At 67.9% G+C, this 112,014-nt stretch carries 101 protein-coding genes; 55 read left to right on the forward strand and 46 right to left on the reverse strand.

The window, feature by feature from the left end; genetic code table 11:
• Positions 1–39 precede the first annotated feature (39 nt).
• Positions 40–1,383, reverse strand: coding sequence for an NADP-specific glutamate dehydrogenase (gdhA, locus tag QYL93_RS22435; protein WP_305745738.1), 1,344 nt, complete (start codon positions 1,381–1,383; stop codon positions 40–42).
• A 253-nt stretch (positions 1,384–1,636) separates the two neighbouring features.
• Here gdhA and QYL93_RS22440 point away from each other — a divergent pair, with 253 nt between their 5' ends.
• On the forward strand, positions 1,637–2,806 hold the full coding sequence (locus QYL93_RS22440) for a glycerophosphodiester phosphodiesterase (protein ID WP_305745739.1): 1,170 nt from the start codon (positions 1,637–1,639) through the stop codon (positions 2,804–2,806).
• 74 nt (positions 2,807–2,880) lie between these two features.
• On the opposite strand, the gene QYL93_RS22445 is transcribed toward QYL93_RS22440, so the two are convergent.
• On the reverse strand, positions 2,881–3,561 hold the full coding sequence (locus QYL93_RS22445; protein WP_305745740.1) for a hypothetical protein: 681 nt from the start codon (positions 3,559–3,561) through the stop codon (positions 2,881–2,883).
• A 93-nt stretch (positions 3,562–3,654) separates the two neighbouring features.
• Positions 3,655–5,658, reverse strand: coding sequence for a DNA mismatch repair endonuclease MutL (mutL, locus tag QYL93_RS22450; protein ID WP_305745741.1), 2,004 nt, complete (start codon positions 5,656–5,658; stop codon positions 3,655–3,657).
• A gap of 96 nt (positions 5,659–5,754) precedes the next feature.
• On the opposite strand from mutL, the gene QYL93_RS22455 reads away from it, so the two are divergent.
• Positions 5,755–6,405, forward strand: a complete 651-nt coding sequence (locus QYL93_RS22455) for a DedA family protein (RefSeq protein ID WP_305745742.1) — start codon at positions 5,755–5,757, stop codon at positions 6,403–6,405.
• 88 nt (positions 6,406–6,493) lie between these two features.
• Here the strand turns inward: QYL93_RS22455 and QYL93_RS22460 are convergent, their stop codons facing one another.
• Positions 6,494–6,739 (reverse strand): glycine zipper 2TM domain-containing protein, encoded by a 246-nt coding sequence (locus QYL93_RS22460; protein ID WP_305745743.1) that lies wholly within the window; start codon positions 6,737–6,739, stop codon positions 6,494–6,496.
• A 294-nt stretch (positions 6,740–7,033) separates the two neighbouring features.
• On the opposite strand from QYL93_RS22460, the gene QYL93_RS22465 reads away from it, so the two are divergent.
• The gene (locus QYL93_RS22465; protein ID WP_305745744.1) at positions 7,034–8,617 is read left to right on the forward strand and encodes a methyl-accepting chemotaxis protein; all 1,584 of its coding nucleotides are present in this window, start codon (positions 7,034–7,036) and stop codon (positions 8,615–8,617) included.
• A 9-nt stretch (positions 8,618–8,626) separates the two neighbouring features.
• Here QYL93_RS22465 and QYL93_RS22470 read toward each other — a convergent pair whose 3' ends face one another.
• From QYL93_RS22470 to tsaE, 3 genes are all read right to left on the reverse strand, one after another.
• Positions 8,627–8,959, reverse strand: a complete 333-nt coding sequence (locus QYL93_RS22470) for a cupin domain-containing protein (RefSeq protein WP_305745745.1) — start codon at positions 8,957–8,959, stop codon at positions 8,627–8,629.
• A gap of 96 nt (positions 8,960–9,055) precedes the next feature.
• Positions 9,056–10,495, reverse strand: a complete 1,440-nt coding sequence (locus tag QYL93_RS22475) for an N-acetylmuramoyl-L-alanine amidase (protein WP_305745746.1) — start codon at positions 10,493–10,495, stop codon at positions 9,056–9,058.
• A 4-nt stretch (positions 10,496–10,499) separates the two neighbouring features.
• A complete protein-coding gene (gene tsaE / locus QYL93_RS22480) occupies positions 10,500–11,054 on the reverse strand; it encodes a tRNA (adenosine(37)-N6)-threonylcarbamoyltransferase complex ATPase subunit type 1 TsaE (protein ID WP_305745747.1) in 555 nt (184 codons plus the stop codon).
• 12 nt (positions 11,055–11,066) lie between these two features.
• Between tsaE and queG the strand changes: the two genes are divergently transcribed.
• Together queG and QYL93_RS22490 are read left to right on the forward strand one after the other, a co-directional pair.
• On the forward strand, positions 11,067–12,113 hold the full coding sequence (gene queG / locus QYL93_RS22485) for a tRNA epoxyqueuosine(34) reductase QueG (RefSeq protein WP_305745748.1): 1,047 nt from the start codon (positions 11,067–11,069) through the stop codon (positions 12,111–12,113).
• Positions 12,114–12,271: 158 nt separating this feature from the next.
• Positions 12,272–13,198 carry a glyoxylate/hydroxypyruvate reductase A gene (locus QYL93_RS22490; protein WP_305745749.1) on the forward strand — a complete coding sequence of 309 codons (927 nt, stop codon included), beginning with the start codon at positions 12,272–12,274 and terminating at the stop codon, positions 13,196–13,198.
• Between the two features lie 77 nt (positions 13,199–13,275).
• Here QYL93_RS22490 and QYL93_RS22495 read toward each other — a convergent pair whose 3' ends face one another.
• Together QYL93_RS22495 and QYL93_RS22500 are read right to left on the reverse strand one after the other, a co-directional pair.
• Positions 13,276–13,902, reverse strand: a complete 627-nt coding sequence (locus QYL93_RS22495) for a GDSL-type esterase/lipase family protein (RefSeq protein WP_305745750.1) — start codon at positions 13,900–13,902, stop codon at positions 13,276–13,278.
• A 29-nt stretch (positions 13,903–13,931) separates the two neighbouring features.
• Positions 13,932–14,837: an AEC family transporter gene (locus QYL93_RS22500; protein WP_305745751.1), complete on the reverse strand. Its 906-nt coding sequence runs from the start codon at positions 14,835–14,837 to the stop codon at positions 13,932–13,934.
• 129 nt (positions 14,838–14,966) lie between these two features.
• On the opposite strand from QYL93_RS22500, the gene QYL93_RS22505 reads away from it, so the two are divergent.
• The 3 genes from QYL93_RS22505 to QYL93_RS22515 all read left to right on the forward strand — a co-directional run bounded on the left by QYL93_RS22505 (position 14,967) and on the right by QYL93_RS22515 (position 17,953).
• Positions 14,967–15,929, forward strand: a complete 963-nt coding sequence (locus tag QYL93_RS22505; protein WP_305745752.1) for a tripartite tricarboxylate transporter substrate binding protein BugE — start codon at positions 14,967–14,969, stop codon at positions 15,927–15,929.
• A 69-nt stretch (positions 15,930–15,998) separates the two neighbouring features.
• Positions 15,999–16,898: a site-specific tyrosine recombinase XerD gene (xerD, locus tag QYL93_RS22510; protein WP_305745753.1), complete on the forward strand. Its 900-nt coding sequence runs from the start codon at positions 15,999–16,001 to the stop codon at positions 16,896–16,898.
• A 47-nt stretch (positions 16,899–16,945) separates the two neighbouring features.
• Positions 16,946–17,953 carry a tripartite tricarboxylate transporter substrate binding protein gene (locus QYL93_RS22515; protein WP_305745754.1) on the forward strand — a complete coding sequence of 336 codons (1,008 nt, stop codon included), beginning with the start codon at positions 16,946–16,948 and terminating at the stop codon, positions 17,951–17,953.
• Between the two features lie 66 nt (positions 17,954–18,019).
• Here the strand turns inward: QYL93_RS22515 and QYL93_RS22520 are convergent, their stop codons facing one another.
• The 3 genes from QYL93_RS22520 to QYL93_RS22530 form a co-directional block, all read right to left on the reverse strand.
• A complete protein-coding gene (locus QYL93_RS22520; protein ID WP_305745755.1) occupies positions 18,020–19,300 on the reverse strand; it encodes an EAL and HDOD domain-containing protein in 1,281 nt (426 codons plus the stop codon).
• 113 nt (positions 19,301–19,413) lie between these two features.
• The gene (locus QYL93_RS22525) at positions 19,414–20,685 is read right to left on the reverse strand and encodes an EAL and HDOD domain-containing protein (protein ID WP_057268177.1); all 1,272 of its coding nucleotides are present in this window, start codon (positions 20,683–20,685) and stop codon (positions 19,414–19,416) included.
• An 82-nt stretch (positions 20,686–20,767) separates the two neighbouring features.
• Positions 20,768–21,571, reverse strand: a complete 804-nt coding sequence (locus QYL93_RS22530; RefSeq protein WP_305745756.1) for a ferritin-like domain-containing protein — start codon at positions 21,569–21,571, stop codon at positions 20,768–20,770.
• Positions 21,572–21,674: 103 nt separating this feature from the next.
• Between QYL93_RS22530 and QYL93_RS22535 the strand changes: the two genes are divergently transcribed.
• From QYL93_RS22535 to QYL93_RS22545, 3 genes are all read left to right on the forward strand, one after another.
• Positions 21,675–22,199: a gamma carbonic anhydrase family protein gene (locus QYL93_RS22535; RefSeq protein ID WP_305745757.1), complete on the forward strand. Its 525-nt coding sequence runs from the start codon at positions 21,675–21,677 to the stop codon at positions 22,197–22,199.
• A 45-nt stretch (positions 22,200–22,244) separates the two neighbouring features.
• Positions 22,245–23,237, forward strand: a complete 993-nt coding sequence (locus tag QYL93_RS22540) for an Hsp33 family molecular chaperone HslO (RefSeq protein WP_305745758.1) — start codon at positions 22,245–22,247, stop codon at positions 23,235–23,237.
• A 107-nt stretch (positions 23,238–23,344) separates the two neighbouring features.
• Positions 23,345–23,836, forward strand: coding sequence for a CZB domain-containing protein (locus QYL93_RS22545; protein ID WP_305745759.1), 492 nt, complete (start codon positions 23,345–23,347; stop codon positions 23,834–23,836).
• Here the strand turns inward: QYL93_RS22545 and QYL93_RS22550 are convergent.
• The 6 genes from QYL93_RS22550 to QYL93_RS22575 all read right to left on the reverse strand — a co-directional run bounded on the left by QYL93_RS22550 (position 23,796) and on the right by QYL93_RS22575 (position 29,002).
• Positions 23,796–24,272: a hypothetical protein gene (locus QYL93_RS22550; RefSeq protein WP_305745760.1), complete on the reverse strand. Its 477-nt coding sequence runs from the start codon at positions 24,270–24,272 to the stop codon at positions 23,796–23,798. The two genes, QYL93_RS22545 and QYL93_RS22550, sit on opposite strands and share 41 nt — an antisense overlap.
• 34 nt (positions 24,273–24,306) lie before the next feature.
• Positions 24,307–24,585 (reverse strand): septum formation initiator family protein, encoded by a 279-nt coding sequence (locus tag QYL93_RS22555; RefSeq protein WP_057202245.1) that lies wholly within the window; start codon positions 24,583–24,585, stop codon positions 24,307–24,309.
• A 103-nt stretch (positions 24,586–24,688) separates the two neighbouring features.
• Complete coding sequence (gene eno / locus QYL93_RS22560) at positions 24,689–25,975, reverse strand: phosphopyruvate hydratase (RefSeq protein ID WP_305745761.1); 1,287 nt, start codon at positions 25,973–25,975, stop codon at positions 24,689–24,691.
• Positions 25,976–26,143: 168 nt separating this feature from the next.
• Entirely contained in the window at positions 26,144–26,434 is a 291-nt protein-coding gene (locus tag QYL93_RS22565; RefSeq protein ID WP_007859228.1) for a DUF1330 domain-containing protein, read from the reverse strand.
• A 3-nt stretch (positions 26,435–26,437) separates the two neighbouring features.
• Positions 26,438–27,295 carry a 3-deoxy-8-phosphooctulonate synthase gene (gene kdsA / locus QYL93_RS22570; protein WP_305745762.1) on the reverse strand — a complete coding sequence of 286 codons (858 nt, stop codon included), beginning with the start codon at positions 27,293–27,295 and terminating at the stop codon, positions 26,438–26,440.
• A 36-nt stretch (positions 27,296–27,331) separates the two neighbouring features.
• Entirely contained in the window at positions 27,332–29,002 is a 1,671-nt protein-coding gene (locus QYL93_RS22575) for a CTP synthase (protein ID WP_305745763.1), read from the reverse strand.
• Positions 29,003–29,114: 112 nt separating this feature from the next.
• Between QYL93_RS22575 and coaBC the strand changes: the two genes are divergently transcribed.
• The 4 genes from coaBC (at position 29,115) to QYL93_RS22595 (ending at position 32,036) form a co-directional block, all read left to right on the forward strand.
• Complete coding sequence (gene coaBC / locus QYL93_RS22580; RefSeq protein WP_057202253.1) at positions 29,115–30,338, forward strand: bifunctional phosphopantothenoylcysteine decarboxylase/phosphopantothenate--cysteine ligase CoaBC; 1,224 nt, start codon at positions 29,115–29,117, stop codon at positions 30,336–30,338.
• A gap of 40 nt (positions 30,339–30,378) precedes the next feature.
• Positions 30,379–30,885, forward strand: a complete 507-nt coding sequence (locus tag QYL93_RS22585) for a hypothetical protein (RefSeq protein WP_305745764.1) — start codon at positions 30,379–30,381, stop codon at positions 30,883–30,885.
• Entirely contained in the window at positions 30,882–31,328 is a 447-nt protein-coding gene (gene dut, locus QYL93_RS22590; protein ID WP_305745765.1) for a dUTP diphosphatase, read from the forward strand. The genes QYL93_RS22585 and dut overlap by 4 nt, the downstream gene beginning before the upstream one ends.
• Positions 31,329–31,538: 210 nt before the next feature.
• Positions 31,539–32,036 (forward strand): glycine zipper 2TM domain-containing protein, encoded by a 498-nt coding sequence (locus QYL93_RS22595; protein WP_305745766.1) that lies wholly within the window; start codon positions 31,539–31,541, stop codon positions 32,034–32,036.
• Positions 32,037–32,088: 52 nt separating this feature from the next.
• Here QYL93_RS22595 and QYL93_RS22600 read toward each other — a convergent pair whose 3' ends face one another.
• Positions 32,089–32,613 carry a peptidylprolyl isomerase gene (locus QYL93_RS22600; protein ID WP_305745767.1) on the reverse strand — a complete coding sequence of 175 codons (525 nt, stop codon included), beginning with the start codon at positions 32,611–32,613 and terminating at the stop codon, positions 32,089–32,091.
• A 53-nt stretch (positions 32,614–32,666) separates the two neighbouring features.
• On the opposite strand from QYL93_RS22600, the gene QYL93_RS22605 reads away from it, so the two are divergent.
• The 3 genes from QYL93_RS22605 to QYL93_RS22615 all read left to right on the forward strand — a co-directional run bounded on the left by QYL93_RS22605 (position 32,667) and on the right by QYL93_RS22615 (position 34,793).
• The gene (locus tag QYL93_RS22605) at positions 32,667–33,806 is read left to right on the forward strand and encodes a cupin domain-containing protein (RefSeq protein ID WP_305745768.1); all 1,140 of its coding nucleotides are present in this window, start codon (positions 32,667–32,669) and stop codon (positions 33,804–33,806) included.
• Between the two features lie 2 nt (positions 33,807–33,808).
• Positions 33,809–34,336, forward strand: a complete 528-nt coding sequence (locus QYL93_RS22610) for a hypothetical protein (protein WP_305745769.1) — start codon at positions 33,809–33,811, stop codon at positions 34,334–34,336.
• 217 nt (positions 34,337–34,553) lie between these two features.
• Entirely contained in the window at positions 34,554–34,793 is a 240-nt protein-coding gene (locus QYL93_RS22615) for a hypothetical protein (RefSeq protein WP_082604143.1), read from the forward strand.
• 93 nt (positions 34,794–34,886) lie between these two features.
• On the opposite strand, the gene QYL93_RS22620 is transcribed toward QYL93_RS22615, so the two are convergent.
• From QYL93_RS22620 to QYL93_RS22645, 6 genes are all read right to left on the reverse strand, one after another.
• Positions 34,887–35,723: an MBL fold metallo-hydrolase gene (locus tag QYL93_RS22620; RefSeq protein WP_305745770.1), complete on the reverse strand. Its 837-nt coding sequence runs from the start codon at positions 35,721–35,723 to the stop codon at positions 34,887–34,889.
• A 76-nt stretch (positions 35,724–35,799) separates the two neighbouring features.
• Positions 35,800–36,897 carry an outer membrane protein assembly factor BamC gene (gene bamC, locus QYL93_RS22625; protein ID WP_305745771.1) on the reverse strand — a complete coding sequence of 366 codons (1,098 nt, stop codon included), beginning with the start codon at positions 36,895–36,897 and terminating at the stop codon, positions 35,800–35,802.
• Between the two features lie 43 nt (positions 36,898–36,940).
• Positions 36,941–37,837 carry a 4-hydroxy-tetrahydrodipicolinate synthase gene (gene dapA / locus QYL93_RS22630; RefSeq protein ID WP_057202271.1) on the reverse strand — a complete coding sequence of 299 codons (897 nt, stop codon included), beginning with the start codon at positions 37,835–37,837 and terminating at the stop codon, positions 36,941–36,943.
• Positions 37,838–37,869: 32 nt separating this feature from the next.
• The gene (locus QYL93_RS22635; protein ID WP_305745772.1) at positions 37,870–38,424 is read right to left on the reverse strand and encodes a bifunctional 2-polyprenyl-6-hydroxyphenol methylase/3-demethylubiquinol 3-O-methyltransferase UbiG; all 555 of its coding nucleotides are present in this window, start codon (positions 38,422–38,424) and stop codon (positions 37,870–37,872) included.
• 57 nt (positions 38,425–38,481) lie between these two features.
• Positions 38,482–38,649 carry a hypothetical protein gene (locus QYL93_RS22640; protein WP_305745773.1) on the reverse strand — a complete coding sequence of 56 codons (168 nt, stop codon included), beginning with the start codon at positions 38,647–38,649 and terminating at the stop codon, positions 38,482–38,484.
• A 25-nt stretch (positions 38,650–38,674) separates the two neighbouring features.
• Positions 38,675–39,892 carry an MFS transporter gene (locus QYL93_RS22645; protein ID WP_305745774.1) on the reverse strand — a complete coding sequence of 406 codons (1,218 nt, stop codon included), beginning with the start codon at positions 39,890–39,892 and terminating at the stop codon, positions 38,675–38,677.
• A 117-nt stretch (positions 39,893–40,009) separates the two neighbouring features.
• Here QYL93_RS22645 and QYL93_RS22650 point away from each other — a divergent pair, with 117 nt between their 5' ends.
• The 4 genes from QYL93_RS22650 to QYL93_RS22665 all read left to right on the forward strand — a co-directional run bounded on the left by QYL93_RS22650 (position 40,010) and on the right by QYL93_RS22665 (position 47,122).
• Positions 40,010–41,992 carry a DNA topoisomerase IV subunit B gene (locus QYL93_RS22650; RefSeq protein WP_305745775.1) on the forward strand — a complete coding sequence of 661 codons (1,983 nt, stop codon included), beginning with the start codon at positions 40,010–40,012 and terminating at the stop codon, positions 41,990–41,992.
• Entirely contained in the window at positions 41,970–42,812 is an 843-nt protein-coding gene (locus QYL93_RS22655) for a lytic transglycosylase domain-containing protein (protein ID WP_305745776.1), read from the forward strand. Before QYL93_RS22650 ends, QYL93_RS22655 begins: the two co-directional genes overlap by 23 nt.
• The gene (gene parC, locus QYL93_RS22660) at positions 42,809–45,163 is read left to right on the forward strand and encodes a DNA topoisomerase IV subunit A (RefSeq protein ID WP_305745777.1); all 2,355 of its coding nucleotides are present in this window, start codon (positions 42,809–42,811) and stop codon (positions 45,161–45,163) included. Before QYL93_RS22655 ends, parC begins: the two co-directional genes overlap by 4 nt.
• A gap of 207 nt (positions 45,164–45,370) precedes the next feature.
• Entirely contained in the window at positions 45,371–47,122 is a 1,752-nt protein-coding gene (locus tag QYL93_RS22665; RefSeq protein WP_305745778.1) for a methyl-accepting chemotaxis protein, read from the forward strand.
• A 49-nt stretch (positions 47,123–47,171) separates the two neighbouring features.
• On the opposite strand, the gene QYL93_RS22670 is transcribed toward QYL93_RS22665, so the two are convergent.
• Positions 47,172–47,630 carry a RidA family protein gene (locus QYL93_RS22670; protein WP_305745779.1) on the reverse strand — a complete coding sequence of 153 codons (459 nt, stop codon included), beginning with the start codon at positions 47,628–47,630 and terminating at the stop codon, positions 47,172–47,174.
• 168 nt (positions 47,631–47,798) lie between these two features.
• Between QYL93_RS22670 and QYL93_RS22675 the strand changes: the two genes are divergently transcribed.
• The 3 genes from QYL93_RS22675 (at position 47,799) to QYL93_RS22685 (ending at position 52,855) form a co-directional block, all read left to right on the forward strand.
• Entirely contained in the window at positions 47,799–50,345 is a 2,547-nt protein-coding gene (locus QYL93_RS22675; protein WP_370877021.1) for a DNA internalization-related competence protein ComEC/Rec2, read from the forward strand.
• Between the two features lie 93 nt (positions 50,346–50,438).
• Positions 50,439–51,896: a circularly permuted type 2 ATP-grasp protein gene (locus QYL93_RS22680; protein WP_007854621.1), complete on the forward strand. Its 1,458-nt coding sequence runs from the start codon at positions 50,439–50,441 to the stop codon at positions 51,894–51,896.
• On the forward strand, positions 51,896–52,855 hold the full coding sequence (locus tag QYL93_RS22685) for an alpha-E domain-containing protein (RefSeq protein WP_305745780.1): 960 nt from the start codon (positions 51,896–51,898) through the stop codon (positions 52,853–52,855). Before QYL93_RS22680 ends, QYL93_RS22685 begins: the two co-directional genes overlap by 1 nt.
• A 57-nt stretch (positions 52,856–52,912) precedes the next feature.
• Here QYL93_RS22685 and QYL93_RS22690 read toward each other — a convergent pair whose 3' ends face one another.
• A complete protein-coding gene (locus tag QYL93_RS22690; protein ID WP_305745781.1) occupies positions 52,913–53,845 on the reverse strand; it encodes a LysR family transcriptional regulator in 933 nt (310 codons plus the stop codon).
• A gap of 83 nt (positions 53,846–53,928) precedes the next feature.
• Between QYL93_RS22690 and QYL93_RS22695 the strand changes: the two genes are divergently transcribed.
• Positions 53,929–54,852: a carbon-nitrogen hydrolase family protein gene (locus tag QYL93_RS22695; protein ID WP_305745782.1), complete on the forward strand. Its 924-nt coding sequence runs from the start codon at positions 53,929–53,931 to the stop codon at positions 54,850–54,852.
• Here QYL93_RS22695 and QYL93_RS22700 read toward each other — a convergent pair.
• Complete coding sequence (locus QYL93_RS22700; RefSeq protein WP_305745783.1) at positions 54,849–56,180, reverse strand: PLP-dependent aminotransferase family protein; 1,332 nt, start codon at positions 56,178–56,180, stop codon at positions 54,849–54,851. The two genes, QYL93_RS22695 and QYL93_RS22700, sit on opposite strands and share 4 nt — an antisense overlap.
• 91 nt (positions 56,181–56,271) lie before the next feature.
• Between QYL93_RS22700 and QYL93_RS22705 the strand changes: the two genes are divergently transcribed.
• Complete coding sequence (locus tag QYL93_RS22705; protein ID WP_305745784.1) at positions 56,272–56,889, forward strand: DJ-1/PfpI family protein; 618 nt, start codon at positions 56,272–56,274, stop codon at positions 56,887–56,889.
• A gap of 2 nt (positions 56,890–56,891) precedes the next feature.
• On the opposite strand, the gene QYL93_RS22710 is transcribed toward QYL93_RS22705, so the two are convergent.
• On the reverse strand, positions 56,892–57,194 hold the full coding sequence (locus tag QYL93_RS22710) for a VF530 family protein (protein WP_305745785.1): 303 nt from the start codon (positions 57,192–57,194) through the stop codon (positions 56,892–56,894).
• A gap of 45 nt (positions 57,195–57,239) precedes the next feature.
• The gene (locus QYL93_RS22715) at positions 57,240–58,157 is read right to left on the reverse strand and encodes a LysR family transcriptional regulator (protein WP_305745786.1); all 918 of its coding nucleotides are present in this window, start codon (positions 58,155–58,157) and stop codon (positions 57,240–57,242) included.
• Positions 58,158–58,323: 166 nt separating this feature from the next.
• Between QYL93_RS22715 and QYL93_RS22720 the strand changes: the two genes are divergently transcribed.
• The 7 genes from QYL93_RS22720 to QYL93_RS22750 all read left to right on the forward strand — a co-directional run bounded on the left by QYL93_RS22720 (position 58,324) and on the right by QYL93_RS22750 (position 68,627).
• The gene (locus tag QYL93_RS22720) at positions 58,324–59,205 is read left to right on the forward strand and encodes an alpha/beta hydrolase (RefSeq protein WP_305745787.1); all 882 of its coding nucleotides are present in this window, start codon (positions 58,324–58,326) and stop codon (positions 59,203–59,205) included.
• Between the two features lie 444 nt (positions 59,206–59,649).
• The gene (locus tag QYL93_RS22725; RefSeq protein WP_305745788.1) at positions 59,650–60,891 is read left to right on the forward strand and encodes an efflux RND transporter periplasmic adaptor subunit; all 1,242 of its coding nucleotides are present in this window, start codon (positions 59,650–59,652) and stop codon (positions 60,889–60,891) included.
• A 46-nt stretch (positions 60,892–60,937) separates the two neighbouring features.
• Entirely contained in the window at positions 60,938–64,171 is a 3,234-nt protein-coding gene (locus QYL93_RS22730; protein WP_305745789.1) for an efflux RND transporter permease subunit, read from the forward strand.
• Positions 64,172–64,190: 19 nt separating this feature from the next.
• Complete coding sequence (locus QYL93_RS22735) at positions 64,191–65,675, forward strand: efflux transporter outer membrane subunit (protein WP_305745790.1); 1,485 nt, start codon at positions 64,191–64,193, stop codon at positions 65,673–65,675.
• A gap of 153 nt (positions 65,676–65,828) precedes the next feature.
• Positions 65,829–67,265, forward strand: coding sequence for an NAD-dependent succinate-semialdehyde dehydrogenase (locus QYL93_RS22740; protein WP_305745791.1), 1,437 nt, complete (start codon positions 65,829–65,831; stop codon positions 67,263–67,265).
• A 169-nt stretch (positions 67,266–67,434) separates the two neighbouring features.
• Entirely contained in the window at positions 67,435–67,956 is a 522-nt protein-coding gene (locus QYL93_RS22745; RefSeq protein WP_305745792.1) for a MarR family winged helix-turn-helix transcriptional regulator, read from the forward strand.
• On the forward strand, positions 67,953–68,627 hold the full coding sequence (locus QYL93_RS22750) for a GNAT family N-acetyltransferase (RefSeq protein WP_305745793.1): 675 nt from the start codon (positions 67,953–67,955) through the stop codon (positions 68,625–68,627). The genes QYL93_RS22745 and QYL93_RS22750 overlap by 4 nt, the downstream gene beginning before the upstream one ends.
• 50 nt (positions 68,628–68,677) lie before the next feature.
• Here the strand turns inward: QYL93_RS22750 and QYL93_RS22755 are convergent, their stop codons facing one another.
• The 13 genes from QYL93_RS22755 to QYL93_RS22815 all read right to left on the reverse strand — a co-directional run bounded on the left by QYL93_RS22755 (position 68,678) and on the right by QYL93_RS22815 (position 84,634).
• Positions 68,678–70,849 carry a TonB-dependent siderophore receptor gene (locus QYL93_RS22755; protein ID WP_370877022.1) on the reverse strand — a complete coding sequence of 724 codons (2,172 nt, stop codon included), beginning with the start codon at positions 70,847–70,849 and terminating at the stop codon, positions 68,678–68,680.
• 217 nt (positions 70,850–71,066) lie between these two features.
• Positions 71,067–71,783 (reverse strand): DUF4198 domain-containing protein, encoded by a 717-nt coding sequence (locus QYL93_RS22760; RefSeq protein WP_305745794.1) that lies wholly within the window; start codon positions 71,781–71,783, stop codon positions 71,067–71,069.
• 110 nt (positions 71,784–71,893) lie between these two features.
• Positions 71,894–74,119, reverse strand: a complete 2,226-nt coding sequence (locus tag QYL93_RS22765; protein ID WP_370877023.1) for a TonB-dependent receptor — start codon at positions 74,117–74,119, stop codon at positions 71,894–71,896.
• Between the two features lie 28 nt (positions 74,120–74,147).
• Positions 74,148–74,381: a hypothetical protein gene (locus tag QYL93_RS22770; RefSeq protein ID WP_305745795.1), complete on the reverse strand. Its 234-nt coding sequence runs from the start codon at positions 74,379–74,381 to the stop codon at positions 74,148–74,150.
• Positions 74,378–75,565: a PepSY domain-containing protein gene (locus QYL93_RS22775; protein WP_305745796.1), complete on the reverse strand. Its 1,188-nt coding sequence runs from the start codon at positions 75,563–75,565 to the stop codon at positions 74,378–74,380. The genes QYL93_RS22770 and QYL93_RS22775 overlap by 4 nt, the downstream gene beginning before the upstream one ends.
• Positions 75,566–75,777: 212 nt before the next feature.
• Entirely contained in the window at positions 75,778–77,925 is a 2,148-nt protein-coding gene (locus QYL93_RS22780) for a TonB-dependent siderophore receptor (protein WP_305745797.1), read from the reverse strand.
• Between the two features lie 28 nt (positions 77,926–77,953).
• Positions 77,954–80,116 carry a TonB-dependent siderophore receptor gene (locus tag QYL93_RS22785; RefSeq protein WP_305745798.1) on the reverse strand — a complete coding sequence of 721 codons (2,163 nt, stop codon included), beginning with the start codon at positions 80,114–80,116 and terminating at the stop codon, positions 77,954–77,956.
• A 73-nt stretch (positions 80,117–80,189) separates the two neighbouring features.
• Positions 80,190–80,522, reverse strand: a complete 333-nt coding sequence (locus QYL93_RS22790) for a DUF3325 domain-containing protein (protein WP_305745799.1) — start codon at positions 80,520–80,522, stop codon at positions 80,190–80,192.
• Positions 80,523–80,532: 10 nt separating this feature from the next.
• Positions 80,533–82,248: a PepSY domain-containing protein gene (locus tag QYL93_RS22795; protein WP_305745800.1), complete on the reverse strand. Its 1,716-nt coding sequence runs from the start codon at positions 82,246–82,248 to the stop codon at positions 80,533–80,535.
• Complete coding sequence (locus tag QYL93_RS22800; protein WP_305745801.1) at positions 82,245–82,553, reverse strand: DUF3649 domain-containing protein; 309 nt, start codon at positions 82,551–82,553, stop codon at positions 82,245–82,247. Before QYL93_RS22800 ends, QYL93_RS22795 begins: the two co-directional genes overlap by 4 nt.
• Positions 82,554–82,570: 17 nt before the next feature.
• Positions 82,571–82,831 (reverse strand): hypothetical protein, encoded by a 261-nt coding sequence (locus QYL93_RS22805; RefSeq protein WP_305745802.1) that lies wholly within the window; start codon positions 82,829–82,831, stop codon positions 82,571–82,573.
• Between the two features lie 330 nt (positions 82,832–83,161).
• A complete protein-coding gene (bfr, locus tag QYL93_RS22810; RefSeq protein ID WP_110532733.1) occupies positions 83,162–83,638 on the reverse strand; it encodes a bacterioferritin in 477 nt (158 codons plus the stop codon).
• 195 nt (positions 83,639–83,833) lie between these two features.
• The gene (locus QYL93_RS22815; protein ID WP_305745803.1) at positions 83,834–84,634 is read right to left on the reverse strand and encodes an FTR1 family protein; all 801 of its coding nucleotides are present in this window, start codon (positions 84,632–84,634) and stop codon (positions 83,834–83,836) included.
• 366 nt (positions 84,635–85,000) lie between these two features.
• Between QYL93_RS22815 and ahpC the strand changes: the two genes are divergently transcribed.
• The 15 genes from ahpC to QYL93_RS22890 all read left to right on the forward strand — a co-directional run bounded on the left by ahpC (position 85,001) and on the right by QYL93_RS22890 (position 101,883).
• Entirely contained in the window at positions 85,001–85,576 is a 576-nt protein-coding gene (gene ahpC / locus QYL93_RS22820; RefSeq protein WP_007854684.1) for an alkyl hydroperoxide reductase subunit C, read from the forward strand.
• A gap of 166 nt (positions 85,577–85,742) precedes the next feature.
• A complete protein-coding gene (gene ahpF / locus QYL93_RS22825; protein WP_305745804.1) occupies positions 85,743–87,350 on the forward strand; it encodes an alkyl hydroperoxide reductase subunit F in 1,608 nt (535 codons plus the stop codon).
• Between the two features lie 206 nt (positions 87,351–87,556).
• The gene (locus QYL93_RS22830; protein WP_305745805.1) at positions 87,557–89,794 is read left to right on the forward strand and encodes a TonB-dependent hemoglobin/transferrin/lactoferrin family receptor; all 2,238 of its coding nucleotides are present in this window, start codon (positions 87,557–87,559) and stop codon (positions 89,792–89,794) included.
• Between the two features lie 37 nt (positions 89,795–89,831).
• Positions 89,832–90,188 carry a hypothetical protein gene (locus QYL93_RS22835; protein WP_305745806.1) on the forward strand — a complete coding sequence of 119 codons (357 nt, stop codon included), beginning with the start codon at positions 89,832–89,834 and terminating at the stop codon, positions 90,186–90,188.
• Between the two features lie 11 nt (positions 90,189–90,199).
• Positions 90,200–91,312, forward strand: coding sequence for a hemin-degrading factor (locus QYL93_RS22840; RefSeq protein ID WP_370877026.1), 1,113 nt, complete (start codon positions 90,200–90,202; stop codon positions 91,310–91,312).
• Positions 91,302–92,177, forward strand: a complete 876-nt coding sequence (locus tag QYL93_RS22845) for a hemin ABC transporter substrate-binding protein (RefSeq protein ID WP_305745808.1) — start codon at positions 91,302–91,304, stop codon at positions 92,175–92,177. Before QYL93_RS22840 ends, QYL93_RS22845 begins: the two co-directional genes overlap by 11 nt.
• A complete protein-coding gene (locus QYL93_RS22850) occupies positions 92,174–93,256 on the forward strand; it encodes an iron ABC transporter permease (protein WP_305745809.1) in 1,083 nt (360 codons plus the stop codon). Before QYL93_RS22845 ends, QYL93_RS22850 begins: the two co-directional genes overlap by 4 nt.
• Positions 93,253–94,065 carry a heme ABC transporter ATP-binding protein gene (locus QYL93_RS22855; RefSeq protein ID WP_305745810.1) on the forward strand — a complete coding sequence of 271 codons (813 nt, stop codon included), beginning with the start codon at positions 93,253–93,255 and terminating at the stop codon, positions 94,063–94,065. The genes QYL93_RS22850 and QYL93_RS22855 overlap by 4 nt, the downstream gene beginning before the upstream one ends.
• 112 nt (positions 94,066–94,177) lie before the next feature.
• Positions 94,178–94,555, forward strand: a complete 378-nt coding sequence (locus tag QYL93_RS22860; RefSeq protein ID WP_305745811.1) for a hypothetical protein — start codon at positions 94,178–94,180, stop codon at positions 94,553–94,555.
• Positions 94,556–94,738: 183 nt separating this feature from the next.
• A complete protein-coding gene (locus QYL93_RS22865) occupies positions 94,739–95,947 on the forward strand; it encodes a TolC family protein (protein WP_305745812.1) in 1,209 nt (402 codons plus the stop codon).
• A 37-nt stretch (positions 95,948–95,984) separates the two neighbouring features.
• Complete coding sequence (locus tag QYL93_RS22870) at positions 95,985–96,533, forward strand: hypothetical protein (protein WP_305745813.1); 549 nt, start codon at positions 95,985–95,987, stop codon at positions 96,531–96,533.
• Complete coding sequence (locus tag QYL93_RS22875) at positions 96,530–97,651, forward strand: efflux RND transporter periplasmic adaptor subunit (RefSeq protein ID WP_305745814.1); 1,122 nt, start codon at positions 96,530–96,532, stop codon at positions 97,649–97,651. The genes QYL93_RS22870 and QYL93_RS22875 overlap by 4 nt, the downstream gene beginning before the upstream one ends.
• Positions 97,652–97,661: 10 nt before the next feature.
• Positions 97,662–100,781: an efflux RND transporter permease subunit gene (locus tag QYL93_RS22880; protein ID WP_305745815.1), complete on the forward strand. Its 3,120-nt coding sequence runs from the start codon at positions 97,662–97,664 to the stop codon at positions 100,779–100,781.
• Between the two features lie 44 nt (positions 100,782–100,825).
• The gene (locus QYL93_RS22885; protein ID WP_305745816.1) at positions 100,826–101,218 is read left to right on the forward strand and encodes a hypothetical protein; all 393 of its coding nucleotides are present in this window, start codon (positions 100,826–100,828) and stop codon (positions 101,216–101,218) included.
• 101 nt (positions 101,219–101,319) lie between these two features.
• Positions 101,320–101,883: a DUF4303 domain-containing protein gene (locus QYL93_RS22890; protein WP_305745817.1), complete on the forward strand. Its 564-nt coding sequence runs from the start codon at positions 101,320–101,322 to the stop codon at positions 101,881–101,883.
• Between the two features lie 28 nt (positions 101,884–101,911).
• On the opposite strand, the gene QYL93_RS22895 is transcribed toward QYL93_RS22890, so the two are convergent.
• Positions 101,912–102,733: a pyruvate, water dikinase regulatory protein gene (locus tag QYL93_RS22895; RefSeq protein ID WP_305745818.1), complete on the reverse strand. Its 822-nt coding sequence runs from the start codon at positions 102,731–102,733 to the stop codon at positions 101,912–101,914.
• A gap of 216 nt (positions 102,734–102,949) precedes the next feature.
• On the opposite strand from QYL93_RS22895, the gene ppsA reads away from it, so the two are divergent.
• From ppsA to QYL93_RS22915, 4 genes are all read left to right on the forward strand, one after another.
• Positions 102,950–105,343: a phosphoenolpyruvate synthase gene (ppsA, locus tag QYL93_RS22900; protein WP_305745819.1), complete on the forward strand. Its 2,394-nt coding sequence runs from the start codon at positions 102,950–102,952 to the stop codon at positions 105,341–105,343.
• Between the two features lie 50 nt (positions 105,344–105,393).
• A complete protein-coding gene (locus tag QYL93_RS22905; RefSeq protein WP_179681428.1) occupies positions 105,394–105,747 on the forward strand; it encodes a DUF4212 domain-containing protein in 354 nt (117 codons plus the stop codon).
• Positions 105,748–105,751: 4 nt separating this feature from the next.
• Positions 105,752–107,884 (forward strand): VC_2705 family sodium/solute symporter, encoded by a 2,133-nt coding sequence (locus tag QYL93_RS22910; RefSeq protein WP_305745820.1) that lies wholly within the window; start codon positions 105,752–105,754, stop codon positions 107,882–107,884.
• 317 nt (positions 107,885–108,201) lie between these two features.
• Positions 108,202–108,747, forward strand: coding sequence for a hypothetical protein (locus tag QYL93_RS22915; protein ID WP_305745821.1), 546 nt, complete (start codon positions 108,202–108,204; stop codon positions 108,745–108,747).
• A gap of 114 nt (positions 108,748–108,861) precedes the next feature.
• On the opposite strand, the gene QYL93_RS22920 is transcribed toward QYL93_RS22915, so the two are convergent.
• Both QYL93_RS22920 and QYL93_RS22925 read right to left on the reverse strand, forming a co-directional pair.
• A complete protein-coding gene (locus QYL93_RS22920) occupies positions 108,862–109,221 on the reverse strand; it encodes an FKBP-type peptidyl-prolyl cis-trans isomerase (RefSeq protein WP_305745822.1) in 360 nt (119 codons plus the stop codon).
• Between the two features lie 112 nt (positions 109,222–109,333).
• Positions 109,334–109,648 carry a helix-turn-helix domain-containing protein gene (locus QYL93_RS22925; protein ID WP_007857697.1) on the reverse strand — a complete coding sequence of 105 codons (315 nt, stop codon included), beginning with the start codon at positions 109,646–109,648 and terminating at the stop codon, positions 109,334–109,336.
• Positions 109,649–110,029: 381 nt separating this feature from the next.
• Between QYL93_RS22925 and QYL93_RS22930 the strand changes: the two genes are divergently transcribed.
• Both QYL93_RS22930 and QYL93_RS22935 read left to right on the forward strand, forming a co-directional pair.
• Entirely contained in the window at positions 110,030–110,293 is a 264-nt protein-coding gene (locus QYL93_RS22930) for a hypothetical protein (protein WP_305745823.1), read from the forward strand.
• A gap of 389 nt (positions 110,294–110,682) precedes the next feature.
• Positions 110,683–111,933 (forward strand): CaiB/BaiF CoA-transferase family protein, encoded by a 1,251-nt coding sequence (locus tag QYL93_RS22935; RefSeq protein ID WP_305745824.1) that lies wholly within the window; start codon positions 110,683–110,685, stop codon positions 111,931–111,933.
• Positions 111,934–112,014: the final 81 nt, after the last annotated feature.

The raw sequence follows: 112,014 nt of genomic DNA on the forward strand, positions 1-112,014 counted from the left end.
ATTTCCCGCTTTTGGCGGAATTTTGGATGCCGTTGATGGTTACACCACGCCCTGCGCCAGCATCGCGTCGGCCACCTTCACGAAGCCTGCCACATTGGCCCCGTCCACATAGCTCACGCTGCCGTCGGCGCGCTTGCCGTAGCGCAGGCAGGCGGCATGGATGCCCTGCATGATCTGCAGCAGGCGCGCGTCCACTTCCTCGCGCGGCCAGGACAGGCGGGCCGCGTTCTGGCTCATCTCCAGCCCGGAAGTTGCCACGCCACCCGCGTTGCTGGCCTTGCCGGGTGCGTACAGCACGCCCGCCGCTTCGAAGGCCTTGGCGGCCTCGATGGTCGAGGGCATGTTGGCGCCTTCGGCCACGCAGATGACGCCGTTCTTGATCAGCACGGCCGCGTCGCTGGCGTCCAGCTCGTTCTGCGTGGCGCAGGGCAGGGCCACGTCCACCGGCACGTGCCAGGGGCGCATGCCAGCCTCGAACTTCGCGCCGGTGCGGGCCGCGTAGTCGGCCACGCGCCCATAGTGGTGGTTCTTCACGTCCATCAGAATGGCGAGCTTCTCCGTGGTGAAGCCTTCCTCGTCGACGATGGTGCCGCTGGAGTCGGACACCGTGACCACCTTGGCGCCCAGCTCCAGCGCCTTTTCCACCGCGTACTGCGCCACGTTGCCCGAGCCGGAGACCGACACGCGCAGGCCGTCAAAGCTGCGGCCCTTTTGCTTGAGCATCTCGGCCGCGAAGTACACCGTGCCGTAACCCGTGGCTTCGGGGCGCACCAGCGAGCCGCCAAACGACAGGCCCTTGCCCGTGAACACGCAGTCGGCCCGGTTGCTGAGCTTCTTCATCATGCCGGCCATGAAGCCCACCTCGCGCCCGCCCACGCCGATGTCGCCAGCCGGCACGTCGGTGTCCGCGCCCACGTGGCGGAACAGTTCCGAAACGAAGGCCTGGCAAAAGCGCATCACCTCCCCGGGGCTCTTGCCCTTGGGATCGAAGTCCGATCCGCCCTTGCCGCCGCCCATGGGCAGGGTGGTCAGGGCGTTCTTGAAGGTCTGCTCGAACGCCAGGAACTTGAGCACCGACAGGTTCACCGAGGGGTGAAAGCGCAAACCCCCCTTGTACGGGCCTATCGCCATGCTGTGCTGGATGCGGTAACCGCGGTTCACCTGCACCGTGCCATGGTCGTCCACCCAGGAGACGCGGAACATCACTACGCGCTCGGGCTCCACCAAGCGCTCCAGCAGGCCGTGCTCGGCATAGCGCGGATGCTGCGCGATGAAGGGCCACAGGCTCTCCATGACTTCTGTGACAGCTTGCAAAAACTCGGGTTGATGGGGGTTGCGCTGCGCCACTTGCGCAAGGAAACTGCCAGCGGACTCGTACTTCATATCAGAGAAAGGCTTTCTTCAGGGAGGAGGAAAAGGCCCGGCGGAAATGGCCAGACCTGCGGGTTATGTTAAAAAGTCATGAACTCATGCGTGCAAATGCACAATTGTGGGGATTATGACGGCTGTATTGCTTCAATGTGGTGCGCAATCCCTGGCTTTGATGGCTGAAATGCCCTGTAATGGGGCGTCACGGTCTTGTCACAAGCCGGCCCCACAGTTCGGCGATTCCAATCCACAAAACGAGGAGAAGACGATGCAAATTACTGGTGCGAAAGCCGGTTCATTGGCCCTTTTGGCCGCCGTGGCACTCACGGCCTGCGGTGGCGACAACGATTCCAAGTACCCCACGCTCAATGGCGCCACCCCCCTGGTCGTGGGCCACCGCGGCGCCAGCGGCTACCTGCCCGAGCACACGCTGGAGAGCTACCGCCGCGCCATCGAACTGGGCGCAGACTTCGTCGAGCCCGATCTCGTGGCCACCAAGGATGGTGTGCTCATCGCGCGCCATGAGCCCAACATCACGGCCACCACCGACGTTTCGCAGCGCGCAGAGTTCGCCAGCCGCAAGACCCAGAAGACCGTGGACGGCCTGAAGGAGGAAGGCTGGTTTGCCAGCGACTTCACCCTGGCCGAGATCAAGACGCTGCGCGCCGTGCAGCCCATGGCCGACCGCGACCAGTCCAACAACGGCAAATTCCAGATTCCGACGTTCGAAGAAGTGGTGGAACTGGCAAAGACCGAAGGTGCCAAGGCTGGCCGCACGGTGGGCATTTACCCCGAAACCAAGCACCCCACCTACCATGTGGGCCTGAACCTGGCGCTCGAAGACCGCCTGCTGTCCATCCTGGCCAAGAACGGCTACACGGCCAAGAACTCGCCGGTGATCATCCAGTCGTTCGAGGTGTCCAACCTCAAGTACCTGCGCAGCAAGACCCAGGTGCGCCTGGTGCAACTGGTCGACGCGGACGACGTGAAGGCCGACGGCAGCATGTCGCTGGTGGCCCCTTACGACAAGCCGTACGACTTCGCCGTGGCCGGCGATGCCCGCACCTTCGCCAGCCTGCTGACCCCGGCCGGCCTGAAGGAAGTGAAGACCTACGCCGACGGCATCGGCCCCTGGAAACCGTACCTGATTCCTTCGAAGCAGGTGGATGCCAACAACGACGGCAAGGCCGACGACCTGAACGGCGACGGCATCATCGACAACCGCGACCGCGTGATGATGCCCCCGACAGATGTGGTGAAGAACGCCCACGCCGAGGGCCTGTTCGTGCACCCCTACACCTTCCGCAGCGAGCCCAAGCAGCTCGCCTCGGACTTCAAGGGCGACCCCAAGGCCGAGTACAAGCTGTTCTTCAACCTGGGTGTGGACGGCCTGTTCAGCGACTTCCCCGACCAGGCGAAAGCAGCTCGCGACAACTGAGCTGTGTTGCGTTGGCTCTGAGCCAGGAAAGCCCGCCACGTGCGGGCTTTTTTCTTGGTGCGGGGGCGCCTCTGTCAGAAACCGCGCCGCAAACCCACGCTTAGCAGCGTGCGCCCCTGCTGTCGGCCCATGCTGCCGTCGATTTGCCACTGCGGCGTCCATTCCCAGCGGGCGCCTGCCTGGAAGGTGGGGGCGCTGCCGCGCTGGCCGAAGGCTTCGGCATGCACGGTGACGGGGCCGAGTGGGTGCTCCACGGCGAAGCCCCAGGCGGGAGTCCAGTGACGCTGTGGCATGCGCAGTGCGCCCAGGTTGGCGTGCAGGGCCCCCCAGGTGGTGGCGCAGGTTCCGATCAGGTTCAGTGCCAGGGTGCTGCCGGCGGCGTGGCGTGCGTGCAGTAGCCCGACACTGCTGGCGGCGTTGCAACCCAGCTCCTGCGACGGGCTCCACAGCCATTTGGCCTGCAGGCCCTGCAGGGTGGTGTGGCCCACGTAGTCGCGTGCCAGCAGACTACCCAGTTCCACCCCCGCCAGGGGCGAATAGGCCGGGGCGAGGTAGGCGCTGCCCCTGGTGCCACGGGAGCCTTCCCACCATGCTTCCAGCTGGCCTGCTCCCTGTTCTGCGACGCCCGCATCATCCACGCTCAGCGGTCGCCCGGCCTCTGCGGGCAGCACCATGGCCAGGGCGGCGGCGGTGCCCCACCAGCGGGCTCGGCGGGGGAGTCGGTGAATGCCTGGGGGTGGTTGGTGGCTGCGCATGGTGGTCGTGGGGTTGGCTGCGGAGCGCGCCGGTCGGGCCTGCTCCGTTGGCTATGCAGGCGCAAGGCCTGCGTTCGGGGACACGTTACGAGGCTACCGCCCGCGCAGGAACAACCCGTCCAGCTCGCGCATGGACAGCTGGCGCCAAGTGGGGCGGCCATGGTTGCACTGGTCGGATCGGTCAGTGGTTTCCATCTGGCGCAGCAGGGCGTTCATCTCGTCGATGGTGAGCCGTCGGTTGGCGCGTACGGCACCATGGCAGGCCATGGTGCCCAGAATCTCGTTGCGCGCGCGTTGAACCACGGTGGTGGCGTCGTGCGCGGCCAGCTCGGCCAGCACGCTGCGCGCCAGCTCCACCGCATCGCCCTGGGCCAAAGTGGTGGGCACGGCGCGCACGGCCAGGGTCTTGGGCGAGAAGGGCACTACCTCCAGGCCCAGCATCGCCAGCACGTCCACCGAGGCCTCTGCCGTGGCCACCTCTTCGGGCGTGGCGGCGAAGGTGGCGGGGATCAAGAGGGGCTGGCTGGCAATGCGCGCGCCGCTGTCCACCTGGGATTTCAGGCGCTCGTAGACGATGCGCTCGTGGGCGGCGTGCATGTCCACAATGACCATGCCCTGCGCGTTCTCGGCCAGGATGTAGACGCCATGCAACTGCGCCACGGCCCGGCCCAGGGGCCAGGCGGATTCCTGGCCATCGCGGCCCACGGGCAGGGGGGCGTCGCCTGCGGTGCGCTGGGGCAGCGGGGCGGAAGGCGTTGTCGCCGCCAGGTTGGCGGGGCTGAACACAGCGCGCTCGGCGACTGCGGCATCGGCCTGCGCCGCAGGGCTGTCGACACCGGCGAACGGTGCCGGTGTGGCGTTTGGCGGCGTGCCCCACAGCGCCTGCAGGTCCGTCACGCGGTGGCCCCCGGGTTCCTCGAAACGCATGGCCGACTGGGCGCGCCAGTCAGGCAGCTGCGTCCTGGCCAGGGTGAAGGGGGCTTGTTCGGTGGCCGCAGGGGCCGTTTCTGCGGCCAGGGCGGCTGCAGCCAATGCGGCAGCGCGGGGCGCGGCCAGGGCATTCTCCACGGCGTGGCGAACGGCCTGGTGCACCTCGCGGCTGTCCCGAAAGCGCACCTCGATCTTGGTGGGGTGCACGTTCACGTCCACGCGGGCCGGGTCGATCTCCACGTACAGCGCGTACACCGGCTGCTTGTGGCCGTGCAGCACGTCTTCATACGCACTGCGCGCCGCGTGCGTGAGCACCTTGTCGCGCACGAAGCGGCCGTTTACATAGCAGTACTGGTGGTCGGCGCGAGAGCGTGCCGCATCGGGCAGGCCGGCGCGGCCGGTCACGGTGACGGCACCCGAGCGGTGATGCACGGCCACCGATTGGGTCACGAAGTCCTCGCCCAGCACGTCGGACAGGCGCCGGGCCAGCGCATCCTGCGCATCGCTGCCCTGGCCGGGCACGAAGGTGGCGCGCCACTGCTCGACCAGCTTGCCCTCGTGCCAGATGGCAAAGCCCACGTCGGGCCGGGCCAGCGCATGGCGGCGCACGGATTCGATGCAGTGCGCGAGCTCCGTGGAGTCGGTCTTGAGAAACTTGCGCCGCGCGGGGGTGGAAAAGAACAGTTCCTTGACTTCCACCGTGGTGCCCGTGGCACGCGCCGCAGGGCGCAGTTCGCCGCTGCGCGCATCGAGCAGAAAGGCCGTGGCCTGGCTGGCCGGTCGCGACAGCAGCGACATCTCGGACACCGAGGCCACGGCGGCCAGGGCCTCGCCGCGAAAGCCCATGGTGGCCACGGTTTCCAGGTCCGTGAGGTTGGTGATCTTGCTCGTTGCATGCCGGCGCAGTGCCACGGGCAGCTCGTCCTGCGGAATGCCGCCGCCGTCGTCTTCCACGGTGATCAGGCGCACGCCGCCGGCAGACAGGCGCACGGTGACCTGGGTGGCGCCAGCGTCCAGCGCGTTGTCCACCAGCTCGCGCACCACTGAGGCGGGGCGCTCGACCACCTCGCCGGCCGCGATCTGGCTGATCAGCTCATCGGGCAGGTCGCGGATGGGACGACGGGCGGAGGGTTCGGCTGCGGGGGAGGGGAGGGCGTTGGAAGTCACCGTGCGGATTTTAGGTCCGGTTGCCGTGGGGACTTGCCGGCAGGGGCTGGATGCCGGTGGGGATAATGCGCGCTGCCCTCAACAGCCTCGGACCCCATGGAACTCATCACCTTCCTGATCGACTTCATCCTGCACGTGGACAAGTACCTCGAGATGTTCGTGCAGAACTACGGACCCTGGGTCTATGCCCTGCTGTTCATCATCGTCTTCGTCGAGACGGGTGTCGTGGTCATGCCCTTCCTGCCCGGCGACTCGCTGCTGTTCATCGTGGGCGCGCTGTGCGGTGCGGGGCTCATGAACTTTCCACTGGCCTGCGCGGTGCTGATCGTGGCCGCCATCCTCGGGGACCAGTGCAACTACTCCATCGGCCGCTATTTCGGGCCCAAGGTCTTCCAGTGGGAGGACTCGCGCTGGTTCAACCGCCGGGCGTTCAACCAGGCCCATGAGTTCTACGAGCGCTACGGCGGCGTCACCATCGTGATCGCGCGCTTCATGCCCTTCATCCGCACCTTTGCGCCCTTCGTGGCCGGCGTGGCCGAGATGTCGCGCAGCAAGTTCACGGCGTTCAATGTGGGTGGCGCGCTGCTGTGGGTGCTGGGCATCGCCACGGCAGGCTACTTTTTCGGCAACTTCGCCTGGGTCAAGGAGAACCTGGACAAGATCATCTGGGCCATGATCTTCATCCCCGGGCTGATCGCGATCTTTGGCGCCTGGCGGGCCGGGCGCAAGGCCAAGGCCATAGCCTGATCCCATGCACCCATGCGCAAAGCGCCGCCCATCGCGAGATGGCGGCGCTTTGTGCATGGTAGGGGGCAGAGCCCCCCCTGAACTGGGTTTAACGGCGATGGTAGTTGCGTTGGTCGCGGTCTTCGCCGATTTCGTGGCCCACCAGGGCCCCGGCAGCGGCACCGCCGATGGTTCCTACTGGGCCACCGAAGATGGCGTTGCCGGCAACACCGCCGACTACGGCACCGACACCGGTGCCGACCTGTGCGTTGGAGGGGTTGGAGGCGCAACCGCCCATTGCCAGCGCGGCAGTGGCGGAAGCGGCGACAAGAAGGGTTCGAAGGGTGGTGGTCATGGCGGATTCCTTTGCGGTGGGTGGAGTCAGGCCTTGAAGTTCAAAAGCCCCTGGGCTTTCGGTGTTCGACCTGTGCCTCTACTGTCACGCGCCAGGCGTTTCTGCGGTGTAGGTACCCGAGGGCAGCGGCTGTAGGACCCTGTCCGGGTATCGTGTCCCCATAAGCGTTGCACGAGGGGCACGCGAAACTCGTTTCGATTGCCAATCGATGCCCGGAGAGGGATCATGCAGCGTTCATTCCAGCAGAACACGTTGCCGCTGCCAACGCGGCCATAACAAGCAAGGAGACACGTCATGGACAACCCCGCACTTCCATTGCCCCGCAGCAACAGCACCTGGGGAGGCCAACTCACGGTGGCCCAGCAGATCAGCCTGGTCGTGGCCCTGGCGGCGGCTGTGCTCGTCGTCGTGCTGGCGCTCAGCCTGGTGCGCGTGCAGCACCTGGGTGCCACGGTGGACCACCTGGCCAGTGAGCAGGTGGAGCGCCTGCAACTGGCGCTGCGCTGGCGCAGCAACATTGCGGTCAATTCCACGCGCGTGTTCTCGGTCGTGCAATCCGATGGCGACGACCTGCAGAATTTCTTCAAGGACCCGATCGCAGCCACCACGGCCGACACCTCGCAGGTGCAAAAGCGCTATACCGAGCTGGAGACCAGCCCCGAGGGCCTGCGCATCCAGGAGGAATTGGCTGCGGTGCGCAAGCCTTACCTGGAAACGCGCGACAAGGCCCTGGCGATCAAGAAGGGGGGCGACATGGCGGCTGCCAAGTCGTTCGCCCTGTCGACCTTTGTCCCGGTGGTCAACCAGTACAACGCGGTGGCCGACAAGATGGTGGCCTACCAGGTCCAGCGCTCGGCCGCCCAGGCCGCCGAGGCTTCGGACCTTATCCGCTCCTACCGCACCACGGTGCTGGTGGCTGGCGTGGCGGGCCTGGCACTGCTGATGCTGCTGTCCTGGGTGGTGGTGCAGCGCATCCGCGCTTCGCTGCAAGGGGTGGCTGTAGTGGCGCGCAACATCGGTGAGGGGGACCTGTCGCAGCACATCGCCGTGCAGGGGCGCGGGGAGGTGGCCGAGATGACGCAGGCCATGCAGCACATGCAGACCTCGCTGGTGCGCATCGTGGGTGCCGTGCGCCAGAGCAGCGACTCCATTGCCACCGGCTCCAGCGAGATCGCCATGGGCAACGCCGACCTGAGCCAGCGCACCGAGGAACAGGCCAGCAACCTGGAAGAGACCGCTGCCTCGATGGAAGAAATCACCAGCACCGTGAAGAACAATGCCGACACGGCGCGCAAGGCGGCCACGCTGGCCGGCACCGCATCGCAGGCGGCGGTCAAGGGCGGCGAGGTGGTGGGCCAGGTGGTGGCCACCATGCAGGACATTTCGGTGGCCTCCAAGAAGATCACCGACATCATCAGCGTCATCGACGGCATCGCCTTCCAGACCAACATACTGGCGCTCAATGCGGCCGTTGAAGCGGCAAGGGCTGGCGAGCAGGGGCGTGGGTTCGCGGTGGTTGCCAGTGAAGTGCGCAGCCTGGCCGGACGCAGCGCCGAGGCTGCCAAGGAGATCAAGGGCCTGATCGGCGCCAGTGCAGAGCGCGTGGACAATGGCACCCGTCTAGTGGCCGATGCCGGCGCCAGCATGCAAGACATCGTGGCCCAGGTGCAGCGTGTGAGCGACCTGATCGCCGAGATCTCCAGCGCCACGGGCGAGCAGACCATCGGCATCGGCCAGGTCGGCGAGGCCGTGACCCAGCTCGATCAGGTGACCCAGCAGAACGCGGCGCTGGTAGAGCAGAGCGCAGCGGCAGCCGACAGCCTCAAGCACCAGGCCGCGCGCCTAGCCGAGATCGTGAGCGTTTTCCGCCTGGCGTGACCTTGATGGTCATCCTGGCAGCAGGCAGATCGTCAGCAGCACCGAGGAGTCCTTGACCGCCTTGAGCGCGTGCGGTGAGCGGGGCGCCAGATGAACGAAGTCGCCGGGCTGCAGCAGTTGCACCGAATCGCCGGCGTGGAACTCCACAGCGCCTTCCAGGCACTGCACGGTGGCCTCGCCCTGGGTCTGGTGCTCGCGCATGGCCTTGCCTGCGGGCAGCACCACGCGCATCACCTCCAGTTGGCCGGCCTTGAGGATGGCCGAGGTGGTGGCGCTGGACAGTTGCGCCCCCAGGGGGCGCACGCTGGCCACTTCTCCGGACTGTGCGTGGGGCAGTGCCATGTCTTCTCCTTCACCGTTGTCGTGGGGGCTGTGGCTCCCACTGTGCCTGCTAAGGCTGCATGAGGCAAGCCATGCACGGGCGAAGAGGGCAATGGACTACACCGAGCGGCTGCGCGCCAGCGGCGGGTTCTTGGCAAAGTAGCGGGTGATGCCGCGCATCAGTGCGTCGGCCAGCTGCACCTGGTAGGCGCTGCTGCGCAGCTTGGCCTCTTCCTCGGGGTTGCTGATGAAGGCGGTCTCCACCAGCACGCTGGGGATGTCGGGCGCCTTGAGCACGGCAAAGCCGGCCTGTTCCACGCGCGGCTTGTGCAACTTGGCCATGTTGCCGATTTCGCCCAGCAGCACGCTTCCGAGTTTCAGGCTGTCGTTGATCTGCGCCGTGGTGCTCATGTCCAGCAGCATGCGCTGCACGTGGCGGTCCTGGCTCTGCACGTTCAGGCCGCCCACCAGGTCAGCCTGGTTCTCCTTGTTCGCCAGCCAGCGCGCGGCCGTGCTCGATGCGCCGCTCTGGCTCAGCGCGAACACGCTGGCACCGCGTGCCGCGGGCGTGGTGAAGGCATCGGCGTGGATGCTCACGAACAGGTCGGCCTGCACGCGGCGGGCCTTTTCCACGCGCGTGCCCAGGGGCACGAAGAAGTCGCCATCGCGCGTGAGAAAAGCGCGCATGGGATTGCCGCCCACTGTGGTGGCGTTGATGCGGTCGCGCAGCAGGTGGGCCACGCGCAGCACCACGTCCTTCTCGCGCGTGCCGCCGGGCCCGATGGCGCCGGGGTCCTCGCCACCGTGCCCGGGGTCCAGTGCAACGATGATGATGCGGTCGGTCTGCGTGGACGTGGCGCGGTTGCCGCCGCCTTTGGCCGGCGGGGCGGCTGCCACCACGGGCGCAGGCGGCTCTGCCGCCACGGGCGGCGGGGCAGGGGCCGGGCCAGGGCGGTTGGCGTGCTGGGCGATCAGGTCGCCCAGCGGGTCGGTTGGCGGGGTCGGTGCGGCGGCAGGGGGGCGCACGGCTGCAGCGGCCACGGGGGGCGCTGCGCGGCCACCCGTGGTATCGCGCAGGCGCTCGGCGATCAGGGCCTCCAGCGGGTCCACAGGCTCGGCAGGGTACAGGTCGAACACCAGGCGGTGCTGGTAGGCGGCCACCGGGGGCAGGGTGAACACCTGGGGCATGGCGGGCTGCTTCAAGTCCACCACCAGGCGCACCACGTTGGGCGCGTTCTGGCCCACGCGGATTCCGGCGATGTTCGGGTCGTCGGGCTTGACCTTGGCCACCAGCTCGCGCAGCTCGGGGCTCAGGTCGATGCCTTCGATATCCACCGCCAGGCGCGGCGGCGTGGTCACGAAGAACTGTTTGGCCACCAGCTTGCCATCGGATTCGATGGTTACGCGCGTGTACTCGGGGGCGGGCCAGACGCGCACTGCCAGGATGGTGGCGCCGCGCGCGATCTGCTGTGTGCCCAGCAAAAGCACCAGGCTGCCCGTCTGCAGCAGGGTGCGGCGAGACGGTTGGCGGGGCGCCGGGCGGGCGGGCAGGTTCATTCGTTCAGAGTCCTTGCAGCAGCCGGTGGCCGGCGGCGGTGTGTGCATGCACGGTGACTTGCCTTTCGGTGTCGTCAATTGCTTCAATGTGTATAGCAAGGTCGGCAGGCGGGGTCAGCGCTGCAGCCTTTTCCGGCCATTCTGCCACCTTGAGGCCCGGGTTGGCAAAAATGTCCCTGAATCCGGCATCCTCCCACTCGCGCGGGTCGTCGAAGCGGTAGAAGTCGAAGTGCCAGACCGTGGTGGCGTGCGGTGCCAGGCCCGGGGCCTCGTGCGGCTCCACCACGGCATAGGTGGGGCTCTTGATGCGACCCTGCACCCCCAAAGCACGCAGCAGGTGGCGCACGAGCGTGGTCTTGCCCGCGCCCAGGTCGCCGTGCAGGGTGAGGAAGGCGTTGGCCAGCAAGGGTTGCTGGGCGGCCAGCGCCTGCGCGAAGGCGGCGGTGTCTTCCTCGCCTTGCCAGTGCCAGATGCGAGGGCTTTGCGTGCGAGGGCTTTCCTGCGCGGCCGGGAGCGCGGGGCTTTCTACAATCGGGCCGGTATGTGGTGCAACAGTCAACTCGTTCCTCAAATGCAGGAGTGGGCCCGCGAGCTGGGATTTTCCCAAATCGGCGTGGCGGGGGTGGATTTGTCTGCCGCCGAAGCAGGGTTGGTGCAGTGGCTGGCCCAAGGGTTCCATGGCGAGATGCATTACATGGCCTCCCACGGCACCCGCCGCGCCCGCCCGGCGGAGCTGGTGCCCGGCACCGTGAGCGTGATCACGGCACGCATGGATTATCTGCCGCGCGGCAAGTCCATGGACGACTGGCAGGCGACGGAGCTGTCGCGCCTGGCGCGCCCTGGCGAGGCCATCGTCTCGGTCTATGCCCGGGGGCGCGACTACCACAAGGTGCTGCGCGCGCGCCTTCAAAAGCTCAGCGACCGCATCGCCGAGGCCGTGGGCCCGTTCGGCCACCGGGTGTTCACCGACTCGGCCCCGGTGCTCGAGGCCGAGCTCGCTGCGCGCAGCGGCCAGGGCTGGCGCGGCAAGCACACGCTGGTGCTCAACCGCGAAGCGGGCTCGATGTTCTTCCTGGGTGAGATCTACGTGGACATGCACCTGCCCGAGAGCGCGCCCGTCACCGCGCACTGCGGCAGCTGCAGCGCCTGCATCGCCATCTGCCCCACGCAGGCCATCGTCGCGCCGCACCGCATCGACGCGCGCCGCTGCATCTCCTACCTGACCATCGAGCACAGCGGCCCCATCCCCGTGGAGTTCCGCGCGGCCATGGGCAACCGCATCTACGGCTGCGACGACTGCCAGCTGGCCTGCCCCTGGAACAAGTTCGCGCAGGTGAGCCGCCTGCCCGATTTCGACGAGCGCAGCGGCCTGTCGGGCCAGCAGCTGGTGCACCTGTTCGCCTGGGACGAGGCCACCTTCCTGCGCATGACCGAGGGCGGGCCCATCCGCCGCATCGGCCATGAGCGCTGGCTGCGCAACGTGGCCGTGTCGCTGGGCAACGCGCTGCGCGCCGATCCCGGCGACGAGGGCCTGCGCTGCGCGCTGCAGTCGCGGGCCGGGCATGAGAGCGCGCTGGTGCGCGAGCATGTGGCGTGGGGGCTCGCGCAGGGGGGGTGAGCGGGCGCTCTGCGGTTGCCACCTGCACGCGGCATACTGCCGACGGGCGTCTGCGGGCACAAAACCTGCATCGCCCCATGGGTCACCGGTGCCCCGCCGAACCCTACCACCCCGCTGGCGCACTACTCGCTGGCACAGCACCCCATTGCCTTTTCTCCATGACCTCCGTCGCCCTTCTGAGCCGTACCGCCAATCTGGATTTCCTTCGCCCCCTGCTGCAGGCTGCCGACCCCACGCTCGACGTCTGCACCTGGCCCGACCCGCGCGCCCTGCAGGCCGAAGTCGCCGTCTGCTGGCAGACCCCGCCTGGCCTCTACGCGCAAATGCCCAACCTGAAGCTCGTGCACAGCATTGCCGCCGGCGTGGACAACGTCGTGGCCGGGCAGGACCTGCGCGGCCTGCCGGTGTGCCGCGTGGTCGACCCCATGCTGGCCGAAGGCATGCTGCAGTTCGTGCTCTGGGGCGTGCTGTACTTCCACCGCAAGCTCGATGCGGCGCTGGCCAGCCAGCGCATCCGCGAATGGAAGCGCCCGCTGCAGACGCCGGCATCCACCTGCCGCATCGGCCTCATGGGCCTGGGTGAGCTCGGTGGCCTGATCGCCGCGCGCCTGCCCGCCCTGGGCTACACCGTGAGTGGCTGGGCCCGCACACCGCGCGAGGTGCCGGGCATCACCGTGTTCAGCGGCGAGGAGCAGTACGACGCTTTCCTCGCGCAGACCGATGTGCTGGTGTGCCTGCTGCCGCTGACCGAGCAGACGCGCGGCATCCTGGGCCGCCGCACCTTTGACGCGCTGCCCCGCGGCGCAGCACTCATCCACTGCGGCCGGGGCGAGCACCTGGTGGAAGGAGAGTTGCTGGCGGCGCTGGAGAGCGGACAACTGCGCGGTGCGGTGGTGGATGTCTTCGAGCAAGAGCCCCTGCCGCAGGACCACCCTCTGTGGTCGGCGCCCGGCGTGGTGGTCACGCCCCACATGGCCACCATGGCCACCTACGACGTGGTCGTGGGCCAGGTGGCGCGCAATATTGCGCAACTGCGTGCGGGCGCTGCGCTGTTCAACCAGGTAGACACCGCACGCGGGTACTGACCGGCTGGCCCGGGCTCTTGCGGGCGTGCAAGTCCGCCCTGGATGCAGGATCTGCTGGAGCGCAGGCACGCTCATGGCTACCTTGCGAGCAGGCCGGTTTCCTTCAACGTGTCCACCAGCCCCTGGGTGAACAGTTCGTACCCGGCCGCGTTGGCGTGGATCTGGTCCGAGCGCAGTTTGGCGTCGGCCAGCACGCCCGACCATCCCTTGCGGTGCAGGGGGACTTTGAGTTCACTGGCGATCTCCTGGTACATCGCATGGTCGCTCAACTGGCCCAGGGTGGCCATGACCGTGAATTCGGGCACGGCCACCAGCAATACCTGCGCACCGGCGGCGCGGGCCTGCTCGCAGATCTTGCGCACATTGGCGTGCGTGGCGCTTGCGCTCTGGCGGCGCAGGAAGTCGTTGCCGCCGATGCTGACGATCACCAGCGCGGGCTGGTGCTTTTGCAGCAGGTCCGGCAGCCTCTGCAGGGCCTGGGTCGAGGTGTCGCCCGAAATGCCGCCGTTGATGACCTTCCACCCCGTCAGGCGCTGCAGCACGGCGGGGTAGGCAGTGTCGGCAGAAGCGCCCACGCCAGAGGTCAGCGAATCGCCCAGCGCGAGCACGGTGGCCCCGGACGGGACGGTCTGCCCACGGCTTGGTTTGCGTCCACAAGCGGCCAGCGGTGCGATGCTGGCCGCCAGCAGGCCGGCGGCCAGCATGCGTCTGCGAACCAGGGCGTGGATGGCATTCACCGCAGGACACCCAGCGCAAACGGCAGGCTCACCACGCCCAGCAGCGTGGACAGCGTCACCAGCCCGGCCACGTAAGGGCCGTTGTAGCCCATGCGCGCGGCCAGCACGTAGCAGGTGCTGGCCGTGGGCAGGGCCGAGAAGGCCAGCAGCACCGTGGTCTGCACCGGGTTGAGCGAAAACAGGTGTGCCAGGCCGAAGGCGATCACGGGCAGCACCAGATGGCGGATGGCCAGCACCGAGATGCTCAGTGCCTTGCCGCGCGTGAGCAGCCCGAACTGCATGCCCGCGCCCGCCGCCATCAGGCCCAGGGCCAGCGAGGCGGCACTGATGCGCGTGACGGTGGGCTCGATCCAGGCGGGGATCTGGAAACCCAGCAGGTTGGCCACCAGGCCCGAGAGCGTGGCCACGATCAGCGGGTTGCGCGCCAGCTCGCGCACGAAGCCGTGCTCGCCCTGGCGTGCCATGGGCCACACGGCGGCCACGTTGAACAGCGGCACGCACACGCCGATCAGCACGGCGATCATCAACAGGCCCTGCGCGCCCGCCAGCCGCTCGGCAATCGCCAGGCCGATGAAGGAGTTGAAGCGGAACGCGATCTGCGCGCTGGCCGCATGGTCGCGCAGGTCCAGGCGCTTGCCCAGCCAGGGCCAGTGCGGCATGCTGTAGGCCAGCGCAATGCCGGCAATGCCGGTGAGCATGCCGGCGGCGATCAGGCCGGAGGCTGCGCCGACGTCCACCGGGCTCTTGACGATGGACTGGAACAGCAGCACCGGGAACAGCAGGTAGTACACCAGGCTCTCGACCGGCTGCCACACGGCGCGGTTCAGTGCGGTGAAGCGGCACACCAGATAACCGCACAGGATGAGGGAGAAATCGGGGAGCAGGAGCTGGGCGTAATTCACACTCCGAGAATACCCGAGACGCCGCACCGTCCACGGGTAAGCACCTATGTGGAATCCATAGGGCGCGATGGTTGCCATTGCGCATACCATCATCGCTGTCTGTTACCCCCTCTCATGAAGGAGAAATCAATGCATCGTCGTCAATGGCTCGCGCTGACGCTGGTGGCTGCCGCAGGATCTGCCGCCGCCCAGGGATACCCCAACAAGGTCATCAAGCTGCAGGTGCCCTTTGCCCCCGGTGGCACCACCGACATCATTGCGCGCGTGATCGCCGACCCGCTGGGCAAGGCCCTGGGCCAGAGCGTGATCGTGGAGAACAAGGCCGGTGGCGGCGGCATCGTGGGTGCCAGTGAAACCGCGCGCTCGGCGCCCGATGGCTATACCCTGGGTGTGGCCACGGTGTCCACCACGGCAGCCAACCCGGCCATCAACCCCAAGACGCCGTACAACCCGCTGACCGACTTCACGCCCATCATCAACATCGCGGCCACGCCCAACATCATTGCGGTGCACCCGAGCTTTCCCGCCAAGGACTACAAGGCCTTCGTGGCCGAACTCAAGAAGTCGCCCGGCAAATACTCGTACTCGTCGTCGGGCACGGGCGGCATCGGCCACCTGCAGATGGAGCTGTACAAAAGCCTTTCGGGCACCTTCGTGACGCACATTCCCTACCGCGGCGCAGGCCCGGCGCTGAACGACACGGTGGCCGGCCAGGTGCCGATGATCTTCGACAACCTGCCCTCGGCACTGCCCTTCATCAAGGAAAACCGCCTGGTGCCCATCGTGGTGGCTGCGCCCCAGCGTGTGGCTGCCCTGCCGAACGTGCCCACGTTCAAGGAGATGGGCCTGGAGCCTGTGAACCGCATGGCCTACTACGGCATCCTGGGGCCCAAGGGGTTGCCCAAGGACGTGGTGGACAAGGTCAACGCCGCCGTGCGCAAGGCCCTGGAAGACCCGGCCGTGAAAAAGCGCATTGAAGAGACCGGCTCCATCGTGATCGGTAACACACCCGAGCAGTTCGCCGAGCAGATCAAGGCCGAGTTCGGTGTCTACAAGGACGTCGTGGCCAAGCAGAAGCTGGCGCTCGAATAAGCGCCCTTCGCGCTTGCCAAAAAGCCGCCCGGTGCACCGGGCGGCTTTTTTACGTGCTATCGTTTTTACATGCTCACCGCCAGCCTGAACGCGATCGATACCTTTGTGGACGCCCTGTGGCTGGAGGACGGCCTCTCGCGCAACACCCTGGCCGCCTACCGGCGCGACCTCACGCTGTATGCGCAGTGGCTGGCCGAGCACCACGCCGAACTGGCCCTGGATGGCACGGCCGAGCAGCACCTGCAGGGCTACTTCGCGGCACGGCATGAAGAGACCCGCGCCACCTCGGCCAACCGGCGTCTGACAGTGCTCAGGCGCTACTTCCACTGGGCACTGCGCGAGCGGCGCATCAGCGCCGACCCCACCGTGCGCCTGCAGGCGGCGCGCCAGCCCCTGCGCGTGCCCAAGACCCTGTCGCAGGCGCAGGTGGAGGCCTTGCTCACCGCGCCCGATCTGGGCAACCCGCTGGGCTTGCGCGACCGCACCATGCTGGAGCTGATGTATGCCAGCGGCCTGCGCGTGACCGAGCTGGTCACGCTCAAGACCTTCCAGCTCGGGCTCAATGAAGGCGTGCTGCGCGTCATGGGCAAGGGCAGCAAGGAGCGCCTGGTGCCTTTTGGCGAAGAGGCGCGCCAGTGGCTCGATCGCTACCTGGCCGAGGCGCGCGGCGCCATCCTCGCGGGCCAGCAGACGGACGACCTGTTCGTGACCCATCGCGGTGCCGGCATGACGCGCGTGATGTTCTGGATCATCGTGAAGAAATGGGCAGCCGTGGCCGGCATCACCACGCCGCTGTCGCCGCACACGCTGCGCCATGCCTTTGCCACCCATCTGCTGAACCATGGTGCCGACCTGCGCGTGGTGCAGTTGCTGCTGGGGCATGCCGATATTTCCACCACCACCATCTACACCCATGTGGCGCGCGAGCGGCTCAAGGCGCTGCATGCGCAGCACCATCCGCGTGGGTGATCGGGCCACAATCCCTCGAGATATTGAATCCAAAAAAAGGACTGAACATGGAATCCGACAACCATACCGTGAACTCCAGCCGGCGCGCTGCGCTGGGAGGGTTGGCCGGCAGTGCCGCGCTGCTGCTGGCGCCTGCCTTGGCGCATGCCCAGGCGCCGACCTGGCCCACGCGGCCGGTGCGCATCGTGGTGGCCTACCCGGCCGGGGGCGTGAGCGATGTGGTGGCGCGGCTGCTGGCCGACAAGCTCGCGGGCCCGCTGGGCCAGCCGGTGGTGATCGAGAACAAGGCCGGAGCCAGCGGCAGCATTGGCCTGGATGCCGTGGCCAAGGCGACGGACGGGCACACACTGGGCTTTGCGGCCATCAGCCCGTTGGCGCTGAACCCGCACCTGGGGACTTCGCCCTTTGATCCGGCCAAGGACATCGTGCCCGTGGCCACCGTGATGTACTCGCCCGTGCTGCTGTTGGGCACGCCGGCCAGCAGCGCGCGCGATTTTCGCGACCTGCTTGCGCAGGCCAAGGCCAAACCGGGCGCCATCCGCTGGGCCACCTCGGGCCAGGCGTCGCTGGGCCACATCATGCTGGAGCAGGTCATGCACACCAGCGGCGTGCAGATGACGCACATCCCCTACAAGGGCGGCGGCCAGCAGATGAACGACGCGCTCAGCGGTCAGTTCGAGATCCTGTCCACCAACGCCGGGCCGGCCGTGCTGCAGCACATCAAGGCCGGCAAGCTCAAGGCCCTGGCCGTGGGTGCCCCCGACCGGCTCGACACCCTGCCCGACGTGCCCACCCTGGCCGAGCTGGGCCAGGGCGCGGCCAACCTGTCCTCGCTGTTCGGGGTGTTCGCACCGGCAGGCATGCCCGCCGCCGTGGTGGCCCGGCTCAATGCCGAGATCAACAAGGTGCTGGCCCTGCCCGATGTGCGCAGCAAGCTCGACGCCTCCGACAACGTTCCCCTGGGCGGCACGGCGGCCGACTTCGGCAAGCGCATTGCCGCAGAGTCCGAGGCCAACCTGCGCATCATCCGCGCGGCGGGTATCAAGGGGCAGTAAGCGCCCGAAGAATGCAAAAGGGGAGCCACTGGCTCCCCTTTGTCGCATGGTGCGGTCGGTGCGCGGTCAGTCTGCGTTCAGGCTTTCGGCCCAGGTCAGGGCCTGCAGGTGGGCCCAGTTGACCTGGCGGTTCGACAGGTGCAGGGCTTCGGCCGTGCGGGCAAACACCACTTCGTCGCCGCTTTCGCAGGCCTTGGTCAGCTCCAGGAACGGGGCGAACACACCGGTGTTGTGCAGCAGCGCGTCGGTCACGGCCTGGGGCAGGGCCACGGATTCCAGGGCCTTCTCAATCGGCACGTTGAGCATGGTGTCCAGCAGCGAGAACACGCCCACCACGAAGGCGTTGTCGCACTCTTCGGGCGGCAGCAGTTCGGAGGCCAGCAGCTCCATCAGGCGGCCGCGCACCACGGCGGTCTGGCCCACGGCTGGTGGCGAGCCATCGGCGCGCGAGGTGGTCATGAGCAGCGCCGCCCAGCGGAACAGCTTTTTCAGGCCGAGGATCATCACCGCGTGCCGGAACGAGGTGATCTCGCACGACAGGCCGAAGCCCGAGGAGTTGATGAAGCGCAGCAGGTTGAAGGACAGCGTGGGGTCCTTCTTGAGCAGGTCCTCGATCTCGGAGGTGCTGGCCTGTTTGCGCACCAGGTTGATCAGCTGGATGATGGTGGCCTGTGAAGGCCGGATGGTGGTGGCCTTGACCAGCGAGGGCTTGGCGAACCAGAAACCCTGGAACAGCTTCACGCCCAGGTCGAGCATCATCTTGAACTGCTCGGGCGTCTCCACCTTTTCGGCCACCAGCGTGGCCTTGGCGTAGTTGCCGGCAAACTTGACCAGGGGCCCTGCCAGCTCGGGCTTGAAGGCCTGCATGTCCAGCTTGATGAAGGCCGCCAGCGGCATCCAGCTGGCATAGGCCCGGCGCAGGGCATGCTGGTTGAACGCCAGGCGAAAACCGCGGGCGCGCAGCGACTCGAGCACGGGCACGCGGCCGTCGATCTCTTCCTGGGTGGCACTGTCGGGCAGCGGGGGCACTTCGAGCACCACCTTTTCGGGGTGGATCAGCTCCAGGTGGCCGCCGGCCAGGCTGTCGTGCGTGCAGTTGATGAAGACCACCTTCTTGCCCACCAGGGCTTCGGTGCCCGCGTACGACAGGGCATTGAACAGCAGGGCGGCATCGCTGGCGGCGGTGTGCGAGGCGGTGGCGGTGGAGCGGTCGAACAGCTCGTAACCATACACGGCACGGTGCTGGTCCACGATGGGCTGGCGCGCAATGATGGCCAGATTGCTGTCTTCGACGTTCTCCTGGGTCGTGTCGACTTCGGAGGCGGCTTGTTCAGGGGTGGTCGACATGGGCGCTTGGATAGGGATAGACAGAGAGGGCTACTGGATCGGATTCTAGACCCGCTGCAGTAATCCTTCTGTATGCATCTTGCACGTCTCTCGGGCGCAGGGTCAATCCTCGGTCAGTCCTCGGTCAATTGGTCGGCCCAGGCCAGGGCCTGCAGGTGGGCCAGGTTGATCTGCTGGCTGGACAGGTGCAAGGTGCCGGCGGCGCGGTCGAAAACGGCGTCGTCGCTGGATTCGCAGGCCTCGGCCAGGTTCAGCAGGTCACCCAGGAAGCCCTCGCGGCGCAGCAGGGCCGCTGCAGAGGCCTCGGGCACGTTGAGCAGGCCGATGGCCGATTCCATGGGTATGGAGAGCATCACGTCCAGCAGGGAGAAGATGCCCACGACGAAGGCCTGGTCGGCCTCGTCGGGGGGCAGGGTCTCCAGCGCCAGCAGTTCCATCAGGCGCCCGCGCACCACGGCGGTCTGGCCCACGGACGAGGGTGCGCCGCTGGTGCGTGAGGCCGTGAGCAGCAAGGCTGCCCAGCGGAACAGTTTTTTCAGGCCCATCAGCATCACCGCCTGGCGGAAGGAGGTGATCTCGCGGTTCATGCCGAAACCGGCCGAATTGATCAGGCGCATCAGGTTGAAGGCCAGGCCCGCATCCTTCTTGAGCACCTCTTCGATTTCGTCGGTGCTGGCCTGCTGGCGCACCAGGTTGATCAGCTGGATGATGCTGCTTTGCGCCGGCGTGAGCAGTTTCGCCTCGACCAGTGCCGGGCGGGCGAACCAGTAGCCCTGGAACAGCTGCACGCCCTGGGTGGAGACCGTGTCGTACTGCTGGGCGGTTTCCACCTTCTCGGCGATCAGTTCGGCCTGGGAGTGGCGCCCGGCATAGCTGATCAGCACCGCCAGCTGGTCGACTGCCAGCACCGACAGGTCGAGCTTGATGTAGTCGGCCAGCGGCAGCCAGGGAGCATAGGTCGATTGCAGCACCGTGTGGTTGAACGCCAGGTGAAAGCCGCGTTCGCGCAGGCCGCTGAGGATGGGCAGGCGCGCAGCCACCTCATCGGTCGCGGCGTGGCCCAGGGGCGGGATCTCCAGCACCACCTTGTCGGGGTCCAGCAGCTCCAGGTGGCCGCCCGAAAGGCTCTCGTGCGTGCAGTTCACGAAGATCAGCTTCTTGCCCACCAGCTCTTCGGTGCCCGCATGCGAGAGGGCGTTGAAGATCAGGATCACATCGCTGGCCGCCGTGTGGGCGGCTTCGGTGCGCGAGCGGTTGAACAGCTCGTAGCCGACCACGATCTGCTGGCCATTGACGATGGCCTGGCGCGCGATCATTGCCACGGAAGACTGCCCAGGCGCAGGCCGGGCTGGGTAGGTGGTTCCATGGGCAGGGTGGGTGGACATGGATCGTGGATGCGTTGACTGTGCATGAAGGGAGGGGGGACGCGAGGCATTGTAGGGAAGTTCGGGTGTCCGAGCAGCCTGCTCAGCCCTGCTGGAGCCACAGGAGCTCGGTGTCGGTGAACCCGGCGGCGCGGCGGGCGGCATCGTTGAACGGCGGCTTCAGGCGCGGTGCTTCGTATTGGCGCGCCAGCACGCTGTAGTGCGCCTCGGGCTCCAGCCCCTGGCGCGTGCACAGCCAGCGGTACCAGTGGTTGCCGATGGCGACATGGCCCACTTCGTCGCGCAGGATGATCTCGAGGATGTCCACGGCGGCCAGCGCATCGGGCGTGCCCACCTGGCGCAGCTTGCGCTGGATCTGCGGGGTGGCGTCCAGGCCGCGCGCCTCCATCGTGCGTGGCACCAGGGCCATGCGCGCCAGGACATCGTCCTGCGTCTTCTCGCACATGGTCCACTGGCCCTGGTGGGCCGGGAAGTCGCCATAGTCATGGCCGTGCGTGCGCAGATGTTCGCGCAGCAGGTTGAAGTGGGTGGCCTCCTCGGCCGCCACGCGCAGCCAGTCCAGGTAGTAGGCGCCTGGCATGCCGTCGAAGCGCCAGACGGCATCGAGCGCCAGGTTGATGGCGTTGAACTCGATGTGGGCGATGGCGTGCAGCAAAATGGCCCGGCCTTCGGGCGTGGCGGGGGAGCGGCGGGCCAGCTCGGTGTGCCGCAGCAGCACCGGGCGCTCCGGGCGACCGGGCAGCACGCCAGGTTCCACGGGGCCTTCAGGGGCTTTGTCTGCTATTGAAAGCTGAGCGGCCTGCGCGTGCAGGCTCAGCGACTGCGCCGCTTTTTGTTCGGGGTCTGCAAGGCACAAGACCTGCAGTGCACGTTGGCGTAGCTCCATCCTTACAATTCTAGGCCCTGCCATCTGCAACGCCGCAAACGCTTTGTAACCATTGGCAGGCCCTGATGCGCGCAATATTTTCTTTCTGTCTGGAGTCTGCGGTATGGCGATTTACGAACTCGATGGTGCGATTCCCCAGGTGGCCGCTTCGGCCTGGGTGGCCGACAGCGCCCAGGTGATGGGCAACGTGGTGCTGGGCGAGGACGTGAGCGTCTGGTTCGGCACCGTGGTGCGCGGCGACACGGAAAGCATCACCATCGGCGCCGGCTCCAATATCCAGGATGCCAGCGTGCTGCACGCCGACATCGGCAAGCCGCTGGTGGTGGGCGAGCGCGTGACGGTGGGCCACCAGGTCATGCTGCACGGCTGCACCATCGGCGACGAATCGCTGATCGGCATCGGGGCCATCGTGCTCAACGGCGCGAAGATCGGCAAGCACTGCCTGGTGGGTGCCGGCGCGCTGGTGACCGAGGGCAAGGAGTTTCCCGATGGCTCCATGATCATTGGCAGCCCCGCGAAGGCGGTGCGCGAACTGTCTCCCGAGCAGATCGAGGGCCTGCGCCAGAGCGCGCAGCATTACATCGACAATGCGCGCCGCTTTCACAGCGGTCTGCACCGGATCGCTTGAGCACTTTTCTCGGCCGATCCCCGTATTTGACTGGAACCCTGCTTAGTGTCTGAACTTCACAAATTCCTCTTCGATGGCCTGCCTGTGCGCGGCATGCTCGTGCGCCTGACCGACGCCTGGACCGACATCCTGGGCCGGCGTGCCGGCAATTCGGCCACCGGCGCCTACGCCGCCCCGGTCACCGAACTGCTCGGCGAGATGGCGGCAGCCGGCGTGCTGATGCAGTCGAACATCAAGTTCAATGGCGCGCTGGTCCTGCAGGTGTTCGGCGACGGGCCGGTGAAGCTGGCCGTGGCCGAGGTGCAGTCCGACCTTTCTCTGCGCGCCACCGCCACCGTCACCAGCGAGGTGCCCGCCGATGCGCGCCTGAGCCAGATGGTGAACGTGGGCGGCGGCGGGCGTTGCGCCATCACGCTCGACCCCAAGAACCGCCACCCTGGCCAGCAGCCCTACCAGGGCGTGGTGCCCCTGCACGGCGACCACCACGAAAAGCTCGACCGCCTGTCGGACGTGCTGCAGCACTACATGCTGCAGTCCGAGCAGCTCGACACCGTGCTGGTGCTGGGCGCCAACGACAAGGTGGCGGCGGGCCTCTTGATCCAGCGCATGCCCATCAAGGGCGAGGGCAATCTGGCCTCTGGCCTGTCGCACCGCGAGAACGAAGACCAGATCGGCCACAACGAAGACTACAACCGCATCGCCCACCTGGCCGCCAGCCTGACCCGCGAGGAACTGCTGAGCCTGGACGTGGACACCATCCTGCGCCGCCTGTTCTGGGAGGAGAAGCTGGTGCGCTTCACGCCCCAGCAGGGCGAGACGGGGCCGCGCTTTGCCTGCACCTGCAGCCGCGAGCGCGTGAGCGCCATGCTGCGCAACCTGGGCGCAGAGGAGGCCGAGAGCATCCTGGCCGAACGCGGCGAGATCGAGGTGGGCTGCGAGTTCTGCGGCCAGCAGTACCGCTTCGATGCGGTGGATGCGGCGCAGATCTTCGTGGAGCCGGCCATCATCCAACCGCCAGCGCCCACGGGCATGCAATAGGGGCGGTGGCCGCCGCACCGGGCTGGCCATCTAACCATCGTTGACAATCGCGGCCCCTGCGCGCTGCCTGGCGGGTCTACCATCAAGGCCTCTACCAAAGGTCTGCCATGGGGTTTATCAGTCGGGTCATGGGCATGGGTGCCCGCCACAGGGGAGTGCCGCCACTGGCGCTCTACGAAAGCTCGCTCGCTCAGGACTCCCGGCGTGCCGACACGGTGCTGGCCGTGCTCGACCTGGACGCCGCCATCAATGCCCACGAGCGCTGGAAAGAGCGGCTGATGGACTACCTCGAAGGCCGCTCCTCCAAGGGGCTGGACCCGGCCATGGTGCGCCGCACCGACCAGGACGCCCTGGGCCGCTGGCTGCAAGGGGTGGGTGCCGAACTGCTGGGCGACCGGCCGGCCTTCACCCTGCTGGTGGCGCGGCACGAGTATTTCCACGAACAGGCCGCCACCATTGTCGAGCTGGCGCAGCAGGGCGAATGGCCGCGGGTGGTTCAGGTGCTCAACGGCGGCTACCGCCACGGCTCCAGCCAGGTGGTGCTGCTGCTCAAGGAGCTCAAGCGCAGCCTGGCGCAGGAGGCCGGGTCAGCGCAGTGAACAGCCGGTGCTCGCACACCGGGTCACTGCACTTTTCACACCCATAGGCACGCAGACGGGCCGCGCGGGATTCGTTGGCCTGCACGGCATCGCTTTCAGGCATGCCCAGCACGGCGCCTAGCGCGCGCAAGGCGCTGGCCAAACGGGCCGGCCCTGTTCCATACACCACCCGGTAGGCGACGCCCGCCGCATTGAGCGCCGCGCGCAGCTGCGCGTCGGCCGCCTGCTGCGCGGGCTGCTGGTCTAGCGGGCAGGGCAGGTCCAGGCCCATCAGCAGCGCCATCGAGGCGGTCTGGTCCAGGGCGGAGAAGTCCGCCAGCACGGTCAGCGTCACGGGTGTGGGGGAGGGCGTGGCGGCCAGGTGCGCCGCGAGGGCGTCGGCCAGATCCTGTGCGCCGGTGGCGGGCGCGCCCAGCAGCACGATCTTCAAAGGCACGGAATCGGTCTGTGAGAGGGAGAGCCGACGCCGCTCAGCGCGGCGTGAACTGCACGTAGATTTCGTTGGGCCGCACCATGCCCAGCTCGCTGCGCGCCTTTTCCTCGACCATGTCCAGGCCCTCCTTGAGGTCATGCACCTCGGAGGTCAGGCGCTCGTTGGCCTGCTGCGCCTGTGCGTTGGCGGCTTTCTGCACGTCGATCTGGCGCTGCATCTCGTTCACGCGCGGCAGGCTGCCGCGCCCCAGCCACAGCTGGGCGTGCACGGCTGCCAGCAGGGCCAGCAGCACAACGGGAACAAGGCGGTTGACCATGGCGCTTCAGCTTACCAGCCACACGCCATGGCCACAGCACCGCCCCGCCAGGGGCGGGCGGCGCGCAACGGGGCGGGCGGCCGGGCCGGCATGCGGGCAGGGATCAGCGCAGGTTGTAGAACGCAGCGCGGCCGGGGTAGTGGGCGATGTCGCCCAGGTCTTCCTCGATGCGCAGCAGCTGGTTGTACTTGGCGATGCGGTCCGAGCGCGACAGCGAGCCGGTCTTGATCTGGCCGGCATTGGTGCCCACGGCGATGTCGGCAATGGTGCTGTCTTCGGTTTCGCCCGAGCGGTGCGAGATCACGGCGGTGTAGCCGGCGCGCTTGGCCATCTCGATGGCGGCGAAGGTCTCGGTCAGCGTGCCGATCTGGTTGATCTTGATCAGGATCGAGTTGGCGATCTGCTTGTCGATGCCTTCCTTGAGGATCTTGGTGTTGGTGACGAACAGGTCGTCGCCCACCAGTTGCACGTTCTTGCCCAGGCGCTCGGTCAGGATCTTCCAGCCGTCCCAATCGCCCTCGTGCATGCCGTCTTCGATGCTGATGATGGGGTACTTGTCGCACCACGAGGCCAGCATGTCGGTCCACTGCGTGGCGGTGAGTTTCAGGCCGCCTTCGCCTTCGAGCACGTAGTGGCCGTCCTTGTAGAACTCGCTGGCCGCGCAATCGAGGCCCAGGGCGATCTGCTCGCCTGCGGTGTAGCCGGCGGCTTCGATGGCCTGCAGGATCAGCACGATGGCCGCTTCATGGTTCTCGACGCTGGGGGCAAAGCCGCCTTCGTCGCCCACGGCGGTGCTGATGCCCTTGTCGTGCAGGATCTTCTTCAAGGCGTGGAACACCTCGGCGCCCCAGCGCAGGGCTTCGCGGAAGGTGGGGGCGCCCACGGGGATGATCATGAACTCCTGCAGATCCAGGCTGTTGTTGGCGTGCGCGCCGCCATTGATCACGTTCATCATGGGCACGGGCAGCTGCATGCTGCCCATGCCGCCCAGGTAGCGGTACAGCGGCAGGCCCGATTCCTCGGCCGCAGCGCGGGCCACGGCCATCGAGACGGCCAGCATGGCGTTGGCGCCCAGGCGGCCCTTGTTGTCGGTGCCGTCCAGGTCGATCAAGGTCTTGTCCAGGAAGGCCTGCTCGGAAGCGTCCAGGCCCAGCACGGCCTCGGAGATCTCGGTGTTGATGTGCTCCACCGCCTTGAGCACGCCCTTGCCCAGGTAGCGGCTCTTGTCGCCGTCGCGCAGTTCGATGGCTTCGCGGCTGCCGGTAGAGGCACCCGACGGCACGGCCGCACGGCCCATCACGCCCGACTCCAGCAGCACGTCGCATTCGACGGTGGGGTTGCCGCGGCTGTCCAGCACTTCGCGACCTACGATGTCAACAATGGCACTCATGATCTTCCTTGAGGGTTTTTGAAATTCAGCAGGACGGCAGGGGGCGGGTGGCGGGGTGCCGGTGCTGCCGCTGTTCGGTCGCGATTCTATGCTACCGATTTGATAGTGTTCGGGGCCTGTGCGGTACGTACCGGGTACGTATTGCAGCCTGCGCTGGCCGACGGTGGGCTACACACCCTCCACGCAGACCATGCGCATGATGGCGGCGCCTTCGCGCGCGGCCTTGGCCTTCTGGTACTCGGGGGTGTCGTAGAAGGCGCGGGCCGCCTCGAAGCTCGGGAACTTGAGGATCACGGTGCGGCCGGGGTTCCAGTCGCCTTCCAGCACCTCGACCTTGCCGCCGCGCACGCACACTTCGGCGCCATGGGCCTGCATGGCGATGGTGCTCCACTTGCGGTACTCCTCGTACTGCGTGGGGTTGGTGACGGTGACGGATGCGATGACGTAACCACTGCTCATGTCTCAGGCTCCAAAGTTGTTTTCGAGAAAACCGTTCTTCTTGGTGATGCCGTCCAGTGCCACCAGCGTCTCCAGCAGCGCCTTCATGTGCTTGAGGGGCACGGCGTTGGGGCCGTCGGACAGGGCGTTGGCCGGGTCCGGGTGGGTTTCCATGAACAGGCCGGCCACACCAACGGCCACGGCCGCGCGTGCCAGCACTGGCACCATCTCGCGCTGGCCGCCGCTGCTGGTGCCGTTGCCGCCAGGCAGCTGCACCGAATGCGTCGCGTCGAACACCACGGGGGCGTTGGTCTCGCGCATGATGGACAGGCTGCGCATGTCCGACACCAGGTTGTTGTAGCCAAAGCTCGCGCCACGCTCGCAGGCCATGAAGCTGTCCTCGGGCAGGCCGGCGTCCTTCGCGGCAGCGCGGGCCTTGTCGATCACGTTCTTCATGTCGTGCGGTGCAAGGAACTGGCCCTTCTTGATGTTCACCGGCTTGCCCGACTGCGCCACGGCGCGGATGAAGTCGGTCTGGCGGCACAGGAAGGCCGGCGTCTGCAGCACGTCGACCACCTTGGCGGCCTCGGTGATGTCGTCCTCGGTGTGCACGTCGGTGAGCACCGGCACACCCAGGTCCTTGCGGATCTTGGCCAGGATTTCGAGGCCCTTGTCGCGGCCCGGGCCGCGAAAGCTCGTGCCCGAAGACCGGTTGGCCTTGTCGAAGCTGCTCTTGAAGATGAACGGGATGCCCAGGGCACCCGTGATCTCCTTGAGCTGCCCGGCCACGTCCATCTGCAGTTGCTCGGACTCGATCACGCAAGGGCCTGCGATGAGGAAGAAGCGGTGTTCCAGGCCAACGTCAAAGCCGCAGAGTTTCATGGCAGGGTCTCTTCTTTTCTGGGTGGGTTGTGCCGATCAGGCCGCCACGGCGGGCTGCTGCAGGCTCTTTTGGTGCTCCACCGCCGCCTTGATGAAGGCATTGAACAGCGGGTGGCCGTTCCAGGGGGTGGACTTGAACTCGGGGTGGAACTGCACGCCGATGAACCAGGGGTGCACGCTCTTGGGCAGCTCGACGATCTCGGTGAGCTGCTCGCGCTGCGTCAGTGCCGAGATCACCAGGCCCGCTTTGCGCAACTGGTCCAGGTAGTTCACGTTGGCTTCGTAGCGGTGGCGGTGGCGCTCGGTCACGATGTTGCCGTAGATCTCGTGCGCCAGCGTGCCGGCCGAAACGTCCGAGCTCTGCGCGCCCAGGCGCATGGTGCCGCCCAGGTCGGAGTTCTCATCGCGCTGCTTGATGGTGCCGTCGGCGTCTTTCCACTCGGTGATCAGGGCGATCACGGGGTGCGGCGTGGCGGGCTCGAACTCGGTGCTGTTGGCGTCCTTGAGGCCGGCCACGTGGCGCGCGTACTCGATGGTGGCCACCTGCATGCCCAGGCAAATGCCCAGGTAGGGCACCTGCTGCTCGCGGGCAAAGCGGGCGGTGCTGATCTTGCCTTCCACCCCGCGTGCGCCAAAGCCGCCGGGCACCAGGATGGCGTCGTACTTGGCCAGCTTCCCGGCCGCGTCGGCGGCGTTGATGGTCTCGGAGTCCACGTGCTCGATCTTCACGCGCACGTGGTTCTTCATGCCGGCGTGGCGAAGCGCCTCGTTCACCGACTTGTAGCTGTCCGACAGGTCCACGTACTTGCCGACCATGGCGATGGTGACCTCGCCCTGCGGGTGCTCGGTCTCGTACACCAGTTGGTCCCAGCGCTTCAAGCTCGTGGGCGGCGTGTTCAGGCGCAGCTTGTCGCAGATCAGGCCGTCCAGGCCCTGCTCGTGCAGCATGCGCGGCACCTTGTAGATGGTGTCCACGTCCCACATGCTGATCACGCCCCACTCGGGCACGTTGGTGAACAGCGAGATCTTGGCGCGCTCGTCCTCGGGCATGCGGCGGTCGGCGCGGCATAGCAGCGCGTCGGGCTGGATACCGATCTTGCGCAGCTCCTGCACGGTGTGCTGGGTGGGCTTGGTCTTGAGCTCGCCGGCCGCAGCGATCCACGGCACGTAGGTCAGGTGCACGAAGGCGGCGTTGTTCGGGCCGAGCTTGAGGCTCAGCTGGCGCACAGCCTCCAGGAAGGGCAGCGACTCGATGTCGCCCACGGTGCCGCCGACTTCCACGATGGCCACGTCCACGGCGTCATCGGTGCCGACGCCTGCGCCGCGCTTGATGTATTCCTGGATTTCATTGGTGACGTGCGGAATCACCTGCACGGTCTTGCCCAGGTAATCGCCCCTGCGCTCCTTTTCCAGCACGCTCTGGTAGATGCGGCCGGTCGTGAAGTTGTTGGTCTTTTTCATGCGCGTTTCGATGAAACGCTCATAGTGACCCAGGTCGAGATCGGTTTCGGCGCCATCGTCCGTGACGAACACTTCGCCATGCTGGAACGGTGACATGGTGCCCGGATCCACGTTGATGTACGGGTCGAGCTTGATGAGGGTGACTTTGAGGCCCCGCGATTCGAGGATCGCGGCAAGGGAGGCTGAGGCGATTCCCTTGCCCAGGGAAGACACCACACCGCCGGTGACGAAGACAAATTTGGTCATGTCTTTTTTGGTGGTGGGAAATTGGGATTATAGATGGCCGCCCGGCACCGGGCCTGCCAAGGTCTTTTGAAGCCATGCACCGGCAGGCTGGCCGTCTGCTAAATTCGCGCCCATGAATGAGCTTGCTGGCAAACACATTGTTCTGGGACTGAGCGGAGGCGTGGCTTGCTACAAGTCGGCCGATCTATGCCGCCAACTGATCAAGGAGGGCGCCACCGTGCAGGTGGTGATGACCGAGGCGGCCGCGCAGTTCATCACGCCGGTGACCATGCAGGCCCTGTCGGGGCGGCCCGTGTACGGCTCGCAGTGGGACGCGCGCGAGCCCAACAACATGCCCCACATCAACCTGAGCCGCGAGGCCGACGCCATCCTGATCGCGCCCTGCAGCGCCGATTTCATCGCCCGGCTCGTCGAGGGCCGCTCGGACGAGCTCCTGAGCCTGCTGTGCCTGGCACGCCCCATGGACCGCGTGCCGCTGCTGCTGGCGCCCGCCATGAACCGCGAGATGTGGGCCCACCCCGCGACCCAGCGCAACCTTGCCCAGGTCGCGAAAGACGGCGCCCGGGTGCTCGGCGTGGGCAACGGCGACCAGGCCTGTGGCGAGACCGGCGACGGCCGCATGCTCGAACCGCTGGAACTGCTCGACGAATTGATCGCCTTTTTCACGCCCAAGCCGCTGGCCGGGCGCAAGGTGCTGATCACGGCCGGTCCGACCTTCGAGGCCATCGACCCGGTGCGCGGCATCACCAACCTGTCGAGCGGCAAGATGGGCTTTTCCATCGCCCGCGCCGCGCGCGAAGCCGGTGCCGAGGTGACCCTGGTGGCTGGGCCCGTGCACCTGCCCACGCCGCGTGGCGTGCAGCGGGTCAACGTGCAGTCGGCCCAGCAGATGCTGGCTGCGGTGATGGCGCTGGCGCCCACGTCCTCGGTGTTCATCGCCACGGCGGCCGTGGCCGACTGGCGCCCGGCCACGCAGGCCGATGAAAAGATCAAGAAGGACGGCTCGGGCCAGGCCCCGACGCTCGCCTTCGTCGAGAACCCCGACATCCTGGCCACCGTGGCCCGGTTGCCCGAGGCGCTGTCGGGCGAACTCTACTGCGTGGGTTTTGCTGCGGAAAGCCACGACCTGCTGGCCCATGCCACTGCCAAGCGCCTGCGCAAGAAAATTCCGCTGCTGGTGGGCAATATCGGCCCCGCCACCTTCGGCCAGGACGACAATGCCCTGCTGCTCGTGGACGAGCATGGCCACCGCGAACTGCCCCTGGCGTCCAAGCGCTCATTGGCGCAGCGCCTGGTGGCCGAGGTGGCTGCGCGGCTGCCCGCGCGGCGCGGCTGATGGTTTTTGCCCCTTTTCTTGACCCCTGCGGGGAGGCCCTATGACGATGCACTCGATCAAGCCCGAATGGGACACCCCGCCCAATGGCGACTTCGCCAGCTATGTGGAGCGGCTGAGCGCATCCCAGGCGCTGCAGTCGGGGCGGGCGCAGGCGGCCCATTCCGCGCAGGTGACGCAGCAGCACCAGTTGCCCGGCGGCGTGGCCCCCGGCTCCGCGCAGGCGGCGGCGCGCCAGGGCGGCGCCAGCCCGGTACCGCTGGCGGTGGCCTTGCCACCCGACCTGCTGAAAGTGGTGGCGCCCTTCATCGGCCTGGTGCGCATCGCCCGCACGCTGCTGGCCGTGGTCGCGGCGGTGCATGCGCTCACGCTCCTGATGGTGGGCCAGGGCTCGTGGTTCGGGCTGGCGGTGATGGCCGGCCTGTGGTGGTTCATGGGCATCGTGATCAACGCTGCCGCGTCGGCGGGCACCTCAGTGGTGCCGCCAGCGGCCGTGAAGGAGCGCCAGCGGCAAGGGGCCCAGCAGCGCAAGACAGGAAACAAGAAGTGAAGATTGACGTCAAGATTCTCGATCCGCGCATGGCGGACCAGTTGCCCACCTACGCCACACCCGGCAGCGCGGGGCTCGACCTGCGGGCCTGCCTGGATGCGCCGCTCACCCTCGAACCGAATGCCTGGCAACTGGTGCCCACGGGCATTTCCGTCTACCTCAAGGACCCCGGGTATGCCGCGCTTATCCTGCCGCGCTCGGGCCTGGGCCACAAGCACGGCATCGTGCTGGGCAACCTGGTGGGCCTGATCGACAGCGACTACCAGGGCCAGCTCATGGTGAGCGCCTGGAACCGCAGCAGCACGGCCTTCACGCTCGCACCCATGGAGCGCCTGGCGCAACTGGTCATCGTGCCCGTGGTGCAGGCGCAGTTCAACGTAGTGACCGAGTTCACTGCGACGGAGCGCGGCGAAGGCGGCTACGGCTCCACCGGCAAGGCCTGACCCCACGCCTGCCATTTGTCATCTTCTGAACAAACGCTTACGGGCGTCCCGTCAAGCGTTCCTATGCTGTAGGTGATGGCTGACGCGCCCTCCCGCTGCCGGATGGCGCTGGGAACCCTTGGCCGGTGCTTCAATCTCAACACGGTCGGGCAAGGACCGCTGCGTTGGTGCAGTCGGTCGCCCGTCGAGATCCATTTTCAGGAGATTGCAATGAACAAGACGACCCGTATCGCCACGCTGACTGGCTCCCTCATCCTGATCGGGAGCCTGGCTGCCTGCGGTGCTCCCCCGCGCTCGCAGGAATACTACGCCGGCGGCGGCTACCAGACCCAGGCGCCGGTGTACTCGTCTTCCAACCCCGTGCCCACCGAGTTTGGCCGCGTGGCGAATATCGAGGTGATGCAGTCCCAGGGCCAGGGGCGCACCTCGGGCGCCGGTGCCATTATCGGCGCCGTGGTCGGCGGTGTGATCGGCAACTCGATCGGTGGCGGTTCGGGCCGCGCCGCAGCCACGGCCGTGGGCGTGCTGGGCGGTGCGGTGGCCGGCAATGCGGTCGAGGGGCGCAACAACAGTGGCTACAGCCAGGCTTACCGGGTCTCCATCCAGCTGGACCATGGTGGTTACCGCGCCTATGACGTGCCGTCGCCCGGCGACCTGCGCGTAGGGGATCGCGTGCGCCTGTTCGACGGCCAGATCTCGCGCATCTGATCCGTCCAGCACTGCGAGCAAAGAACGGGTCCTTTGGAGGGCCCGTTGTCGTTCAGTGCAGCAGGTCGTTCCCGGGTGCCTGGGGCTGGACGCGGAAGAAACCCGTGCCGGCACTGCCCTGGCCGATTTCGTCTTCGGTGGCTTCGCGCACCGACTGCACCGTGAGCTGCAGGCGCAGCGCGATGCCCGCCAGCGGGTGGTTGCCGTCCAGCACCACATGCTCGGGGTAGATCTCGGCCACCGTGTACAGCACGTCGCGCGGTGCGTCGGGATTGCAGCCCTCGGGCAGGGCGGCGCCGTCAAAGGTCATGCCTTCTTCGACCTCTGCAGGGAACAGGGAGCGCGGCTCCAGAAACAGCAATTGGTCGTTGAAGTCGCCAAAAGCGTCCTCGGGCTCCAGGTGCAGCGCCACCGAGGCGCCTGCGCTGTGGCCCTGAAGGGCCTCCTCGATACGCGGCAGCAGGTCATCGCCCCCCACCAGGAACTCCACCGGCTCGTCGAGCACGTCGAGTTCCTCGCCAAGGGTGTCCTTGAGGATCCAGGTCAAAGCGACCACACATTGTTCGGTAATTTCCATAGGAGAATTGTCGCAGTTTGACCAACCGCCCTGCAAAGGGCCACACAGTACCCATGGACGCCCACCAACCCCTGACCCTTCTGGGCGGACTGACCCCTGCCCAGTTCATGCGCCGCCATTGGCAGAAAAAGCCGCTCCTGGTGCGCCAGGCGATCCCGGGCTTCGTGCCGCCGGTGCAGCGTGCCGAGCTGTTCGGCCTGGCCGAGCAGGACGGGGTGGAGTCGCGCCTGGTGCAGCAACTGCGCGGCGCCTGGAAGCTGCGCCAGGGGCCGTTCACGCGCCGCGCGCTGCCCTCGCTCAAGCAGCCCGACTGGACGCTGCTGGTGCAGGGCGTGGACCTGCACGACCAGGGCGTGCACGCGCTAATGCAGCAGTTCCGCTTCGTGCCCGAGGCGCGGCTGGACGACCTCATGATCAGCTACGCCAGCGATGGCGGCGGCGTGGGCCCGCACTTCGACAGCTACGACGTGTTCCTGCTGCAGGCCCATGGCCGGCGGCGCTGGCGCATCGGCCGCCAGAAGGACCTCACACTCAAGGAGGGCATACCGCTCAAGGTGCTGGCGCAGTTCGAGCCCGAAGAGGAGTTCGTGCTCGAGCCCGGCGACATGCTCTACCTGCCGCCGCGCTATGCCCACGACGGCATAGCCGAGGGCGAGTGCATGACCTATTCCATCGGTTTTCGCGCGCCGGCACGGGCAGAACTGGCCAACGAGCTGCTGGTGCGCCTGACCGAAGAGGCCGAGGAGGGCGATGCCCGCGTGCTCTACCGCGACCCGCGCCAGGAGGCGGTGGAGCAGCCCGCAGCCATTCCCGCCAGCCTGCAGGACTTCGCACGCGAGGCGCTGGCCCGGGCCCTGGCCGAACCATTGGCGCTGGAGCGCGCCCTGGGCGAGTACCTGACCGAGCCCAAGCCCAACGTCTGGTTCGATCCCGACGAATCCGGCGCCATGATCGAGGGCGTGGTGCTGGACCGCCGCACCCGCATGATGTATGACGCGCAGCATGTGTTCATCAACGGCGAGAGCTACCGCGCCGCCGGCCGCGACGCCACGCTCATGCGGCGCCTGGCCGACCACCGACGCCTGTCCGAGCGCGAGCTGGCGCGCGCCAGCGACGACGCGCTGGAGCTGATTTCGTCCTGGTGCGATGCAGGATGGGCCCATTCCGATACCGAGGACACCGAGGAGGACTGACCGTGACGCACGATCCCAGCAACCCACCGTCTGCCGCTTTGCCGGGCGAGCTGCCTTCGGGCCGCTTCGCCAGCCGCGAGACCTTCATCCAGCTGGTGCGTGATGCGCTGGCCACGGCGGCGCGCGACGGCTGGGAAGAGATCGTGGTCAGCGATGCCCATTTCCATGACTGGCCCCTGTGTGAGCGGGCCGTGGTGGAGTCGCTGCAGGCCTGGGCGCGCACGGGCCGGCGTTTCACCATGCTGGCCCGCTCGTACGACGAGGTGATCCGCCGCCATGCGCGCTTCGTGCGCTGGCGCGGCACCTGGGACCACATCATCACCTGCCGGCGCAGCGCCTCGGCCGACCCGCTGGACATTCCCAGTGTGCTATGGTCGCCGCAATGGGTCATGCACCGGCTGGACCCGGAGCGCTGCGTGGGCGTGACGGGCCGCGAGCCCGAGCGCCGCGTGCTGGTGCGTGAAACACTCAATGAGTGGCTGCACGGAAAAAGTGCACCGGGCTTCCCCGCCTCGACGCTGGGCCTGTAGGACAAACGCCCGATTTGGTGTTTCCAGGCCTTGCACCATGTGAAGGCACGGTAAACCTTGCATCGGTGTTAGTCAGTATTGACTAAATGCCAATATAATTGGCGGCTGCGCCGAAATGGTGCTACTCAAGTGCACTGTGCCAATGCGCAAAGGCTTTTTTGGAGCCGGGCGCTGTGGCTTTTCAAGATTCTGTCTGTCCCAACTAGGAAAAATCGCAATGAAGAACTCTCTCGTTCTGGCCGCCCTGATCGCTGCTGCTGCCCTCGCCGCTTGTGGCAAGAAGGAAGAACCCGCTCCAGCACCAGCACCTGCCCCCGTGGTTGTGCCAGCTCCTGCTGCTGATCCAGCACCTGCCGCTGCCGCTTCCGAAGCAGCTTCTGCCGCTTCGGACGCCGCTGCCGCTGCCAACGCTGCTGCCACGGCCGCTACCGCTGCTGCCAGCGCTGCTTCGAACTAAGCACCGGCCTGACCAGGGTCGCGCCCAGGCGCCGGCCCCTGGTTCGGAAGCCCTGCCCTCGCAAGAGAGCAGGGTTTTTTTTCGCCTGCGTGATCAGAACAGCGAGGTGGGCAGGGGCGGTGGCGACAGGGGGCCAGAGGGAACGGGCTGCTCGCCCACGGTCAGCCAGCCGGTGCCTTGTGCCTGGTCGGCCACCACGATGAGTTCGGGTGCCCATTGCAATGCACCCGCAAGCGCCTGCCGGGCCAGTCCGGGCGTGTTGTTGCGCGCGCTCAGGTGGGCGGCCACCACCCACTGCAGGCCGTCGTGCCGCACGGCCTGCACGATGGCGGCGCTGGCGTGGTTGGCCAGGTGGCCATAGGCGCCGCCCACACGGCGCTTGAGGAAGGCCGGGTAGGCCGAGGCCGCCAGCAGGTCGGGGTCGTGGTTGGCCTCGATGAACAGGGCGTGGCAGCCCTGCACCTGCTGCAGCACATGGGGTGTGGCGTGGCCCAGGTCGGTCAGCAGGGCCAGGTGCATGGCGCCATCGCTGCAGCGCAGCTGCAGGGGTTCGCGTGCATCGTGCGGCACGGTGAAGGGTCGGATGGACAGCGGGCCCAGTTCGATGGCCTGCATGTCGCAGGCCAGCTGCAGCAGCCCGTCGAAATCCGGTGCGCCGATGGCCATGTGCGTGCCCTGGCTCATCCACACCGGGATGCGGTGGCGCAGCGCCAGCAGGTGCGCGCAGCCGATATGGTCCGAATGCTCGTGGGTGATGAACACGCCGTCGATCTGCCCCAGTTGCAGGCCAGCCGCAGCCAGGCGGGTCTGCAGCTGGCGTATGCCCAGCCCGCAATCGACCAGCAGCCGGCGCGTGTGCAGGCCGTCGCTGGCCTCCACGAGGGTCGCATTGCCGGCACTGCCGCTGGCCAGGTTCTTCAAACGCAGCATGTGGAAATGAATTGCGCCTGGGCCCCACCCCGCAGGGTGGCGTCCAGGCGCATCCAGTGAAGGGTGTCGGTGTGGCTTACTTGAGCTCGTCCGCAATCACGCGCACGATGCGCTCGGCGTTGGCCGACGCTTCGGGCGTGCCGCCTTCGTTGAGCACGGACACCGTGGTCGCTTCACCCTGGCTGCGCACGACGATGCGGTACTTGAGTGGCGGCACGGCGTCCGGCGAGCGGGTGAACAGCTTGCCGAAGAAGCCAGCCTCCTTCTTGTCCGCATTGGGGGCCACATAGCGCACGAAGTACACGCCATCGTTGCGGTTGCGGTCTTCCACGGTGAAGCCGGTGCGGTCCAGCGCCACGCCGACACGGCGCCAGGCGCGGTCGAAGCCTTCCTTCATCTGCACCACGGGCACGTTGTTCACCGTGGCCACGGTGGCCGATTGCGCCACCGGCGCGGCTGCGGTGGCCACGACGGCCTTGGATTGCTCCTGGCTCACGCCCAGCCTGACCATCAGGCGGCGCAGGAACTCGGTTTCCAGCTCGGGGTCGGCCGCCCGGGGCTGCCAGACGGTCTGGTCCTTGGTGGTGTTGCTGTAGACCTCGACCATGCCGCGGTGCGTGATGTAGACCTCGGTGCCGCCAGCGGCATTGCGCTCCAGGCGGGTGCGGAAGCGGTCACGCTCGCCCGTGGAGTACAGCGAATCGATGACCTTGCCCAGGGTGGAGCGGATCAGGTCCTGGGGCAGCTTGGCGCGGTTTTCGGCCCAGTCGGTTTCCATGATGCCCAGGTTGGCCTGGTCCAGGTCCAGTGTGAAGCCGTTCTCCAGCCAGAAGTCGCGCACGGGCTCCCACAGCTTGTCGGCGGGGCGGTCGATCACCAGCCAGCGCTTGTTGCCATCGCGCTGGATGCGCACGTCACCCAGTTGGGCGGCGGCTGCGTTGGCCGTGCCCGAGGGTTGGGCTGCCTGGCTGGCCTGCATGGCCGCAGCCGACACGGTGCCGCCCGGCACGTTGTAGCGGGAGTCGCGCGAGAGCTGGGTCAGGTCCGGGGGCACCTCCAGCGTGGAGCCCTTGGCGGCGCTCTTGTAGTCGATCTTGTCGCCTTCGAGGGCGGAGCAGGCAGACAGGGCCAGGGCGAGGGCCAGAAGGCCCACTCGGGTAGTAACAGCGTTCACGCGAATATCCTCGGAGTGTTCTTGGTACAGGCGCAGCCAGGGCTTAAATCAGGCTGGCGGAGCGCAGTGCCGCCTCGACCACGGCTTCATTGCCCTGGCTCAGCGGTGTCATCGGCAGGCGCAGTGTGCCACCGCACAGGCCCATGCGGGCCACGGCCCACTTCACGGGAATGGGGTTGGCTTCGACGAAGAGCTGCTTGTGCACGGGCATCAGCTGGAACTGGATTTCCATGGCGCGCTGCACGTTGCCGGCAATCGCCGCCACGCACAGCTCGTGCATCAGGCGCGGGGCCACGTTGGCCGTCACGCTCACGTTGCCATGGCCGCCGCACAGCATCAGGGCCACGGCGGTCGGGTCGTCGCCTGAGTAGATGCCGAAGCCCTTGGGGGCTTCGCGGATCAGCCACTGCGCGCGCTCGATGTTGCCCGTGGCTTCCTTGATGCCGATGATGCCGGGCACCTGGGCCAGGCGCAGCACGGTGTCGTGCTGCATGTCGGCCACGGAGCGGCCGGGCACGTTGTACAAAATGGTGGGCAGGTCGCCCACGGCCTCGGCGATGGCCTTGAAATGCTGGTACTGGCCCTCTTGCGTGGGCTTGTTGTAGTAGGGCACGACCTGCAACTGCGTGTCGGCGCCCACCTTCTTGGCAAAGCGGGCCAGCTCGATGGCCTCGGCCGTGGAGTTGGCGCCGCAGCCGGCCATGATGGGCACGCGCTTGGCGGCCTGCTCCACCGACACGCGGATGATCTCGCAGTGCTCCTCGACGTTCACCGTGGGCGATTCGCCCGTGGTGCCCACGACGCCGATGCAATCGGTGCCTTCGGCGATGTGCCAGTCGATCAGTTTGCGCAGCGCAGGGTAGTCGACGCTACCGTCCTCATGCAAGGGGGTGACGAGGGCGACGATGCTGCCAGTGAGTGGCACTAAGGAAGATGTCATGTCCGCAGTGGTGAACGGGATAAAAGAGCATTCTAACTAGCCGGACTGGCCAGCAGATGTCTTGAGGGTGCCCCGGCGTCCGCAAGTTCCCTGATGGCCGTGATGCGCTGCACGAAACGCGCGGGTTCTTCGAGGAAGCCGTCCTCGTAGGCCACCGTGCGCAATCCGCTGCAGGCGGCAAGCAATTCGCCCGGCTGCAGCAGGAATTCGGGCCGCGCCGGGCGGCCCACCGTTTCGTTACCGTGTGCAAAGGTCTCGTAGACCAGTACGCCGCCCGGCGCGAGGCTGGCCACCAGCGTGGGAAACAGCGGGCGCCACAGGTAATTGGTGACCACCACGGCACCGAACTGGCGTCCGGCAAAGGGCCAGGGGCCGTTTTCGATGTCGGCGCAGACCATCTCGCCCAGGGGCGCACAGGCAGCAATGGCCTCGGGCGAGCGGTCCACACCCACCACGGCGTGGCCCTGGGCATGGAGCCAGCGCAGGTGGCGGCCAGCGCCGCAGGCCACATCCAGCACGGTGCTGGCAGGCGCAATCAGGCCGGACCAGCGGCGCACCCAGTGCGACGGGGCCTCAGTGCCATGCATCCGTTGAACTCTTGAAAAGAGGGCCTCTGGTGCGGGCGGGGCAAGGCGCAGTGCCGCTCAGAAGCAACTCCACACCTGGTCGGCCAGCATCACCATGAACTCGGGCGCGGTATACATGGCAAACACCGCCAGGCAGGCCCCAATGGCGACCACCCAGGCCAGCACCCGCCATACCAGCGGCAGGGCCGGGGCGCGGTGGGGAATAGGTTCGGGTGCGGCTTGCATGGCTATGGATGGACAAGTGCCCCCATCATGCAGGCACAGGTGTTGCGCGCTGGATAGGGCTTTCCTTGACGGGCAGGTTCACCAGGCCCGCGAATATCCCCAGGCCGATGGCGATGTACCAGACGATGTCGTAGCTGCCCGTGGCGTCGTACAGGTAGCCGCCCAGCCAGACGCCCAGGAAGCTGCCGATCTGGTGGCTGAAGAACACGAAGCCGCCCAGCATGGACAGGTGCTGCACGCCGAAGATCTGCGCAATGGTGGCATTGGTGGGCGGAATGGTGGACAACCACAGCGTGCCCATGACGGCCGAGAACACGTACACCGACAGGGGCGACAGCGGCACCAGCAGGAAGACGCTGATGGCCAGGGCGCGCGCAAAGTAGATGAACGCCAGGATGAAACGCTTTTCCATGCGCTGGCCCAGGGTGCCGGCGATGTAGGTGCCGAACACGTTGAACAGGCCGATCAGCGCCAGCGCATAGCTGGCCACCTGGGGCGACAGGTCATTGTCCTTGAGGTAGCTGGGCATGTGCACGCCGATGAACACGACCTGGAAGCCGCAGACGAAGTAGCCCGCCATCAGCAGCGAGAAGCTCGGGTAGCGAAAGGCCTCGAACAGTGCCTGGGCAATGGTCTGGTCGCGCTTGGGGGGCGCCGCGCCCTTGAAGCCCGGCTCGCGCAGGCCAAACGCCAGGGGCACGATGAGCAGCACAGCCAGCGACAGTGCCAGCAGCGCCTGCTGCCAGCCAAAGCTGGCGATGAGCCAGCCTTCCATGGGCACCATGAGGAACTGGCCGAAGGAGCCGGCCGCTGCCGCCACCCCCATCGCCCAGGAGCGCTTTTCGGGCGCGATCTGGCGGCCCAGCACGCCATAGATCACGGCATAGGTGGTGCCCGCCTGGGCTGCACCGATAAGTACCCCGGCCGTCAGCGCGAACAGCGTGGGCGTGGGCGACAGTGCCATGCCCGCCAGGCCGGCCGCATACAGGGCCGCGCCGGCCAGCAGCACGCGGAAGGCGCCGAAGCGGTCGGCCGCCATGCCGGCGAAGATGCCGATCAGGCCCCACGAAAGGTTCTGGATGGCGATGGCCAGGGCAAAGGACTGGCGCGTCCAGCCCATGTCCTGGGTGATGGGCAGCAGCCACAGGCCAAAGCCGTGGCGGATGCCCATGGACAGTGTCACGATGGCCGCGCCGCACGCGAGCACCTGGAACATGGACAGTTTCGGAGGATGCATAGACATGCGCAGAATGTAGCCAGATTGGCCACAATCTGCCCGCACACCGCCGAACAGTACAGTTGGGGGTGATGAAGCTGTATTTTTATCCAGTCTTTGCTGCGCCGCACTACAATCCGCCGCATGTCTGCCAAACCGTCTTCCGTCTCCGCCAGCGAATATTCCGAAGGGTCGATCCGTGTGCTCAAGGGCCTGGAGCCCGTCAAGCAGCGCCCGGGCATGTACACCCGCACCGACAACCCCCTGCACATCATCCAGGAGGTGCTGGACAACGCCGCCGACGAAGCGCTGGCCGGCCATGGCAAGAAGATCAAGGTCACGCTGCACGCCGATGGCTCGGTCAGCATTGAGGACGACGGGCGCGGCATCCCCTTCGGCATGCACCCCGAAGAGAACGCGCCGGTGATCGAGCTGGTGTTCACCCGCCTGCACGCGGGCGGCAAGTTCGACAAGGGCAAGGGCGGCGCCTACAGCTTCTCGGGCGGCCTGCACGGCGTGGGCGTGAGCGTGACCAACGCGCTGGCCACGCGCCTGGAAGTGAGCAGCCACCGCGAGGGCAAGGTCGCCCGGCTGGTGTTTTCGGCCGGCGACGTGGTCGAGCCCCTGGTGACCCGCGCACTGGAAGCCGGCGAGCGCAAGCAGGGCACCACCGTGCGCGCCTGGCCCGATGCCAAGTATTTCGAATCGAGCGCGCTGCCCATGGGCGAGCTGACCCACCTCTTGCGCAGCAAGGCGGTGCTGATGCCCGGCGTGTCCGTCACCCTGGTCAACGAGAAGACGCGCGACACCCAGACCTGGCAGTACAAGGGCGGCCTGCGCGACTACCTGATGCAGACGCTCAACGGCGAACCGGTGATCCCGCTGTTCGAGGGCGAAGGCTTTGCCGACCGCAACAACGAGAGCTTTGCCGAAGGCGAGGGCGCATCCTGGTGCGTGGCCTTCACCGAAGACGGCCAGCCCGTGCGTGAGAGCTACGTCAACCTGATCCCCACCAGCGCCGGCGGCACGCACGAAAGCGGCCTGCGCGACGGCCTGTTCAATGCCGTCAAGAGCTTCATCGAGCTGCACAGCCTGCTGCCCAAGGGCGTGAAGCTGCTGCCCGAGGACGTGTTCGCCCGTGCCAGCTACGTGCTCAGTGCCAAGGTGCTGGACCCGCAGTTCCAGGGCCAGATCAAGGAGCGCCTGAACTCGCGCGACGCCGTACGCCTGGTCTCGGGCTTCGTGCGCCCGGCGCTCGAGCTGTGGCTCAACCAGCATGTGGACTACGGCAAGAAGCTGGCCGAGCTGGCCATCAAGGCCGCGCAGACCCGCCAGAAGGCCGGCCAGAAGGTCGAAAAGCGCAAGGGCTCGGGCGTGGCCGTGCTGCCCGGCAAGCTCACCGACTGCGAAAGCCGTGACCTGGCCCACAACGAGGTCTTCCTGGTCGAGGGCGACTCTGCTGGTGGCAGCGCCAAGATGGGCCGCGACAAGGAAAGCCAGGCCGTGCTGCCGTTGCGCGGAAAGGTGCTCAACACCTGGGAGGTGGAGCGCGACCGCCTGTTCGCCAACAACGAGATCCACGACATCTCGGTGGCCATCGGCGTGGACCCGCACGGCCCCAACGACACGCCCGACCTTACGGGCCTGCGCTACGGCAAGATCTGCATCCTGGCGGATGCCGACGTGGACGGCTCGCACATCCAGGTGCTGCTGCTCACGCTGTTCTTTCGCCATTTCCCCAAACTCATCGAGACCGGCCACATCTACGTGGCGCGCCCCCCGCTGTTCCGGGTGGACGTGCCGGCCCGTGGCAAGAAGCCCGCAGCCAAGATGTATGCGCTGGACGACGGCGAACTCACCGCCATCCTTGACAAGTGCGCCAAGGATGGCGTGGCCCGCGAGAAGTGCCAGATCAGCCGCTTCAAGGGCCTGGGCGAGATGAACGCCTCGCAACTGTGGGAGACCACCCTCAACCCCGATACCCGGCGCCTGCTGCCCGTGCAACTGGGCAGCACGGACTTCGCCGCGACCGAGGGCCTGATCACCAAGCTCATGGGCAAGGGCGAAGCAGCCTCGCGGCGCGAGCTGATGGAGCTGCACGGCGATGCGGTCGAGATCGACATCTGACCGGCTGCGCCTGGCGTGCGCGGGCCTGCTGCTGTGCCTGGCGCACACGGCTGCCCACGCCGACCTCTGGGCCTTCGTCGATGCGCGCGGCGTGACGCATTTCGCGCCCGAGCAGGTGGATGCCAACTACCAGCTGTTCTTCAAGGGCAACGAATTCGACTCCACGCGCGACGTGCCCGGAGATGCGCCGGCCATGCCCTACGCCCTGCCGCCTGCGGGGGCACGGCTGCTGGCCTTTTTCGACATTGCGCCCGACTACAAGCGCGTCAAGCACCACCTGCGCGCTGCTGCTGCCAAGCACGCCGTGGACTACGAGTTGCTGCAGGCGCTGATCGCCACGGAGTCGGGCTTCGATGCCGATGCCGTGTCGCCCAAGGGGGCTGTGGGCCTCATGCAGGTGATGCCGGCCACGGCGACCCGCTTTGGCGTGAGCGCCGATGCCAAGCGCTCGGTCGAGAAGAAGCTGGCCGACCCGGCGGTGAACGTGCCCACCGGCACCCGCTACCTGCGCCACTTGCTGGACCTGTTTCCCAACCGCCTGGACCTGGCGCTGGCCGCCTACAACGCGGGCGAGGGCGCGGTGCAGCGCGCGGGCAACCAGATACCGGCCTACAAGGAAACGCAGAACTACGTGCGCACCGTGATGGGCCTGTACACCCAGCTCAAGCCGCCGGCACCCGTGCTGGCCCAGCGTGCCGTGCCCGGGCGCGTGCGCATGGAGCTCTCGGGCGGCGCCCTGAACCGGGGCAACCTGCCGCCCGCCCGCGTGGCACAGACGCCCGCAATGACCGAACCTTCTGAATCCAGCAAGAACGAATGAGCGACCAACCCACTCTCGATTTCCCGGCCTCCGACGACGGCGGCGATTCCCTGGGCCTGGCCAGCTACGCCCAGCGGGCCTACCTCGAATACGCGCTTTCGGTCGTCAAGGGCCGGGCCCTGCCCGACGTGTGCGATGGCCTCAAACCCGTGCAGCGGCGCATCCTGTACTCCATGGACCGCATGGGCCTGGGGTACAGCGGCCCCACGCGCAACACGGCGGCCAAGCCGGTCAAGAGCGCCCGCGTGGTGGGCGACGTGCTGGGCCGCTTTCATCCGCATGGCGACCAGTCGGCCTACGATGCGCTGGTGCGCATGGCGCAGGATTTTGCCCAGCGCTACCCGTTGATCGACGGCCAGGGCAATTTCGGCAGCCGCGATGGCGACGGCGCGGCAGCCATGCGCTACACCGAGGCGCGCCTGTCGCGCATCACCAGCCTGCTGCTCGACGAGATCGACGAGGGCACGGTCGATTTCATGCCCAACTACGACGGCAGCACCGAGGAGCCGCGCCAGCTGCCCGCGCGCCTGCCGTTCGCGCTGCTCAACGGTGCCAGCGGCATCGCCGTGGGCCTGGCCACCGAGATCCCGAGCCACAACCTGCGCGAGATCGCCGACGCCTGCGTGGCGCTGATCAAGACGCCTTCGCTCTCGGCCGAGGACCTGCTGGCCCTGGTGCCCGGGCCCGACTACCCCGGTGGCGGGCAGATCATCAGCGCTGCCTCCGACATCGCCGACGCCTACCGCACGGGCCGCGGCAGCCTGAAGGTGCGCGCGCGCTGGAAGATCGAGGACATGGCGCGCGGCCAGTGGCAACTGGTGGTCAACGAGCTGCCGCCGGGCGTGAGCTCGCAGAAGGTGCTCGAAGAGATCGAAGAGATCACCAACCCCAAGATCAAGGCTGGCAAGAAGGCGCTCAGCCTGGAGCAGACGCAGCTCAAGGCCAGCATGCTGGCCGTGCTGGACGTGGTGCGCGACGAGTCGAGCAAGGACGCGCCGGTGCGCCTGGTGTTCGAGCCCAAGACCGGCAAGACCCCGCAGCAGGAGCTGATCACTGCACTCCTGGCCCACACCAGCCTGGAGACCTCGTCGCCGATCAACCTGACCATGATCGGCCTGGACGGCCGGCCGGTGCAGAAGTCGCTGCGCCTGATGCTGGAGGAGTGGATCTCCTTTCGCCAGAGCACCATCACCCGCCGCACGCAGCACCGCCTGGGCAAGGTGCTGGACCGCATCCACATCCTCGAAGGGCGGCAGATCGTGCTGCTCAACATCGACGAGGTGATCGCCATCATCCGCCAGGCAGAGGACCCCAAGGCAGCGCTGATCGAGCGTTTTGCGCTGTCGGACCGCCAGGCCGAGGACATCCTGGAAATCCGCCTGCGCCAACTGGCGCGGCTGGAAGCCATCAAGATCGAGCAGGAGCTCAAGGAGCTGCGCGAAAGCCAGGGCAAGCTCGAAGACATCCTGAACAACCCCGGCTCGCTGCGCCGCCTGATGGTCAAGGAGATCGAGGCCGACGCCAAGACCTTTGCCGATGACCGCCGCACGCTGATCCAGGCCGAGAAGAAGGCCGTGGCCGAGGTCAAGGTGGTGGATGAGCCGGTGACCGTGGTGGTTTCGCAAAAGGGCTGGGTGCGCGCGCGCACCGGCCATGGCCACGAGGCCGCAAGCTTCGCCTTCAAGGCCGGCGACGGGCTGTACCGCACCTTCGAGTGCCGCACGGTCGACACCTTGCTGGCCTTTGGCAGCAATGGCCGGGTGTACTCGGTGCCGGTGTCGGTGCTGCCGGGGGCGCGCGGCGACGGCCAGCCCGTGACCACGCTGGTCGAGCTCGAATCGGGCACGCAGCTCTTGCACTACTTTGCCGGTCCGGCCAGTGCCTGCCTTCTGCTGTCCAACTCGGGGGGCTATGGTTTCCTGGCGTCGGTGGAGAACATGGTCTCGCGCCAGAAGGGCGGCAAGGCCTTTCTCACGCTGGGCGAGGGCGAAACCGTGTGCCCACCCTCGCATGCGGCGGGCAGCACCGGCGGCCAGCCGCTGGCGGCGGCCACGCACGTGGCCTGCGCCTCGGCGGGCGGGCGCATTCTGACCTTCGAGATCAGCGAGCTCAAGACCATGGCCAATGGCGGGCGCGGCCTGATGCTGATCGATCTGGAGCCCAAGGACACGCTGGCCGGTGCGGCGGCCTACACGCGCAGCATTCGCATCGAGGGCATGGGCCGGGGCGGCAAGGAACGCGAGGAGACGCTGGAGATCCGCTCGCTCAACAACGCCCGGGCCGCGCGCGGGCGCAAGGGCAAGGCGGCGGACCTGGGCTTCAAGCCCGCCTCGGTGACCCGCGTCGAATAGCGGGCACACCACCCGCTGGCCAGGAAGCCACCCACCCGGGTGGCTTCTTTTTTGGTGCATCGCAACACTCCACGGGTTGCTACGGATTGGACGAAAGGCCAGAACGGGCGCACCATATGTAAAAAAGTGTCTGCCATGGCGCCAGCCCTGGGTCGCCCCGGTGGTGGCGGGCAGGCCTTGAAAGATCGACAACGACAGGAGACCATGATGTTCCAACGCATCCGCATTGCCCAGAAACTGTGGCTCGCCGTTATTTTCATTGTGGTCATGCTGGCCGGCGTGGTGGGCTTTTCGGCCTACCGGTCCGCCAAGGTGCAGGCCCAGGCCGACGAGGTCGCCCGCGAGATGCAGACCCGTGTCGGCGCTGCGATCCGCTGGGCCGGCCTCACGGAGACCAATGCGGCCCGCACGCAGGCGCTCATCGTCAGCAGCGATGCGGCGGTGGAGGCCGAGTTCAAGGACGTGATCACCGCCACCTCGGCGCAGATCTCCGAGGTGCAGAAGTCGCTCGAAGGCATGGCCCTGTCCGACGCGGACAAGGCGCAGATGGCCAAGATCGCCGACGCCCGCAAGACCATGCTCGATCTGCGCGTCAAGGCCCGCCAGCTCAAGACCGATGGCAAGGCGGAAGAAGCCGTCACCCTGATCAAGCAGACCTACAACCCGGCCGTCGCCGCCTACCTCAAGACCCTGCGTGACTTCGTGGAGCTGCAGCAAAGCACCGCGCAGACCCGGCTGGCCGAGATGGCGGCCTCGCGCATGCTCACGGTGAAGATCGCCGCCGTGGCGGTGGGCGTCCTGCTGCTGGCCATCGTCGCCGGGGCGTACTATCTGATTGGCCATATTCAGCGGCCCCTGGCGCAGGCCAACGACCTCGCGGCCAAGATCGCTGCCGGCGATTTGAGCGAGCAGGGTTCCGTCACGCGCGGCGACGAGTTCGGCGACCTGCTGCGCTCGCAGTATGCGATGAGCGATTCGCTCGGGCGCATGGTGCACCAGGTGCGCCAGAGCACCGACAGCATCGCCATTGCCAGCGCCGAGATCGCCACCGGCAACCACGACCTGTCGGCCCGCACCGAGCAGACGTCGAGCAACCTGCAGGAGACGGCTGCGGCGATGGAGCAGTTCACCAGCACCATTGCGCAGAGCGCGACCAGCGCCCGCCAGGCCAGCACCCTGGCGGCCAGCGCTACGGGCGTGGCCGAACGCGGTGGCTCGGTGGTGACCCAGGTGGTCTCCACCATGGAAGACATCAACCACAGCAGCAAGAAGATCTCGGACATCATCGGCACCATCGATGGCATCGCCTTCCAGACCAACATCCTGGCGCTCAACGCGGCGGTTGAGGCCGCGCGTGCGGGCGAGCAGGGCCGGGGCTTTGCCGTGGTGGCCAGCGAGGTGCGCAGCCTCGCCCAGCGCAGTGCCGAGGCCGCCAAGGAGATCAAGGCGCTGATCAGCGCCTCGGTGGAAAAGGTGGAGACTGGCAGCCGCCTGGTGGCCGATGCGGGCAGCACCATGACCGACATCGTGCGCTCGGTGCAGAGTGTGACCGACATGATCGGCGAGATCACCTCGGCATCGTCCGAGCAGAGCCTGGGCATCAACCAGGTCAACCAGGCCGTGGGCAACCTCGATCAGATGACGCAGCAGAATGCGGCACTGGTGGAGGAGAGCGCAGCCGCCGCCCAGAGCCTGCGCGAACAGGCCGAGCACCTGGCTCAGGTGGTCTCGGTATTCAAGGTCAACGGGGCCGCCTATGGCGGCGTGGCGCCGCCGATGCGTGCGGCGCACAAGCCCGCAGCGCCGGCCAAGCCTGCAGCTGCAGCCAAGTCCACCGCTCCCCGCATCACCCAGGCGGCCAGCAAGCCGGCGACGAAGGCCGCTGCGCCCGCCAAGGCGGCGCCGGCCCGCTCACCAGCCCTGGCCCAGGGGGGCGAAGAGGACTGGGAGTCGTTCTGACCAAGTGGCCTTTCCCGGGCTTGCCGGGCGGGCCTGGTCAGCAGGTACTTCAGGCCAGCTCTGCGATCAGCTCGATTTCGACACAGGCACCCATGGGGATCTGCGCCACGCCGAAGGCGCTGCGTGCGTGCACGCCCTTGTCGCCGAACACCTGGCCGAACAGCTCGCTCGCGCCATTGGTCACCAGGTGCTGTTCGGTGAAGTCGCCGGTCGAGTTCACCAGGCTCATCACCTTCACGATGCGCTTGATGCGGTTCAGGTCGCCGCCGGTGGCCGCATGCAGCGTGCCCAGCAGGTCCACGGCCACGGCGCGTGCAGCGGTCTTGCCTTCTTCGGTGCTGATGTTCTTGCCGAACTGGGCCACCCAGGGCTTGCCGTCCTTGCGCGCGATGTGGCCGGAGAGGAACACCAGGTTGCCGGTCTGCACGTAGGGCACGTAGGCGGCCGCGGGCACCGACACCGGTGGCAGGGTGATGTTCAGTTCAGAAAGCTTGTCGTAAACGCTCATGGTCGTTGTCCTTCGGTGGAGGTGGTGGTTGACATTGGCCTGGGGCGGCGCGCGGCGCCGGGCCGGGCCAGGGCAGCACGTGAGTGTTACATACCCGCGCGGCGTGCCTGGCGAAGGCCTGCTGTCTTCGCGGTTTAGCATCGGCGCATGCCGGAGCTGCACGCCACTGTGATAGCTGCAACCGCCACGGGGACTCCGGTGGCCGTTGCGCGCAGCCATGCGCCGGCCCTGTGGCGCCTGCCCGCATTGCTGGCGGGCAGCCTGCTGGGGGCGGCATTGCAGCTGCAGCAGCCGGTGCTGTGGCACTGGCATGGCTATGCACTGTTGCTGGCGTGTGCGGTCGCGCTGTGGGGCTTGTCGGGCCTGCTGGTCCGGTCCGGCGGCATCCGCCGCTGGCTGTGCCAACTGCTGGTGGCCTGTGCGGGCGCCGCGTTGCTGTTTGCCACCACCGGCTTGCGCGCCACGGTCTACCTGCAGGGCGCGCTGGACCCGGCGTTGGAGGGGCAGAACATCCGTGTCATCGGCACCATCGCCGCCATGCCCCAGGTCAACGAGGCGGGGGTGCGCCTGCGCCTGGAGGTGGAATCGGCCTGGCTGCCCGGTGAGGGTGCGGGGGCCGCGCGCAAGCCCGTGCAGTTGCCAGAACGCATGGATGTCTCCTGGTACGGCGGCTTCTTCTTCGGCGCCACCAGCGCCACCACCACCGTGCGGCCGCTGGAGCCGCAGCGCCGCCCGCCGGCCCTGCATGCGGGCGAGCGCTGGGAAATGACCATCCGCCCGCGCGCGCCGCATGGCCTGAGCAACCCGCACGGCTTCGACTACGAACTCTGGACCTGGGAGCAGGGCGTGCAGGCGACAGGCACGGTGCGAACGGGCCCCAAGGACCTGGCGCCCGTGCGGCTGGCCAGCACCTGGCAGTACCCGGTGGAGCAGGCGCGCCAGTCCGTGCGCGATGCCATCCTGGCGCGCCTGGCGCCGGGGCTGGACCCCGACGACCCGGGCCGTGCGCGCATGGCCGGCGAGGTGGCGGCCCTGGTCACGGGCGACCAGCGCGCCATCGACCGGGCCGATTGGGATGTGTTCCGCGCGACCGGCGTCGCCCACCTCATGAGCATTTCCGGGCTCCACATAACGCTCTTCGCCTGGCTTGCTGCGCTGCTGGTGGGTGCCCTGTGGCGCCGCTCGCCGCGGCTGTGCCTGGCCGTGCCGGCGCCCACGGCGGCGCTGGTGGCCGGGGTGCTGCTGGCGGCGGCCTACGCCCTTTTCAGCGGCTGGGGCGTGCCCGCGCAGCGCACGGTGACCATGCTGGCCACGGTGGCCCTGCTGCAGCTATCGGGCCGCCGCTGGCCCTGGCCGCAGGTGTGGCTGCTGGCCTGCGCGGCAGTGGTCTGGGTGGACCCGTGGGCGCTGTACCAGGCGGGCTTCTGGCTCAGCTTCGTGGCGGTGGCGGTGCTGTTCGCCACCGACACGCGGGCCGTGGGCGGTGCGCCCCCCAATGGCCGGGCGCGTGTGCTGGCGTTGCTGCGCGAGCAGTGGGTGGTCACGCTGGCACTCACACCGCTCTCCCTGCTGCTGTTCGGCCAGGTGTCGCTGGTGGGTTTTGTGGCCAATCTGGTGGCGATCCCGTGGGTCACGCTCGTCGTCACGCCGCTGGCGCTGGGCGGGGTGCTCTGCGTGCCCCTGTGGAGTCTGGCGCTGTGGAGCCTGCAGCCCCTGTCCGCCCTGTTGCAGTGGCTGGCGACCTGGCCGATGGCGGTGCTGTACCTGCCCGTGGCGCCACTGTGGGCCGGCGCGGAGGCCTTGGCCGGTGGCGTGCTGCTGGCCATGCGCCTGCCGTGGCGGCTGCGCCTGCTGGCCCTGCCGCTGGTGCTACCGGTGCTGTGGTGGCAGCCGGGCCGGCCGGCGCCCGGCCAGTTCGAGCTGCTGGCGGCCGACATCGGCCAGGGCAATGCGGTGCTGGTGCGCACGGCCAGCCACACCCTGCTGTACGACGCGGGCCCGCGCTTCAGTCTGGAAAGCGATGCCGGCCACCGCGTGCTGGTGCCGCTGCTGCGCGCCCTGGGTGAACGGGTGGACGTGCTCATGCTCAGCCACCGCGATGCCGACCACACGGGCGGCGCCGCCGCCGTGCTGGCCCAGCAGCCGGGCGCCAGGCTCACCGGCTCCATCGAGGCCGGGCACGAGTTGCAGGCGTTGCGCCCGGCCACGCCCTGCCTGGCGGGCCAGCGCTGGGAGTGGGATGGCGTGGCCTTCGAGGTGCTGCACCCCGCGCCCGGGGATTCCGGCGCGGCCGTGCGCGCCAACCACATCAGCTGCGTGCTGCGCATCGTGGCTGGCGGGGAGCAGGCCGCCGTGGCGCTGCTGGCGGGCGACATCGAGACCGGCCAGGAGCAGGCCCTGGTGGCGCGTGGCGTGCCGCTCAAGGCCGATGTGCTGCTGGTGCCGCACCACGGCAGCAAGACCTCGTCCACCGGGGCCTTCCTGGATGCCGTGGCGCCGCGCACTGCTTTGGTGCAGGCTGGCTACCGCAACCGCTTCGGCCATCCGGCGTCCGAGGTGGTCGCGCGCTACCAGGCGCGGGGGATTGCCGTGGTGGAGTCGGCGCGCTGCGGAGCCGCCACCTGGTCGTCAGCGCAACCGCAGGGCGTGGCCTGCCAGCGTGAATCCGGCCAGCGGTATTGGCAGCACGGCATGGTGCCAGCTTTGTCGCGCTGAACCTAGCGGCCGGTGGATGGCGCAGTGCCTTAGTCGGCTGATTTCCGCAAACTGGGCGCACAACTTGCTATCCTGCAAGCAGGAGGCCAGTTCATGCAGAAATTTGATGAGATGTACGCCATGCTGCCTTTTGACGGCAGCGACGTGCGAGAACACTACAAGCGCTACGCGCAATGGCTGTCCAGGCAGCCGGTGGACGTGATGCAGGCCCGCCGGGCCGAGGCGGAGATGATCTTCCGCCGCGTGGGGATCACCTTTGCCGTCTATGGCGCCAAGGACGAGGACGGCGCCGGCAACGAGCGCCTCATCCCCTTCGACCTGATACCCCGCATCATCCCCTCGCACGAGTGGGCCAGCATGCAGCAGGGGCTGGTGCAGCGGGTCACGGCGCTCAACCGCTTCATCCATGACGTGTACCACGGGCAGGACATCATCCGTGCCGGCATCGTGCCGGCCGACCTGGTGCTCAACAACGCCCAGTACCGCCCCGAAATGGCGGGTGTGCAGGTGCCGCAGAACATCTACGCGCACATTGCCGGCATCGACATCGTGCGCGCCCCCAACGCCCAGGGCGAGGGCGAGTATTACGTGCTCGAGGACAACCTGCGTGTGCCCAGCGGCGTGAGCTACATGCTGGAAAACCGCAAGATGATGATGCGGCTGTTCCCTGACCTGTTCAGCATGCACAAGGTGGCGCCCGTGGCCCACTACCCCGACATGCTGCTCGAGACCCTGCGCGCCAGCGCCCCTGCCACGGCCGACGAGCCCACGGTGGTAGTGCTCACGCCGGGCATGCACAACAGCGCCTACTTCGAGCACGCCTTCCTCGCGCAGCAGATGGGGGTGGAGCTGGTCGAGGGCCAGGATCTGGTGGTCAAGGACCGCTTCGTCTACATGCGCACCACGCGCGGCCTGCAGCGCGTGGACGTGATCTACCGCCGGGTGGACGACGATTTCCTCGACCCCCAGGTGTTCCGCCGCACCTCCACGCTGGGCTGCGCAGGGCTGATGGAGGCCTACCGCGCTGGCAACGTGGGCATCTGCAACGCCGTGGGAACGGGCGTAGCCGACGACAAGTCGGTCTACCCCTATGTGCCCGAGATGATCCGCTTCTACCTGGGCCAGGAGCCCATCCTGAAGAACGTGCCCACCTGGATGTGCCGCAAGCAGGACGACCTGCAGTACGTGCTGGACCACCTGCACGAGCTGGTGGTCAAGGAAGTGCACGGCGCGGGCGGCTACGGCATGCTGATCGGCCCGGCCGCCACCAAGGCCGAGATCGAGGACTTCCGCCGCGCGCTGCTGGCCAACCCGGCCGGCTACATCGGCCAGCCCACGCTCAGCCTGTCGAGCTGCCCGACCTATGTGGAAAGCGGCATCGCCCCGCGCCACATCGACCTGCGCCCCTTCGTGCTCAGTGGGCGTGAGGTGCAGATGGTCGCCGGCGGCCTGACCCGCGTGGCCCTGCAGGAGGGCTCGCTGGTCGTCAATTCATCACAAGGCGGGGGCACCAAGGACACCTGGGTTCTCGGAGAAGGAGGGACCCCATAATGCTCAGCCGTACTGCCGACCACCTGTTCTGGATGTCCCGCTACACCGAGCGGGCAGAGAACACTGCACGTATGCTCAATGTGAGCTACGAGACATCGCTGCTGCCCCAGTCCGCAGCCGTGGCGCAAGAGGGCTGGGAGGGCCTCTTGTCCATCAGCGAGCTGATCCCCGCCTACACCGCCAAGCACGGCGATGTGACGCCCGAGCGCGTGCTGCACTTCATGGTGCGCGACGGCGAGAACCCCTCGTCCATCGTCTCCTGCCTGCGCGCTGCGCGCGAGAACGCCCGCGCCGTGCGCGGCGCGCTGACCACCGAGATCTGGGAAACCCAGAACCAGACCTGGCTGGAGCTGCAGCGCCTGCTCAAGGGCGATGCCTACGAGCGCGATCCGGGCCAGTTCTTCGAATGGGTCAAGTACCGCTCGCACCTGTCGCGCGGCGTGACGCTGGGCACCATGCTGCAGGACGAGGCCTTCCACTTCCTGCGCATGGGCACCTTCCTCGAGCGCTCGGACAACACCGCGCGCCTGCTGGACGTGAAGTTCCACGCGGTGAAGAAGGACTTCTTCGGCCGCGCCAGCGAGCGCAACCAGGAGAACGACTTCTATCACTGGAGCGCCATCCTGCGCAGCGTCTCGGCCTTCGAGGTCTACCGCAAGGTCTACCGCGACGTGATCACGCCGGGCCGTGTAGCAGACCTGTTGATCCTGCGCCGCGACATGCCGCGCTCGCTGCACGCCAGCATGCGCGAGGTGGTGGACAACCTGGCCGTGCTGGCCAACGACCATTCGTCCGAAACCCAGCGCCGCGCCGGCCGCCTGCTGGCCGACCTGCAGTACGGCCGCATCGACGAGATCCTGTCGACCGGGCTGCACGCCTTCCTCACGCAGTTCCTGGACCGCGTGAACGACCTGGGTGGCGGCATCAGCCGCAACTTCCTGGTCGCCAACGGAGACTGAGGCCCTGGCCCGGTCCCGCATCGGCCCTGCATCGGCATGTGGCGGGTGCGGGTGCCGTCATCCCATCGCAAGCGACGGCAAATTCCCCCATTGCCCGGCCACCACCGATTGCACTTGCGCCACGGCCGAGTCGCGCAGTGCATCGGTGCGGCAGCCCAGTTCCACTGCATAGCGCGGCATGGCGACGGGGCAGGGCAGAACCACCAGGCCGCACAAGCGTGCCATGGCATGGGCGGCGTGCGCAGGCAACGTGGCCACGGCCTGGGTGCCCTTGAGCAGGTAGGGCAGGGCGGCGAAGTGCGTGGTCGATGCCACCACGCGCCGTTTGTGGCCCAGGGCGGCCAGCACCTCGTCCACCACGCCGATGAAGCCGCCCGATGAAATGAGGACGTGGTCCCGCGCCACGTATTCCTCTACGGTCAGGCGCAGCGGGGCCTTGCGCCGGCTGGCGGGCGCATCGACCACGCAGGCATAGCCACCTTCGCCCAGCGCCTGGTGGCTGAGCCAGCGCGTGGCAAAGCCCCCGGCCGTGATGGCCAGGTCGACTTCGCGCGCCATCAGCATCTCGGCCACGATCTGGCTGTGCGTCTGGCGAAAGGCCAGCCGCAGCCCCGGCGCATGCTGCGCCAGCAATTGCACCAGCCACGGGCCCATGGCGATCTCGAAGTCGTCCGACAGGCCCAGCACCACCGAGCGGCCCTGGTAGCGCGCCGAAGGCGAGGTGCCCAGGGCCAGGCTCTCGCGGCATTTGTTGAGCGCCTCGCCGATCACGGGTCGCAACTCCTGCGCGCGCAGCGTGGGCGCCAGGCCGCGACCCGTGCGCGTGAACAGCGGATCGCCGTAGACCTTGCGCAGCCGGCCCAGCGCCGCGCTTACGGCGGACTGCGTGAGCGACAGGCGCAGTGCGGCGCGGGTTGCGCCACCCTCTTCGTACAGCGCCTCGAACACGCGCAGCACATTCAGGTCGAACCCGATATCAATCTCGTTCATATCAATCAGCAATGGAGAGGCATTGATTCATCTTAGGGCTTTGGCAACACTGGGGTCATCTTCACCCCCAAAGGATGTTTGCCATGACCCTTTCCACCGTCGCCGCCCTGCAGATCGGCTCCTCCCCCGAGGGCACCGCCCAGACCCTGGCCAACGTGCTCGCCTTCGAGGGCGAGATCAAGGCATCGGGGGCCCGCCTCGTCGTCATGCCCGAGGCGCTGCTGGGTGGCTACCCCAAGGGCGAGATCTTCGGCACGCGCCTGGGCTACCGCCTGCCCGAGGGGCGCGAGGCCTATGCGCGCTACTACGCCAGTGCCATCGACGTGCCCGGGCCCGAGACCGAAGCCCTGGCCGGCCTGGCGCAGCGCACGGGGGCCACCCTGGTGCTCGGCGTGATCGAGCGCGCGGGCAGCACGCTGTACTGCACGGCGCTGTACTTCGACCCCGAGAAGGGCCTGGTGGCCAACCACCGCAAACTCATGCCCACGGGCACCGAGCGCCTGATCTGGGGCCAGGGCGACGGCTCCACCCTGCCGGTGGTGGAGTCGGCCGCCGGCCGCGTAGGTGGCGTGATCTGCTGGGAGAACCACATGCCCCTGCTGCGCACGGCCATGTATGCCCAGGGCGTGCAGATCTGGTGTGCACCCACGGTGGACGAGCGCGACATCTGGCAATGCTCCATGCGCCACATCGCGCACGAAGGGCGCTGCTTTGTCATCAGCGCCTGCCAGGTGCAGCCATCGCCGCGCGAGCTGGGCGTGGATGCCCCCGGCTGGGACGCCGACCGCCCGCTGATCCGGGGCAACAGCGTGATCGTGGGGCCGCTGGGCGATGTGCTCGCCGGCCCGTTGCAGGGCAAGACGGGCTTGATCACTGCGCAGATCGACTTGGCGGAATTGGTGCGCGCCCGCTATGACTTCGACGTGGTGGGCCACTATGCGCGGCCCGATATCTTCAGCCTGCACGTGGACCGGCGTGCGCGCCAGACCGTCGCCTTCAGCGACTAAGAGGAATCCTGCGCTACAGCCTGCCGCACTAATGCCAGGGCGTGGGGCAGGTCCTCCAGGGCCACCGAGCCCAGGGCCACGCGCAGCGCCTGGGGCACATGGGTCGTGGTGGCAAAGGCTTCGGCGGTGGAGACGGTCACGCCGCGCTGCAGCAGCGTGGCCGCAATGCGGTCGGCGCGCTGGTCGTCGCCGAGCGGCAGCCAGACGAAGTAGGAGTGCGGGTGGCGCACCATCGGCAGGCCGCGCAGCGCGCTGGTCGCCATGGCCTGGCGCTGCGCAGTGTCGGCGCGCTTTTGCGCCTCCAGCCGGGACACGGTGCCGTCCTCGATCCAGGCGCAGGCTATGGCCGTGAGTACGCCGGCAGTGTTCCACGAGGTGGCGCGGATGGCGCGTTCCAGAGGTGCGATCAGCGCGGGCGCTGCCGCGACAAAGCCGAAGCGCAGGCCAGTGGCCACGTTCTTGGACAGGCTGGAGACATACACCGTGCGCTCCGGCGCGAGCGCGGCGATGGGCACCAGGGCGTCGCCTGCCAGGTAGGCGTAGGGCGCATCCTCGATCACCAGCAGGTCGTGCTGGCGGGCGATCATCGCCAGCCGCCCGCGTGCGCGCGCCGGCATCACGCAGCCCAGCGGGTTGTGCAAGGTGGGCATGGTGTAGATGGCGCGCACGGGCCTTGCATGGCACAGGCGCTGCAGGGCGTCGAGGTCGGTGCCTTCGGGGCCCACGGGCACGGGGGCCAGGTCCAGCCGCAGGCGCTCGGCCAGCACGCGAAAGCCGGGGTAGGTGAGGGCGTCCACGGCGACGATGTCGCCGGGGTTGAGCAGGCCCAGCGCCGCAATGGCCATGCCGTGCTGCGCGCCGTTGACGATGAGCACCTGCTCGCCGCTGACCTTGAGCAGCCTCGACTCCAGGTGACGCGCCACGATGGCGCGCTCGTGCAGGCGCCCGCCATAGGGCTGGTAGTGCAGCAGCGACTCCAGGTCGCCCGATGCCGCGAGCTGGCGCAGCGCCTCGCGCAACTGCTCGGTCTGCCCGGGCACGCTGGGGTTGTTGAACGACAGGTCGATGGTGCTGGCCTGTGGCGCGGTGAGGTCGGCCCCCGGCCGCGGATACGAGGGGTCGCGCACGAAGGTGCCACGCCCGGTTTCGCCTACCACCAGGCCGATGGCCTCCAGCTCCGCATACACGCGGCTGGCCGTGCCCAACGCGAGGCCGTGCCTGGCGGCCAGTTCACGGTGCGTGGGCAGCCGGGTGGCAGGCCGCAGCCGGCCGGCGCGGATATCGGCCGCGAGCGCATCGACCACCTGTTTGTACCGGACCACACCCATGGCAATCCCAATGTATCTATGACAATTCTTTGATTGTACTAAGTGCTTTGCCTACGATGGCGGCTTCATCCCCCTCCAACGGAACCCCTCCATGCGCATCGCCCTGCTCGCCTTCAACGGCTTCAATGAACTCGACTCCCTGATCGCCCTGGGCATCCTCAACCGGGTCAAGCGCCCGGGCTGGGAGGTGGCGCTGGTCTGCCCCGAGGCCCGCGTGCGCTCCATGAACGGCATCGTGGTCGAACCGCACCATGCCTCGCTGGCCTGGGCGCAGGGCGCCGATGCGGTGCTGGTGGGCAGTGGCATCCAAACCCGCGAGGTGGTGGAAGACGCGGCGCTGATGGGAGAGATGCAGTTCGACCCCAGCCGCCAACTGCTGGGTGCCCAGTGCTCGGGCGCACTGGTGCTGGCCAAGCTCGGGCTGCTCGATGGCGTGCCGGCCTGCACCGACCTGACCACCAAACCCTGGGTGCAGGCGGCGGGCGTTACGGTGCTCGACCAGCCACTGTTTGCCCATGGCAACCTCGCCACGGCGGGGGGCTGCCTGGCATCGTCGTACCTGGCGGGCTGGGTGATTGCCCGGCTGGCGGGCGTGGACGAGGCGGCGGCTGCCCTGCATTACTTCGCCCCGGTGGGCGAGAAGGAAGAGTACGTGGCCCGCGCCATGGGCCATATCGAACGCTATCTGCCTGTGGCAGAGCCGGCCTGACCTTATTCCTTGGTATTGCGCCGGTAGTCGCGCAGCATGTACAGGTACAGGCTTTCGACCTTCTCGCGCGCCCAGGGCGTCTTGCGCAGGAACTTGAGGCTCGAGGCCACGCTGGGGTCGCTCTGGAAGCAGCGCACGGGAATGCGCTGCCCCAGTTCTTCCCAGCCGAAGTATTCGACCAGGGCCGTCACCATGGCCTCCAGCGTCACGCCGTGCAGCGGGTTGCGCGGCTGGGCGGGTTTCGCGGGCGTGGCTTCTGGCGGGGTCCCTGGTTCGGGCGTCGGGGTGTCGGGGGCGTCGCTCATGTCCCAAGCATACCTTGGGGGATGGCGCGCAGCGGCTCCGGGGAGTCAGGTCGTGCGCTGCAGGTGCGAGTTGCGCTGCACCAATTCGGCCGTCCAGTCCACGAAGGCACGCACCTTGGCGCTCAGGTGGCGGTTGGGCGGGTAGACCACGTAGATCGGCAGAAGCGCCTGCGTCCATTCGGGCAGCAGGCGCACCAGCGTGCCGTTCTCGAAGTGGCGCGTGGCCTGGAAGCTGGTGATCTGCCCGATGCCCAGGCCCGACACCACCGCCGTCACATAGGCATTGGTCTCGTTCACGCTGACCTGGTAGGGGCCGGTGATGTCCACGGACTCCTCGCCCTTGCGGAACTCCAGCGGGTAGTGGCGCCCGCTCTGGGGCGAGAAATAGACCACGATGGAGTGCTTTTCCTCGATTTCCAGCGGGTGCGTGGGTGTGCCATGGCGTTCCAGGTACTCGGGCGAGGCCACGGTGATGAATTCCAGATTGCCGATGCGCCGCGCCACCAGCGACTGGTCGGTCAGCTCGCCGCCGCGGATCACGCAGTCCACGTTGTCGCTGATCAGGTCCACCATGCGGTCGCTCACGCCCAGGTCCACCTGGATGTCGGGGTAGCGCGCATGGAACTCGGCCAGGTTGGGCAGGATGAGCAACTGCGCCATCGAGGTGCCCACGTCGATGCGCAAACGCCCGCGCGGGTTGGAGCGGGCGTTGGTCATGCTCGCCTCGATGTCATCGAGGTCGGTGAGCAGGCGAATGGTGCGCTCGTAGTAGGCGGCGCCGTCTGCCGTCACGGTGACGCGGCGCGTGGTGCGGTTGAGCAGCTTCACGCGCAGGCGCTCTTCCAGCGCCTGCACATGCTTGGTCACCGTGGCCTTGGGCAGTGAAAGCGAATCCGCCGCCTTTGTGAACGTGCCGGCCTCCACCACCCGCACGAATATGCGCATGGCCTGTATCTGGTCCATGGGCTCTCCTTGTACTTGCACCCACCAGTGGGTGCAGGGCAATTCTCACACGCGGCCTGCGCTCGATTGTTGAGCTTTTGGAAACAGTGCAGTGGTGTTTGGCCTGTTTATCCGAAAGTCGCAAGGTACTACATTTCATCCATCGTCAATCCAATGGGTCCATGCCATGCAGCCCGATCGCTCGTCCCCCACATCGTCGCCTAGCCGTGCCGGAGCCTCCTCCAAGGCCCCTGGCGCCGCAGTGGGCGCCCCCCAGCGCGCCGACGCCACCATTGAGGTGGCCAAGGGCGAAGAGGTGGCAGTGCGCGTCTACGGGCGCAAGCTGCCCGGCAAGCCCTCGCCGCTGGTGGTGCACTTCCATGGTGGCGCATTCACCACGGGTGATCTGGATACCGGCTGCACCGTGGCCGACCTGCTTGAACGCGCCGGCGCCGTGGTGGTGTCGGTGGCCTACCCGCTCACGCCCTTCCCCCAGCCCGTCAACACCGGCTATGGGGTGCTGCAATGGGCCTTTCGCAACCGCGTCAAGCTCGGCGGGCAGGGCGCGCAGATCTACCTGGCTGGCGAAGAGGCCGGTGGCAACCTGGCCGCAGCCGTCTCGGTGATGGCGCGCGACCAGTCGCACCCGCCGCTGGCCGGGCAGATTTTGCTGTCGCCCATGCTCGACCCCTGTGTGGGTACCGCGTCGGTGCGCGAAGCCACGGGCGATGCCACCGGCTGCAAATGGACCGAGGGCTGGCGCAACTTTCTGCGCTGCCCGCGCGATGCCGAACACCCCTATGCCGTGCCGGCCACTGCGCACCGCCTGGCCGGCCTGCCGGCCACGCTGGTGATGGTGGGCGACACCGACCCCATGCACGACGAGGCGCTGGCCTATGCCGCGCGCCTTGAGTCCGCCGGCCTGCTGGTGCGGCGCCATGTGTTTCCCAAAGCCGGAGAGATGCCCGAGGCCCTGGAGGCAGAGCAGCGCGAATGCCCCTGCGCCGAAGGCGCGCTGGTGCAGATCCGGCAGTTTTTCGAGGACACCCGATGTCCGGCCCCCACCTGAGACCCCAGGGTTCGTAGGAAGTAGTTGACCTCAACTTAAGTTGAGGTTCGATACTCCCGCCACCCCACTTACCGAGCGAAGCGCTCACCCCGAAATTTCCGGCCATTGGCGCCGGCGGGGAGAGGCTTTGCCCATGACTGGCCAGGAGCCAGTGCAGGTGCCGTCTGCGAGCGGTACGGACCGACTGTTGCCCGCATTTTTGCTGATCTGTTTTTTGCCAATTTCACTGACACGGAGGAATCGCCCATGAACGTTATCCACCTGCAGGCTGGTGCACCCGGGAGCACTGCCACTGCCGACACGCCAGCCGCCGCCTTGTGTAGCCGGTGTTGACCTTGCCACGGCGTCAGTGTCCAGACTCCACCGCTCCCATTCCTCGTATCCGATTTTGAAAACCACGTCGGGGTGTGCTCCACAAGGGCTGCCCCGCCACTGAAAGTCACCATGAACTTCCATCTTCCCTTTCCCAAGCGCCCCCTGGGCCTGGCCACGCTGGCCACTGCCGTCACCGCCGTGGTGGCTTCGTCCGTGCTGGTGTTCCAGTCTCCTTCCGCCCAGGCGACTGACGGCGCAGCGCAGCCCCAGGCCGTGCCGGTCTCGGTGGCCGCCGTGCTGCAGCAGGACATCGCCCTGTGGGACGAGTTCTCGGGCCGGCTCGAAGCCGTGCAGCGCGTGGACATCCGCCCGCGCGTTTCGGGTGCGGTGCAGGCCGTGCACTTCCGTGAAGGCTCGCTGGTCAAGCAGGGCGACCTGCTGATCACCGTCGACCCGGCCCCCTATGCCGCCGAGGTGGACCGCGCTGACGCCCAGGTCGCCGCAGCGCAGGCCCGCGTCTCCTACACCCGCAGCGAAATGGAGCGCGCCACGCGCCTGCTGCAGGAAAGCGCCATCGCCCAGCGCGAACACGACGAACGCCAGAACGCCCAGCGCGAGGCCGATGCCAACCTGCGTGCCGCCCAGGCGGCCCTGCAGGCCGCGCGCCTGAACCTCGGCTACACCCAGGTGCGGGCCCCCGTGGCGGGCCGCGTGGGCCGCATCGAAGTCACCGTGGGCAATCTGGTGGCCTCGGGCGCCAGCGCGCCAGTGCTGACCACGCTGGTCTCGGTGAGCCCGATCTACGCGAGCTTCGACTCCGACGAGCAGATCGTGGTGAAGGCCCTGCAGGACCTCAAGTCCGGCAGCAGCGCGCGCACCCTGATCGAACGCATCCCCGTGCAGATGGGCACCGGCACCTCGGGCGGCACGCCGCACGTGGGCAAGCTGCAGCTCATCGACAACCAGGTCGATGCCAAGAGCGGCACGGTGCGCGTGCGCGCCGTGTTCGACAACGCCGACGGTGAACTCATCCCCGGCCAGTTCGCGCGCATCCGCATGGGCCAGTCGCGCAGCTCGCAGGCCATCCTGATCAACGAGCGCGCCGTGGGCACCGATCAGAGCAAGAAGTTCGTGCTGGTGGTAGGCGAGGGCAACAAGGCCGAGTACCGCGAAATCACGCTGGGCGCACCCGTCGAGGGTTTGCGCGTGGTCACCTCGGGCCTGAAGGCCGGCGAGACCATCATCGTCAACGGCCTGCAGCGCGTGCGCCCCGGCGCTGTCGTCGCCCCGCAATCCGTCCCCATGACCGCCAAGGCCGAGATCCCTGCAGACCGCAAGGAAGCCCGCGCCGCCAAGTCGCCTGCCGCATGAACGGGCGCCCGCCTGAACGCCACGCCCGCATGCTGAAAGACCTGCCATGAATCTGTCCCGCTTCTTCATCGACCGCCCCATCTTCGCCGGGGTGCTGTCGGTGCTCATCTTCCTCGGGGGGCTGATCGCGCTGCGCAGCCTGCCGATCTCTGAATACCCCGAAGTGGCTCCCCCCTCGGTGGTGGTGCGCGCCCAGTACCCGGGCGCCAACCCCAAGGTCATCGCCGAAACCGTGGCCACGCCGCTGGAGGAATCCATCAACGGCGTGGAAGGCATGCTCTACATGGGCAGCCAGGCCACGACCGACGGCGTGATGACGCTGACCGTGACCTTCGCGCTGGGCACTGACCCCGACAAGGCCCAGCAGCTGGTGCAGAACCGCGTCTCGCAGGCCGAGCCGCGCCTGCCCGAGGAAGTGCGCCGCCTGGGCGTCACCACGGTCAAGAGCGCGCCCGACCTGACCATGGTCGTGCACATGGTCTCGCCCAACGGCCGCTATGACATCGACTACCTGCGCAACTACGCCGTGCTCAACGTCAAGGACCGCCTCGCGCGCATCCAGGGTGTGGGCCAGGTGCAGATCTTCGGCGGTGGCGACTACTCCATGCGCGTCTGGCTCGACCCGCAGAAGGTCGCGCAGCGCGGCCTCTCGGCCAGCGACGTGGTGGCTTCCATCCGTGGCCAGAACGTGCAGGCCGCTGCCGGCGTGGTGGGCGCATCGCCCGGCTTGCCGGGTGTGGATCTGCAACTGTCCATCAACGCGCAAGGGCGCCTGCAGACCGAAGACGACTTCGGCGACATCATCGTCAAGACCGGCACCGATGGTGCGGTGACGCGCCTGCGCGACATCGCCCGCCTGGAGCTGGGTGCGGCCGACTATTCGCTGCGCTCGCTTCTCAACAACGACCCTGCCGTCGGTATGGGCGTGTTCCAGGCCCCGGGCTCCAATGCCCTGGAAATCTCGGCCAATGTGCGCAAGACCATGGACGAGCTGCAGAAGAACATGCCCGAGGGCGTGGAGTTCCGCATCGCCTACGACCCCACGCAGTTCGTGCGCGCCTCCATCAAGTCCGTGATCCAGACCCTGCTCGAAGCCATTGCGCTGGTGGTGGTGGTGGTGATTCTGTTCCTGCAGACCTGGCGTGCCTCCATCATCCCGCTGCTGGCCGTGCCGGTGTCGGTGGTGGGCACGTTTGCAGTGCTGCACCTGCTGGGCTTTTCGATCAACGCGCTGAGCCTGTTCGGCCTGGTGCTGGCCATCGGCATCGTGGTGGACGATGCCATCGTGGTGGTGGAGAACGTGGAGCGCAACATCGAGGCCGGCCTGACCCCGCGCGAGGCGACCTACCGCGCCATGCGCGAAGTCTCCGGCCCCATCATCGCCATTGCGCTGGTGCTGGTGGCGGTGTTCGTGCCGCTGGCCTTCATCAGCGGGCTCACGGGCCAGTTCTACCGCCAGTTCGCGGTCACCATCGCGATCTCCACGGTGATCTCGGCCATCAACTCGCTGACCCTGTCGCCCGCGCTCAGCGCGCTGCTGCTCAAGGGCCACAACGAGCCCAAGGACGCGCTCACGCGCGGCATGGACAAGGTGCTGGGCGGCGTGTTCCGTGGCTTCAACCGCGTGTTCCACCGGGGCTCCGAGGCCTACAGCGGCGGCGTCAAGCGCGTCATCGGCCGCAAGGCGCTGATGCTGGTGATCTACCTGGTGCTGGTGGGTGCGACCTTCGGCCTGTTCAAGCTGGTCCCGAGCGGTTTCGTGCCCGGCCAGGACAAGCAGTACCTGATCGGCTTTGCCCAGTTGCCCGACGGCGCCACGCTGGACCGCACCGAGGACGTGATCCGCCGCATGGGCGACATCATGAAGAAGAACCCCAACGTGGAAGACGCCATCGCCTTCCCCGGCCTGTCGATCAACGGCTTCACCAACAGCTCCAACTCCGGCATCGTGTTCGCCACGCTCAAGCCCTTTGCCGAGCGCACCCGCGCCGACCAGAGCGGCGGCGCCGTGGCCGGCCAGTTGAACCAGTCGTTCGGTGCCATCCAGGAAGCCTTCATCGCCATGTTCCCGCCGCCACCGGTGGCGGGCCTGGGTACCACAGGCGGCTTCAAGCTGCAGATCGAGGACCGCGCATCGCTGGGCTACGAGGCCATGGACGGTGCCGTCAAGGCCTTCATGGCCAAGGCCTACCAGACGCCCGAGCTGGCCGGCCTGTTCACGAGCTGGCAGGTCAACGTGCCTCAGCTGTACGCGAACATCGACCGCACCAAGGCGCGCCAACTGGGCGTGCCCGTGACGGACATCTTCGAGACGCTGCAGATCTACCTGGGCAGCCTGTACGCCAACGACTTCAACCAGTTCGGCCGCACCTACAGCGTGCGCGTTCAGGCCGATGCGGCCTTCCGTGCCCGCAGCGACGACGTGGGCCTGCTCAAGGTGCGTTCCACCACCGGCGAGATGGTTCCGCTGTCGGCGCTGATGAAGCTTGAGCCGAGCTTCGGCCCCGAGCGTGCCATGCGCTACAACGGCTTTCTGGCCGCCGACGTGAACGGCCAGCCCGGTCCCGGCTTCTCGTCGGGCCAGGCCCAGGACGCCATCGAGCGCATTGCCGCCGAAACCCTGCCCAAGGGCATCGGCTTTGAGTGGACCGAGCTGACCTACCAGGAAATCCTGGCCGGCAATTCCGCCATGCTGGTGTTCCCCATCGCCATCCTGCTGGTGTTCCTGGTGCTGGCCGCGCAGTACGAAAGCCTGACCCTGCCGATTGCCATCATCCTGATCGTGCCCATGGGCCTTTTGGCCGCGATGACGGGCGTGTGGCTCAGCAACGGGGACAACAATGTGTTCACCCAGATCGGGCTCATCGTGCTGGTGGGGCTATCGGCGAAGAACGCGATCCTGATCGTGGAGTTCGCCCGCGAGCTGGAGTTTGCCGGGCGCACACCCGTGCAGGCCGCCATCGAGGCCAGTCGCCTGCGGCTGCGCCCCATCCTGATGACCTCGCTGGCCTTCGTGATGGGCGTGCTGCCCCTGGTGCTGTCCACCGGGGCCGGTGCCGAGATGCGCAGCGCCATGGGCGTGGCGGTGTTCGCCGGGATGATCGGAGTGACGGCCTTCGGCCTGTTCCTCACGCCCGTGTTCTACGTGGTGCTGCGCCGCCTGGCGGGCAACCGCGCCCTGCAGCAGCACGGCAGCCATGTCGCGCCGCTGGCGGATGCCTCCGGCCCTGGCGCCGTGGCCCACCCCATATTGGCTGCACCGCGCGGCCATGACGAATGAGCGCAAAGGAGCCTTTGCAATGAATGCCACTACGATTTTTTCCGACCCTTCCCTGACCGTGCGGCGCGCGGCGCGCCTGGCGCCGCTGGTCGCGGCCCTGGTGCTGGCCGGCTGCATGGGCACGCCCATCGCGCCGCAACCTGAGCATGCCGGTGTGGCCGTGCCCGCCAGCTTCAGCGTGGCCGATGGCGCACCCGCCTGGACCACCGCCGCCCCTGCCGAGGCGCAGCCGCGCGGCGAGTGGTGGCTGGGCTTCCAGGACCCGGTGTTGAGCAGCCTGGTCGAGCGCGCAGCCAGCGGCAACACCAGCATCCAAGAGGCTGCGGCCCGTCTGGCCGAGGCGCGCTCGCTGCTGCGCTCGGCCGACGCCGCGCGTGCCCCGCAGGTGGGTGCTTCGGCCGGTGCCAGCCGCCAGGCCGGTGCCGGTACCACGGGCAGCACGCAGGCGTCCACGCTGACCACGGCCGGCCTCAACGTCTCTTACGAGCTCGACCTGTTCGGGCGCCTGTCCAAGGCCAGCGATGCGGCGCGCCTGGATGCCCAGTCCCGCGATGCGCTGCTGCAGAGCACACGCCTCATGGTGCAGGCCGACGTGGCGCAGACCTATCTGCAACTGCGCTCGGTGCAGGCCGAGCAACTGCTGCTGCAGGGCAGCCTGTCGGCCTACCGCGACACGCTGCGCCTGACGCAGCGGCGCTTTCAGGCCGGCGACGTGGCCGAGCTCGACGTGGCGCGCGTGCAGACCGAAGTGGCGGCCACCGAGTCCGAGGCCTTGGCCCTGGAGCGCCAGCAGGCGCTGCTGTCCAACGCCCTGGCGGTGCTGGTGGGTGACGTGGCCACCGGCTTTGCCGTGGCACCGGCCGCCAGCGATGCGGCCCTGCCCGTGATCCCGGCCGGCGTGCCCGGCACGGTGCTGGCGCGCCGGCCCGACGTGTCGGCCGCCCAGGCCTCGGTGCTGGCGGCGCAGGCGCGCGTGGGCGTGGCCGAGGCGGCCTGGTTCCCGGCCATCACGCTCACCGGCAATGCCGGCCAGGCCTCGCCCGAGCTCGGTGACCTGTTCAAGTGGTCGGCCCGCTCCTGGGGCATTGGCGCCCTGCTGTCGCTGCCGATCTTCGACGGTGGCCAGCGCAAGGCGCAGGAAGAGGGCGCCCGCGCCCGGCTGGAGGCGGCCATGGCCGCCCACCGAGGCCAGGTGCTGGTGGCCTTTCGCGAGGTGGAGGACCAGTTGAGCGCGCTGCGCCTGCTGGCCGGCCAGTCCGAAGCGCAAAGCCGTGCCGTGCAATCGGCTGTGCGTGCCACGCAGCTGTCGGACTCGCGCTACCGCAACGGCCTGGTGAGCCAGCTCGAACTGCTGGACGCGCGCCGCAGCGAGTTGCGCAATCGCCGCCAGGCCTTGCAGGTGCGCACCGCGCAGTACACCGCCACCGTGGGCCTGATCCGTGCGCTGGGCGGCGGCTGGGGCGATGGCAAGGGCGCAGCCCTGGCGCAGGCACCCGCCCGTTGAGTGGTCGTTGTCGCGGGCGGGCTTGACAGGGACTTTCCGGGGTGCCCGCCCCGGCCTGCTGCAAGGGGCCTATAGTGCCGGGTGTCGCCGCTCGACCGATGGGTTGGTTTTGTGGCCGTCCCCCTCACTTCCCTTGCACGCAGGAGCATCCGCATGAGTTATCCCGATACCCGCCTCTTCATCGCCGGCCAGTGGCAGGACGCCGCCGATGGCAAGACCATCGCCGTGCACAACCCCGCCACCGGCAAGGAAATCGGCCGTGTGGCCCATGCCGGCACGGCCGACCTGGACCGTGCGCTCGAAGCCGCCCAGAAGGGCTTCGAGGCCTGGCGCGACATCCCCGCGGCAGACCGCGCCAAGACCATGCGCCGCGCCGCCGTGCTGATGCGCGAGCGCGTGGACGCGATTGCCGCCATCATGGTGCAGGAGCAGGGCAAGCCCCTGGCCGAAGCCAAGGTCGAGACCATGGCCTCGGCCGACATCATCGAATGGTTCGCCGACGAATCCATGCGCGTCTACGGCCGCATCGTGCCCTCGCGCAACCTCAAGGCCCAGCAACTGGTCATCAAGGACCCCGTGGGCCCCGTGGCGGCGTTCACGCCCTGGAACTTCCCGATCAACCAGGTGGTGCGCAAGCTCGCGGCCGCGCTGTCGGCCGGCTGCTCCATCCTCGTCAAGGCGCCTGAGGAAACCCCGGCCAGCCCGGCCGAGCTGATCCGTGCCTTCGCCGATGCCGGCGTGCCCGCCGGCACCGTGGGCCTGGTTTATGGCGACCCGGCCGAGATCTCCAACTACCTGATCCCGCACCCCATCATCCGCAAGGTCACCTTCACCGGCTCCACGCCCGTGGGCAAGCAGCTCGCGGCCCTGGCCGGCAAGCACATGAAGCGCGTGACCATGGAGCTCGGTGGCCACGCCCCCGTGATCGTGGCCGAGGACGCCGACGTGGCCCTGGCCATCAAGGCTGCCGGTGGCGCCAAGTTCCGCAATGCGGGCCAGGTCTGCATCTCGCCCACGCGCTTTCTGGTGCATGAAAGCATCCGCGCCGAGTTCGTGGCCGCGCTCACCAGCCACGCCCAGGGCCTGAAGGTCGGCGACGGCATGGTCCAGGGCACGCAGATGGGCCCGCTGGCCAACCCGCGCCGCATCACCGCCATGGCCGACCTGCTGGCCGACGCCGTGCAGCAGGGCGCGCAACTGTCCGCCGGCGGCGAGCGCATCGGCAGCGAAGGCAATTTCTTCCAGCCCACGGTGCTCGACAACGTGCCGCTGTCGGCCCGCATCTTCAACGAAGAGCCCTTCGGCCCCGTGGCCGCCGTGCGTGGATTCGAGAAGATCGAGGACGCGATTGCCGAGGCCAACCGCCTGCCTTTCGGCCTGGCCGGCTATGCCTTCACGCGCTCGCTCAAGAACGCCCACCTGCTGTCCCAGCGCCTGGAAGTGGGCATGCTGTGGATCAACCAGGCTGCGGCCCCTGCGGCCGAGCTGCCCTTCGGCGGCCTGAAGGATTCAGGCTACGGCTCCGAAGGTGGCTCCGAAGCCGTCGAGGCGCACCTGAACACGCGCCTGGTCTCGATCATGAACGTTTGAGGCCTGCGCCTTGTCCCCCGGCTGCACCACAGTGCAGGCCGGGTGGATGGGCGGCCATTCACTGCAGATCGGACAGGTGTCTGGTCTGCCCATCTGCCCTGTCTCCCACAAACCAGTTGACCTTGGTTGGTTAAATATATAGCATGATATATATCAAAGTAATAATATCATGATCCACGACATCGTCAGAGAGTTGGGGTTCCTCACGCTCGGCACTCGCTTTCGCCGGATCGGCGAATCCCTGCAGGCGCAGACCCAGGCGCTCATGGTCCGGCATGGCATCGACATGCCTGCGGCCCATTTCCCTTTGCTTGCGGCGCTGGACCGGCATGGCCCGCTGGGCGTGGGGGAACTGAGCGCAGCGGTCGGTGTCAGCCAGCCGGTGGTCACGCGCTCACTGCGGGGGCTCGAGGCCAGCGGGCTGGTGGAATCCCGCTCCCTGGAGGGCGACCGGCGCATCCGCAAGGTGCAGCTGAGCGAGGCAGGGCAGGCGCTGGTCGAGCGCGCCCGGCGCGAGGTCTGGCCGGTGATCGAGGCCTCGGTGGCCCAGATCTGCGCGCCGCTCGAAGGCCCATTGCTGCAGCAACTGGCCGCGCTGGAGGCGGGCCTGGAACATACCTCGCTGCTGCAGCGTGCCGCAGTGTCTATCGCGGCACAGCCCGCGCGATCCCACGGAAAGGCATCCCGATGAACAGCCCCCTCGACCGCCCTGTGTGGGCCTCTCTGCGCCATGCGCCGCAGCTCGCCGAAGGCGGGGACCTCGCCAGGCGTTATCGCCGCGACGTGAACCTTTTCGCGTCCGCGCGCGATGACGACAGCGCCAGCCTTGCGGCGCTGGCCGACCTGGTGGGGGCGGGAGAATCCGTCTACCTGGCGCAGGTGCCACCCGTGCAGGTACCGCCGTGCCTGAAGATGGTGCGCAGTGCCCAGGGCGTGCAGATGCTGGCCAGGCAGCCCGTCACGCCCGAGCGGGGCGAAGAGGCCGTGCTGGCGCTGGGCGATGCGGATGCGCCCGAGATGCTGGCGCTCGCGCAACTGACCGAGCCCGGTCCCTTTCTGCCGCGCACGCACACCATGGGTCGCTTCTTCGGCGTGCGGATCGGGGGGCGGCTGGCCGCGATGGCTGGCGAGCGCATGCGTTTTGCGGGCGCCACCGAGGTCAGCGGGGTCTGCACCCATCCCGACTTCCGGGGGCGCGGCCTCGCGCGCCAGCTGTCGTCCGTGGTGGCGCATGCCATCCAGCAGCGTGGCGAACAGGCGTTCCTGCACGCCTGGGCCTCCAACCATGCGGCCATTGCGCTGTATGAACGCCTGGGCTTCGAGACCCGGACCGAATTGCATGTGGCGGTGCTGGCGCGATAGGCCCGCGCGCGGTGAAGGTACACGCAGGTCCCGTTCACCGGCGCGGTGCCTCAGAACCGGTAGGTCGACGTCAGCGCATAGGTGCGCCCCTGCCCATAGAAGCAATCGCCCCGCGCCAGGCACTGGGTGACGTGCACCTTGTCCGCCAGGTTGGTCACGTTGAAGGCCAGGCGCCAGTCGCCTGCGTCGTAGGCCAGCAGGGCATCGGCCAGCGTGGCCGAGGGGGTGGTGATGGCCGAAGTGCCGCTCCACTGTGAGCCGGTGTAGCGCACGCCGGCGCCCACGGTCCAGCCGCCGCGGCCTTCGGAGGCAAACCGGTGCGACAGCCAGGCCGATGCCGTGTGCTTGGGCACGCTGGCCACGGGCAGGCCCTGGTCGCCAGCGTTGCTGCGCGAGATCTTGGCATCGGTGTAGCCGTAGGCCAGGGTGGCGTCCCAGTGGCTGGCCAGGCTGGCGGTGATCTCGGCCTCCAGGCCGGTGACCTTGACCTCGCCGATCTGCAGGCTGTTGAGCGGGTTGGCCGGGTCATTGGTCTTGCGGTTGGTTTCGCGCAGCTGGTAGGCGGCGACAAAGGCCGAAATGCCCTGGCCTGGCGGCTGCCACTTCACGCCGGCCTCCCACTGCTTGCCGCGCGTGGGCTTGTAGGGTGTGCCGTACACGTCCACGCCGCCCAGCGGCTGGAAGGACTCGGAGTAGCCCACGTAGGGGGCCCAGCCGCCGTCCATCTGGTAGGTGGCACCGGCGCGCTTGGTCCAGGCCTTGTCGTCCACGGCGGCCGCAGGGCGGCCTTCGGTGTCGGTCTTGGCGCTGTCGTGGCGCAGGCCCAGCGTGGCCGTCCATCGACCCCAGGTGATCTGGTCCTGGGCATAGAAGCCGAGCTGGCGCTGCGCCACGCCCGGCTGGCGCACCAGGGCCGAGGCCGCAGGCGGCGTGAAGTTGCCGTACACCGGGTTGTACACGTCGATGGACGGGGCTACGGCGCGCCAGGCCGACTGGCCCGAGTGGTTGCGCTGCACGTCCAGGCCTGCCAGCAGCGTGTGCTGCGTGGCGCCTGCGTTGAGCTTGCCTTCGAGCTGGGTGTCGATGAGCAGCATGCGGCCGGTGTTGAGGTTCCACACCGCGTCTCGCACCACCGTCCTGTTGTCGCTGTTGAACACCGGCCGCCCGGGGCGGCCCGTTCCGGCATTGGCCGTGAAGCTGGTGTAGATGGTGCGGTAGTCCACCTCGGTCACGGTGCGGCGCAGGTTCTGGCGCACGGTCCAGGCATCGTTCAGGCGGTGGCTGAACAGATAGCCCCAGGAGCTGTTCTCGGTGTTGAAGGCATCCCAGCCCGGCTCGCTGATGAAGGTCGAGCGCGGGATCTGGCCATAGGGGCTTGGCAGTTGCGTGCCCTGCCAGGGGAAGAAACCGATCAGCGATCCGCTCTTGTCCTTCTGGTACAGGCCTTGCAGCGTGAGCGAGGTGTCCGCGCTGGGGCGCCAGGTCAGCGAGGGGGCCAGCACAGTGCGGTCATCGGCCACGTGGTTGACCTGGGTATCGCTGTCGCGGCCCACGGCCACCAGGCGGTACAGCCACTGGCCATTGGCATCGAGCGCGCCGGTCAGGTCGGCAGCGATCTGCTTGCGTGCATGGCTGCCCACCTGCACCTGCACTTCGCGCGCAGTTTCGGCCTGGGGGCGCTTGCTCGTGAGATTCAGCACACCGCCCACACTGCCCTGGCCATAGAGCACCGAGGTGGGGCCACGCAGGAATTCCACGCGCTCCAGCGTGTACGGATCGGGCCGGCTGCTGTTGTAGGTGCCGTAGGTGCGCAGAAGGCCGTCCTGGTACTGCGAGACGTTGGCGCCGCGTGCGCTGAAGCTGTCCACGCGGCTGTCGAAGTAGTTGGAGACGGCGCCAGCGGTGTAAGCCGTGACCTGGCGCAGCGTCTGCACGCCCTGGGCCTCCATCTGGTCGCGCGTCACCACGCTGATGGCCTGCGGCGTTTCGAGCAGCGGCGTGTCGGTCTTGGTCGCGCTCAGGGCGCGCTTGGCCACGAAGCCGGAGACCGGCGCCGTGGGGTTCTCCCGCTCTGCGCCGGATTGCACGGTCACGGGGGCGAGGGTGGCTTCAGCGGCAGGGGGTGTGGCGGTCTGGGCCTGTGCACAGGCGCTGCAGACCATCAGGAACGCGGCGTGTGCAACGGCAGTGCGCGCAGGTCGCGCGGGGCAGTGGGATGGCATGGTCTTCAATGGTGGTGCAGCCTGCGGCCATGCGGCAGCGAAGGCGGGTTGGCTGGGGTGTGGCGGTGCGCGGCCGGCGCCGTGAAGGCTCCGGTGGCAGTGGCTGGCGAAGGAAAAGGGCCGGTTGCAGGTCCGGACGCCCTGGCAACCCCCCACCAGGCTCGATGGCCCTGCAGCCGCCTGGGTTGGGGGTTGGCGCCCCTTCGGGCGCGGGTTGTCAGTGCTTTTCGGGGGCGGGTGGCAGGGGTGGCGAGACAGCGCCATCGGCCTGCACGAAGCTCAGCGTGGTGACGTAGCTGGCCTCACCATACTTCTCGCCCTGGGCTTCGCCGGGCGTCTTGTCGGTGTGGTGGACTTCGGCCACGTACTGGCCCTTCCAGGGGGTCAGGAACTCCACGGTGCCGTCATCGGCGGACTGGGCTTCGCGGCTCCAGCCAGCGGGCGAGACCAGTTGCACCTTGGCCTTGGGCAGCGGCTTGCCGTTGAACACGACCTTGAGCTGGCCGGGCTTGCCGGTGGGCACCAGGTCCAGCGCCTGGCCGGGGGTTACCGGTTGTGCCAGGCTGGCGACCCAGCGGGCCGAGGGCTGCCAGTACATGGCGGGCAGGTTGCGCTTGCTGCGGTCGATCAGCGGGTAGGTGGCGGCGGCGAACAGCGTGTCGGCATTGCCGGTCACGGTGTAGGCAAAGGCGTCCTTGGTGAGCTTGCCCTCGACCTTCTGGCTGGCGGTGCCGGCGCGCTGTTCGAGCACGGGCACGCCCTTGAACTTGTCCAGCGAACCGGGGGAGGTTTCGCGCAGGTTGTCGTTGAACTCGCCGAAGTGCAGGCGGGCCTGGCCACCGGCATTTTCGAGCCACACCTGGTGGGCTTGGGCTGCGCTGGCGCCGAGGGCCAGCAAAGCGGCGGCCAGCAGGGGCTTCATGGAGGATTGCATGGAAGTCTTCCTTTCAATGGTTGGTGTGGAACACGGAAATCGAACAAACGCCCCCTCCACGCGGTTGCATGGTCGGGGCTGATGGCACGGGTCGTCGACCCTGCCGGGGATCAGAAGTCGACGCTGGCGCTCAGGCTGAAGGCACGCGGAGCACCCACCACCAGATAGCCCGAGCCTGGGTAGCCGCCCACCGAAGCCCAGTGGTTCTTGTCGGTCACGTTGTCGATGCGCGCGCGCAGCGTGACCAGCTTGCCGCCCATCTCGGTCAGGTAGCGGGCACCCAGGTCCAGGCGGTTCCAGCCGGCCACGCGCAAGGTGTTGGTGGCGTTGGCATGGCTCGATCCGGTGTGCACCAGTCGGCCGTCCAGGGCCAGGCCGCGCACGCCGGGTACGTCCCACTCCAGGCCCAGGTTGGCCTGCAGCTTGGGCACACCGATCACGCGCTGGCCTTCGGTGAGTGCCGAGCCGGTGCGCTGCTGCGTGGCTTCGAGCCAGGTGGCACCGCCGAGCACGCGCAGGCCGCTCATGGCCTCGCCCTGCACGGCCAGTTCCACGCTCTGGTGGCGGTCCTTGCCGCTCGCGCCGAAGATGCCTGCGGCATCGACCACAGAGCGTGGCTTGTCGGTGGAGAACAGCGCCAGGCTGCCGCCCACGCGGCCGGCGTCGTACTTCACGCCGATTTCCTTTTGCTTGGAGACATAGGGGGCCAGCATGGTGCCCCGGTTGGCTGCGGTGGAGGGGGCGGTCTCGCCCTGGCTCAGGCCCTCGGCGTAATTGGCGTACACCGACAGGCTCTTGTCCAGCTTGTACAACGCAGCCAGCAGGGGGCTGGTGCGGCTTTGGTCATAGCGGTCGCTCTGGGCGCCGGTGGCGTATGCGAAATTGGCGATGTCGAACTTCTGATGGCGCAGGCCCAGCGTCACGAGCAGGCGCTTGTCCAGCATCGACAGTGTGTCGCCCAGCGCCACGCTGCTCAGCTTGATGCGGCCTGTGGTCAGTGGGTTGCCCATCACCCCGCCGCGCAGCGCGGTGCCGCTGTAGGCCGGCGTGGCGGTGTACAGCGGGTTGTAGAGGTTGGTGGCCTGGGTGTTGCCGAAGTCCATGACATAGGCATTCTTCTTGTCAAGGCTGAAGGTGGATGCAGCGATCACCCACTCGTGGCCGACGCTGCCGGTCTGCAGCTTGCCGCGCAGGCCCAGTTCGCCGGTGTTCACATTGTCCTTGCGGTTGTTGTCGAAGCGGTAGGTCGTGCCTGCGCCTGTGGCAGCATTGGCCACCGAGAGGTTGGCCAGCGAGTTCGACTCGGTGCCGCTGCGTGCACCGGCGGCGGCCCAGGCCGTGACGTTCGGGTTGATGTCCCATTCGCCGCGCAGCGTGCCGAAGGTGTCGCGCTCGTTGGAGAACGCCCAGGGCTGTGCAAAGTTAGAGTTGCCGTCGGGTGCGGTGGGCACGGAGGTCACTGCGCCGAGCGTGACGTTCGTGCGGGTGCGGTTCAGCTTGTGGTCCTGCCAGCCGATGTCGCCCGACAGGCGCACGTCGCGGCTGCGCCAGTCCAGGCCCACGGCGGCCAGGCCGAGCTTGGCCTTCTCGTCGTCGACGGCGGTGCCGCCATTGTGCGAGGCCACGTTGACGCGGATGCCGGCGCTTCCATCGGGACCGAAACGGCGCGCGATGTCGGCCGAAATGTCGGTGTGGCCACCGCTGCCGACGCCGAAGCCCACACGGCTCAGGGGCTCGTTGGGGGCGCGCTTGGGCAGCAGGTTGATGGCACCGCCCAGGCCGCCACCACCGGGGTTGGCGCCGTTGAGGAAGGACGATGCGCCGCGCAGCACTTCCACGCGCTCGAACAGCTCGGTGGCGATGTACTGGCGTGGCAGCAGGCCGTACAGGCCGTTGTAGGCCGTATCGTCCGAGCCCAGGATGAAGCCGCGGATGAAGTACGACTCCTGGAAGTTGCCGAAGCCCCGGGCCACGCGCACGGTAGGGTCGTTCTGCAGCACGTCGCCCACGCTGCGGGCGTGGCGGTCCTGGATCAGTTCATTGGTGTAGCTGATGGCAGAGAACGGCGTCTCCATGGCATCGCGCGTGCCCAGAATGCCGACGCGGCCGCCGCGTGCCACCTGGCCGCTGGCATAGGCGGGCGACAGGCCCTGCGCCGATGCGTCGGCACTGGCGTTCACGGTAACGGTGGCGAGCGCCTTGTCGCTGCCGGTGCTGGTCTGGGCTTGCACGGCGGGCAGGGCCAGCATGCACAGCAGAGCCGCAGCAAGGGCCGCCGGTGTGTGCGGGAATTGGGCACGGGACGGGCCCTGGGGCGTGAAGGCGGTGTGGTGCATGGTGCTCGGCGATAAGAGGAAAGAAGGGTCAGAAAGGGGTGGCGGGGTCATCGCCGGGGTCAGGATCCGCAGGGGCTGCAGCCGGCGTTGGCCGCCAGGTGAACCAGCCCATCACGGCGACCGGCACCCCCAGTCCGACCCAGGCCCACCAATCGCCCCAGGTGTCTGAGACCAGCGCGGTGGCCAGCCCGCTGGCGGTCAGCAGCCCCAGCACGATGGGCCAGCCCCACAGGGTGCGAAACGGCGTGGGTGCGTTTTTCATGCGGACTGCTCCGGACGGGCCATGGTGGCCGTGGCGCCAGCGGGCAGGCCGGTGGCCGTGGCGGGTGCAGGCGCGGCGGCCGAGGCAGGTGCCCTGCGGCGCAGCCACAGGTACAGGCCGCTGCCCAGCACCACGATGGTGGCGATGTCGAGCAGCGCCCAGAGGATCTTCATGGGCATGCCGCCATAGTCGCCAAAGTGCAGCGGCTGCGAGACCAGCAGTGCCGTGAGGTACCAGGGCAGCTGCGGCGCGGCGGTGACCTGGCCGCTGTGGGCGTCGACCAGCACCGGCTGCAGCAGGCGCGAGGTCAGGGGCTCGGCACCGCGCAGGAACACGGTGTTGTGGTGCGGGCTCGAGAACGAGGTGCCCGGGAAGGCGATGAACGACAGTTTGTTGCCTGGCGCGTGCGTGCGCGCGGCGTCCACTGCCTGCTGCATCGGCCCGCGCTGGTCCATGGCGATCACGGGCTTGCCCTTGTAGGGCGCCAGCAGGGTGGACAGCTGGTCGTACTGCCAGTACTTGATCATCAGGTCGGCCCAGGTGTTGATCATGCCGGTGGCGCCCACCACCAGGGCCCAGACCAGGGTGACGACGCCCAGCAGGTTGTGCAGATCAAGCCACTTCACGCGCGTGGAGCGATCGCGCCGCACGTCGCCGAAGCGCAGCTTGCGCATGAAGGGCGCGTACAGCACCACGCCGGTGACGATGGCCACCAGCAGCAACAGCCCCATGAAACCGAGGAACAGCTTGCCCGGCAAGCCGGCGAACAGGTCCACGTGCAGGCGGAACATCAGGTTCATGAAGCCCTGGTTGGTGGGAATGTCGGACAGTACCTTGGCCGTGCGCGCATCCACCGCCACGGACTTGAAGTCCTCGGTGGGCTCGGGCGTGTGCGTGAGGGTGACGAACCAGACCTTGTCGTCGTCCTCGGCCTGCGATACGAACTGCACCATGCGCCCGGGGTGCACGGCCCGGGCGGCAGCGATCACGGTATCGAGGCTGGCGCGCGGCGTCCCATCGGGCATGGCGGGCGCCTCGACCTCGGTGCCCAGCAGATGGCCGATTTCGTGGTGGAAGATCAGCGGCAGGCCCGTGAGGCACAGCAGCAGCATGAAGACGGTGCAGACCAGGCTGGACCACTTGTGGGTCCAGGACCAGCGGCGGATGGCGGTGGGTGACAGCATGGTGCGGGGCTCGGTGGACCCCCTTTGGGTCATGTCGATGGACGAGGGCCGCCACGGCTGCAGGGCCGAGAGGGCATTTGGGCCCGAATTTTACAATGCAAGTAAGAATGATTTGTTTTTGCGTTGTCTTTGGCTTGTTGTTTTGATGCCCAAAAAAAGCTCGGCGCCCTTGGGAGCGCCGGGTTGTGCAAACGCACGCAGGGTGCGCGTGATCAGTACCTCGCCTTGAGCGCCAGCGTCACGCGGCGCGGCTCGCCGTAGAAGTTCTGGCGAAAGGTGTTGGAGACCTTCTCGTAGTAGGTCTTGTCGAACAGGTTGTCCACCGAGAGGTTCAGCGCAAGCTGGTCGTTGATCTGGTACCCCACCTGGGCGCTGGCCAGCACATAGTCGCCCGGGGTGATGCGCAGTGCGCCGCTCTGCGCGAAGAACTCGCTGCGGTAGGAGACACCGCCGCCGATGCTGAAGCCACGCAGCGCGGGCGAGGTGAAGGCATAGCGCGTGAACAGGTTCACGCTGTGGCGCGGGGTGATGGGGCTGAACACCTGGCCCTGCTGGGCTACGGGTGCCTTGAGGTAGAGCGTGTCGTTGTAGGCGTAGCCCGCCACCACGTCCCAGCCGGGCTGGGGCTGGCCGCTGACCTCGGCCTCGAAGCCTTGCGAGCGCACCTTGCCGCCGGCGTAGAAGGCACCAGCCAACCGGGAGTCAGCGATAGCACGGTCTTCGTCGATGATGCGGAAGATGGCGGCATGCGCCTGCAGGCGCTTGTCCAGGAACTCGCCCTTCACGCCCACTTCCACCTGCTTGCCGGTGCGGGGATCGAGCAGCTGTTTGTCGATGTCGAGCTGGCTCTGCACCACGAAGGTCTCGGAGTAGCCTGCGTAGGCGGTGTACTGCGGATGAAAGTCGTACAGCACTGCCACCGAAGGCACGAACTGGCGGCCCGGGTCGGCCACGCTCGTGGCGGCACCGGTGCTGGTGCTGCGCGTCACCGCGTCGGCCCAGCTCAGGCGCCCGCCGGCCAGGACCTTGACAGCGTCCGCCACGCTGACCTGCACCTGGCCGTACAGCGCGTTCTCGTTGCGCGTGGTGATGGCCGTGTAGCCGGGGAGCCCGAGAGCCGGGTAGGGCGCGTTGTAGTTGGGCGTGAGCAGGTTGGCCTGGGACGGGGTGCCGTAGACGAAGTTGTTGTCGTAGCTCTTGTTCTCGCTGCGGCTGGCGCCCACCAGCAGGCGGTGGGTGCGGCCCGCCACGTCCACCGGCAGGCTGGCGAACAGGTCGTAGTTGCGTGTCTTCACATGGGTCAGGCCATCCACCATTTCCATGGTGAAGTTGCCATTGGGGGCGAGGGCGCTGTTGGCGCGGGCTGCGCTGTAGAAGGCGGTGCGGTCCACATCGCGGGCCGACAGGCGCACCGTGCCGCCACCCGAGAGGCGGTGCTCCAGTTCGGCAAACAGGTCGGTGGTCTCCAGGTCCTGGCGGTTGGAGGCCAGGCCCGAGAAGGCACTGCGCGGCAGCTCGGCCAGGCGGCCATCGGCATAGGTGGGCAGGCCCTGGTCGATGGATGCGCGCACGCGCTGCTGCGCGCCGCCGATGGACAGTGTGGTGGACGGGGCGATGTCCCATTCCAGCGTGCCATAGCCCAGGCGCTTGTTGTTGAACAGGGTGTCGACATGGCTGTCGCGGTCTTCCGCCACGGCCACAGCGCGGGCGCGCACGGTGCCTGCAGCGTTGAGTGCACCGCCCACGTCCACCTCGCCGCGGCGCAGACCGAAGGAACCCACGGACGCATCGGCGTTGATCATCAGTTTGCCCGGTGCGCGCTTGCGCACCAGGTTCACCGTGCCGCCCGGCTCGCTGCCGCCCTGCAGCATGCCGGCGGGGCCGCGCAGCACCTCTATGCGGTCGTACATGGCGGCGTCCAGCGTGCTGTAGTTGCCCTGCGGGATGGGCACACCATCGAGCTGGATGGACCCAAGATCGAAGCCGCGCGACTGGAAGCTGTTGTAGTTGCCCGCACCGTCTAGGCGGGTCACGTTGATGCCGGTGCTGAACTTGACGGCGTCTTCGACCTTGGTGACGTTGCGGTCGTCCAGCTGCTGGCGCGTGATGACGCTGATGGACTGCGGGATCTCCCGCGGCGCCTGCTCCATCTTGCCCACGCTGAGCTGGCGGGCCGTGTACTGGCCCGTGCCTTCGGTGGTGTCGATGGAGTTGGTCACCTTCACCTCGGGCAGGGCGGCGTCCTGCGCTTGGGCTGTCGCCAGGCAGCTGCAGGCGGCCAGCAGGGCCAGTGTGGTGAGGCGAAACGAGGGCGCAGTGGATGCGCGCAGGTGGTGGGTAAAAAGGCGGCTTTGTGTCATGGCATGGGCACTGTGGGTGCAAAAAGACTCAGAAGCGTGTGCGCAGCGTGACCTGCAGCGCGCGCGGCGAGCCGGGCAGGATCAGGTTGTCGTTGCTGCCATGGGCCGACACGTAGTACTTGCGGTTGGTGAGGTTCTTCACGTTCACGTCCAGACCCCACTGGCCCAGCGTGTACTGCATTGCGGCGTCCACCGTGGTGTAGGCGGGCAGGGTGACCAGATTGGTCAGCGACGTGTAGCGCTCGCCCACGTGGCTCACGCCACCGCCCAGGCGCAGGCCGTGGCCCACATCCCTCATGGCCCACAGGAAAGCCGAGTTGCGGGGCGTGAGCGCGGCCACCTTGCCCTGCGAGGGCACGTTCACCGTGGGCAACTGGCTGCTGGCGGCCGTGGCCAGGGATTTCGCCATGCGGCCATTGAGGTAGGCATAGCCTGCGCTCACGTCCCAGCCGGACAGCCGGCCGCTGCCGGTGAGCTCCAGCCCATTGGTGCGCTGCGTGCCCACGTTGATCTGCCGCGCAGGGTTGGACGGGTCGGTGTTCTTGATGTTGGTGCGTTCCAGATTGAAGAGCGCGCCGGTGAGATTGAGGCGGCCGTCGAGCAGGTCGAGCTTGACGCCGATCTCCTTGTTCTGCGTGATCTCGGGCTCGTTGGCCGTGTTGTTGGCCGCCAGTGCGAAGGTCTCGCCCGAGGGCTGGAAGGACTTGCTGTACGACACGTAGTACGACACCTGCTCGCTGGGCTGCCAGACCAGGCCGGCGCGCGGGCTGAATTTCTTGTCGGTGCGCTCAAGGCTGGCCAGGGTGCGGTCAAAGCGGGTGTCCTGCTTGAAGACGTCGTAGCGCGCGCCCACCAGGGCCTTCCATTGCGGTGCCAGGGTGATCTGGTCCTGCAGGTACAGGCCCACGGTGCCCTGCTCCGTGTGGCTGGGGATGGCGCCGGTGGCGGTGTAGGCGCTGGCGGGGATGGCAGGCGTGGGCACGTTGCCGGGGCTCAGGATGCTCACCCGGTCCACCACGCCACCCGAGATGGATTCGGCGCGTTTTTTCTGCTGGCCCAACTCCATGCCCATCAGCCATTCCTGGCGCAGCCCGCCCAGGTGGTTGCGCCAGGTCACGTCGGTCTGGTTGAACACGCCGCTTTCGTCGCGAAAGACCAGGCTGCGGGTGCGGCCCACGGTCATCGTGACCGGGTCGGTGGTGCCGCTGGGCAGGGTGTTGTAGCGGTCCAGGGTGTAGTCGTACACGCGGGTGACGTTGCGCACCGACCAGTCGTCGTTGAAGCGGTGGTTGAGGGTGGCCGTGAAGGACTGGACGTTGCTGGTGCTGGTGTCGTCCTTCACCGCCGTGCCCGAGCCGTAATAGGTGCCGGCCGGCACGTTGACGGGGCGGCCGTTGAGCGCGGGGATGCCGAAGTCCGTCAGCCGCTGGTCGCGGGCGTTGGTGTACTGCAGCAGCAGCTGGGTCTCGGGTGCGAGCTTGAGCGCCAGCGAGGGCGCGAAGTTGTGGCGTTTGACGAACTGCTGGTCGCGGTAGCTGCCCGAATCCTCGCCCGCCAGGTTCAGGCGCAAGGCGGCGGCATCGTTGATGCCCAGGTTCACATCGGCCGTGGCGCGGCGGTAGTCGTGGCTGCCCAGGCCCAGGGTGGCTTCGCCCGAGGTGGTGCCGAACACTGGCTTCTTGGTCACGCGGTTGATCAGGCCGCCCGATGAGCCCCGGCCGTAGAGCACGGCCGCCGGGCCCTTGAGCACCTCGATGCGTTCGATGTCGGCCAGGTCGCGGAAGTACAGCGCGTCGTCGCGCACGCCGTCGACGAACTGGTCGGCGATGGCCGTGAAGCCGCGGATCACCACCTGGTCGCGCTGGCCGTCGCCATGGCTCATGGCCACGCCGGGCACGTTGCGCAGCGCGTCTTCCATGGAGCGCGCGCCCTGGTCGCGCAGCAACTGCCCCGGCACCACGTTGACGGCCTGGGGCACATCGCGCAGCGGGGCGCTGCCCTTGGTGGCCGTGGTGCTGGCGGCGGGGGCGTAGGCGTCGTCCGCAGCGCCCGACTTGATGGTGACCTCGCCCAGCGTCTGGGGCGCGCGGGGCGCGGGGACGGACTGGGCCAGAACAGGGGTGCCGAAGGCGGCGATCAGGGCCACGGCCACAGGCGTGCGTACGGCAGAGAACAGGGGATGCAGGGGCATGGGATACCTTGGGCGGGACACAGCGATGGAAGAAAAAGAAACCGGTGAGAGGGGGGTGGGGAGGGGCAGCCCATCACCACCCGGCGGCGCAGGCGGCCAGCCCGGCCAGCAGGGCTGCGCCGGCCAGCGTTGGCGCGCGACGGGGCTGCCAGGTCATCACCGCGGTGACGGCCACGGCGGCCACCGACAGCGCGATGGTCCAGGCCGTCACACCCAGCGAGGAGGGGGTGCCGGAGTGGGGCCGCGCGGCCAGCCACAGCGAGAGGGCCAGCAGCAGCCAGCCCACGCGACGCAGTTGCGCCAGGCGAGGCGTGGCGGTCTCGCGGCCCAGGGCATCCTCGTGGTGGCGGTCCATGCCCAGGGCAATGGCAGACCAGGCGGCAAAGCAGAAGAAAAAGGCGGACATGGCGACTCGTTCAGGCCTGGGAGGCCGGCAGGGCATCGGGGGTGGCCATGGCTGCGGCGCGGGTGGGCACCTCGGCCTTGCGGCCTGCCTTGCCCGGCAGCGGCCGGCCCGGGCGCAGGCGCCAGGCGAGCCAGGAGAGCAGCGCACCGGTGGCCAGGAAGCTGAGGTCCATGCCGGTCCACAGCCAGTCGCCTGCGGGCAGGCTGATGCCCAGGTGGGTGGACGTGGTCAGCGCATTGAGCAGCGGCAGCGCTGCCCAGGCGGCACCGGCCAGGGCCAGCACCAGCGACCAGCCGCGCCGGTTGGGGAACAGCACGCCCCAGAGCAGGGCCACGCCCCAGGCGCCGAAGAAGTACGACAGCTCGGCATCGGGCCGCTCGGGCGCGTCCAGCGGGATCAGCCGGTTGGACGCCATGTACACGGCGCAGGCCAGCGGCAGGCCCGCTAGCGAGGCGATGTTGAGGCAGGCCACCAGGCGCTGGCCGAACGGAAGACGCAAGGGCACATCGGCCGCGGCCCCCTTGCGCTGGCCCTGCGCGCTGCGCTTGACCGACCACAGCACCATGCCGGTGGCGATCATCAGGCTGCCCAGCAGGCCAAAGCCCACCAGCACCCAGCGCATGCCCGGGCCGGCAAAGCGCCCCAGGTGCAGGCCGTAGAGCACGCCATAGGTCACGGCGGCGGGCGTGGTGGCGTCGGTCTGTTCCAGCACGGCGCCGGTGGTGCCGTGGAACAGCATGCGCTCGGGCCGGTACTGCAGGCGGTCGCCTTCGTGGCGCGTGACCTCCACCAACGGCGTGCCCTGCGCGTCGCGCCGCGCCTGGATGCCACCGATGCGCCCGCCCTCCCAGCGCTGGCGCGCGGTTTCCAGGATGGCGGCGAGTGGCATCGCGGAGGGCAGCGGCTCCACCTTGTCGCCGGGGTTGCGGCGCACGCGCCTCTCGGGCTTTTCGCCCTGCAGGTCGGCAAAGTAGGTCTGCGAATCCACGCCCTTGGGGCCCTGGTAGGCCGCAGCGATGCCCGAGGGCATGTACAGCGTGTGGAAGATCATCAGCCCGCTGAAGGTGATCATCAGGTAGAACGGCAGCACCAGCACGCCGGTGACGTTGTGCGCGTCGAGCCAGGCGCGCTGCCCGCCCTTGGCCGGGCGGAAGGTGAAGAAGTCCTTGAAGATGCGCCGGTGCGTGACCACTCCCGTGAGCAGGGCGATGAACATCAGCATGGTGGCCACGCCCACGACCCAGCGGCCTTCGATGGCCCAACGGCTTTTCTGCGCGGTGCGCAGCTCGTAGTGGAAGCGGTAGAAGAACTCGCCGCCCATGGTCTTGCGCGCATCCACCGTCTCGCCAGTCTGCGGGTTCATGAGCAGGGTCTCGAAGCGGCCATTGCCCGTGTCGCGCCACAGCAGCGTGACGGCATTCTGGCGCTCGTCGGGCATGCGCAGGATCCACTGCGTGACGTCGGGCACCTTGCGGTTCATGGCAGCGACGGCGCGCTCGGCCACGTCGGCGTTGGCGGGTGGCATGCCGTGCAGCTCGGGTCGCATCCACAGGTTCAGCTCGGTCTTGAAGAACGACAGCGTGCCCGTGAGGAAGATGGCGAACAGCAGCCAGCCCAGGACGAGCCCGGCCCAGGTGTGCAGCCAGGACATGGCCTGGCGAAAGCCTTCGCGCGCCTGTTCGCGCGCTGCGCGCGGCGCATGGGATGCGGGGGTGGTATCGGTCATTGCAGTGTCTCCAGCCAGCGCGGCGCCATGGCGCAGGTGCCCAGCACCAGCGCGGGCAGCAGGGTGCCGCCCCAGGCGCCCCAGGCCGTGCGCGCGTAGAAGGCCCAGCCCGCAGCGCCCGCGTAGACCAGCCAGGCCAGCATGGTGGCGGTGAGCACCGCTTCCACGCGCGGCATGGCCTGGGCCAGGCCCAGGGACAGCGCGGCGGTGAAGGAGGCGGCCAGCGCATAGCCGCCTGCCGTGGCGGCCAGGGCGCGCGAGGTGATGGCCAGGCGGTAGCGCCAGCCGGGATGGGTCGCTTTCATGGCCGAGCCTCCCTGCCTCAGAAGCCGCCGCGCCGTGTGGGCGAGGCGGTGCACGGGCCCAGGCGGTGGTGGTCGTGCTGGTGGGGCAGGCGGCGGTGCATGTCGGTACTTCCTGGTGTCGCGTTCGGTGGTTGCTTGCTGCCAGGGGTGCGGTGGTGCCTGCATGGCAGGCACGGCGAAACCCAGGGCGTGGCACCCGAAGGCGGCGGCGCCATGACGACGGTGCGCAGCCAACGGATGAGGGCCGCGCACAGGCGCGGCGCGGGATGCGGGGGCATCCCGGAATTCATGGTTGGCTGGCAGGAGAGGGTGCGTGAACGAACGCGCCCCGGTGCTGGGGCGCGCTGTGGAGGCGGGCTGCTGGCTGGGGCCGTAGTTTACCTAATTGCGAACGGTTCTCATTATTTGTTTGCAATTTGTGTGCGTTTGCAACAACGCTGCCCCAGCCATGGTGCGGAACGCGCCGAACAGGCATAAAAAAACGGGCCCGAGGGCCCGTTGGTGCAATGTGTGGGGTGTTTGTCGTTGGCGCTGGTTTGTCAGTCTTTTTATGGTCGAGTCTGCTTCTTCTACTGTCTTCGTGGGGCGACTCGTGAATGGGGGAAAGCTCAGTCTTCTTCGCTCATCTGGGACTGCAGGTAGTTCTGCAGGCCGACCTTGGCCACCAGCTCGATCTGGGTTTCCAGGAAGTCGATGTGCTCTTCGGTGTCGTCGAGAATCTTCTGCAAGATGTCGCGCGAGACGTAGTCGCGCACGGTCTCGCAGTGGGCGATGCCTTCCTTGATGGTGGCCTGGGCGCCTTTTTCGGAGCTCAGGTCGCAGGCCAGGATCTCCGGCACGTCCTCACCGACCTGCAGCTTGGCCAGGTCCTGCAGGTTGGGCAGGCCGTCGAGCATGAAGATGCGGTCCATGAGCACGTCGGCGTGCTTCATCTCGCCGATGGACTCGGCGTACTCCTTCTTGGCCAGCTTGTCGAAGCCCCAGTGCTTGAGCATGCGGTAGTGCAGGAAGTACTGGTTGATGGCCGTAAGTTCGTTCTTGAGCTGGGCCTGCAGATGGCCGATGACCTGTGCGTCGCCTTGCATGGGGAGACTCCTTCTTATGGTTGTTTCGCTCCCGATTGTCGTAAGGCTGCAATGCGGGCGCAAGGCAAGACCCCTTTGCGGCGCAGTGGCTGCGTGTGATGCTGAGTTGTGTTCGTGTTTGGCCTGTCCAAGGCAACACGGGCCGCTGCGTGGGTACGCAGCGGCCCGTGGCTAGGACGTGAAAGGGAGGCGGCTTTACTGCGCCCGTGCGCCCTGTGCGGAGGGCGTGCCTGCCGCGCCGTTCTGCTGGCGGTCGCGCCAATGCGCCACGCCCAGCCACACGGTAGGCACCAGCACCAGGGCCAGCGAGATCATCTGCGCAATCGTGCCTTCGGCCAGGTCTTCGGTGTTGGCATGCCACCAGGCGTTGTCGATACCGGGGATGAGGTTGCCTTCGGTGAACTCGTGCAGCGCATAAACCACGAGCTGCACGGCAAACACGGCCATGAACCAGGAGGTCACGCGAAAGAAGCGGCCCAGGTTCACCCCACGGCCATAGCGCGTCCAGGCCCAGGCGATGGCAGCGGCCAGGGCCAGGCCGGCCAGGCCGCCCCAGACCATGTAGCCGAGCTCGGCGCTGCCGGCCAGCGATGCCAGCATGGTGGCGGTTTCCACCCCTTCGCGGCCCACCATGAACAGGGCGAACAGGAACACGGCCAGCCAGGCCTGCGGGCCTTCGAGCACGCTGGCACGGTCGATGCGGGCCGCGATCTCCTGCCCCATGCCCTTGCCGGCACTGCGCATGTGCACCACGCACCAGGCCACGGCGGCGGCGGCCACCAGGGCCATCACGCCTTCCGCCACGGGCGAGAGGGCGCCTACGCGCGACAGCACCCAGCCCAGGCCCAGCGACAGCAGCAGGGCCACCACCACGCCCGCGCGCAGTGGCGTCAGCAGGTGCAGGCGCCCGGTCTTGCGCAGGTACAGGGTGGCAATGGCCACGACCAGAAGGGCTTCGAGCCCTTCGCGGAAACAGATGAGCAGGGTCTGGAACATGGATGCAGGTCTTTGCTATGGATGGTGAGCCGGTCCGCCGAAGGCGAAACGTGGCTCTTGTGACCGGTTCGAAGGGAATTGGCTACAACGGCCAAGGCGGTACCGCCGGGCGCAGGGAGCGCTCTGCGGTCTCCGGATTATGCTATTAACGAGAATCAATCTTATTTGCAGTATTTGACATGGCGCAAGGGCCGTACCCGTGCGCCCATGTGCCGGGCTGCTTTCAGGCCACCACGCAGCAGATGGCGCGCTGTCTTGATATAGTCATAGGCAATTGATCCAATGAAATCAATTAATTGGATTGATGGGCTTCAAGGGCCTAAACTTCAGTCCTGTTCAGTCAACCAACCACCAAGGAAGCCAACAATGTCCCTGATCAACACGCAAGTTCAGCCCTTCAAGACCACCGCTTTCGTCAACCGCAATGGCAAGGGCGAGTTCATCGATCTGACCGAGGCCGATCTCAAGGGCAAGTGGTCCGTGCTGATCTTCATGCCTGCAGCCTTCACCTTCAACTGCCCCACCGAAATCGAAGACGCTGCCGACAACTACCCCGAGTTCCAGAAGGCTGGCACCGAGGTCTACATCGTCACCACCGACACGCACTTCTCGCACAAGGTCTGGCACGAAACCTCGCCTGCCGTGGGCAAGGCCAAGTTCCCCCTGGTCGGCGACCCAACGCACCAGCTGACCAACGCCTTCGGCGTGCACATCCCTGAAGAAGGCTTGGCACTGCGCGGCACCTTCGTGATCAACCCCGACGGCATCATCAAGACGGCCGAAGTGCATTCCAACGAAATCGCCCGCGACGTCAAGGAAACCGTGCGCAAGCTCAAGGCCGCCCAGTACACCGCCGCCCACCCCGGTGAAGTGTGCCCAGCCAAGTGGAACGACGGCGCCAAGACCCTGGCTCCTTCGCTGGACCTGGTCGGCAAGATCTGATCGGCTGATTGCATCGGCAGAGCGGCCTTCGGGCCGCTCCCCAGCCGGACAGCGTCATGGCGCGCGTGCGCCTTGCCGTCCGGCTTTTTTACGCCTGAAATCCGGTGCCCCGGTTGCCATAAGTGGCCTGGGCCCCAACTACAACTCAAATTCAAAGGACACCACCATGCTCGACGACCAACTCAAGACCCAGCTTGCCGCCTACCTGGAGCGCGTGACGCAGCCGTTCGAACTGGTGGCCTCCCTGGACGACAGCCCCACCTCGCGCGAGATGCTGGAGCTGTTGACCACCATCCAGTCCCTTCGCAGCGACAAAATCAGCCTGCGCACCGATGGCCAGGATGCACGCAAGCCCTCGTTCAGCCTGCAGCGCGTGGGCAGCACGAATTCGCTGCGCTTTGCCGGCCTGCCCCTGGGCCATGAGTTCACCTCGTTGGTGCTGGCCCTGCTGTGGACCGGCGGCCACCCGCCCAAGGTCGAACCCGAGGTGATCGAGCAGATTGCCGCGCTCGACGGTGACTTCGAGTTCGACGTCTACATGAGCCTGACCTGCCACAACTGCCCGGACGTGGTGCAGGCGCTGTCGCTCATGTCCATCTTCAACCCCAAGATCAAGACCACCGTGGTCGAGGGCGGTGCCTTCCAGCAGGAAGTGGCCGACCGCGAGATCATGGCCGTGCCCATGGTGTTCATGAACGGCAAGGTCTTCGCCTCGGGCCGCATGTCGGTCGAGGAGATCATTGCCAAGCTCGATACCGGCGCGGCAGCCCGCGACGCGGCCAAGCTGTCGGCGAAGGCACCTTATGACGTGCTCATCGTCGGCGGCGGCCCTGCCGGCGCTGCAGCCGCGGTGTACGCTGCCCGCAAGGGCATCCGCACCGGCGTGGCGGCCGAGCGCTTTGGCGGCCAGGTCAACGACACGCTGGCCATCGAGAACTACATCTCGGTGCTGGAGACCGATGGCCCCAAGTTCGCTGCCGCGCTCGAAGCCCACACCCGTGCCTACGATGTGGACATCATGAACCTGCAGCGTGCCGACAAGCTGATCCCGGCCTCGGAACCCGGCGGCCTGATCGGCGTGCAACTGGCCAACGGTGCCACGCTGCATTCGAAGACGGTGATCCTGTCCACCGGCGCGCGCTGGCGCAACGTCAATGTGCCCGGCGAAGCCGAGTACAAGAACAAGGGCGTGGCCTACTGCCCGCACTGCGATGGTCCGCTGTTCAAGGGCAAGCGCACGGCCGTGATCGGCGGCGGCAACTCGGGTGTCGAGGCCGCCATCGACCTGGCCGGCCTGGTGGCCCATGTCACGCTGGTCGAGTTCGCCGACCAGCTCAAGGCCGATGCCGTGCTGGTCAACAAGCTCAAGAGCCTGCCCAACGTGAGCATCCACACCAACGCGCAGACCACCGAGATCACGGGCGCCGACGGCAAGGTCAACGGCCTCAAGTACAAGGACCGCGCCACGAACGAGGAGCACCTGGTGGCCCTTGAGGGTGTGTTCGTGCAGATCGGCCTGGTGCCCAACACCGAATGGCTCAAGGGCACGGTGGAGCTGTCCAGGTTCGGCGAGGTCATCGTCGACTCGCATGGCCGCACCAACCTGCCTGGCGTGTTTGCCGCAGGCGACTGCACCACGGTGCCGTTCAAGCAGATCGTCATTGCTGCGGGCGATGGGTCCAAGGCCGCGCTCTCCGCCTTCGACCATCTGATCCGCATGCCGGTGGTGGCCAAGACCACGGCGGAGGCAGTGCCCGAGGCCGTGGCTGCGTGACCCTGCAGGCCCAGCATGGAATGAACGGGAGCCTTCGGGCTCCCGTTTTTACTTTATGGACTGGGCAATGGGCAGAATCATGTGTATTGATAACTATTCTCATATAATGCGCCTGTAGCCAGCCATTGCCAGCCCTTTGAAAGGGCCTCCCGGCGTCCGAAGCCAGCTCTGTTTCCATCCGTCTCAGAGAAAAAGGGTTTCCTGCCGTGGCGCAACCAATCGACCAATCCCCCCGTTTCGCACTCCGTCCGCTGGCCTTGCTGGCCGCGCTGGCGTGCGCCTCCTTCACCGGCGCCCATGCGCAGGCCACGGCCGACGCGCAGCTCGTGGCGGCAGGTCCCGCGCTCAAGGAGGTGGTGATCAGCGGCTCGCGCAGCGAGCAGAACCCCGACGACCTGCCGATGAGCATCGACGTGATCAATGCACGCATGCTCGAAGAAGGTCAGGTGCGCGATATCCGCGATGCAGTGCGCGAGCTGCCCAACGTATCGGTCACGCGCTCGCCCGCGCGCTTTTCGCTGGCCAGCGGCTCCACGGGCCGCGAGCAGAACGCGGGCTTCAACATCCGCGGCTTGGACGGCAACCGCGTGCTGATGATGGTGGACGGCATCCGCCTGCCGCGCAGCTATGTGTTCAGCGCCAATGCCTTTGGCCGCGACTACCTGGACATGGGCCTCTTGCAGCGCATCGAGGTGGTGCGCGGCGCCACCTCGGCGCTGTACGGTTCGGACGGCATGGCCGGCCTGGTGAACTTCATCACCGTGGACCCCGAGAACTTCCTCAAGGACGGCAAGACCCTGGGCGGCCAGGTGAGCGCCGGCTATGACGGCGACGACCATGGCAAGCGCCTGGGCGCCACGGTGGCCGGCCGCGTCAACGACACGGTGCAGTGGCTGGTCAGCGGCAGCGTGAACCGTGCGCGCGAGCTCGACAACAAGGGCACCAACGCTGCGGCCAACGCCGACCGCACCCTGCCCAACCCGCAAAAAGACCAGGGCGGCGCGCTGCTGGGCAAGGTGGTGCTCACGCCCGGCGGCGGCCAGCGCCATGTGTTCACGCTCGAACATGTGGACAAGACCTCCGACTACGAGCTGCTCACCGCGCGCTCCAAGCCGCCGCAGGCGGCCACGTCCACGCTGTCGTCCAATTCTTCAACCGACATGCAGCGCACGCGTGCCACGTGGGAAGGCAACTGGCGCCTGAACGCAGGCTTTGCCGACGACGTGAAGGCCACCCTGAGCTTTCAGGACGCGCATTCGCGCGAATACGCCTTCGAGGACCGCAACACCGCCGCCGACCGCGTGCGCGACGTGACCTACGACGAGCGCAGCTGGCAGGCCAATGTACAGGGCAGCAAGGTGCTGCGCACGGGTAGCAACTGGGTGCAGAAGATCACCTATGGCATCGATCACTCTTCGGCCAAGGTCACCAACCTGCAGGACGGCGTGACGCCGCCCGTGGGCGAGACCTTCCCGCTCAAGCGCTTTCCCGACACCACCGAGACCAGCAACGCCCTGTACGTGCAGGACGAGATCATGAGCGGCCCCTGGAGCGTGACGCCCGGCGTGCGCTTCGACACCTTCCGCATCAAGGCCGACCAGAGCGGCTTCGGCGCGCAGGCGGTGTCGCTGTCGGGCAACGCCACCTCGCCCAAGCTGGGCCTGCTGTACCGCGCCACAGATGCCTGGAGCGTGTTCGGCAACTATGCCGCGGGCTTCCGTGCGCCCAATGCCGGCCAGGTCAACGCCTTCTTCGAGAACCCGGTCAGCAACTACAAGACGGTGCCCAACGGCAACCTCAAGCCCGAGAAGAGCCAGAACTTCGAGCTTGGCGTGCGCGGCCGCATGGACGCGCTGTCCATTGAGGCGGCGGTCTTCACCGGTCGCTACAAGGACTTCATCGAAGACCTGCGCCAGGTGGGCGGCACGGGCGCGCCGGGCAACCCGCTGGTGTTCCAGTCGGTCAACATCGGCCGCGTCAAGCTCAATGGCTTCGAGGTCAAGGGCGATGTGCGCTGGGGCAGCTTCGCCGGCGGCCAGCTGAGCACGCCGTTCGCCTACGGCCAGACGCGCGGCCGCGACACCGCTACCGGCAAGCCGGTCAACACCGTGGACCCGCAGCGCCTGACGGCAGGCGTGCGCTACGACACCAGCGCGTGGATGGCCCGCCTGGACCTGACGCACGCCGCCGCCAAGAAGGCCGAGGACGTGACCCTGGCCACGGGCAGCACGCAGTACCTCACCCCCTCGTACACGGTGCTCGACCTGTCGGGCCAGTGGCGCATCCGCAAGGACCTGCGCCTGAACGCGGGCATCTACAACCTGACCGACAAGAAGCACTGGCGCTGGGCCGACGTGCGCGGCCTGGCCGCCAACGCCAGCTTCATCGACGCCTACAGCCAGCCGGGCCGCGCCGTGCGCGTCTCGCTGGTGGCGGATTTCTGAGCCACTTTCTCAAACCCATCGCGGAAGGAGACAGACCATGAGCCACGCCAACGATACGCCTGATGCCCCGGCCTCCGGCGGCCACTGCGACGAGGAATACAGCCTGCCCTGCGCCGAAGCGCTGCTGGCCGGCACTTTGGCCCTGATGACGGGCTATGTGCAGGCCTGCTGCGATAGCCACCGCGATGCGATGGGCCGCAAGATCACGGCCAACCTGCAGATGCTGGCCGACGCCGAGGGCTTCACGCCGCACTTTCGCACCGTGGTCTGGAGCCTGCAGGGCCGCTGGGCCCAGCAGGGTGCAGGGCAGGGGGCCGATGCCGCGAGCGCCGCCCTGTCGGCCGCCGAGCAGCGCCGCGCGCTGTGGCTGACTGCACCGGAGACCGTTCAATGAGTGAGGTACTGATGAACAACGCCGACCTGAGCGGCATGCGCCTGCTGACGGCGCCCGCCATCCGCGAGCAGTTCGCCGCCGTGCGGGCCACGGGCAAGCGCGCCAAGGATGCGGCCGAAGCCCTGGGCCTGTCCGAAGGTGCTGCCATCGCCGCCCATTCGGGCGAGCACGAATACCCGCTCAAGGCCGTGCCGCTGCAGGGCTCGTGGCTGCAGCTGCTGCAGTCGCTGGAAGCCTGTGGACCGCTGATGGCGCTGACGCGCAACGAGGGCGTGGTGCACGAGAAGACCGGGGTCTACATGAACATCTCGGCCACGGGGCCCGTAGGCCTGGCCTTGAGCGAGGATATCGACCTGCGCCTGTTCTTCTCGCAGTGGCATGCGGGCTTCGCGGTGACCGAGGCCGCCGCCGACCCGGCGCGCGCGCCCCAGCGCAGTCTGCAGTTCTTCAACGCTCACGGGCGTGCGGTGCACAAGGTGTTCGTGCGCGAAGCCACCGACCTGGCCGCGCTCGATGCCGTGGTGCAACGCTTTGCCCAGCCGAGCGCGGGCTATGTGTTCGGCGCCGCACCGCTGGCCGAGGTGCCGCGGCCCGATGCCGAGATCGACGCCACAGGTCTGCGCGAGGCCTGGGCCGCGATGCAGGACACGCACGAGTTCTTCGGCCTCACGAAGAAGTTCGCGGTGGAGCGCCAGCAGAGCTTTCGCCTGGTGGAAGGGCAGTTTGCCTGGCGCCTGGCGCGTGAATCCGTGACGACGCTGCTGCAGGACGCGGCCGGCGGCGGCCTGCCCATCATGGTCTTCGTGGGCAGCGGCGGCTGCATCCAGATCCATACCGGGCCGGTGGCGAACATCAAACCACTGGACACACCCGGAGCGCAGTGGATCAATGTGCTCGACCCGGGCTTCAACCTGCACCTGCGCACCGACATGGTGGCCAGCGTGTGGCTGGTGGAAAAGCCCACGGCCGACGGCGTGGTGACCTCGGTCGAGGCCTTCGACCATGCGGGCGAGCTGATGGCCATGTTCTTTGGCGCGCGCAAGCCCGGCAAGCGCGAGCTGCAGGGTTGGCGCGATCTGGCGGCACGCCTGCCGCGACTGCAGGAGCTGGCCCATGCCGCGTGATAGCGTGTTGATCGAGCGCCGCCAGGTACTGCGCGGTGCTGCCGCACTGCCTTTGTTTTTGGCTCTGGGCCAGGCCCATGCGGCGGGTGCTGCGCGCATCGTCTCGCTGGGCGGCGCGCTGACCGAGGTGGTCTACCTGCTGGGCGCGCAGAGCCAGCTCGTGGGCACGGACACGACGAGCCTGTTCCCCGAGGCCGCGCTCAAGACCGCCAAGGTCGGCTACATGCGCCAGCTCTCGGCCGAGGGGCTGCTGTCCCTCAGGCCCGATGCCGTGGTGGGCACCACCGAGGCGGGGCCGCCCGTGGTGCTCGACCAGGTGCGCAGCGCCGGTGTGCGCGTGGAGCTGGTCAAGGCCGACCACACCTGGGACGAGGTGCAGCGCAAGGTGGCCACCGTGGGCCGCGTGGCGGGCCGCGAGCGCGAGGCCCAGGCCCTGCAGGCCGAGCTCGATGCCCAGTGGGCCGGCGTGCAGAAAAGCGTGGCCGCCGCCGCACGGCGCCCGCGTGCGATCTTCATCCTCTCGCACAGCGGCAGCCCCATGGTGGCCGGCACCGGCACCGCAGCCGATGCACTGATCCGCTTTGCCGGCGGCACCAACGCCATCACCCAGTTCGCAGGCTACCGGCCGCTCACGGCCGAAGCCATGGCCAGCGCCGCGCCCGAGGTGCTGCTCAACAGCACGCAAGGCATCGAGGCGCTGGGCGGCGAGACGGCGTTCTGGCAGCGGCCGGAACTGGCCTTGACTCCGGCATTCCGCCGCAAGGCCCTGCTAGCCATGGAAGCCAGCCACCTGCTGGGCTTTGGCCCGCGCCTGCCCGCCGCCGTGCGCGAGCTGCACACGCGCATGCAGGCGATCACGGCGTGAGCGGGCTGGCGGCCGTGCAGCCCCTGGTGCGGCGCACCCCGGGGCGCCTGTCCCCGCGCGCCGCGCTGGCGCTGGGCCTGGCCCTGGTGCTGCTGGCCTTTGTCTGGGGCAGCACGCAGGGCGCCTATGCGATCACGCCAGCCCAGTTGTGGCAGGTGCTGCTGCAGGCCGTGGGCGCCGTGCCCGCGCCCGCGCATGCGCCCGAGTACCTGGTGTTCGTCAACATCCGCCTGCCGCGCCTGCTGATGGGCGTGGCCGCCGGGGCGGGCCTGGGCCTGGCCGGTGCGCTCATGCAGGGCTTGTTCCGCAACCCGCTGGCCGACCCCGGCCTCATCGGAGTGAGCAGCGGTGCGGCGCTGGCGGCGGCGCTTGCCATCGTGCTGGGCATGCACTTTCTGCCCGACCTGCCGCGCACCCTGGGCAGCTGGACCCTGGTGCTCATGGCCTTTGGCGGCGGCCTGCTGGTCACCGCGCTCATCTACGGCCTGGCGCAGGCCGATGGCGGCACGCGCATGGGGCTCATGCTGCTGGCGGGCGTGGCGGTCAATGCGCTGGCGCTGGCGGGCCTGGGCTACCTCAATTTCATCTCCACCGACGAGCAGTTGCGCAACATCCAAATGTGGCTGCTGGGCAGCCTGGGTGGGGCGCGCTGGAGCGCCGTGGCCCTGGTGGGCAGCGTGGTCGCGGTGGCCTGCGGCCTGGGCCTGGCGCTGGCGCGCCCGCTCAATGCCATTGCCCTGGGCGAGGCGCAGGCCGCGCTGCTGGGCGTGCCGGTGGAGCGCACCAAACGCCTGGCCGTGCTGGTGACGGCACTGGCGGTAGGTGCCGTGACCGCGGCCACCGGCATCATCGGTTTCATCGGCCTGGTGGCGCCGCACTGGGTGCGGCTCGTGGCCGGGCCGGACCACCGCGTGGTGCTGCCCTGCTCGGCCCTGCTGGGCGCCACGCTGGTGCTGGCGGCCGACGTGGTGGCGCGCACCATCGTCAAGCCGGCCGAGCTGCCGCTCGGGGTGCTCACGGCCTTCATCGGCGTGCCCTTGTTCCTGGCCATGCTGCGCCAGTTCCGGAGCAAGGTGTGAACGCGAGTCCCCTCCATCCCGGCGAACCGCTGGTGTGCGATCAACTGGGCGTGGGCCTGCCGGGCCGGCCACTGCTGGCCACCGTGCATGCACGCCTAGCCCCCGGCCGCGTCACGGCCATCCTCGGGCCCAACGGGGCGGGCAAGTCCACCTTGCTGTCCATGCTGTCGGGCCAGCGCGCGCCGCGCTCGGGCTCGGTGGGCCTGGGGGGCAGGGTGCTCTCGGCCATTGCCGCGCCCGAGCTGGCGCGCCTGCGCGCGGTGCTGCCGCAGGAGACGGCCGTGGCCTTCGACTTCACGGTGCAGGAGGTGGTGGAGATGGGGCGCTTTCCCCACCGCCAGTCGCCCAGCCGGCAGGAAGCGCGCATTGCGCAGGATGCGATGGAGGCCACCGGCGTGGCCCACCTGGCCACGCGCGGCGTCAACACCCTCTCGGGCGGCGAGCGCGCACGCGCCCACCTGGCCCGGGCGCTGGCCCAGATCTGGGAACCAAGGCCCGACGGCGCCACGCGCTGGCTGCTGCTGGACGAACCCACGGCCGCGCTCGACCTGGCGCACCAGCACCAGGCCATGACCCTGGTGCGCCGCTGGGCGGTGGAGCAGGGCATCGGCGTGGTGGCCGTGCTGCACGACCTGAACCTGGCGCTGCGCTATGCGCACGATACGGTGCTGATGGGCGCAGGGCGCTGCGACGTGGGGCCCACGGGTGAGACGCTGCATACTGCGGCCATTGCGCGCGTGTGGGGTGTGGAATGCTCCGAGGTGCGCGCCGGCGATGGCACGCCGCAGTTTCTGGTGGCTGCGGGATGATGCGGACATGACGATTCGGTCATCTGCCATGGCCATGCCCTTGGCCCCATGGGGACATGCGCGCTTGGGCATGCTGCGCTGCACGATCTTGTCACTAGAATGCGCGCACACCATGCGCCGCCTGCTCCTCGCCTTCCTGCTGCTGTTCATGCCGCTCCAGTCCATCTGGGCAGCGGCATCGCCGTACTGCGGGCACGAGGCCGCGCCGCAGGCCTCGCATTTTGGCCACCATGTGCATGAGCACCAGGCCCATGCATCGACCGAGCCATCCAAGGCCGACGAAACGCCCGACCACAGAGGCCTGGCCACCACCGGCACGGCCGACATGGACTGCCATGCCTGCCATGGCGCGGGCAGCGGCATGGCGTTGAGCGCCAGTGCCCAGGCCATCGTGGTGTCGGTGGGCCGCCCTGCGTCCCTGGTGGCGCCGGCCTGGGTCCACCCACCCCTCTCCCGCCCCGAACGCCCCAATTGGTCCGACCTCGCCTGAGCGGCGAGGCGGGGCACCGGGTAGCCCCTTCCTGACGATTCCACGCTGCCTTGGCGGGCAGCAGCGGTGTGCGCGTGCGCGCCGGGCATCGTGCCTTGCCGATTTCAACACCGTGGCCCCTGGCCACTGCAGAGGAATCGGATGCAACGAACGAGAAGAACCAATCACACCCCACGGCTGCGCATGGCCGCCGTGGCCCTGGCGTGGGCGCTGGCCGGCAGTGCCGCGCTGGCCCAGCCGCCTGCGCCACCGCTCACGCTCAAGGCCTTGTTCGACAGGGCCTGGGAGCGCCAGCCCGAGGCGCAGTCGGCCGCGCTGCGGCGCGAATCGGCGCAGGCCGCTCGCAACGGCGCATCGTCCTGGACGGCCGAGCCCGCCGCGCTGGAGCTGTCCACCAAGACCGACCGCCCCGGCAGCAACCAGGGCAACCGCGAAGTGGAGGTGGGCGTGGCCCTGCCGCTGTGGCTGCCCGGTGAACGCACACGCAAGGCCGCACTCGGCGATGCCGAGATCAAGGCCGTGGAGAGCCGCCGCCTGGCCGCGCAGCTGCAATTGGCCGCCAGCGTGCGCGAGGCCTGGTGGACCCTGCAGCGTGCGCAGGTGGAAATGGGCCTGGCCCAGGACCGGCTGCAGAACGCCCAGCGCCTGGCGGCCGACGTGGCCCGGCGCTTCCAGGCCGGCGACATGTCGCGTGCCGACCAGACCCAGGCCAACGGCGCCGTGGCCCAGGCCGAAGCCGCCGTGGCCGAAGCCACCGGAGCGCGCGATGTGGCGCAGGCGGGCCTGGCTGTCTGGGGTGGCAGCGTGGAGCTGGCCGACGGGGCAGAGCCCGAGGCCGTGCCCGGCGCCGGCCTGCCAGCCGACCACCCCGCCGTGGCCGATTGGCGGGACCAGGCCGAGGTGGCGCGCCGCGCAGCCGACCTGGCTGCCGTGCAGACCCGTGCCAACCCCGAACTGACCGTGGCCGCCACGCGCGGGCGTGAGCAATCGGGCGAGCGCTACCTGCAAAGCTTCACCGTCGGCGTGCGCGTTCCCCTGGGCGGTGGCGACCGGGCGCGCGCCAAGGAGGCCGCCGCACGCGCCGACGCCCTCGACGCCGAGGTGCGCGCCCGCGTGGAGCAGGACCGTCTGGCAGCCGATGTGGCCGCAGCCAGCGCCCGTGTGAAGGCCGCGCAGGCCCAGCGCGAGGCCATGGCCCGCCATGCGGCGCTGGCGCGCGACACGCGCGGCTTCATCGACAAGGCCTTCCGCCTGGGCGAGGCCGACTGGCCCACGCGCCTGCGCGTGGAACTCGAAGCCGTGCAGGCCGAGCGCCAGTTGGCGCGCGCCCGCATCGATGCCGCAGCCGCTGTCTCCACCCTGCGCCAGGCCATGGGCCTGCTGCCGCAATGAGCAGCCTACCTATCTCGACACCATTTTTGTGATCACCATGCAACTCCCTTCTCTTTTTTCCGCACTGGGCTTGGCCCTGGTGTTGGGCCTCACGCCCCTGTGGGCACTGGCCGACGATGGCCACAACCATGGCGAGGCACCGGCCACCGCCGCCGGACCTGCCCTGCCGCGCTTTGCCGCCACCTCCGACCTGTTCGAGCTCGTGGGCGTGCTCGACGGGCAAAAGCTGGCGCTTTACCTCGACCATGCGGGCGACAACAGCCCCGTGAAGGAGGCCCAGCTGGAGCTCGATATCGCCGGCACGCGCGTGCCCGTCACCCGCGTCGCCGACGGCGAGTTCCAGGCCGCACTGGCCGCACCGCTGGCCGAGGGCGTGAGCCCCGTCACGGTCACCGTGGTGGCCGGCGCCGAGACCGACCTGCTGGCCGGCGAGATCGATGTGCATGCCGCTGCGCATGCCCATGCCGAGCCTGCGGGCCGGCGCAACGCGCTGGTGGCCGGTGCCGTGGGCGCCGTGCTGCTGGCCCTGGGCGCCGTGTGGGGTCTGCGGCGCAGCCGCACCGCCCGTGTGGGAGGTGCCGTATGAAGCACTCTATTGCGACCCGCACCCTGGCCGCCTTGCTGGTGGCCGCCGGTCTGTACGCCCCCCTGGGCGCGGTGGCCGGCGAAGGCCATGACCATGGTGACGCCCCTGCGGCCGCCGACGGCAATGGTCCCAAGCGCCAGCCCGATGGCAGCGTGTTTTTGCCCAAGCCCGCGCAGCGCCAGCTGGGCGTGCGCACCCTGGTGGCGGCCGAGGGCCGGCACCCCAAGGCCTTCGAGCTGGCCGGCACGGTGGTGATGGACCCCAATGCCGGCGGCAAGGTGCAGGCCGCGCTGGCCGGCCGGCTGGAGGCAGGGCCCAAGGGCCTGCCCGGCGTGGGCCAGGCGGTGCGCAAGGGCGAGGTGCTGGCCTATGTGGTGCCTGCGGCGGGAGCCATCGAGCGCTCCAACCAGTTGGCCCAGCAGGCCGAGCTGCGCGCCGCGCGCGACCTGGCCGCACGCCGCTTGGCACGTTTGAAGGACCTGGCGGACACCGTGCCGCGCAAGGACATCGAGGCGGCCGAGAGCGAGCTGCAAAGCTTTACCCAGCGCCTGGGCGCCGTGGGCGCCGGCCTGTCCACGCGCGATGCGCTGGTGGCGCCCGTGTCGGGCGTGATCGCCTCGGCCAACGCCGTGGCAGGGCAGGTGGTGGATGCGCGCGAACTGCTGTTCGAGGTGGTGGACCCTTCGCGCCTGCGTGTCGAGGCCCTGGCCTACGACACGGCGCAGGCCCACAGCGTGGCCGGTGCCACGCTGGCCGTGGGCGGGCAGCGCGTGCCGCTGCGCTTTCTGGGCGCGGCGCGCAGCCTGCGCGACCAGGCGCTGCCGCTGCAGTTTGCCGGCGACTCGGCGGTGCTGGGCACCCTGGCCCTGGGCCAGCCCGTGCGCGTGTTCGTGCAGTCCACCGAGCAGGCCGCCGGTGTGCAGGTGCCCGTGGCCTCGCTGCTGCGCAACCCCGCGAACCAGACCATTGTCTGGGTCAAGGAGTCGCCCGAGCGCTTCGTGCCGCGCGTGGTCACCTACGTGCCGCTGGACGGTACTTCGGTGGCCGTGACCTCGGGCCTCAAGGCCGGTGACCGCGTGGCCACGCAGGGCGCCACGCTGATCAACCAGGTCCGCTAGGAGCCACCCGATGTTCAAGTGGCTACTCGAAAACAGCCTGGCCAACCGGCTGCTGGTGCTCATCGCGGCCGGCGTGCTCATGGCCTATGGCGCCTTCACGCTCTCGCGCACCCCGGTGGACGTGTTCCCCGATCTCAACAAGCCCACCGTCACGCTGATGACCGAGGCCGGTGGCATGGCCGCCGAGGAGGTGGAGCAGCTCATCACCTTCCCGCTGGAAACCACGATGAACGGGCTGCCCGGGGTGGAGAGCGTGCGCTCCACGTCCAGTGCGGGCCTGTCCTTCATCTACGTCACCTTCGACTGGAGCACGGACATCTTCCGCGCCCGGCAGATGGTGTCCGAGCGCCTGTCGTCCATGGAGGAAGGGTTGCCCGCAGGCGTGACGCCGCGCATGGGGCCCATCAGCTCCATCATGGGCGAGATCATGCAGGTGGCGATCCCCATCGACGTGCAGCGCACCACGCCCATGGCCGTGCGCGAGTACGCCGACTGGGTGCTGCGCCCGCGCCTGCTGGCGATTGCCGGCGTGGCGCAGGTGATCCCCATCGGCGGCGAGGTGCGCCAGTTCCAGGTGCAGCCGCAGACGGCGCGCATGGCCGAACTGGGCATCACGCACGACCAGCTCACAGGGGCGCTCAAGGGCTTCTCGGCCAATACCTCGGGGGGCTTTCTGGAGCTCAACGGGCGCGAGTACCTGATCCGCCACCTGGGCCGCACCTCGCGGCTGGAAGACCTGCAGAACCTGGCGCTCACCGCGAAGAACGGCCAGCCCGTGCTGCTGCGCCAGGTGGCCGAGGTGACCTTCGCCGCAGCCCTCAAGCGTGGGGACGCGGGCTTCGAGGGCAAGCCTGCCGTGATCCTGGGCATCCAGAAGCAGCCCACGGCCGACACCATCGCGCTCACGCGCAGCATCGAGGCGGCACTTGGCGACCTGAAGAAGTCGCTGCCCGCGGGCATGGAGGCGCCGCGCGTCACCTTCCGCCAGGCGAGCTTCATCGAGGCCTCGGTCACCACCTTGCAGGGCAAGCTCATGGGCGCCTCGGTGTTCGTGGCGGTGATCCTGTTCGTGTTTTTGGGCACGCTCAGGCCCACGGTGATCGCGCTCACGGCCATCCCGGTGTCTATCTTCATCACCGCGCTGGTGTTCAAGTACTTCGGCCTGTCGATCAACACCATGACGCTGGGCGGACTGGCGATCGCCATCGGCGGCCTGGTGGACGATGCGGTGGTGGACGTGGAGAACGTGCTGCGGCGCCTGAAGATGGACCGCGCCAGGCACCCGAACCACCGCTTGCACCCGCTGGAGGTGGTCAAGCTCGCGTCGATGGAGGTGCGCTCGGGCATCCTCTACGCCACGGCCATCATCGTGCTGGTGTTCCTGCCGCTGTTCGCGCTGCCGGGCATCGAGGGGCGGCTGTTCGTGCCGCTGGGCATCGCCTTCATCGTCTCCACGGTGGCCTCGCTGCTGGTGTCGGTCACCGTTACGCCGGTGCTGGCCTTCTACCTGCTGCCGCGCATGAAGAACCTGGACCACGGTGACACGCGCGTGGTGGCCTGGCTCAAGGCGCGCTACCGCAGCGGGTTGATGGGCGTGCTGGCGCGCCCGCGCATCGCCATGGCCGTGAGCGCAATGGCGGTGGTGCTCTCGGTGGCGGCGGTGCCGTTCTTCCCGACCACCTTTCTGCCGCCCTTCAATGAGGGCACGCTGCTCATCGGCATGCGCCTGAACCCGGGCGTTACGCTGGCCGAGTCGGCCGCCCTGGCCAGCCAGGCCGAGGTGCTGGTGCGCCAGGTGCCAGAGGTCACGCACGTGGGCCGTCGCAGCGGCCGGGCCGAGCTGGACGAACATGCCGAGGGCGTACACGTGAGCGAACTCGACGTGGGCCTGCTGCCAGCTTCCGAGCTGAAACGCAGCATGGCCGCAGTGCAGGCCGACATCCGCAGCCGGCTGGCGCAGATGCCGGCGGCGATTGCCATCGGCCAGCCGATCTCGCACCGCATCGACCACATGCTGTCGGGCGTGCGCTCGCAGATCGCGATCAAGCTCTTCGGCGAGGACCTCGACACCCTGCGTGGCCAGGCCGATGCGCTGCGTGCGCGCCTGGCCAGCATCGATGGCCTGGCCGACCTGGAGGTGGAAAAGCAGGTGCTGGCACCGCAGATCACCGTGCGCGTGGACCATGCCGCCGCCGCCCAGTACGGCGTGCCCGCGGCCCAGGTACTGGCCACGCTGCAGGGACTGGTGGAGGGCGAGAAAGTCACGCAGATCGTGGAGGGCAGCCGCCGCTTTGCGCTGGTGGTGCGCCTGCCCGAGAGCGCGCGCTCACTCGAAGGCCTGGCGCAGATCATGATCGAGACCCCGCGCGGGCGCGTGCCGCTGTCGCGCCTGGCGAGCATCGAGGACGGGGACGGCCCCAACCAGATCAGCCGCGACGACGGCAAGCGGCGCATCGTGCTGTCGGCCAATGCACAGGGCCGGGCGCTGTCCGACGTGGTGGCCGACATCCGCAAGGTGGTGGGCGAGACGCGCCTGCCGGATGGTTACTTCATCACCTTGGGCGGCCAGTTCCAGGCGCAGGAGGAGGCCAGCCGGCTGGTGGGCATGCTCGCCATCGTCTCGCTGGTGCTGATGTTCGTGGTGCTGTACACGCGCTACCGCTCGGCCACGCTGTCGGCGTTGATCATGGCCAACATCCCGCTGGCGCTGGTGGGCGCCGTTCTCGGTTTGTGGATCTCGGGCCAGCCGCTGTCGGTGGCGGCGCTGATCGGCTTCATCACACTGGCGGGCATCTCGGTGCGCAACGGCATTTTGAAGGTGAGCCACTACCTGAACCTGATGCGCGTGGAGGGCGAGAACTTCGACCACGCCATGATCGTGCGCGGCTCGCTTGAACGCCTCTCCCCCGTGCTCATGACCGCCCTGGTCACCGCCTTCGCGCTGGCCCCGCTGCTGCTGGAGGCCGAGCGCCCCGGCACCGAGATATTGCACCCGGTGGCCGTGGTGATCTTCTCGGGCCTGATCAGCTCGACCCTGCTCGACACCTTCCTGACCCCGGCTTTGTTCTGGCTGTTCGGCCGCCGCGATGCCGAGCGCCTGCTGGACGACAAGAACGCCGAGGCCTTCTGAGCTTTCTCTCTCCCCCGTTCCCTCAACCCCTTGAAAGGACCTCCATGACAATGACCAAGTACCTCCTGGCCTCACTGGCCCTGGCCGTCTCCGGCGCGGCATTCGCCGCTGGCGACCACACCCATGGCGACGACCACAAGCCGCAGCACGGCGGCATCGTGGCCGGCACCCACGACATGGACTACGAGCTGGTGGCGCGGCCCGACCTGATCACCCTGCACCTGCGCGACCATGGCAAGCCGGCCAGCTCCCAGGGTGTGGGCGCCAAGCTCACGCTGCTCAACGGCACCGAAAAATCCGAGGCCGTGCTGGTACCGGCCGGCGAGGGCAAGCTCGAAGCCAAGGGCACGTTCAAGGTCGCGGCGGGCACCAAGGTGGTGGCGCTGGTGACACTGCCAGGCAAGAAGGCGGCCAATGTGCGTTTCGCGTTGAAGTAAGCAGGCACCAACGCCATTCGGTGCGCAATGCGTCACGAAAATGGCGCCGGGTGGTGCTGGCACGGGCTGCCTGCGACACAGGGTGGGCCTACCATGTGTCCATGCCTGCTTCTTCCTCCGACTTCGATTTCGCCGCGCTGGCCGAGGGCATCGCCCAGGCCAGCCGCGCGGCCCTGGCCGACATCTCCGAGCGCTGCGGCCCGCAAGACCCTGTGTGCGCCTTCACCCTGTACACCGACGACGGGGCCATGACCGTCTGCCCGGCCCTGTTGACCGAATCGCAGGTGCGTGAACTCACTTCGCGCCACCCGGACGAGGCCGGTTACTACCGCTACAGCTCGTCGGAATGGCCCATGGAGGGGGAGGGCGCCAATGGCGCATTCAATGACCTGTGCACGCTGGTGCGCGAACATGTGCTGGCGCTGCCGGACGAAGGGGGTGATGCCGCCTTCACGGCTTTTCGCGCGCAACTGCTCGAAACCATGGTCCAGGTGCTGGAGCGGCTGCGCCGCGAAGACCCGGCCTTCGTACGCGAGTCCCTGCTGCTGCAGGTGTCGGTGTCGGATGGCGATGAGCCGGCCAAGGTGCTGAACCAGTGGGTGGCCCGCCTGAACCCGCCTGCCGCAGTAGCCGAATTCAAGGCCTGGACCGATTCCTGGGGTTGACGGCTGGCGCGGGCATGGCCCGCCGCCGTCAATACACCAGCCGTTCGGGCCGGATTTCCTGCAGGATGGTGGTGGCGATCTCTTCGATCGACTTGGTGGTGGTGGACAGCCAGCGGATGCCGGCGCGCCGCATCATGGCTTCGGCCTCGGCCACTTCGTGGCGGCAGTTGACCAGGTCGGCGTACTTGGAGTTGGGGCGGCGCTCGTTGCGGATCTCGGACAGGCGCTCGGGCTGGATGGTCAGGCCGAAGATCTTCTTGCGGTGCGGCTCCAGCGCGGGCGGCAGCTGGCGGCGGTCGAAATCCTCGGGGATCAGCGGGTAGTTGGCGGCCTTCATGCCGTACTGCATGGCCAGGTACAGGCTGGTGGGGGTCTTGCCGCTGCGGCTCACGCCCACCAGGATCACGTCGGCACCGGCCAGGTCGCGGTTGCTCTGGCCATCATCGTGCGCCAGGCTGAAGTTGATGGCTTCGATGCGGTCGGTGTACTCCTTGCTGCGGCTCACGTCACTGAAGCGGCCCACGCGGTGGTGGGACTTGATACCGAGCTCTTCCTCCAGCGGGTGCACGAAGGTGCCGAACATGTCGAGCAGCATGCCCTTGCAGCCTTCCTGGATGACGCGCAGCACCTCCATGTTGACCAGGGTGGTGAATACGATGGGCTTCTTGCCCTCGATCTCGGCCGTGTGGTTGATCTGCCGCACCGTCTGGTGCGCCTTGTCCACGCTGTCGATGAAGGGCAGGCGCACATGGCGGGGCTTCAGCTCGAACTGGGCCAGGATGGCATTGCCAAAGGTCTCTGCGGTGATACCGGTGCCGTCGGAGACAAAGAATACGGTGCGCGTGTGCATGAATGGGGGCCTTTGGGTGTGTCAACACGTTGTCAACCTGCTTGCGGCGCGGCAGGCCTACAATTGTGTCAATTATCCAAATTTCTCAACCATGCACGCCGTCGGCACACAACCACAACGACAAAGCCTGAGCCCGTGCATGGCCGCTCGCCCCACGGTGCCCCTTGGTAGGGGCGGGCGCGCAGACGACCCGGTTTCAACTTCTGGAGCTTTCCCATGTCTGCACTTTTCAGCCCGACCGCCCTGGTCGTACCGTTTGAAAACCTGAGAATGACCGATGTCGAGTCGGTGGGCGGTAAAAACGCCTCCCTCGGCGAAATGATCTCGCAGCTGCCCGAGGGCGTGCGCGTCCCTACGGGTTTTGCCACCACGGCACATGCCTTCCGCGAATTCCTGGCCCACGACGGCCTGGCCGACAAGATCAGCGCCAAGCTGGCCAGCCTCGATACCGAGGACGTGCGCGCCCTGGCCCGGGTAGGTGGTGAAATCCGCGCCATGGTCGAGGCCCAGCCCTTCCCCGCCGACCTGCAAAAAGCCATTGGCGAAGCCTTTGCCACCCTGTCCGCCGGCAACCCGCAGGCCAGCTTTGCCGTGCGCTCGTCCGCCACGGCCGAAGACCTGCCCGACGCCTCGTTCGCCGGCCAGCAGGAGACCTTCCTGAACGTGGTGGGCATCGACGACGTGCTGCACAAGATGAAGGAGGTGTTTGCCTCCCTGTACAACGACCGCGCCATCTCCTACCGCGTGCACAAGGGCTTTGCGCACGACGTGGTGGCACTGTCGGCCGGCGTGCAGCGCATGGTGCGCTCCGACCTGGGCGCTGCAGGCGTGATGTTCACCATCGACACCGAGTCGGGCTTCGACCAGGTGGTCTTCATCACCAGCAGCTACGGCCTGGGAGAGACGGTGGTGCAGGGCGCCGTGAACCCCGACGAGTTCTACGTGCACAAGCCCACCCTGCAGGCCGGCAAGAAGGCCGTGATCCGCCGCAATCTGGGCAGCAAGCTGGTTCAGATGGTGTTCTCCACGGCCGAGGAAAAGGCCGCATCGGGCAAGCTGGTGAAGACCACCGATGTGCCCACCGAGCAGCGCAACCGCTACTCGCTGACCGATGCCGACGTGCAGCAACTGGCGCACTACGCGCTGGTGATCGAGCAGCACTATGGCCGCCCGATGGACATCGAATGGGGCAAGGACGGCACCGACGGCCTGCTTTACATCCTGCAGGCGCGACCCGAGACGGTCAAGAGCCAGTCCAAGGGCCAGGCCGAGATGCGCTACAAGCTCAAGGGCCAGGGCACCGTGCTGGCCGAGGGCCGCGCGATTGGCCAGAAGATCGGCACCGGCCCGGTGCGCCTGGTGCACAGCATTGCCGAGATGGACAAGGTGCAGCCCGGCGACGTGCTGGTGACCGACATGACCGACCCCAACTGGGAGCCGGTGATGAAGCGCGCCAGCGCCATCGTCACCAACCGCGGCGGACGCACCTGCCACGCGGCTATCATCGCGCGCGAACTGGGCATCCCGGCCGTGGTGGGCTGTGGTGACGCGACCGAGCTGCTGAAAGACGGCACCCTGGTCACCGTGAGCTGCGCCGAGGGCGACACCGGCCACATCTACGACGGCCTGCTGGAGACCGAGGTCACCGAGGTGCAGCGCGGCGAGATGCCGGCCATCAAGACCAAGATCATGATGAACGTGGGCAACCCCCAGCTGGCATTCGACTTCTGCCAGTTGCCTAACGAAGGCGTGGGCCTGGCGCGGCTGGAGTTCATCATCAACAACAACATTGGCGTGCACCCCAAGGCCATCCTGGACTACCCGCAGATCGATGCCGACCTGAAGAAGGCTGTGGAGTCCGTGGCCCGGGGCCATGCCAGCCCGCGCGCCTTCTACGTGGACAAGGTCGCCGAAGGCGTGGCCACCATCGCTGCGGCGTTCTACCCCAAGCCGGTGATCGTGCGCCTCTCGGACTTCAAGAGCAATGAGTACCGCAAACTCATCGGCGGCAGCCGCTACGAGCCCGAGGAAGAAAACCCGATGCTGGGCTTTCGTGGCGCCGCGCGCTACCTGAGCGCAGATTTCGGCGAAGCGTTTGCCATGGAGTGCGAGGCTTTGAAGCGCGTGCGCAACGAGATGGGCCTGACCAACGTGCAGGTGATGGTGCCTTTCGTGCGCACCCTCGGGCAGGCCGAGCGTGTGACGCAACTGCTGGCCCAGCACGGCCTGCAGCGCGGCAAGGACGACCTCAAGGTCATCATGATGTGCGAAGTGCCGAGCAATGCCATCCTGGCCGAGCGCTTCCTCGAGTTCTTCGACGGCTTCTCCATTGGCTCCAACGACCTGACCCAGCTCACGCTGGGCCTGGACCGCGACTCGGGCCTGGAGCTGCTGGCGCAGGACTTCGACGAGCGCGACCCCGCCGTGCTGGCGCTGATCCACCAGGCCATCAAGGCCTGCCTGGCCCAGGGCAAGTACATCGGCATCTGCGGCCAGGGCCCCAGCGACCACCCTGACTTCGCGCAGTGGCTGGCGGCCGAGGGCATCTCATCCATCTCGCTGAACCCCGACAGCGTGATGGCCACCTGGCAGCAGCTGGCTGCGGGCTGAGGCCTTGCGGGCACGGGCACGTCAATCCATGCAGCGCCTTGGCTGACCCGATGCCCGTGCTGCCCCGTTCCCCCATCAAGCCTGCCGAGCCCGAGCTCGCAGGCCCATTTCCGCCGGACCTGCACGACGTGCGCCACCTGTGGCTCAAGGCCGGGCTGCTGGTGATCTGGGTGCTGGTGTCCTTCGTGGCCACCTACTTCGCACGCGACCTGCAATTCCTCATCCCGGGCGGCTGGCCGCTAGGCTACTGGATCGAGGCGCAGGGCGCGGTGCTGGTGTTCATTGCCATCGTGGTGGTGTATGCCTGGGCCATGAACCGCTTCGAGCGGCAGGACGAACGGCGCCGCCTGGCGCTGGAAGCCGCTCTGCCAGCGGACGGCAAGCTCCCTGCGGACGCGGCCTGACGCCATGCGCAAGCAGGGCCCTGCAGGAGAGCCTTCCGGCAATGCGTCTGGGGCCGGCCCGAGCGCGGTGGAGAAAGCCTATTCCTGGCGCCTGCACCGCATCCTGGCGCTGTACATCGCCGGGGTGCTCGGTTTTCTGGCCCTCATGACCTGGGCCGAACACCAGGGGCTGTCGCGCCACTGGATCGGGCCGATCTTTTTGTTCCTCACCGTCATGGTGTACGCCGGCATCGGCGTCTATGGCCGCACCTCGGACCCGGAGGAATACTATGTGGCCGGGCGGCGCATTCCGCCCATGTACAACGGCATGGCAGCGGCTGCCGACTGGATGAGCGCGGCCTCGTTCATCAGCCTGTCGGGCGCGCTGTACCTGCAGGGCTTTGCGGGCACGCCCGGCCAGCCCGGCGGGCTGGCCTACCTGCTGGGCTGGACGGGGGGCTTTTGCCTGGTGGCCATGCTGATCGCGCCGCACCTTCGGGCCATGGGCCTGTACACCGTGCCTGATTTCTTCCACGTGCGCTTTGGCGGGCGCTGGCCGCGCGTGATCGCGGCGCTGGCCGCCGTGCTGTGCTCGTTCACCTACGTGGTGGCGCAGATCTACGGCGTGGGGCTGATCGCCTCGCGCCTCACGGGGGTGCAGTTCGAGATCGGCATCATGCTCGGCCTGGGCGGGGTGCTGCTGTGCTCGTTCCTGGGCGGCATGCGCGCCATCACCTGGACCCAGGTGGCGCAGTATGTGGTGCTGCTGCTGGCCTTTCTGATCCCCGTGTCCTGGCTGGCCTATAAGCAGCTGGGCAGCCCGCTGGCGCCGTTGGTGTACGGCGCACAGATCACCAAGATCGCGGACCTGGAGGCGCAACTGCTCGATGCGCCCGCCGAGCAGCAGGTGGTGCAGATCTACCGCCAGCGTGCGCAGGAGTTCGAGGAGCGCCTGAAGGACGTGGAGGCGGCCCTGGAGCACGAGCGCGAAAAGGGCCGTGAGCGCATCCGCACCCTGCGCGCGCAGAACGCCGACGTGGGCCTGATCGTGCTGGCCAGCCGTGACCTGGCGGCGCTGCCGCGCGACCCTGCCGCCGCGCGCGAGCGCTGGACGCGCGAGATGCACGAGAACACCGAGCGCGCCCGCCCCCTCGGGGGCCTGCCACAACACAGCCAGGCCTTTGCGGGCGACCCCGACGGCACGCCCGAGGAGCAGCGCGAGTTCGACCTGAGCCGGCGCAACTTCATGGCGCTGATGTTCTGCCTGATGGTGGGCACCGCCGGGCTGCCGCACCTGCTCACGCGCTACTACACGTCGCCCACGGTGTCGGGCGCGCGGGCCTCGGTGGGCTGGTCGCTGTTCTTCATCGCCCTGCTGTACCTGAGTGCGCCGGCGCTCGCGGTGCTGGTGAAGTTCGAGGTCATGCACAACCTGGTGGGCAGCAGCTTTGAGGCGCTGCCCAACTGGATGGCCCAGTGGGCGCGGGTGGATGGCTCGCTGCTGTCGATCGAGGACGTCAATGGCGACGGCATCGTGCAGTTCGGCGAGATCCGCCTGGGGGCCGACCTGATCATGCTGGCCACGCCCGAACTCGGTGGCCTGCCCTACGTGGTCTCGGGCCTGGTGGCGGCGGGCGGGCTGGCGGCGGCGCTGTCCACCGCAGACGGGCTGCTGCTCACCATCAGCAATGCGCTGGTGCGCGACCTGTACTTCCAGGGCTCCGACCGCGAGGCCTCGCCCGAGCAGCGGGTGATCCTCACCAAGTTCGCACTGCTGGCGGTGGCGCTGTCGGCAGCCTTCGTCGCGGCGCTCAAGCCGGCCGAGATTTTGCCCATGGTCTCGGCCTCGTTCTCGCTGGCGGCGTCGGCCTTCGTGCCGGTGATGGTGCTTGGGATCTTCTGGCGCGGCACCACGCGCCAGGGGGCGGTGGCGGGCATGCTGGCGGGCCTGGGCGTGGCGGTGTACTACATGCTCTCGCATGTGGTGGCCGTGAAGGCACTGCTGCCGGCCTGGCTGCTGGCCGATGGGCTTTGGTTCGGCATCCAGCCCATTTCGGCCGGGGTGTTCGGCGTGCCGACGGGCTTGCTGGTGGCGCTGGTGGTCAGCCGCATCACACGGCCTGCGCCTGAATTGCCGCGCGTTCGCATGGAGATGTAGCCACGCGTTGCGCCTGGCGGCCCTGCCACTCGGAATTCGTCCCTCGACTGGCCTGAGAGCGGCTAAAAAAAACTCAGCGAAGCGGTTCTGGCCAGGCGCTGGTCCGCAGGCAGTACGTTGGTACGACAAGGCACAGCAACAACGCCAGAAGAGTTTTGTTAGCCGCTCCAAATCGGTACAGGCCGAAGGGGCATGGAAAAACCCGACTTCTCAAGGGCCCACAAACGTGACACCCTGTAAGCCCGCCCCTATGGGAGGCGGTGAATGGGCTGTGCGCAGTCCGCGATGGGCTATTTCAAAGAATTCGGGGGAGAGTCATGGTTTTGGTCAAAACGCAGGCGGGGCAGGAAGCGCTCAAGGACCGCCAGGGTGGTTTGACATCGCGGCAGCGCTCCGCCTTCATCCTGTTCGATGGCAAGCGCTCTACGGGCGAGGTGCTGGCGGCCACGGCGGCCATGGGCATCACGCAGGACGACGTGCAGGCCATGATCGCCCTGGGCCTGCTGGAGCCGCAGTCCGGCAGCGGCGCAGGCGCTGCCGTGGCTGCTGCAGCCGCCGCCAAGGGCACGGGACAGGCGGTGGCAGCCGCCAATGCCGTGTCGTCGGCCTCGAGCACGTCGTACGAAGCCACCGTGGCGATGGAGGCCGTCAAGGGCAGCGGCCGCTCGGACCAGCAGCGCTACACGGATGCCTATCCGATTGCCACGGAACTCACCGCCGGACTTGGGCTGCGTGGCTTTCGCCTGAACCTGGCGGTGGAGGGAGCTGGCAGCTTCTCAGACCTGGCCGCGCTGGCCCCCAATATCCGCGAGGCGGTGGGGGACGCCAAGTTTGCGCGCTTCGACAAAGCGCTTTTCGACTAGTGGCGTGGCCTTGGACCTGCCACAGGGCGGTCTGTTGGCTTCACATCCATCAAAAAAGCGGCCAGAAGGCCGCTTTTGTCGTTCCAGCTGTCTCACGGGCAGCGAGGGCAGGGCTCAGCGGCCGACCTTGAGCAGTTCCACGTCGAACTTGAGCGTGGCGTTCGGCGGGATCACGCCGCCGGCGCCGCGCGCGCCGTAGCCCAGGGCTGCGGGGATGATCAGCGTGCGCTGGCCGCCGATCTTCATGCCCTGCACGCCTTCGTCCCAGCCCTTGATGACCATGCCGGCACCCAGCGAGAACTCGAAGGGGTCATTGCGGTCGCGGCTGGAGTCGAACTTGGCGCCTTGTTCGCCGTTGTTGTAGAGCCAGCCGGTGTAGTGCACCGATACGTTCTGGCCCTTGGTGGCTTCTGTGCCTTCGCCTGCGGTGGTGTCTTCGTACTGCAGGCCGGATGCGGTGGTGGTGAACGCCATGAAAATCCTTGTTTGCTATGGAGTTGGTAGCGAAATACCGTTGTATTGCAACGAAAAAACGCCGGTTGAAAGGTGTTGGTGGAGGGCGCGGGCCCTGCAGAACGGCCTGATTTTACGCGGCGGGCTTCTTCACGCGGCTGGCCACCCAGCGCGTGGCAAAGGCCTGCACGTCGCTCAGGCGCTTGAGCAGGTCTGTGCCCGAGGGGGTGACGGTGTAGCCGTCGCTGCCGTGGTCGACCAGGCCGGCCTCGCGCAGTTCCTTGATGCGGGTGTTGAGCGTGTTGGGGGTGATGCCGCCCACGCTGTCCTGCAGCAGCCGGAAGGTCTGGGGGTGTCCGTCACGCAGGGCCCACAGCACACGCAGCGCATAGCGGCATTCCAGCCGCTCGAACAGCTGGTTGATGGCGAAATTTTCCTTGGAGCTCATGCAAGCTTCTCCTCGCGCGGTGTGTATGGAAAACAGTGGCGGCCCGCCGGACACTGCCCGCAAGACGCTGTCAATATAGCTTGGAAACGATCTTGCTACAAGTTTAATAGCTCTGAACGCAGCACTGATATGCGCCAACTCCCTTATTCAAGGGTCTTTTTTGCGAAGTGTTGCGGTGCTGCCACGGCGGGGTGGAGCAGGTAGCATTCCGGCCATCGAGGCGCGCTGCCTTGCGAGGCATCCATGGAACACTAGTCCACTGAAACCGAGAAATCGGCTCACCCTTCCGGCCGGGGTGGCACCATCTGCTGGCTGTCCGATCTGGCGCGCTGGGCGCGCAGCATTGCCGGGGCGCTGCGCCCGGGCGGGCGTTTCGTCTTCGTGGAGTTCCTCCCCGCCGCCCTGGTCTTCGACCCGCAGTGGCGGGCCCTCTACGACTACTTCAACGAGGTACCGGTGCACGAGGCCGGGTTGGGCGACTACGTGGGCGAGACGCAGAAGGCGCGCGAAGGGCAGGAAGCAGCGGCGCCTGAGGTTTTCGTCAACCCCCACCCCAGCCACGAGTTCGCCTGGGGCGTTGGCCGCGTGGTGACGGCGCTGCTGGCGGCGGGTCTGCAGGTCGAAGGGGTCGAGGAGTACCCCTAGGAGGCTGTCGGACTTGGAGCGTCAAAAGCGAAAATCGGCCTCAGCGAGGACAGTTTTTGCCGGATTTGCAGCCCCATAGCCAGGCTATGGGGCAAAAAGGCGGTGAAAAATGGACCGCTGCGGCCGATTTGCAGCCGACGATTTCCAAGTCCGACAGCCTCCTCGACGAACGGCTGGCGCTCCTTCGAGGGCATGCAGGACCTGGGCGGGCGGCGTTGGGGCATGCCGGCCGGCATGGCGCGCATGCCGCTGATGTACTCCTTGGTGCCGCGCAAGGCACCCGAGGGCACGTCGCCCGCTTCCTGATTGTCCGGGTTTGCAAGGACGGCCGCCCCTGCGCACCGGCCAGCGCCTGCGGGCACGGTCGGAACCGTTTATCGTCCTCACCCATGAATGCTTCCCTGAATCCCTCTTCGTCTTCCTCGGCATCCGAATCCGCTGCCTCTGCTTCCACTGCGCCCCTGCCCCTGGCCGGCCTGCGTGTGGTGGAGTTCACCCACATGGTCATGGGCCCCACCTGCGGCATGGTGCTGGCCGACCTGGGCGCCGAGGTCATCAAGGTCGAGCCGGTGGACGGCGACCGCACGCGCCACCTGCTGGGCGCGGGGGCTGGCTTCTTCCCCATGTTCAACCGCAACAAGAAGAGCATTGCGCTGGACCTGCGCAAACCCGAAGGGCTGGAGGTGGCGATCCGCCTGGCCTCGTCGGCCGACGTGGTGGCGCAGAACTTCAAGCCCGGGGTGATGGCCAAGTATGGCCTCGACTATGCTGCGCTCTCGCGCCTGAACGATCGCCTGGTGTATGTGAACCACGCGGGCTTCCTGCCCGGCCCCTACGAGCACCGCACCGCGCTGGACGAGGTGGTGCAGATGATGGGCGGCCTGGCCTACATGACGGGGCGCCCCGGGGACCCCCTGCGCGCGGGCAGCAGCGTCAACGACATCATGGGCGGCATGTTCGGTGCCATCGGCGCCATGGCCGCGCTGATGCAGCGCGCGGCCACCGGGCGCGGGCAGGAGGTGGACTCGGCCCTGTTCGAGAACAATGTCTTCCTGGTCGGCCAGCACATGATGCAGTACGCGGTGACGGGCCAGCCCGCCGCGCCCATGCCCGACCGCATCTCATCCTGGGCGGTGTACGACGTGTTCAGCGTGAAGGACGGCGGGCAGATCTTCTTGGCCGCCGTGAGCGATGCGCAGTGGGTCACCTTCTGCGATGCCATGGGCTATGCCGACTTCAAGGCCGACCCAGGCCTTGCCACCAACAATGAGCGTGTGCGCGCCCGTGCCACGCTGCTGCCCGAGCTGCGCCTGCGACTGGCGCTGCACACGGCCGAGGAGCTGTCGGCCATCTTCGAGCAGCATGGCCTGCCATTCGCGCCCATCATGCGGCCCGAGCAGTTGTTCGACGACCCGCACCTGAACGCCACGGGTGGCCTGGCCGACATCACGCTGCCCGATGGCGAGCTTGCCGGCAGCACGGCGCGCGTGACGTTGATGCCGCTGCGCATGGACGGCCAGCGCATGGCTGTGCGCACGGACCCACCAACGCTGGGCCAGCACACGGCCGAACTGCTTGCCGGCCTGGGCTACACCGCCGACCAGGTACAGGCATTGCAGGCGGCCGCCGCCGTGGCCTGATTTTCCACCCCCTGCCTGGCGGCATGAGCGCAGCGGACGTCTGCGCGGTGCCCGGCGGTTCTCCCCCTCAGGAGACAAACC

The sequence above is a fragment of the Acidovorax sp. A1169 genome (assembly GCF_030704685.1).
Classification (GTDB): Bacteria; Pseudomonadota; Gammaproteobacteria; order Burkholderiales; family Burkholderiaceae_C; genus Acidovorax.

What these genes read in the sequence shown, in the direction of transcription:
- gdhA (WP_305745738.1), bottom strand. Translation starts at nt 1,383, where the DNA reads ATGAAGTACGAGTCCGCTGGCAGTTTCCTTGCGCAAGTGGCGCAGCGC.
- QYL93_RS22440 (WP_305745739.1), top strand. Translation starts at nt 1,637, where the DNA reads ATGCAAATTACTGGTGCGAAAGCCGGTTCATTGGCCCTTTTGGCCGCC.
- QYL93_RS22445 (WP_305745740.1), bottom strand. Translation starts at nt 3,561, where the DNA reads ATGCGCAGCCACCAACCACCCCCAGGCATTCACCGACTCCCCCGCCGA.
- QYL93_RS22455 (WP_305745742.1), top strand. Translation starts at nt 5,755, where the DNA reads ATGGAACTCATCACCTTCCTGATCGACTTCATCCTGCACGTGGACAAG.
- QYL93_RS22460 (WP_305745743.1), bottom strand. Translation starts at nt 6,739, where the DNA reads ATGACCACCACCCTTCGAACCCTTCTTGTCGCCGCTTCCGCCACTGCC.
- QYL93_RS22465 (WP_305745744.1), top strand. Translation starts at nt 7,034, where the DNA reads ATGGACAACCCCGCACTTCCATTGCCCCGCAGCAACAGCACCTGGGGA.
- QYL93_RS22470 (WP_305745745.1), bottom strand. Translation starts at nt 8,959, where the DNA reads ATGGCACTGCCCCACGCACAGTCCGGAGAAGTGGCCAGCGTGCGCCCC.
- QYL93_RS22475 (WP_305745746.1), bottom strand. Translation starts at nt 10,495, where the DNA reads ATGAACCTGCCCGCCCGCCCGGCGCCCCGCCAACCGTCTCGCCGCACC.
- queG (WP_305745748.1), top strand. Translation starts at nt 11,067, where the DNA reads ATGCAGGAGTGGGCCCGCGAGCTGGGATTTTCCCAAATCGGCGTGGCG.
- QYL93_RS22490 (WP_305745749.1), top strand. Translation starts at nt 12,272, where the DNA reads ATGACCTCCGTCGCCCTTCTGAGCCGTACCGCCAATCTGGATTTCCTT.
- QYL93_RS22495 (WP_305745750.1), bottom strand. Translation starts at nt 13,902, where the DNA reads ATGCTGGCCGCCGGCCTGCTGGCGGCCAGCATCGCACCGCTGGCCGCT.
- QYL93_RS22505 (WP_305745752.1), top strand. Translation starts at nt 14,967, where the DNA reads ATGCATCGTCGTCAATGGCTCGCGCTGACGCTGGTGGCTGCCGCAGGA.
- xerD (WP_305745753.1), top strand. Translation starts at nt 15,999, where the DNA reads ATGCTCACCGCCAGCCTGAACGCGATCGATACCTTTGTGGACGCCCTG.
- QYL93_RS22515 (WP_305745754.1), top strand. Translation starts at nt 16,946, where the DNA reads ATGGAATCCGACAACCATACCGTGAACTCCAGCCGGCGCGCTGCGCTG.
- QYL93_RS22520 (WP_305745755.1), bottom strand. Translation starts at nt 19,300, where the DNA reads ATGTCGACCACCCCTGAACAAGCCGCCTCCGAAGTCGACACGACCCAG.
- QYL93_RS22525 (WP_057268177.1), bottom strand. Translation starts at nt 20,685, where the DNA reads ATGTCCACCCACCCTGCCCATGGAACCACCTACCCAGCCCGGCCTGCG.
- QYL93_RS22530 (WP_305745756.1), bottom strand. Translation starts at nt 21,571, where the DNA reads ATGGAGCTACGCCAACGTGCACTGCAGGTCTTGTGCCTTGCAGACCCC.
- QYL93_RS22535 (WP_305745757.1), top strand. Translation starts at nt 21,675, where the DNA reads ATGGCGATTTACGAACTCGATGGTGCGATTCCCCAGGTGGCCGCTTCG.
- QYL93_RS22545 (WP_305745759.1), top strand. Translation starts at nt 23,345, where the DNA reads ATGGGGTTTATCAGTCGGGTCATGGGCATGGGTGCCCGCCACAGGGGA.
- QYL93_RS22555 (WP_057202245.1), bottom strand. Translation starts at nt 24,585, where the DNA reads ATGGTCAACCGCCTTGTTCCCGTTGTGCTGCTGGCCCTGCTGGCAGCC.
- eno (WP_305745761.1), bottom strand. Translation starts at nt 25,975, where the DNA reads ATGAGTGCCATTGTTGACATCGTAGGTCGCGAAGTGCTGGACAGCCGC.
- QYL93_RS22565 (WP_007859228.1), bottom strand. Translation starts at nt 26,434, where the DNA reads ATGAGCAGTGGTTACGTCATCGCATCCGTCACCGTCACCAACCCCACG.
- kdsA (WP_305745762.1), bottom strand. Translation starts at nt 27,295, where the DNA reads ATGAAACTCTGCGGCTTTGACGTTGGCCTGGAACACCGCTTCTTCCTC.
- QYL93_RS22575 (WP_305745763.1), bottom strand. Translation starts at nt 29,002, where the DNA reads ATGACCAAATTTGTCTTCGTCACCGGCGGTGTGGTGTCTTCCCTGGGC.
- coaBC (WP_057202253.1), top strand. Translation starts at nt 29,115, where the DNA reads ATGAATGAGCTTGCTGGCAAACACATTGTTCTGGGACTGAGCGGAGGC.
- QYL93_RS22585 (WP_305745764.1), top strand. Translation starts at nt 30,379, where the DNA reads ATGACGATGCACTCGATCAAGCCCGAATGGGACACCCCGCCCAATGGC.
- QYL93_RS22595 (WP_305745766.1), top strand. Translation starts at nt 31,539, where the DNA reads ATGAACAAGACGACCCGTATCGCCACGCTGACTGGCTCCCTCATCCTG.
- QYL93_RS22600 (WP_305745767.1), bottom strand. Translation starts at nt 32,613, where the DNA reads ATGGAAATTACCGAACAATGTGTGGTCGCTTTGACCTGGATCCTCAAG.
- QYL93_RS22605 (WP_305745768.1), top strand. Translation starts at nt 32,667, where the DNA reads ATGGACGCCCACCAACCCCTGACCCTTCTGGGCGGACTGACCCCTGCC.
- QYL93_RS22615 (WP_082604143.1), top strand. Translation starts at nt 34,554, where the DNA reads ATGAAGAACTCTCTCGTTCTGGCCGCCCTGATCGCTGCTGCTGCCCTC.
- QYL93_RS22620 (WP_305745770.1), bottom strand. Translation starts at nt 35,723, where the DNA reads ATGCTGCGTTTGAAGAACCTGGCCAGCGGCAGTGCCGGCAATGCGACC.
- dapA (WP_057202271.1), bottom strand. Translation starts at nt 37,837, where the DNA reads ATGACATCTTCCTTAGTGCCACTCACTGGCAGCATCGTCGCCCTCGTC.
- QYL93_RS22635 (WP_305745772.1), bottom strand. Translation starts at nt 38,424, where the DNA reads ATGCATGGCACTGAGGCCCCGTCGCACTGGGTGCGCCGCTGGTCCGGC.
- QYL93_RS22640 (WP_305745773.1), bottom strand. Translation starts at nt 38,649, where the DNA reads ATGCAAGCCGCACCCGAACCTATTCCCCACCGCGCCCCGGCCCTGCCG.
- QYL93_RS22645 (WP_305745774.1), bottom strand. Translation starts at nt 39,892, where the DNA reads ATGTCTATGCATCCTCCGAAACTGTCCATGTTCCAGGTGCTCGCGTGC.
- QYL93_RS22650 (WP_305745775.1), top strand. Translation starts at nt 40,010, where the DNA reads ATGTCTGCCAAACCGTCTTCCGTCTCCGCCAGCGAATATTCCGAAGGG.
- QYL93_RS22655 (WP_305745776.1), top strand. Translation starts at nt 41,970, where the DNA reads ATGCGGTCGAGATCGACATCTGACCGGCTGCGCCTGGCGTGCGCGGGC.
- parC (WP_305745777.1), top strand. Translation starts at nt 42,809, where the DNA reads ATGAGCGACCAACCCACTCTCGATTTCCCGGCCTCCGACGACGGCGGC.
- QYL93_RS22665 (WP_305745778.1), top strand. Translation starts at nt 45,371, where the DNA reads ATGTTCCAACGCATCCGCATTGCCCAGAAACTGTGGCTCGCCGTTATT.
- QYL93_RS22670 (WP_305745779.1), bottom strand. Translation starts at nt 47,630, where the DNA reads ATGAGCGTTTACGACAAGCTTTCTGAACTGAACATCACCCTGCCACCG.
- QYL93_RS22680 (WP_007854621.1), top strand. Translation starts at nt 50,439, where the DNA reads ATGCAGAAATTTGATGAGATGTACGCCATGCTGCCTTTTGACGGCAGC.
- QYL93_RS22685 (WP_305745780.1), top strand. Translation starts at nt 51,896, where the DNA reads ATGCTCAGCCGTACTGCCGACCACCTGTTCTGGATGTCCCGCTACACC.
- QYL93_RS22690 (WP_305745781.1), bottom strand. Translation starts at nt 53,845, where the DNA reads ATGAACGAGATTGATATCGGGTTCGACCTGAATGTGCTGCGCGTGTTC.
- QYL93_RS22695 (WP_305745782.1), top strand. Translation starts at nt 53,929, where the DNA reads ATGACCCTTTCCACCGTCGCCGCCCTGCAGATCGGCTCCTCCCCCGAG.
- QYL93_RS22700 (WP_305745783.1), bottom strand. Translation starts at nt 56,180, where the DNA reads ATGGGTGTGGTCCGGTACAAACAGGTGGTCGATGCGCTCGCGGCCGAT.
- QYL93_RS22705 (WP_305745784.1), top strand. Translation starts at nt 56,272, where the DNA reads ATGCGCATCGCCCTGCTCGCCTTCAACGGCTTCAATGAACTCGACTCC.
- QYL93_RS22710 (WP_305745785.1), bottom strand. Translation starts at nt 57,194, where the DNA reads ATGAGCGACGCCCCCGACACCCCGACGCCCGAACCAGGGACCCCGCCA.
- QYL93_RS22715 (WP_305745786.1), bottom strand. Translation starts at nt 58,157, where the DNA reads ATGGACCAGATACAGGCCATGCGCATATTCGTGCGGGTGGTGGAGGCC.
- QYL93_RS22720 (WP_305745787.1), top strand. Translation starts at nt 58,324, where the DNA reads ATGCAGCCCGATCGCTCGTCCCCCACATCGTCGCCTAGCCGTGCCGGA.
- QYL93_RS22725 (WP_305745788.1), top strand. Translation starts at nt 59,650, where the DNA reads ATGAACTTCCATCTTCCCTTTCCCAAGCGCCCCCTGGGCCTGGCCACG.
- QYL93_RS22730 (WP_305745789.1), top strand. Translation starts at nt 60,938, where the DNA reads ATGAATCTGTCCCGCTTCTTCATCGACCGCCCCATCTTCGCCGGGGTG.
- QYL93_RS22735 (WP_305745790.1), top strand. Translation starts at nt 64,191, where the DNA reads ATGAATGCCACTACGATTTTTTCCGACCCTTCCCTGACCGTGCGGCGC.
- QYL93_RS22740 (WP_305745791.1), top strand. Translation starts at nt 65,829, where the DNA reads ATGAGTTATCCCGATACCCGCCTCTTCATCGCCGGCCAGTGGCAGGAC.
- QYL93_RS22745 (WP_305745792.1), top strand. Translation starts at nt 67,435, where the DNA reads ATGATCCACGACATCGTCAGAGAGTTGGGGTTCCTCACGCTCGGCACT.
- QYL93_RS22750 (WP_305745793.1), top strand. Translation starts at nt 67,953, where the DNA reads ATGAACAGCCCCCTCGACCGCCCTGTGTGGGCCTCTCTGCGCCATGCG.
- QYL93_RS22755 (WP_370877022.1), bottom strand. Translation starts at nt 70,849, where the DNA reads ATGCCATCCCACTGCCCCGCGCGACCTGCGCGCACTGCCGTTGCACAC.
- QYL93_RS22760 (WP_305745794.1), bottom strand. Translation starts at nt 71,783, where the DNA reads ATGCAATCCTCCATGAAGCCCCTGCTGGCCGCCGCTTTGCTGGCCCTC.
- QYL93_RS22765 (WP_370877023.1), bottom strand. Translation starts at nt 74,119, where the DNA reads ATGCACCACACCGCCTTCACGCCCCAGGGCCCGTCCCGTGCCCAATTC.
- QYL93_RS22770 (WP_305745795.1), bottom strand. Translation starts at nt 74,381, where the DNA reads ATGAAAAACGCACCCACGCCGTTTCGCACCCTGTGGGGCTGGCCCATC.
- QYL93_RS22775 (WP_305745796.1), bottom strand. Translation starts at nt 75,565, where the DNA reads ATGCTGTCACCCACCGCCATCCGCCGCTGGTCCTGGACCCACAAGTGG.
- QYL93_RS22780 (WP_305745797.1), bottom strand. Translation starts at nt 77,925, where the DNA reads ATGACACAAAGCCGCCTTTTTACCCACCACCTGCGCGCATCCACTGCG.
- QYL93_RS22785 (WP_305745798.1), bottom strand. Translation starts at nt 80,116, where the DNA reads ATGCCCCTGCATCCCCTGTTCTCTGCCGTACGCACGCCTGTGGCCGTG.
- QYL93_RS22790 (WP_305745799.1), bottom strand. Translation starts at nt 80,522, where the DNA reads ATGTCCGCCTTTTTCTTCTGCTTTGCCGCCTGGTCTGCCATTGCCCTG.
- QYL93_RS22795 (WP_305745800.1), bottom strand. Translation starts at nt 82,248, where the DNA reads ATGACCGATACCACCCCCGCATCCCATGCGCCGCGCGCAGCGCGCGAA.
- QYL93_RS22800 (WP_305745801.1), bottom strand. Translation starts at nt 82,553, where the DNA reads ATGAAAGCGACCCATCCCGGCTGGCGCTACCGCCTGGCCATCACCTCG.
- QYL93_RS22805 (WP_305745802.1), bottom strand. Translation starts at nt 82,831, where the DNA reads ATGCCCCCGCATCCCGCGCCGCGCCTGTGCGCGGCCCTCATCCGTTGG.
- bfr (WP_110532733.1), bottom strand. Translation starts at nt 83,638, where the DNA reads ATGCAAGGCGACGCACAGGTCATCGGCCATCTGCAGGCCCAGCTCAAG.
- QYL93_RS22815 (WP_305745803.1), bottom strand. Translation starts at nt 84,634, where the DNA reads ATGTTCCAGACCCTGCTCATCTGTTTCCGCGAAGGGCTCGAAGCCCTT.
- ahpC (WP_007854684.1), top strand. Translation starts at nt 85,001, where the DNA reads ATGTCCCTGATCAACACGCAAGTTCAGCCCTTCAAGACCACCGCTTTC.
- ahpF (WP_305745804.1), top strand. Translation starts at nt 85,743, where the DNA reads ATGCTCGACGACCAACTCAAGACCCAGCTTGCCGCCTACCTGGAGCGC.
- QYL93_RS22835 (WP_305745806.1), top strand. Translation starts at nt 89,832, where the DNA reads ATGAGCCACGCCAACGATACGCCTGATGCCCCGGCCTCCGGCGGCCAC.
- QYL93_RS22840 (WP_370877026.1), top strand. Translation starts at nt 90,200, where the DNA reads ATGAACAACGCCGACCTGAGCGGCATGCGCCTGCTGACGGCGCCCGCC.
- QYL93_RS22845 (WP_305745808.1), top strand. Translation starts at nt 91,302, where the DNA reads ATGCCGCGTGATAGCGTGTTGATCGAGCGCCGCCAGGTACTGCGCGGT.
- QYL93_RS22860 (WP_305745811.1), top strand. Translation starts at nt 94,178, where the DNA reads ATGCGCCGCCTGCTCCTCGCCTTCCTGCTGCTGTTCATGCCGCTCCAG.
- QYL93_RS22865 (WP_305745812.1), top strand. Translation starts at nt 94,739, where the DNA reads ATGGCCGCCGTGGCCCTGGCGTGGGCGCTGGCCGGCAGTGCCGCGCTG.
- QYL93_RS22870 (WP_305745813.1), top strand. Translation starts at nt 95,985, where the DNA reads ATGCAACTCCCTTCTCTTTTTTCCGCACTGGGCTTGGCCCTGGTGTTG.
- QYL93_RS22875 (WP_305745814.1), top strand. Translation starts at nt 96,530, where the DNA reads ATGAAGCACTCTATTGCGACCCGCACCCTGGCCGCCTTGCTGGTGGCC.
- QYL93_RS22880 (WP_305745815.1), top strand. Translation starts at nt 97,662, where the DNA reads ATGTTCAAGTGGCTACTCGAAAACAGCCTGGCCAACCGGCTGCTGGTG.
- QYL93_RS22885 (WP_305745816.1), top strand. Translation starts at nt 100,826, where the DNA reads ATGACAATGACCAAGTACCTCCTGGCCTCACTGGCCCTGGCCGTCTCC.
- QYL93_RS22890 (WP_305745817.1), top strand. Translation starts at nt 101,320, where the DNA reads ATGCCTGCTTCTTCCTCCGACTTCGATTTCGCCGCGCTGGCCGAGGGC.
- QYL93_RS22895 (WP_305745818.1), bottom strand. Translation starts at nt 102,733, where the DNA reads ATGCACACGCGCACCGTATTCTTTGTCTCCGACGGCACCGGTATCACC.
- ppsA (WP_305745819.1), top strand. Translation starts at nt 102,950, where the DNA reads ATGTCTGCACTTTTCAGCCCGACCGCCCTGGTCGTACCGTTTGAAAAC.
- QYL93_RS22905 (WP_179681428.1), top strand. Translation starts at nt 105,394, where the DNA reads ATGCCCGTGCTGCCCCGTTCCCCCATCAAGCCTGCCGAGCCCGAGCTC.
- QYL93_RS22910 (WP_305745820.1), top strand. Translation starts at nt 105,752, where the DNA reads ATGCGCAAGCAGGGCCCTGCAGGAGAGCCTTCCGGCAATGCGTCTGGG.
- QYL93_RS22915 (WP_305745821.1), top strand. Translation starts at nt 108,202, where the DNA reads ATGGTTTTGGTCAAAACGCAGGCGGGGCAGGAAGCGCTCAAGGACCGC.
- QYL93_RS22920 (WP_305745822.1), bottom strand. Translation starts at nt 109,221, where the DNA reads ATGGCGTTCACCACCACCGCATCCGGCCTGCAGTACGAAGACACCACC.
- QYL93_RS22925 (WP_007857697.1), bottom strand. Translation starts at nt 109,648, where the DNA reads ATGAGCTCCAAGGAAAATTTCGCCATCAACCAGCTGTTCGAGCGGCTG.
- QYL93_RS22935 (WP_305745824.1), top strand. Translation starts at nt 110,683, where the DNA reads ATGAATGCTTCCCTGAATCCCTCTTCGTCTTCCTCGGCATCCGAATCC.